Genomic DNA, 114,414 nt, shown 5'->3' with positions numbered 1-114,414 from the left:
CGCGCATCGACCGGAAGCAGGCGATCACCGAATAGCTGCTCCGTTCGCGCAAGCCATGCGCGCAGATCCGTTGCAAAGCTCGGATCAAGCTTATCCTGGCGGGCAATGCCGCGCTCGATCTCGCCCAAGGTCACGACGGACAGATAAAGCTGATCCTCTTGCTGCTGCGCGAGCCATGCGGCGACCTGAGGCGCGCGCTCGGGACGCCGCAGTGCAGAAACGACATTGGTGTCGAGGATCAGCATTCAGAACGCGACATCGCGCGGATGCACACCAGGGCGACTTTCATCGAGTTCTCCGCAGGGCTGCGCCAAGAGATGCCGGGCAAAGCTGCCACGCGCCGCCCGCGCTGCGTCCAGCATGCGAGCGTATTCAGCCGCAGAGAGGACGACGACAGCAGGCTTGCCGCGACGAGTTACCTCTTGCGGCTCGCCGGCGAGCGCCGCGGCAACAACCGCCGAAAAGCGGTTCTTTGCGTCCTGAAGACTCCACATTGCGAACCTCATCTAGCTACCTATCTAGACAGATAAGACTTATCGAAGTGACTTTCAATCTGTCGGAACTGATATCCCCTCATCGCTTTCGCCGGAACCGAGATTTCCGACGGGGTCCGATTTGCATACAGGGCAGCGATGATAGCGACCGAGTCGGCGTGAATCGGCTCGCCCTCTGGCCCTGACGGCATCTGGCTAGGGTTCAGCAGAATTGGACGCACTTGCCCGCGCCGGGTGGACCATCGGGCGACTAACAAGCGGCCTGGGGCCCGTGGTGAAACTTGCCGACCTCCCCGGCCGACATGAGGCCAAGTCTCTGGATCAGGACCGGCTCACTCAAGCAATCGCGCCTCTAATTGAGGCGACCTGCTCGCGGCAGGCGAAAGGCTGCATACGATCTTCCGCGCTTGCACGGACATTCATCATTGAACGCCCTCGGCGGCCGCTGCAGCTGGCACGGAATCTCGATCGGGACCAACAGCCAGCTCTCCCAGCCACGGAAGCCAGGCAGGATGAAGGGCATCGCAAGCGAATGCACCGCGTTCACCTCGACGCTGCAGTCGCATGTCAGGAAAGCATAGAGATTATTGGTGGTCCACCGACCGGCTGATCTGCAGGCGTCCCGCCATCTCGGCTTGCGGCGGCAGCGGCACCAGCTGCGGCCGAAGAACCTGCTTGCGGCGGCTTCAGGCCCTCATGAGCAGCTTCACCTTGGGGCCGCCCTGATCCCTTACTTCCTGGCGCTCGCAATTGCGATCATTTCGACAGCCATCCCGGCACGCGCTAGCCGAACACCGCCCGTGGCGCGCGCCGGTGGGTTGTCGCGATCCACCCATTCATCCCAGACGCGGTTCATGATGCCAATATCACTGATATCATTGAGCCAGACCTGAACCGAGGCCAGGTCCGCCTTTGAACAGCCCATTTTTGCGAGGACTCGATCAATATTCGCCAGCACCTGACGCGTCTGGGTGGCTACGTCGGCGGTCAGGTCGTCTGGCACCTGCCCTGCCAGAAAGACAATGTCGCCGATACGCGCCGCTTCACTCATGCGTGCGCCAGGGTTGGACCGGATTACAGACATGAACTTTCCTCCTGACTCAAGCACGCGCGGCCGACGTGTAATTGGTTCGGTCGTCAGAGAGAGGTCCGAAGTTCCGGTCGAAGAAGTGCAGCCAGTTGTCGCCCATGATCTTGTCTGCCTCCTCTTGCGAGAACCCTGCATTTCGCAATCCGTCGGCCAGTCCCGGCAGGCTGCGGTTGTCGGTGAACCAATCGGGTTGATCGGGGAAGCCGGCAGCACTTGCCGAGCCCTCGCCATAATCAATTTCGCGTGTCCAGCGACCAACGCGCATCCATTCGACGACACTGTCAGGCTGATCCTGACACAGATCGCTGCCAATGCCGATCTGGTCGACGCTCATCAACTCGGCCGTCCGGGCGACCATATCGCAGAAGGATTGCAGCGTGCACGCGCTGCCGTCCCTCAAATGATGCGGATAGAGCGAAAGCCCCAGCATTCCGCCGCTTTCCGCCAGTGCACGCAGCACCGTGTCGGACTTGTTACGCCGTGCCGGATGCCACTTCGCCGGGTTGGCATGCGTGATGGCGATGGGGCGCTGTGAATGGGCAATCGCATCCAGGGTAGAGCGGTCTGCCGAATGGCTCATATCAACAACAAGCCCGACCCGGTTCATTTCTGTCACCACTTGCCGGCCCATACGCGTCAGGCCCGGGTCCTCCGCTTCATAACAACCAGTCGCCAGCAGCGACTGGTTGTTATACGATAACTGCATGAACCGCGCGCCCAGCCGGTGGACGACCTCGACCAGGCCGATATCGGCTTCGATCGGGGCAGGTGTCTGGAAACCGAAAATGATCGCTGTCCGGCCGGTTGCGCGCGCATGGCGGATATCATCGCCGGTGAAAGCCTGCATGATCAGATCAGAATGGCGCTGGAAGCGAAGGTTCCAGTCCGTGATGTTGCGCACTGTTTCACGGAAGTCTTCATGATAGGCGATGGTCACATGGACCGCATCGACACCGCCATCGCGCATCTGGCGAAAGATCTTTTCGGACCAGTTGGCATATTGCAGGCCATCGATCAGGTGCGGTGGGGACACGGGCAGGCTCCTCGCTGGCTGGTCAGAGTTCGGTAAGACGTTGCCCTCTCGCTCGGCTTCAGTCACGTTCAAATATCTGAACCGTATTTGAGGCGCGTTTAAGTATGGCGATCAAGATCGAGATGCTGCGTAACTTCGTGGCCGTGGCAGAACTCGGCAACCTCAGTGATGCTGCCGAGCGGCTCGGACGGACTCCGTCAGCTGTGTCCATGTCCCTGAAGCAACTCGAAGACCATCTCGGCTCGCCCCTGTTCGAAAGCGACAGGAAGAATAGACTGACGGCGCTTGGACGCTTCACCTTGATTGAGGGGCGGCGAGAGGTGGAGCAATTCGCCCATTGCGTCGAGACGATCACCGCCTTCGCCAAAGCGCGCGTCGGCATTGTGAGGATCGGCGCCGTACCGTCCGTTACGACCGTGCTGCTGCCTACCGTTGTTCAAGCTTTCATGCGCGACCGCCCCGACGTGATCATTCACATCCGGGACATGGACTCGGCGACAGTCCTTCGAGAGGTCGAAATGCAGCGCATCGATATCGGGTTTGCTTCCAGCAGGATCGGCATGTCGGCGATCAGCGCCCGGCATCTGTTTACGGATCGGTTCGGGGTGGTGTGTCGTGCAGATCATCCGTTGCGGACGCTGCGCCGCGACCTGGAATGGTCAGATTTGCAGCCATTCACGCTGATCTCTAATGCGACCGGTGCTCAGATCGACGATCCGGAATTTCGAGCCATGGACGACGCGGCTTTCCTGCGGATCCGGAACACCGGATCAGTATTGGGGATGGTCAGGGCGGATGTAGGCATAACGATCCTGCCGAAACTGACGATCGACAGGGATGCTGATGGCCTGCTGTTTCTGCCGCTCGCCTACCCGCACACCGTCCGGCGCGTGAACATCCTGACCCGGATGCAGGCCGAACTACCGCCGGTCGCGCGCGCGTTTGAGCAGGCGGTGGTGGACAGCGTCGCAGAGCGCGCAGACCTGGTGCTGGGCGAGATTCAAGATAACTGAAATGCCCATCATTTCTTTTTGATTGATTGTAATCCAAGAACCGTGTGGCACTGGTGCATCACTGCATTTCAGGCCCGACCCGCAGTTCGGGCGTCGAGGGAGGTTCAAATGACCAGCAGGTTCAGCAGACGATCATTCATGGGCACCACCGCTGCGGCCGCGTTCGTTGCCGCCAGCATGCCACGCGGCGCGTTTGCCGCAGGCCCGGATTTTTTGACCATCGGCGGTGGCCCGTCAGGTGGTGTGTTCGGCATCGTGGGCACCGCCATTGCAAGCATGCTGTCACAGATCTTCCCCGACTCCATCATCGACGTGCAGCCCGGCGGGTCTGGGCCGAACCTGCTTCGCGTCGGAGCGGGCAAGGCCGATCTCGGGATCACATCGGCCAACAACGCTCTTGATGCTTGGGAGGGCCGTGATCCGGCGACGCCCGAGTCGCCAGTCCGCAACGTGCGCGGCATGATGACACTGATGCAGAGCGCGATACAGATTTGGGTCGATGCGCGGTCTGATATCCGCACTCTGGAAGATCTGCGCGGCAAGCAAGTCAGCGCGGGCCAGCCCGGACAGACGTCATGGCTCGTGTTCGAAAACCTGTTGGCCGCCGCCGGCATGACCCCCGGTGACATCGAAGCGAACGGCGGCAAACTGCATCCGCTCAGCTGGGCAGAATCTCAGGAGGCACTGAGCAACGGGCAGCTTGACGCAGTGATGTGGCTTTCCCTGTGGCCGCATCCGACCATTCTGCAGAATGAAACCGTGCGCCCGATGCGCACACTGTCATTCGACGGCGCTGTCCTTGAGAAGTTTCTGGGTGAAAGCGGCGGGGGCTTCGAGCGTGTGACGCTGCCTGCGGGTCTGTTCGGCGGACAGGACGAACCGGCTGAAACAGTGGGCACCAATACCATTCTTTTCGCAAAGGCCGACATGCCTGACGACATTGCCTACGACATCGTCAAGCAACTCTGGGAAAACCGCGAGGATCTGTATGCGGCCCATTCGCTACTGAAACACATGACTGAAGAGACGGTCGGAAAAGGAATGGTGGTGCCCGTGCATCCGGGGGCACGAAAATACTTCGAAGAGCAGGACATCGCCGTTGGCGACTCTGCCCTCGGCACCTGACGATTGAGAGGCTTCTGACGATGACCACTGCACCAGTCCCTGTCGCGCCGCTTCCTGTTGCCCGAGCGCAGGTGGAAAACAAGCTTCGCGACGGAGTCATCACCGCTTTGTCGCTCGCCATGACGGCGTTTCACCTGCTAGCGGCATCGCCGCTGTGGCTGGCGCCGAACCTGCTCCTGCGTGCGGTTCATATCTTGTTTGCGGTGGTCATCATCTTTTTGCTTCACCCGGTCGGGCGCGGCATCTTCGGGAGGCTGATCAATAGCGCTCTGGTCGCCCTCGCCATCGGCACACTCGGCTACGCCGCTCTCTATCACAGCTCGATTGCCGTGCGACCGCCTTGGACACTTGAGGCTTCGACTCTCGAGCTGTTCGTGGCGATGGGCGCAATATTTGTTGTGCTTGAAGCCACGCGGCGCAGTCTTGGCATGGCGATCGTCTGGCTATGCCTGATCTTTATCGTTTACGCTTTCGTCGGGCCGGAACTGCGTTTTGTCAGTTGGCTGCGCCCCCTGGCGCATGGTGGCGTCAGCATCAATGAATTTGTCGACCAGATGTATTTCAGCTTCGAAGGGCTCTTCGGCACCGCGCTTGGTGTCTCGGCGGAGTATATCTTTTTGTTCGTGATGTTCGGTGCGGTGCTTCAGGTCGCCGGCGGCGGTGACTTCTTCATCACCATCACCCGCGCGATGACCGGCCAAAGCCGTGGGGGGCCCGCGAAAATTGCGGTTGTCGCAAGCGGTCTGATGGGCATGATGTCGGGCAGCGCCGTGGCGAATGTGGCCACCACGGGTTCACTGACCATCCCGATGATGCTCAAACTTGGCTACCCACGCCGCTTCGCCGGCGCGGTCGAAGCCATCGCCTCGACCGGCGGACAGCTGACCCCTCCGATCATGGGGGCTGCGGCCTTTTTGATGGCCGGCATTCTAGGCATCAGCTATCTTGAGGTCGCTGCAGCGGCCATCATCCCGGCAGCGTTGTTTTATGTTGCATTGCTACTTGCCGTTCACTTGGCGTCGATCAAGCTGAACCTTCAGCCGCTTGACCGGGCCGAGGCTGGATCGACACGGGCCGTCCTCCTGGGCGGGTGGACCTTCCTGATCCCGGTCGTCATCCTGGTGGTGCTGATGCTTCAGGGATATTCAGCCGGCTTCAGCGCTTTCTTTGGTGTCATCGCCGCCTTCGTGACCCCCTATCTCAGGCCATCCACGTTTGTCGGCTGGCGGCAGCAGGTTGCCGGGATCCGGCTCGGTGTGGAAGGCGCCGTCGTCGTCGCTGCGGCCTGTGCGTCAGCGGGCATCATTGTCGGGATCGTTCAGATCTCGGGCCTCGGTTTCAAGTTCAGCGCCTTGGTCACAAGCTTCTCCGGTGGGTCGCTGGATATCGCGCTGCTTCTGGCGATGATCGCGTCATTCATCTTTGGCATGGGGATGCCGACCACCGCCGCCTATATCGTTCAGGCGACGCTCGTCGCGCCCGCGCTGGTCAAGCTTGGTGCCGATCCGCTGGCCGCCCATATGTTCGTGTTCTATTACGCTGTTCTGGGCCAGATCACGCCGCCGCTTGCAGTCGCAGCCTACGCCGCCGCCCCCATCGCCGGCGAAACTGCGACACGGGTCGGATGGACCGCGTTTCTGATCGGGCTGCCAATATACATCATCCCGTTCATGTTCGTGTCGAACACGGTACTTCTGACGCCGGAGCTAAGCGTAGACTTGCTCTATACGCTCTTGCGATCCGTCGTGGCTGTCGCCGCCCTGTCTGCGGTCGTTGTCGGGTGGCTGTTCGGCGCACGGCTGACTTGGGCGACTCGGGTCGTTCTGGTCCTTGCAGCGGTCATGATGATCCATCCGGACGTTCTGTCCACCCTTGCAGGCGGGCTCGTCCTCGCCGGCATCTATGGCTTTCAGCGCCACCAGTCGCGCCAAATTTCAAGGGTCCACTCGTCATGAACACAGCCTTTCCTCTACCTGAGCCAATTGGGACGGATTACGAATATATCTTGGCTTCGCGCCACGACCGGATCGTCATGGTTGCAGGACAGATCGCGAAGACCGCTCACAACCAGCTACATGCCGTCGGTCGTTGCGGTGAAGATGTCGACCTGCCGACAGCGCAGAAAAGCGCAGAGATCGCCGCGGCGCAGGCGCTCGCCTGGCTGACGCGGCAACAGGCGCCGGGTGAGCGGATCGAACGTATCATGCGCATGACTGCCTATGTCGCTGTTGGCGACAGCGGGGCCGAGGTCGATATTTCGGCGATCGCCGATGCAGCGTCGCGGGTCTTTATCTCCGCCCTGGGTGAGCGTGGCCGTCATCCGCGCTCGGTGATCGGCGTCAGCCGCCTCCCGCGAAACGCACCCGTGCTGTTGGAGGTAACGGGCGCCATCGGATCGTCGTCCTCAGAGTAGAAGACCGCGTGCAGCAGCACTCATCAAAGGCGCTACGGCCGCGACGACCTACAGCGTTGCAGGGGGCGAGAGCAATATCGTCTTCAACCTCGTAGCGGCCGAGCGACTGCGGCACCCTCGGCCTTCAGGTTCATCTCTCCTCGAAGGTGGCGCAGAAGGCGAGGGGTTCCGGCTCTCAGATGAAAGGGAGGGTGACGGATAGGGAAAGGCGCAAAAGGCGTCGTTTCTATCCAGAGCCAAGCGCCAGGAACCTCTCTTTTACCCTCGCCGCGAGGTCGCCCACGAGGCGCGACGAAGGACGAAGAGCAGGGGTAAGCATGTCATAGGTAAAGGGCTGTTCAGGCGACAGGGGTCGGACTTCGACCAGCCCCAGTTCGGCACAATGTCGGGCCGTAACGGGTTCGACAATCGACATTCCGGCTCCTCCGGCAACCATTGCACAGATAGAGAATGACAGCTGCGCTTCGGCGACCACAAGAGGCCGCACTTTCGCCAACGAGAAGAAATGATCTGTGTCCGACCGGGTGCTTATCTCGCTTCCAAGGGCGATGAAGGGTTTGCCGTGGAAGTCTCTGGGTTCAAGCACCTGCTTCTCGCACAAGACGTGGTTTGGCGGTAGCACCGCCAGCATAGGCAAGGTTCCCAGAGGCTCGCGCCGAATGGCGGGAAGGTCCACGTCCAACGCGCTGAAGCCGATGTCGAACTGCTGCGAACTTACATGTTGAACGACGGCATGCGAACTGCGAACCCGAAGCGAGACGGCTATTCCTGTCCGTTCTGCCAGAAACTGGGCGACAATGGACGGCAGAAAGCTCAGGCCCAGTGCGGGCATGGCAGCGATTTTAAGGCTACCGCTGCGATACCTCCTGATATCGTCCGCCACGCGAGAGACCTCCTGCAAGCCGACATATGAGCGTCTGACCTCCTCGTAGAGCGCGTTCGCCTCAGGTGTTGGGGTCAGGCTGCGCCCAATCCTGGCAAACAGCGAGAACCCCAGTTCAGCCTCCAAGTCCGCCAGCAGGCGACTGACCGACGGCTGGGTCACAAACAGCAGATCAGCGGCCGCGGTGACAGACCCGCTCTCAATGATGGCGCGAAAGGCCTCGATCTGGCGGTGGGAGAGTTTCATGTCCAACTCATAGTATTTGAACATGTGTAGCATAAAATTTCCGATTTTACATATCGAACGCGATTCCGCCATGTGACAGGGGAGGAGATGCGACCATGGTCCCACAATCACCCACGGCAATTATCGGCGGCGGCATCGTCGGGCTGGCCGTGGCTTTGGGCCTCGCCACGCGCGGGCATAATGTGCTGGTGCTGGATGGGAGCGACCAGGACATGCGCGCTACGCAGGGCAATTTCGGTCTTGTCTGGTTGCAGGGAAAGGGCGCCGGGCACGCTCCTTATGCCCGTTGGTCTTTTCAGGCAGCGCAGGCTTGGGCCGGTTTCGCCGACTGGCTGTCGTCACTGACAGGGATTGATGTCGCCCTGTGCCAACAGGGCGGATACGAATTTTTCACCGACGCCCGCGAGTTTGAAGGCTTTGGTCAGGAACTGCGCCAGCAAGCCGCTGCTCTGGGTGAAGGCTTTTCCTTCGAGTGCTTAAGCCAAGGCGATCTTTCGCACCGGTTGCCCGGAATAGGTCGCGCGGTGGTTGGAGCGACATTTTGCCCGCTGGACGGGCATGTAAATCCGCTGCGGCTGCATGTCGCGCTGCGCAAGGCAGGTCAGGCAGAGGGCGTTCGTTTCGTCGGAGACGCGCGTGTGGCGTCGGTGCGTGCGAAAGCTGAGGGCTTCGAGATCCTTCGCGAAAACGGTGAGACGATCTGCGTCAGCCGGGTTGTTCTCTGCGCGGGCTTGGGTGCCGCGCATCTCGGTCCCCAACTCGGGTTCTGCGCGCCGATCCGCGCGCAGCAAGGGGAGTTGCTGATTACCGAGCGGGTTGCCGACCGCCTGCCGTTCCTGTCTAGCACGATCCGGCAGGTGGATGAGGGCGGACTGCAGATTGGCGGCACCAAGGCAGAAGCCGAAAATGATGTCGAGACTACTGAGCATATGGTCGGGCTGGCGCAACACGCTGTGCAGGTTTGGCCCAGACTGGCCGATATCCGCGTGCTGCGGTCGTGGGCGGCGCTGCGGGTGATGACGCCTGACGGCTATCCGATCTATCAGCGCTCCACCGATTACCCTGGCGCGTTTCTCGTCACCTGCCACAGCGGGGTGACGCTGGCACCGCTGCATGCGACGCGGCTGGCCGAGTGGATCGACGAGGATCCCGCGGCCCCGAAGCTAGAGGCTTTCGATGAACGCCGCTTCGCGCTTTCATGACGCACCGGGCGTGGTCCCGCGCAGTATCCGAATGAGTTTCGAGGGCGCAGAGGTGCTGGCTCGCCCGGGGGAAAGCGTCGCCGCCGCATTACTGGGGCGGGATTCTGCCGCAACACGCACCACCCCTGTGAGCGGGGCAGGGCGCACCCCCTTCTGCATGATGGGGGTCTGTTTCGACTGCCTCGTGACCATCGACGGCCTCCCGAATGTGCAGGCATGCATGGTCGAGGCGCGCGAAGGCATGGTTATCCGCCGCCAGCATGGCGCGCGCCGGATCGGGAAGGGCTCATGACCGTCGATCTGGCCATCATAGGCGCAGGACCAGCGGGCATGGCGGCGGCCAGAGTGGCCGCCGAAGGCGGCCTCCGCGTTACGCTTCTGGATGAACAAAATCGTCCCGGGGGACAGATCTATCGCAATATCGCGACAGCCGCGGAGTGGGGCTGGCTCGGAAACGATTATGCCCGTGGCGTCGATCTCATTCACGGTCTGAACCATCAGCTGATCACGCATCAGCCGCGCGCGACAGTCTGGCGCATCGACTCTGATCAGGGCATCATCTGGTCGCGAGACGGTCAAAGCCACGTTACCACGGCCGCACAGATTTTGCTCGCCACCGGTGCCCAGGAACGACCGGTGCCGTTTCCGGGCTGGACCCTGCCCGGCGTCATGCCAGCAGGTGCGGCACAGGTTCTGATGAAGCAGTCGGGCATGGTTCCCTGCGACGCCATCCTCGCAGGGGCAGGGCCGCTGCTCTATCTGGTCGCCGCGCAAATGATCGAGGCCGGGTCGCCGCCGCAGGCGCTGATCGAAACTGACGTCGACCTTCTGCGCGCCCTGCCCAGGCTGCCGCGGGCCGTTCCCGGTGCCAAGACGCTGGCCAAGGGGTTGGGCCTGATCCGCCGCATTCGCGCCGCGGGCGTCCCGCGTTATCGAGGCGCGAAGGATCTCCGTGCGGCTCAGGTCCAAGACGGTCAGGTTGCTGTCAGTTTCAGCACGCGCAGAGGAAGGCAGAAACTGACATCTTCCCTGCTGCTGACCCATCTGGGCGTCATCCCGCAGACGCATTTGGCGCGTGCGATGGGCCTTCGGCACGTCTACGACCATGCGCAGCAGGCGTGGCGACCAAGCCTGAGCAGGTGGGGCCAGTCCTCGATCGAGAATGTGTTTGTCGCGGGCGATGGCGGCGGTATTGGCGGTGCAGATGCTGCGCGCGCGCAGGGTGCACTTGCCGCGATTGAAATCCTGCACCGTGCCGGACGGCTGGACGCCGCGGAACGTGATCACCGCGCCCGGCCGTTGCGCCGCAGCTTGTCGCGAAGCCTGTCGGTCCGCCCGTTCCTGGACGCCGCCTATCCCGTGCCGCCGGACTTTCTTGCCCCCGCCGACGAGACCATCGTGTGCCGCTGCGAAGAGGTCACCGCCCGCGCGATCCGCGACGCTTTGGCAGACGGCGCGCATGGTATGCGCCTGATGCGCACTACGCTGCGCACCGGTATGGGACCCTGCCAAGGCCGCATGTGCGAAGCGACGGTTTCGGGCCTGATCGCCGAAGCAACAGGCCGCGACCCTTCCATGATAGGACCGGGTCGCGCCCGCAGCCCCGTCAAGCCCGTCACCTTGGCCGAGATTGCCTCGCTCGGCCTCCATCCCGAGGAAAACTCATGACCGAAGCCGCCCTTCGTATCGAGAACATGCACAAGAGCTTTGGCGATCATGTCGTTCTGAAAGGCATTTCGATGACAGCTGAAAAGGGCGACGTGGTAGCGATCTTGGGCGCTTCCGGATCGGGCAAAAGCACCTTTCTGCGCTGCATCAATCTGCTTGAGACGCCAAGCGACGGCAAAGTCTGGCTGAAGGGCGAGGAAATGCGGATGACTACCCGCCATGGCATCCGACGCCCCGCGGATCTGAGACAGGTCGAGCGCATGCGGTCGAAGCTGGCCATGGTCTTTCAGAGCTTCAACCTTTGGTCGCATATGACCGTGCTGGAAAACATCGTCGAAGGCCCCGTGAATGTGCTGGGCATCGCGCGGCGCGAGGCTGGCGAAAAGGCCGCCGCCTTACTCGCCAAGGTCGGACTGGCGGACCGTGCGGACTACTATCCCGCCCACCTGTCGGGCGGTCAGCAGCAGCGCGTGGCGATCGCCCGCGCCCTGGCCATGGAGCCGGACGTCATGCTGTTTGACGAGCCGACCTCGGCCCTTGATCCCGAGCTCGTGGGCGAGGTGCTCGCGGTGATGCGGGCGCTTGCGGATGAAGGCCGGACCATGCTTGTCGTGACCCACGAGATGGCCTTTGCCCGCGATGTCTCGACCCGGACCGTGTTCCTGCACCAGGGGCAGGTCTGCGAGGAAGGCGCGCCCGGAGATCTGTTCCGCAATCCCCAGACCGAGCAATTCCGGGCCTTCCTGTCCCGGATGAACTGACAAATCCAACGGAGGTATCACCATGATCAGACGAACTCTTCTTGCTGCCGCCGCACTCGCGGCCCTTGCCACCGGCACCTTCGCGGCCGAGAGCCTTCGCATCGGCGTCGAGGGCGCCTATCCGCCGTTCTCATTCAAGGAAGCCGATGGCAGCCTTTCGGGGTTCGACATCGAGATTGCCAAGGCGCTTTGCGCGCAGATGCAGCGTGACTGCGAACTGGTGGAACAGGAATGGGACGGGATGATCCCGGCCCTGAAGGCGCGCAAGTTCGATGCCATCGTGGCGTCCATGTCGATCACCGAAGAGCGCAAGCGCCAGATCGATTTTTCAGAGAAATATTACAAAACCCCGGCCCGGGTCGTCGCCCCCAAGGCGTCGGGCCTGGAAGGCTCCGCCGAGGCTCTTGCCGGCAAGCGTTTGGGCGTGCAGCGTGGCTCGACCCATCAATGCTATGCCGAGGCGCATTTTCCCGATGCAGAGATCGTTCTTTACGGCACGCAGGACGAGGTCTTTCGCGACCTTTCGCTGGGTCGCATCGACGCGCAGCTGTCGGATTCTCTGATCGCGCAGGAAGCGTTCCTGTCAAAACCCGAGGGGGCGGAGTACGCGTTCCTGCCCGGGGATCACACGGATGTCGAATGTTATGGCGAAGGCGTGGGCATCGCCGTGCGCAAGGGTGACGAAGAATTGCGCGATGCGCTCAGTGCAGCAATCGCCGCGATCCGGGAAGACGGCACCTACGCCACGATCAACGACAAATACTTCCCCTTCGACATCTACGGCGGTCGTCCCGAGGGGATGTAACCGCAGCCGGGGGCGCCAGCTGCGCCCCCGCCAGCCATTGAGGCGAAGATGGATCTGCTTTTTGAATATCGCGAACAGCTTCTGGCGGGGGTCATCACCACGGTCCAGCTTGCTCTGACCTCGCTCGTGCTCTCGGTCAGCTTGGGCCTGCTCGGTGCCTGGGCGAAGCTCTCTTCCAGTCGCGTGGCAAACGCCGTGGCCGGCGCCTATACGACGGTCGTGCGGGGCGTGCCGGACCTGGTGCTGATCATGCTGGTCTTTTTCGGTGGGCAGGTCACGGTCAACGCAATCGGTGCCGCCACGGGCTTGTGGGATTATGTAGAAATCAGCCAGTTCATTGCCGGCGCCGCCACAATCGGCGTGATTTTCGGGGCGTATTTCACCGAAACCTTCCGAGGTGCGATCCTTGCCATTCCGCGCGGTCAGATCGAAGCCGGAACTAGCATTGGCATGTCCCGATCGTTGGTTTTCCGCCGCATCATCTGGCCGCAGATGGTACGATACGCACTGCCGGGTTTCGGCAACAACTGGCTGGTGCAGTTGAAGACGACCGCACTGGTGTCGGTGATCGGCCTGCAGGACCTAGTCTATAACGCGTTTTCGGCCGGCCGCTCGACCGGAGCGTTGTTCACCTTCATGGCGGCGGCATTCGTGATCTATCTGGCGCTGACGGCTAGTTCCGATCTCGGTCTTCGCGCGCTGGAACGCCGCTACAGCCGCGGCGTGGTAAGGGCGTGACGATGGAAAACCTGCTCTCATGGGCTCCGCTGGATCTGGCCCTGATCGCTGAGAATTTCGACCGCTTTCTTTATGGCGTCGGAGTCACGCTGAGCCTGACCTTCCTCTCTCTGGCGATAGGCGGTGCATTGGCAGTGCCGCTGGCTATCGTGCGCGCGTCCCGCCACCAAGTCCTCAACCCGCTGGTATGGTTCTACACCTATGTCTTTCGTGGCACCCCACTGCTGGTCCAGACCTATTTGTTGTATTATGGCGCGGGCCAATTCGAAGTGGTCCGCAACAGCTGGCTATGGGATCCGGTGCTGTCGCATGCCTGGTGGTGCGCCCTGATCGTGTTCACGCTTAACACCTGCGCCTACACCACCGAGCTTTTGCGCGGCGCGATCGCGGACACGCCCAAGGGCGAGGTCGAGGCTGCCATCGCCGTCGGCATGTCAGGACGTGGGCGGCTGCGGCGGATCGTGCTGCCTTCGGCCTTTCGCCGCGCCATTCCAGCCTACTCGAACGAAGTGATCTTCATGCTGCACGGCTCGGTGGTGGCCAGCACCATCACGCTGCAGGACATTCTGGGTGTCGGCCGCTGGCTGAACGGACGCTATTACCTGGCGTACGAGGGGCTGATCACCGCCGCCATGCTGTATTTCATCATCGTCTTTGCAATCACACGGGTCTTTCGTTGGCTCGAGCGGCGCTATCTGCGCCATCTCGAACGCCGCCGTGAACCCGTCGCACGCAACATCGCACCACCGATGGGAATCAAATGATCGAACGCTTCCACACCAACGCAAGGATGAGCCGCATCGTCCGCCACAACGGCACCGTCTATCTATGTGGACAGGTTGGCGAGGGCGAGACCGTGACCGAGCAGACTCGCGACTGCCTATCCCGCGTCGACTCGCTGCTGACCGAGGCCGGATCCACTCGCCGCGATATTCTGGCGGCGACCATCTGGCTTGCACACATGTCCGATTACCCAGCGATGAACGAAGTTTGGGACGACTGGATACCCGCAGGCTGCGCGCCCGCACGCGCCTGCGCCGAGGCGCGACTGGCGGGCTCGGATCTTCTGGTCGAGGTCATCGTGACGGCGGCGGTGTCGACATGAGGGCCCGGACCTGCATTCTGATCGGCGCGGGTATTGACTGCGGCAAACGCCGGCGCGGCTGCTCCATGGGGCCTGACGCCTTGCGGGTGGCTGGGCTGGCTGAAACGCTGACCGCCCTTGGCTGGTCTGTCGAGGATCGCGGCGACCTGCCGGGTCCCAAGGCGCCGCCGCCGGCGCCAGAGGGGCATGTTCATGCGCTGACGCAAACCGCGGAATGGACGCGGCTGCTATCGGACGCGGCTCTGAACGCAATGGCTGAAGGCTTTCCCATCTTCATGGGCGGTGACCACGCGCTCTCGCTGGGCACGGTTGCGGGCGTGGCCGATTACGCAGCGGCCACAGGGCGGCCGCTGTTTGTGCTGTGGCTTGACGCGCATCCCGACGTTCATAATCCTGACACGACCGCCTCGGGAAACCTGCATGGGACCCCCATTGGCTATGTCACCGGGCAGCCTGGTTTCGACGGCTTTCCGCCCCTGATGAACCCGGTTCCCCCCGGAAACATCTGCTTTATTGGCTTGCGCTCCGTGGACGGACCCGAACGCGCGGCGATCCAGTCGGCCGGGATGCGCGCCATCGACATGCGTCAGATCGACGAACGCGGGATCGCCGCCCCCCTGGCCGAATTCATCGCCGAGGTGCGTGCCGCGAATGGCATGCTGCATCTGTCGCTGGATGTCGATTTTCTCGATCCCGCCATTGCCCCGGCCGTTGGCACCACTGTTCCCGGCGGGGCAACCTTTCGCGAGGCCCACCTGGCGATGGAAATGCTGCATGACAGTGGGCTTGTCACCTCGCTGGACCTCGTCGAGCTGAACCCGTTTCTGGACGACCGCGGCCGCACCGCCTCACTGATGGCGGATTTGACTGGCTCGCTTTTTGGGCGTCGCGTCTTCGACCGTCCCACCCGCAGCTACTCCTGAAGGACTGTCATGACTGCTCCCAAACCCTCCGAATTGGCCTTTATCCGCTTCGTCAGCGTTGAGAACATGATGCGGCTGGTCCATAGCATCGGCGTCGAAACCGTGCTGAAAGACCTCGCCAACTATATCGAGGACGACTTCCGCCGATGGAGTCAGTTTGACAAGACGCCGCGCGTGGCCGCCCATTCCAAGGATGGCGTGATCGAGCTGATGCCAACCTCCGATGGCGTTAGCTACGGGTTCAAATACGTCAACGGCCACCCCAAAAACACGAAATCGGGGTTGCAGACCGTGACCGCCTTCGGACTGCTGGCTCGCGTTGACACCGGCTATCCTGAACTGCTCACCGAAATGACCGTGCTGACCGCGCTGCGCACTGCCGCTACCAGCGCCATGGTTGCCAGTCATCTTGCACCGAAAGGGGCCACGACCATGGCCATGATCGGCAATGGGGCGCAGTCGGAGTTTCAGGCCCTGGCGATGCGCGCCATCTGCGGCGTCGACCGTTTGCGGCTTTACGACATCGACCCGACCGCGACGGCGAAACTGGTGCGGAACCTGTCCGGTCTGGGCTTCGACCTGACCACCTGCAAGACTGCGCAGGACGCAATCGAGGGCGCGCAGATCATCACCACCTGCACGGCCGATAAGCAATACGCCACGATCCTCACGGACAACATGGTCGGCGCGGGCGTCCACATCAACGCCATCGGCGGCGACTGCCCTGGCAAGACCGAGTTGCATGGCGACATTCTTCGCCGCGCTGATGTCTTTGTCGAATACACCCCACAGACCCGGATCGAGGGCGAGATCCAGCAGATGCCGGCTGACTTCCCCGTGACTGAGATGTGGCAGATCATTGATGGCAGCGCACCCGGGCGCACCTCTGACCGTCAGATCACGCTGTTCGACGGCGTGGGCTTCGCCATCGAGGATTTCTCTGCACTACGTTACATTCGCCAGAAGCTGACCGGCACCGGCTTTTATCAGTCTCTCGATATCATCGCCGATCCAGACGATCCCAGGGACCTCTTTGGTATGCTGACCCGCGCATCGAGGTCGGTGGAAGATCCTGAAGGCTGAGAGTGATAGACACTTCACGTCGCCTCCTGCGAGCGGAAGTCTGCCTGTCCGGCGCATCAGCCGTTTTCGGGCTTTCGCGCCCTCGTTGCGGCGCAAAGTTAGCCTGGGCCTTGGAATCGAGTATGGCTTCTAAACCTGTTCGGGGCTGTCCCGGCTGGCCTCCGCGCTGGCGCGGAAAACCTCTGGAGGCAATGAAGCCTCGGCTCGCGATCTAAAACCCAAAGCCTTGGTTTTCTATGATAACAACTGTCGCACGAGCAGTATCAGGCCTGACGCAAAGCTCAGGCCGATTATCAGACGTCGAAAGACCTCGTCCGAGAGGCGTTGAAAAACGACGATGCCGATCTCGGCACAGATGATGCCGACAGGCAACGTGAGGGCGATGAAGACGAGGGTCTGGAATGTGTAGGCACCTTTCACGGCCAGCATTATGGCGGTCAATGAAAGCACCGCGCCATTGAAGGGCTGCAGGACGGCGCGTGTTTCTTCCTTTGTCCAGGGGCGCATTGAGCACCACATTGTCGGAAGCGCCCCAGAAAGAGACGCGGCACCGCCAAGTACGCCGCTGATGAACCCCACCGCGGCATCTATGCCAGGCGTCGGGTGCGTAATGTTGGGCAAGGATCTGCGCAGGCTGAAGAACCCTCCATAAAGGATAAGAAAGAATCCGATGGTGATCTTCAGGGCATCCGCTTCCACTATATTGAGCAGCATGATGCCGAAGGGTATTCCGACGATCGCTGGGATCAGAAATCGTGCAAGCCTGCGCCGATTTTCGCGGATTGTCTCGCGAACTATCCACAAGCCTCTCAATCCGCTGATCACGGAGTGGACGACGACGATGGCAATCGCCTGCACAGGTGGCAAGACACTAAGGAGGAAACCCAAGGAAAAAAGGGCGGTGCCGAAACCGGCCAGACCGTTAATGAGGCCGCCCGCCACTGTCCCGACGATTAGATAGACAAGAATGCCGAGTTCCACGCGCCAACTCCACTTTCCGTGACGACTGCCCAGATTTTTTCTCTCTTCAGTTTGAGAAAGGCCGGGCGCTGAAAGACATGCTTCTCTTCAATCGCTGCAATGAAGACAGGTCTTGATGAGCGTCTGGACCGACGTTTGTTTCAGCCCTTTGATCTCGCCCGGCCTATCAGGCGGGTGAACCTATGTTCATTTGGTTCAGTGAGGGACTGCGACCGCCAGCGCCGATGTAGGCCGGCTCATTCCCATCAACGGCCGCTCTGCATCGCAGGACTGAAGCCACCGCTCGGTTTGTGCAATGATGGCTGGTCAACCTGCACAGCGGTAACCGCAGTCGCCGCGATGATATCGTCGACGGAACATGCTCGTGATAGATCGTTCGCAGGCTTTGCCAAGCCCTGCAGGATTGGTCCAATCGCGTTCAGACCTCCGAGGTGCTGAGCGATCTTATATCCGATATTGCCCGAAGCAAGGTCGGGAAAGATGAAGACGTTGGGGCGACCGCTCAGCCTACTGCCTGACGCTTTTTTGGCGCGGACTGCGTCATGGAGGGCAGCATCGAATTGTAGTTCCCCATCAACTTCCAGATCTGGCTCGGCCTCACGGATCAGCGTCAAAGCTTCGCGGATGCGCGTTATGCTGGGATGATTGGCGGAACCTGCCGTCGAAAATGACAGCAGCGCGACGCGCGGCGTCTCGTTCAGGAGCTGCCGGCAGGACAGCGCCGCCGAGCGTGCAATAGCTGCCAGCTCTTGCGCGTCCGGCGCAATTACCAACCCGCAGTCTGCAAACACCATGCCACCCTTGATCGGTGCCTCAGGCGTGCAGGAGAGCATCAAAAAGAAGCTGCTGACGATGCTTGCATCCGGGGCGCGTCCAATGATTTGCAGCGCTGCACGGACCGTGTCAGCCGTTGTAGCTACGGCACCGCCCACGGTCCCGTCAGCCTTACCCAAACGAACTCTCATTGCCGCTTGACGGATTGGGTCGCGCATATCTTCAAGGGCTTGCTCCGCCGTCAGTCCTTTTCCCGCCCGCATTTCGTGCCAGTGCGTCGAAAGCTCGACCAGATCGGCCGCTTCGGCCGGGTTAAGCGTGGCCACGCCGGGCAAATCAGGTCCATTCATCAATGTGATGCGCGCCAAGCGCAGTTCGGTGAGCCGGATAGCGGCTTCGACAACGCGCGGATCATTGCCTTCAGGTAAGATAATGTGGCGAGGATGGGCGCGGGCGGTGTCGAAAATGCGTTCGAGCGGCTTCATGGGGTGTGACCTTTCAGAAAGCGCGACAGACTGAGAGACTGCGGCGGGGCTGCGAGCTAAGGTTTGCGACGGTCGTTCAGCCGCAAAGGGATGTGCCGCGTCAGCCCATGAGATGCAGTCCGATGACGATAAACGCGCCGAGGAAGATCGTTTCAGCGACCATAAGACCGATGGCGCCAGCGCCCACCTCGACCATCCGGCCGAGCGACGTCTTGATCCCCACTGCGGCAATTGCGACCAGCAACGCCCACCGCGACAATGCACCCGCCCCTTCGGCAAGTATCTGCGGGATCAGCCCGAACGAATTCACCGCCGCGAGCGCCAGAAAGCCGATGACAAAGCCGGGCAGAAGCGGCGGCTTCTTTCCGGAGGAAAGGTCGCTGGCGCCCATCTGCCGGATGGCGACCGAGAAGCCAAGAACGACCGGTGCCAGCATTGACACGCGGATCAATTTCACAAGCGTAGCGGTCTCGCCAGTCTCTTCGCCGACAGAAAAGCCAGCGCCAACGACCTGAGCGACGTCATGAATGGTGCCGCCAAGGAAAACACCGGAGTCGCGGGCGTTGAATTCGAAGATTTCCGACAGCATTGGATAAACGACCATCGCGACTGTCGAGAGCACGGTGACACACAGCACGGTAAAGACCAGATCGCGTTCGGACTTCTCATGTTTCGGCAGGACTGCGGCAATAGCCATCGCCGCTGATGCGCCGCAGATCGCGACAGAACCGCCGGTCAGGAGAGCGAAGCGCCAACTGCGACCGACAAACCGGCTTGCGAGCAGTGCAAAACCAATGGTCAGGACTACCCCACTGATCACAAGTGCAATGGCAGGCCCGCCGAGTTCGGCAAGCATGTTCACGCTGATGCGCGCACCCAGCAAGGCCACCCCAAGGCGCAAAACGGTGCGCGCCGTAACGGCGACGCCCGGCGCGGTCCGAGCGCCCTCCTCGGATAGAAAATTTAGCGCCAGCCCCAGCAACAACGCCAACAGCATTGCCGGCGCGCCGTAGTGTTCTGACAAGAACTGCGCGGTAATGGCGACGAGAACCGAGACGGCGAACCCAGGAAAGATCTCTTTCATCGTATCGACGCCGGTCAGGCGCGCAGTAAAGCTCGTCATGGAGGCACTCCCGTGGAGAGCGGCCTGGCGGCGCATGCCGCCAAGCCGCGGACATGTCAGACGGCGCCCTGTTGCGGGCGCATGTCGGCGGCATCGATTCCTGCCACCTCGACCGGCGCTTTCATTGCGTCGCGGCGGAACGGCTCACCCAACTCCTGATTCAGCAGAACCTCGATGAAGGTGGTCTTGCCCTCTTTCATTTGCCGCTCGACCGCGTCGTGCAGCTCATGGGTCAGTTCCTCGGCACTGCGCACGACGACACCTTCCAACCCACAGGCTTTGGCAATCCCTGCATAGGAGGTGTCGCGGTCCAGTTCGGTGCCGACGAAGTTGTTGTCGTACCACAGCGTCGTGTTCCGCTTTTCCGCGCCCCACTGATAATTGCGGAAAATGACCATGGTGATGGCCGGCCAGTCCTCGCGGCCGCACGCCGTCATCTCGTTCATCGAGATCCCGAAAGCGCCATCGCCGGCGAAGCCGATCACCGGCGTGTCGGGATTGCCGATCTTGGCCCCAAGGATCGATGGAAAGCCGTAACCGCACGGACCAAACAGGCCGGGAGCGAGATATTTCCGCCCCTGCTCGAAGGTGGGGTAGGCGTTGCCGATGGCGCAGTTGTTGCCGATATCCGAACTGACGATGGCGTCGGCAGGCACCGCCTGCATGATCGCCCGCCAGGCCTGGCGTGGCGACATCAACTCACTGTCGCGCTCTCGCGCTTCGGCATTCCATTCAGTGCCCGGATCATCCTGCTCATGGTCCAGTGAGGACAGCTCCTGCGCCCAACGGCTTTTCGTGGTGCTGAGCAGGTCCCGGCGATCCTGCCGTCCGGCATCGCCGGCATGGCTGTCGAGCTGCGCGAGGATGGCGCGCGCCACCTTGCCTGCATCGCCCTGAATACCGACGGTGACCTTCTTGGTCAGGCCGATACGGTCGGCGTTGATGTCGACCTGGATGATCTTTGCGTCCTTGGGCCAGTAGTCGATGCCGTAGCCTGGCAGGGTCGAGAACGGGTTCAGCCGCGTGCCGAGGGCAAGAACCACATCCGCCTTGGCGATCAACTCCATCGCCGCCTTGCTGCCGTTATAGCCCAAAGGGCCCACCGCCAGCGGGTGGCTGCCCGGGAAGCTGTCATTGTGCTGGTAGTTCGAGGCGACCGGGGCATCCAGACGCTCGGCCAACTTCACCAGATCGGGGATCGCGCCGCCAAGAACCACGCCAGCACCCGAAAGGATGACCGGGAACTTAGCCTCGCTCAGCAGCTTGGCCGCATTGGCCACGGCCTGCTCGCCCCCGGCAGGACGCTCGAAGGCGACGATCTGCGGCAGTTCGACGTCGATCACCTGGGTCCAGTAGTCGCGGGGGATGTTGATCTGCGCGGGCGCGCTGTTGCGCCAGGCCTGCATGATCACCCGGTTCAGCACCTCGGGGATGCGGTTCGGATCGCGCACCTCTTCCTGATAGGCGACAGCATCGGCAAACAGCCGCATCTGCTCCATCTCTTGGAAGCCGCCCTGTCCAATGGTGCGGTTGCCGGCCTGGGGTGTCACCAAGAGCAGCGGAGTATGGTTCCAATAGGCAGTCTTGATTGCGGTGACAAAGCCGGTCACACCGGGACCGTTCTGGGCAATGGCCATCGACATCTTGCCGGTAGAGCGGGTAAACCCGTCCGCCATCATGCCGGCGTTGGTTTCGTGCGCGGTGTCCCAGAACGTGATGCCCGCCTTCGGGAACAGATCCGACACCGGCATCATTGCCGAGCCGATAATCCCGAAAGCATGCTCGATCCCGTGCATCTGAAGAACTTTGACGAAGGCCTCTTCGGTGGTCATTTTCATGGTGTCGCTCCTTATTTGCGCTCATCTCGGAATTGATAAAGGTGATACAGCCCACGCTGGCCCAAGCGCCGGAACGGCGTTTTCCAGCCCTCGTGAGGCAGCTCGTTGTTGAAAATCGGCAGGTCAGGCACTCGTTCGCCCGCCACAAGTTGCGCCATGCGTCGTCCGGCCATTGCGGAATACATCACGCCGTTGCCGCCATATCCCAACGCATAGTAGGCGCCCGGCAGGTCGGGCAGGCCGGTGATGCGCGGCATCATGTCATGGCTGACATCCACCCAGCCCCACCAAGAATAATCCAGCTCGACCTCGCGCAGAGCCGGGAACTTGCGCGCCATTCCCTCTCGAAGCCCCTTCAGATGCGCAGGGTTGGCAGCATCACGGCCAGTGATCGCGGCGCGCGAGCCGATCTGCAGTCGGTTGTCGGGCAGCAGGCGGTAGTAATGGCGCAGCGTTCGCGTGTCGGTCAGGGGTGACGTTTTGCGGATGCCGACCACGTCAAGCTCCGACGCCGTCAAGACGCGCGTGACAATGCTGTTCGACATGATCGGCATCAGCCGGTCCTTCAGCCGCGGATGGAGCGTCCGCGGCGCATAGGCGGCTGTGGCCACCGCGACCCGGCGGGCCCTGACGGTGCCTCCGGGCGTGCGCAGATGATGGACGCCGTCGCGATACTCCCAAGCCGTCACCGGGCTGTCAGTATGGATCTTGGCACCCAGTTCGCGCGCGATGCGCAGATAGCCAAAGGCAAGTTTGGCTGCATGAACAGCGACGCCATCGGGCTCCCACATCGCCCCGTGCGCCTCCATTTCGCGGGCAACCGTCTGGTGCAACTCGTCGCGGCTCAGCACACTGGCGCCATAACCGAACGTCTCGCGGAGCAGCTTTGCTTCCTTTTCCAGCACCGGCATCATCGATGCCTTATGTGCGATGTAGTAGTGGCCGCCATCCTGCGGCTGGCAGTCGATGTCATGGTCGCGGATCAGGCCGCGGAACAACTCAAACCCCTCGACGACCTCAGCATGCAGGCGCTTGGCGACATCAAGGCCCCAGCGGTCGATCCACTGGCTGCGCTTCAGCCGACCGGCGCTGACCTGCGCCTGTCCGCCGTTGCGGGTAGAGCAGCCATAAGCGACGCCGTTTGCCTCGAGCACCACGGCCTTGATGCCGTGCATCTTCGCCAGGTGCAGCGCGGTCGAAAGCCCGGTGTAACCCGATCCGATGACCACCACGTCGGCCTCCATATCGCCTGTGACAGGCCCGTCGTCCTCGGGCAGCGGCCCGGCGGTCGCCATCCAGTAGGTGGGGGCATAGTCACTGCCGGGACCGACTGTTTTGTCCGTCATCGGATCGTAGAGCGCGTTATAGGGGCGCGATCCGCGGAGTTTTCCAATTGCCTGCATGATTGCCTCACTTCACCTCAACTGGCGGCCGTTGCTTCCGGATCGCCTGCTTTTCGACCAGCTTGCCATCCCGGATGCGGAACAGGTCCACGCCCTGAACCTCGGTTCGGGTGCCGTCGGGGTTGGTGGCGCGGAAGGTCCACTGGCTGACGCCGCGGCTGCCATCTTCGGACAGGAAATGGCTGTGGTTATCCCACTGCACATCCGGCATCGTCGTCCACACCCCCTCGAAAGCCTTGGCAATGGCCTCCTTGCCCTCGATCCGGGTGCCGTATTCGTTGTCGCCGGCAACCGTGTAGAACACGCAGTCATCGGCGAAGTGGGTCATGACACCGTCGATGTCGTGCCGGTTGAAAGCGTCGAAGGTATCCTTCAGATCGCTGGCGGTCAGTTTGCGGGACATGGGTTAACTCCTTGATTAGTAACCCATCATGCGCGGCAGCCACAGAGAGAGAGCCGGGAATGACGCGATGATGAAGATGGCGGTGACAGATGCGGCGGCGAAGGGAAGCGCGCGAAGGCTGATGCGTTCGATTGACACGCCCGAGATGCCTGATGCGATAAACAGGTTTTCGCCGAGTGGAGGTGTCTGGAACCCGACCGAGAGGGTGCAGATCATGACGATCCCGAAATGGATCGGGTCGATGCCCATCATGTAGGCGACCGGCAGCATCACCGGGACGAGGATCATGATCGCGGCCAGGGTTTCCATGAACATCCCGACGATCAGGAGCAGGCCGATGACCATTGCCCAGATGACATAGAGGTTCGTCGTCAGCGACAGGATGCCGCCCGCGATGATCCCGGGAATGTCGTTTTCAACGAGAATGCGACCAAAGATGGTGGCCGTGAAGAGCACCAGCAGCACCCGGCCGGACAGCCATGTGGTCGTGTCCAGCGCCTTGATCATCTCGCGCAGGTCAAGCTCGCGATAGATCACGCCACCCACAAACAGGGTGTAGAAAATCGCGACGATGGCAGCTTCGGTCGGCGTGAAGAAACCGCTGTAGATGCCACCCAAGATCACAATGGGGGCGAGGAGCGCCCAAAAACCCTGATAGCAGGCACAGGCGACCTTGTGCAGCGACAGCGGCTCGGCGGAGCCGTTGAAGCCACGCAACCGGCAGCGCAGATAGTTCATGACGAGAAGCCCACCCGCCATGACCACGCCGGGAAGAAATCCGGCAATGAACAGCTTGGAGATGGAGACCGACTGAAATGGCCCGTATGTCTCAACAGCCTCAGGCGGCGCCTGCATCCCCATGGCAGAGATGCCAAAGATCACCATTGGAATGGACGGAGGGATGATGATGCCCAGACCGCCAGCCGCGGCAGTGACGGAAGCTGCGTAGCCTGGGCCGTAGCCCTGCCGCACCATCGCGGGGATCATCAGCATCCCGACGGCTGCTGTGGTTGCAGGGCCCGATCCAGAGATCGCGCCGAAGAACAGACAAGCGACCACCGTGGCGGCCGACAATCCACCGGTAAACGGGCCGGCAAGGCTTTCGGCCACGTTGATCAGCCGGCGCGACAGGCCCGCAGCCTCCATCAGTGCCCCAGCCAGAATAAAGGCGGGCAGCGCCATCAGCGGGAACGATCCCACAGATGACCAAGCCATCTGGACCATCTTGATGGGGTTGTCGCCCAGGTAGTACATCGCGGCCAGTGAGGCGACGCCCAGTGCCACAGTGATCGGCGCGCCCAGCAGCATCAGTCCGAAAAAGGAGCCGAACAGGATCTCGATAAGCAGATCGTCCATCAGTTTTTCCTCTGCTCGAATGCGCGCTGCTCGTCTTCAGCAAGCTCGAGCATGTCCTCCACCTCGACCTTGTCCGGATCACGGGGGTCGATACCGAGAACGAGCTTCATGTAATTCACTTGCAGGATGCGGATCGTCATCAGCGCAAAGGCGATGGGGAGCGCCATATAGACCCAGCGCATTTCCCACCCCAGCGTCTGGGCCTTCACGAACGGCTTCAGCCGGCTGATGAAGCTGATCGACTGCCAGATGAAAACGAGATTGAAGCCAATCCAGAACAGGTCGCCAAGCGACTCGAACACGCGGGCCCTGGAGCGCGGCAGAGCATTGAACTGGAACGTGACCCGGTTATGCGCGGCCATGCGAGCCGCATAGGACGCACCGAAATATGCAAACCAGACGAACAAGATAACGGACAACTCTTCGATCCAGGTGATCGAGAAGCCGAAGATCTGGCGAGCAACGATCTGCACAAACAGAAGCACCACAAAAACGGCAAGGAGAACGCGGCAAACGTGGCTTTCGAACTTGTCGAAAAAAGACCAGAGCGCAGACATGACAGGCCTCCGGTGGAGAGCAGGGTGGAATCATGGGGAGGGGGTAGGGCGCAGGGCTTCAGCCCTCGCGCCCGAAAGATCACTCGGCCGCCGGCTCTCGACCCAGCGAGGTCAGGACATTGTCCAAGACCTCTTTGCCGCCAATCTGGTCATAGAACTGCGGCCAGACTGCTTCGGTGGCGAGCTTCATGAATTCTTGCTCATCATCTGCAGGCTCGGTGATTTCCATGCCGCGGCTTACCAGCTCTTCTTTGATCTTTGCTTCTTCCGCGCGCAGGAACTCGGACGATGCTTTTGTGGCTGCCTCGCCGGCTGCCAAAACCTGCGCCTGCTCCTCGTCGCTGAGGCTCGTGAACAGCGCCTCCGAGACGATCAGCGGCTCGATCGAGAACAGATAGTGAAGGTCAGTGATATATTTCTGAACCTCGTCGAATTTCATCGCGTAGACGGTCATGAAGGGGTTGTCCTGACCGTCGACGACCTTCTGCTGGAGCGCCGCGAAGGTTTCACCCCATGCCATCGGCGTCGGGCTGATACCCCAGCTTTTGTAGGTCTCGATCATGATCTCGTTTTTCGGAACCCGGATCACCAGTCCCTGCAGATCGGCTACGGTGGATACCGGCTTCTTCGAGTTGGTCAGCACGCGGAAGCCCGAATACCCCCAGCCGATAATGCGCACGCCTGCATCCTCGATGGTCTGCTCGATCATCTGCTGCCCGACATCACCTTGCGTGACCTTCTCGGCGTCTTCCTGGCTGAGAATGACGTAGGGAAGGGTCAGCGTGCCCACCGAGGGTGAGAACGGCGTGATGTTGTTGATGGCGAGGATCGAGAAGTCCAGCGTGCCCGTGGCGGCGGCGGTTACCGTGTCCTGTTCGTCCCCGAGTTGACCGTTCACGAACAGCTTTCCGTTCATCTTGCCACCGGATTGCTCCTCGAGCGCCGCGACGAAAGCCTTACCCAATGCTTCTTGGGTTCCGCCGGCGCCGTCGCCTACCGCGATCCGGTATTCGGCCGCGACGGCAGGCAATGTCAGGAACAGGACGGCAGCAGTGCCGGTCAGCAGGCGTGTCATGGATGTCATTGGAAAACTCCCTGTGTGTTGTCGTCTCGCGTTGGTCGCGCTTCTTTGCCGTGCGACATAATGTTGCAGGTCGGGACCAGGAACGGTATGACCAGTTGAGCCAGAATATAGGTCCAGATGACCAACCGCCTTTCCCTAGAAACCGTCATCTTGCGCGATGATGAGGCGCCAACCCTGCAGGGGCGTCTCGCGGCGGCAGTTGTTCGCGCCATTCTCGACAGTCGGGCGCGCCCGGGGACGCGTCTTCCTTCCACGCGCCAATTGGCCACGGCGTTGGGGATTTCGCGAATGACGGTGACGTTGGTCTATCAGGATCTGATCGGACAGGGTTACCTTGAAGCGCAGCCTCGGTCCGCGATCACCGTCGCGGCGACTGTGCCGCATCGGCGCCTGGAACTGTCGGAGCCGCCCCCGAAGCATCGCATAATCGCCCAGCCACCGGATTGGGGGGAATGGCTATCAGATCACCAGTTGCCGCGGCGGACGATCAGCAAGCCGATCGACTGGCGCAGTTACAAATACCCGTTTATCTTCGGCCAGACGGATCCGTCGCTGTTCGACAACAATGCATGGCGCGACTGCGCGCGCCGCGCCCTTGGGTCGCGGGACTTCGCGGATTTATCGGCTGATCGTTATGGTGCCGATGACCCGCTTCTGGTCGATTACATTTGTTCCAACACGCTCCCACGTCGTGGCATCAACGCCTCTCATGACGAGGTGTTGATTACTTTGGGATCGCAAAACGCCCTATTTTTGGCTGTCGAATTACTCGCCCGCGCAGACAGGATTGCTGTGACGGAAGAACCGGGTTATCCGGATTTTGCTGAAACGCTCCGTCGCGCCTACAGCCCCACGACTTTTCTGCCCGTTGACTCGCTGGGACTGAATCCCGCTGATCTGCCGGCCAATACGCGGCTGGTGATCGTCACGCCCAGTCATCAGGTTCCAACCGGCAGCACAATGCCACTGGAGCGTCGCCGGGACCTGATTGCCCGCGCCAGCGCAGATGATTTTCTGATCATCGAGGACGACTACGATTTCGAAATGTCATATCTCGCGCCTCCCGTCCCGGCGCTGAAGTCTCTGGATGTGAGTGGGCGAGTCATCTACCTTGGAAGCTTTTCGAAATCCCTGTTTCCCGGCCTGCGAATTGGCTACATGGTTGCACCCGCTGCATTGATCGCCCAGGCGCGTATTCTACGTTCATTTATCCTGCGTCATCCGCCAGGACACCTTCAGCGCATCACCGCCTATTTCTTGGCGCTTGGATATTACGATACACATATCGTGAGGCTGCGAGAAACGATGAAGTTGCGACGCGCAGTGCTCGAGGATGCTGTTGCAGAGACCCGACTTGAGATAGCCGGCGCTGCGTCGAGCGGAGGTTCCAGCGTGTGGCTAAAGGGAAAAGACGGCAGTGACAGCACAAAATTAGCTGCGGAATTACGCAACCACAGTGTGCTGATCGAACCCGGAGCGGTTTTTTTCGAGATGCCCCCGGAGCCGTGCCCGTATTTCCGCCTGGGTTATGGGTCGATAACTGAAGCCAAAATTACCGCTGGGTTAAGAATAATTTCACGTGTTAGCGAACGCGGGCGGTAATTCATTACGCTAACCACCACATTTCGGCTTCAGCTTATCCTTGGCTATGTATTTGATCCCACGGTTTGATGGTGCGATCCTATCTCAGGAATGGAAGGAAGCATTGTGGGCCAAGTTCGTCATGAAAGCGACGCAACCATGCACGCCGTCTGAGCTACTCCCCATTCCTTGGACGGATTTGGCACTTTTTTAAGCTATGATCTGCTTTTGCTGATCGCGTTGCGAGGCAGACCCGTTGCGCCCACCTCTTCCGCGTGTCACGAATGCTTTGCTCGTTTGTCACAATTTGTTTCTTCCGGTTCCGCCTTGCCGCTGACTCCTATTTTCGCCGCGCAGACGCAGCGCCTCGACCTGACACGGACCACCCTTGCCCGGCAGAGCGGCATCTCAACTCCCACGCTGCGCAAGATCATGCGCGGTGGCGGCACCATCGGCAGCCTGTCCCGCTGCTTGCCGCATCTCGATCTCGGCTGGTCTTGGGTGCCGCACCCGACGCTTGAGGCGGGCGCAGGGCTGGCGACGCTGCGCCGCCGCCAAGGCATGACCCAGGCGGAGGTGGCGGAACGCTTGAAGATCAGTCGGCCGGTGATCATCAGGATTGAGAAGCGGATGCAGGGTGAACTGGCCTCACTGCGCGGCTATGCTTCGCTCCTCGGCTTCCGGTCTCCGATCGCGCCTCTGCGAGGCAAGCGCCGGCTGATCCCCGCCCCCAATAGCGCCGACCGTGATCGTGTGATGACGCCGCCTGCGCTTGCACAAGAAATCTGCGCTCATTTTGCGCCCCACCTGCAGGGCACGCTACTCGACCCGGCGCGCGGCGACGGGGCCTTCTATGAGAGCTTTCCCGGGCACCTCCGGCGGGAGTGGTGCGAGATCGAAGCCGGACGCGATTTCCTGGACTGGCGGGAGCCAGTCGACTGGATCATCACCAACCCGCCGTGGTCCCTGCTGCCCGAGTTTCTGGAGCACTCCATGACAGTGGCCGACAACATCGTGTTTCTGGCACCGCTCACCAACCTCACCACGAAGGCCCGGCTGCGGATGATCGACAGGGCCGGCTTCGGCATTGCTGAGCTGGTGAAGATCGACACGCCTCGCGACTGGCCGCAAAGCGGGTTTCAACTGGTGGCCGGCTGGCTGCGTCGCGGCCATCTCGGCGACTGCCGGATGTCGCGGCTCGAGAGCCACGCTCCATGAGACCTGACCACAGCCGGGCCTGAGCAGGGGGAAGGTTTCCACCTGGGTCAATTCTCAGTGACAATTTTGATCACCTGGTCAGGACTCAGTGACATGTGTCCTCTGCCGCTCAGCCACCCCTCCCCTGATCGTCCCATCCATCAAACGAGCGAAGCGTTGTGGAGTATTCGCCGGACATAACGACCGACGAAGCACTCCTCGGTCATGCCGATCCCGCCGTGCATCTGGAGTAAGCGTCCGGCCTGACCGCCCTGCCGCGTGGTGAAAGAGGCGGATAGTGTCCACCATTGATAGTGGACACTATGGTGATGGCGTGGCGCGTCGGACGAAGCGACTTTGGACGGATGAGGAGAAGCGTTCGATCTGTTTCCAGACGGCGGCGCCGGGCGTTTCCGTGGCTCAGGTGGCGCGGCGCTACGCGGTGAACGCGAACCTGATCTTCAAGTGGCTGCGCGATCCCCGTTATGCGCCGGACCCCACCTCGGTTGCGCCCCCAGCAGAGGAGGCGCGGTTTCTGCCCGTAGAGATCGTCGCGGAGACCAGGTCTACTCCGGCGGCACCTGCCGCCGAGAACCACATCGAGATCGAGCTGGCGGGCGGTCACCGGATGCGGATCAGCGGCAGCTATGATCCTGAGGCGCTGGCGCGGCTGATCCGGGGACTTTCGGCGTGATCCCGGTTCCGGCCAACACGCGGGTCTGGCTGGCTGCCGGGGTCACCGACATGCGCAAGGGCTTTGCTTCCTTGGCGGCGCAGGCCGAGGCGGTGCTGAAGCAGGATCCTTTCGGCGGGCATCTCTTCGTCTTCCGCGGCCGTCGCGGTGATCTGGTGAAGGTCATCTGGTGGGATGGCCAGGGGGCCTGCATGTTCATGAAGCGGCTGGAGCGGGCCGGTTCGTCTGGCCCTCGGCCAAGGAGGGAAGGTGGCGCTGACACCGGCGCAGTTGTCGATGCTCCTGGAAGGGATCGACTGGCGTGCCCGGAGCGAACGTGGCGGCCCTTGGCAGCGGGATAATCAGGGGGGGCCACAAGAGAATGATTCCCATAAGGAATCCCGTGGGATAAACTCCTTGCATGCTCGATCAGACCCTGACCCTGCCGGAAGATCCCGAGGAGTTGCGCAGCTTCACCGCGCGGCTTCTGGCCGAGGTGAAGGCGCAGGCGATCCTGATCGAGAAGCTGCGGCACCAACTGGCCGGGCACCGGGCACACCGGTTCGGCGCGTCCTCGGAGACGGCAGAACAGCTTCAGTTGGCTCTTGAGGCCAGCGAGATCGCGGCCGCCGCGATGACGGCGCGGATGCGTCTGCCGGACATCGAGGAGAAGGGCAAACCCAAGCGCCGTCCGATCCCGGATCATATCCCCCGGATGGAGGTGGAACTGATGCCCGGCGCCGATGCCTGTGCCGATTGCGGCGGTCGCCTGCGCCGGATCGGCGAGGACGTCACGGAAGAGCTGGAGTATGTTCCTGGGCGCTTCATCGTGAACCGGATTGTCCGCCCCGGCTGACCTGCGCTTGCTGCGAACGCTTCGTCCAGGCCCCGCTGCCGTCGCGCCCGATCGAGCGCGGTCGCCCCGGGCCGGGTCTGCTGGCCCATGTGCTGGTCAGCAAGTATGCCGACCATCTCCCCTCTATCGCCAGAGCCAGATCTTCGGCCGCGAAGGGCTCGATCTCGACCGATCGACCCTGGCCGACTGGGTCGGCAAGACCACCACCCTTCTGGAGCCACTGGCCGAGGCCATCGGGCGCCATGTCCTGTCGGCCGAGGCGATCTTCGCCGACGATACGCCGGTGCGGATGCTGGCGCCCGGCACCGGCAAGACCCAGACGGCCCGGCTCTGGACCTATGCCCGCGATGAGCGCCCATGGGATGGCGATGCTCCGCCTGCCGCATGGTATCGCTTCTCGGGCGACCGCAAGGGTCAGCACCCCAAGGATCATCTGGCCCGTTTCCGCGGCTGGATGCATGCCGACGGCTATGCCGGGTTCGAGGATCTCTACCGTTCCGGCGCCATCCGCGAGGTCGCCTGCATGGCCCATGTCAGGCGCAAGTTCGTGGACATCCACCGATCGCAAGGTTCGCCGATCGCTGAGGAGGCCATCGGCCGCATCGCCCGGCTCTATGCCGTCGAGAAGGAAGCCCGAGGTTCGCCACCGGACCGCCGCGCCGAACTCCGTAAGGCACATGCCGCCCCGGTCTTCGATGACCTGGAAGTCTGGCTGGCCATGCAACTCACCACGATCTCGGGGAAATCCCCCCTAGCGGCCGCCATCCGATACGCCCTCACCAGGATGGAACGCCTGCGCCCCTACCTCGACAACGGCATCCTCGAGCTCGACAACAACGCCGCCGAACGCGGCATGCGCGCCATCGCCCTCGGGCGGAAAAACTACCTATTCGTCGGTTCCGAGGCAGGTGGAAAGGCCGCCGCCATCGCCTACACCCTGATCGAAACAGCCAAGCTCAACGCCATCGATCCCCATGCCTGGCTCGCCGACACCCTGGCCCGTATCCCTGATTACAAGATCACAAAGGTCGATGACCTGCTGCCTTGGAAATGGCGCGGGTAGCGGTCAGGCCGGACGCTTACACATGGAACACTGTCCCGGGCAATGCGGAACGAGAGGTTCACTCCGCAAGCTGGGTCATTTTGAAGCCGATGCTCTTGGGTGGCGTGAACATCACACCGGATGATGTCTTCGTCACGCTCAGTTCGCGCCACACGATCTCACCGACGGCAGGGCAGCCAGAACTGAGGGTCGAATTCTCCCTTGACCCGGTAACGCTCGACCTAAAGGCGGATCCCGCGGTCGACCTGAGGTATTTCCCCGGTCAGGGCGAGGAGAGCAACTACTATGCCCTCACCCATGGCCGCTTCCAGATCGAAAGTGTCACCCGCGCGGACGAAGACACTCTGTCGATCGTTGCCACCGTAGATGGCGAGCTGTCGGCGCAGCAGACCGAGGAACCCGTCCATAATCCTGCTGATGTGCTGCCACTGAAGGCCCGCTTTGATCTGAGACAGGTTAGCAACAGGGGGAGCATCCCGCTGCCCTAGAGCCAGAAGGCGTCAACTTAACTTGTGTCCGACGCTTCGGGCCAGTCTGCTCCTTTTCGGCCGGCGCAACGTGCAGGCGATCGGTGCTTCTCGGAACAGCGCCATTTACGCTTTCTGATGGCCCGCGGGCTTGATTTCGATGTCGCCTGGAACATTTGTGCGGCCGATAGTCGGGGCGCCGGAGAGAGCACACTTCTAAACGGCGACAACTGATCTTGCCAAAGGCCTTGCCTCCGGGAGCGCCATATGACCCACGCCTTGCCTCGGACCTGAACTGCCGAACGGCGTTCGACAAAAATTTTTGGCAGCATTCTCTCAGTGAAACGGATTGACGATGCGGAGTTGATCTTCCACGAGCAGGCCATCGTGCATGTCCTCGCTCCACAAGGTCGTGCAGCCGGAGAGCAGTGCCGCAGCGACGATCATGGCGTCATAAACAGAGAACTGGTAGCGCTCGGCCAAGGCGCGTCCCACCTGATGGGTTTGTACGGTCAGATCCTCGACGGTGCACAACGTCTGGATGCCGGTGAGGAAAACCCCTGTCTCGTCCCAATCAAGGCCCGCCTTTCTGCGGCAGTTGACCAGGGCTTCGTTCAGCACCTGCACGCTGATCCGCGGCCCGTTCGCCAGTATCTCTTCGGCCCGGTCCGCTTTCGGCCCCTCGTCGAGGAGATACAGGATCACATTGGTAACGGCGAATTCAACGCTCATTCGCTGCGTCGCGGCTCAGGCGGTCCTGCCTCGGCAACCTGCCGCGGAACCCACGCAGTTCCTGCAGCACCTGCTCGGCCTCCGGCTGGCGCCGAACCAGAACCGCACCATCATCCTTCCTGAAATCGATCCGATCCCCCTCCTTCAATCCCAGCTCCCGGAGGAGTTTGACCGGCAATCGGACCGCAAGGGAGTTGCCCCATTTCGACACCTGCATCAGTCTCGCCTCCGTTTCTGGATACACAGAATTAAAATGTATATCTGACATCGCCTCTCCGCAAGGCCGCTCTACTGGGGCATCCCTGCGGCGTCCGATGCAGCTACCGACTCCTCCCGACATTGCGAGGGTGGGGCGGCGGGCACTCAGACGCCGCCTGCCTCTGCGGGAGACTGCAGGGTTTTGCAGCTGTATCTCGAAACCTCGGTGCCGGTCGACACCACGGTCATGGAAAAGAACATTGCCCATCCGACCGACGCCCGGCTCTGAGAGACTGTGCGGCAAAAACTGGTGGCGCTTACCGCCGAGGTCGACATTGGGCTCTGCGAGGGCTACGCGCGCCTGACGCGCCAAGGCTGGCGGTCAAGGTCGGACGTTATGCCCACGCCGACAATTCAAGCGGCTGCGCAAGGCGCTGCGGACGCTGAAGGACTACCGGGCCGCGTCATGCGCGACCTGCGCCGTCAGCTCGATAGCATTCCGCAGGATTCTTTACGCGAGAGTGTCCTCGACATGCTGGCGGACTTCGCCGCTACATCATTTGTCAGGCGCTAACACGGAAACACTGAAATTTTATGTAACAAACCCGTTAACTTATCGGCTCATCTTCGGGGCGGCTTGCAGATGCCGCATGGCAGCATTGAGGGAATATGCGTTGTGCACCCGCAGCATTTGCCCCATCTTTATCCCAACGGCGCGGAACCCCGCACCGACCAGATGAACCAGAAAAAGAAGAACAGTTAGTATTATGGCCGCAACCGACACCCTTCACCAAACCGCTCGCACCCAGCGTGACGCCGGAACCGGTATCCTGGGGATGATCATGCGCCTGCAGGAAGCCCGCGCACGTCGTGCCGTCTATCGCCAGACCGTGACCGAGCTGTCGCATCTGTCGAACCGTGAACTCGCCGATCTCGGCATTCACCGCAGCATGATCACCAGGATCGCAACCGAAGCCGCCTGGGGCAAGTAAGAATTCCCATCCCCGACCCTCCTCCTCCCTCGGGTCAGGGTTCAGGTGACGCCCCTCCTCCTCCTCCCTTGGGGCGTCACCGCTGAATACAACGAAGCTCTCTCCTCCCTTGCTTCGTTGGTGCTGCGGCGACCCTGCCTCCTCCTCCCTGTGGGGTCGCCGCATAACAGATGACCGCCGGACCTTCGCAAAGGGCCGGCCTGTGCGTTCCGAACCGGGATGGCGCAGAGAATACGCGGCCCCCTCCTCCTCCCTCGGGGTCCGTGTTCGCGGTGCAGGCGTCCTCCTCCCTGCCGGCACCGCACCCCATACGCGGCCCCTCCTCCTCCCTGGGCCAGCGTTGATGCGGCGGCGCCCCCTCCTCCCTGGGCGCCGCCGCTTTCCTTTTCGGGGCAGGAGCGCGATAAACCCGCATGTTGTCCTATCAGCACATCTATCACGCCGGAAACGCGGCCGATCTGCACAAGCACACGCTGCTGGCGTGGATGCTGGCACTTCGATATCATCATACGCCACACGCGCTTGTGGCGAGTAAATCAGCTTCTAAAACAACTTCCGCCCTCATCATGCCTTGCCCTGCACACGCCTTCCGAGCAATGTAGATGAGCGGCTTAACCGCAGCAGATTCCGCTGGGCCGATGCAAACTATCATAACTCTAGGTGCGTTTATGAAGAATTTGATAGGAAAGCGCGTGAGGTGCCTTGCGACAGGCCAAGTATTCTTGATCGTTGCCCAGCTTGGCCCAGATTTGATGGGAGAAAGCCTGGATGGCACTCGCACACCGCTCTACGCAAACAGAGTCATAGTGCTATCAAGACTATCCTGGCTGACAGGCATTGCTGCTGCAGCAATCGATTACTGCTCAGGCAGGATCAGGGCTTTGGCAACGGGTTCGTCGCAGTCAAGTCACTTGACACAAGAAGATTGACTTTGCCGAAGCAGGAGAGCGGCCAACCCTTTTTGGTTCGCTGCCCTTTTTTCGCACCCGCATTCATAAGGTCATTTGGGCACGTCCTTTGGCCGGTGGCCAGCGCGTGGCTGCCGACATGATGCTTGTTCGGTGCAATGCCCGCCGGGCCCATCTCATCAAGTGTCGTTAACGGACGCCAGCAACGGTCCTGAGCACGACATCGTGGGAACCACATCCCCGGCGGCACCTCTAAGACCCATGGAATGGTGACGGCTCAAGCTGACGGCGCATCTACGCCGCGGATTACGTCCTGTGGTTGCAAGCTACCCAAGCAAAATCAGTTCGTCAGAACCCGTAATAGACCTATTTCCCGCTTGAATTCGTCTCGCGGTTGTTCGATCAACCTGTGGTGTACCGAGTTGCAGCTTTAGCGTGTGTCCCCATCACAAGCGCGAGGCGAAGCGACATGCAGACCGCAGGCCATCTTTCTCCCCGTTCCGCCCATGAGGGGTCCGAGCTCCCCGATCATCTCCTTCACAACGCCGGCACCGCGGGTGGCACCATCCACGCGCCCAGCCATTCCAGCGATGGCGGCATGGTGGTCGGCACTCATGGCGACGATGTCATCTATTCCGCGCCGATCGGTGCCTCGCAAGCTCATGTCTACGCGCTTGACGGCGACGACGTCATCCACATCCACAGCGGCGACAAGATCGCACCGCATGGCTCGCACGTCTTTGGCGGCGAGGGCAGCGACACCTTCAACTTCATCACCGAAGGCTCGACGAAGAAGATCGTCGGCCGGCTCGATGATTTCGACGCCTCGCGCGACAAGATTGCGGTGGACGGCAAAGAGATCGACTTCGCCAACCTGCCCTCGCATGTCCGCATTGTCGAACATAACGAGCAGCCTTGGATCTTGATCAACGGGAACATCCTCTATGCGTTGGAAGGCGCGCGCGAGGTGCCGCCCGAAGAGGCGATCCGGGGCAATCAGGAACCGCATTTCATCGAATGGCCGAAGGACTGGGCGCACGGCGTCCCGGCCAGCGCCGACATCGCATACGAGGATTATGTCGACACCTTCCCCGCCTTCGATCTGGACCGCGACGAGAGCGAGTTTCACCACCAGCGCGGCGGCCGCGACGCCGAGGAAATCCACGCCGACAATGACGACGGCGTGCATATCGACGGCGGAATGGGTGCCGACACCATCTATGGCGGCGATGGCGGCGACTGGATCGATGGCGGCAAATCGACCGACGTGATCCATGGCGGCAAGGGCGATGACAGCATCGCCGGCGGGCTCGACGACGACTGGATCGACGGCGGCGAGGGCGATGACATCATCTATGGCGGCAGCGGCAACGACACGATCTATGGCGGCGCCGGCAATGACACGCTTTACGGCAACGGCGGCGATGACCGGATCGAGGGCGGCTTCGGCGACGATTTGATCTCGGGCGGGCGCGGCAATGACACGCTGCTCGGCGGCGCCGGCAACGACACCATCAAGGGCGGGCCGGGCAATGACATCCTGAACGGCGGCGCCGGGAATGACCTGCTGGAAGGCGGGGAGGGCGCGGACCGGCTGCTTGGCGGGGAGGGCCACGACAAGCTCGACGGCGGCGCGGGCAACGACGTTCTGATCGGCGGCAAGGGCAGTGACACGCTGATCGGCGGCGACGGCGATGACCGGCTGCAGGCGGGCGACGAATACGGCCGCGCCGACGAGGGCGATGTCGACATCCTGATCGGCGGCAATGGCAACGACACGCTGATCGGCGCCGATGGCGGCGAGGTGATCATGACCGGCGGCGCCGGCAGCGACACCTTTGTCATCGTCAGCAATTCGGTGACCACCATCACCGATTTCCAGGTCGGCGTGGATTTCTACGAGTTCAACATGACCACCGGTGCGCGCGCCTTCTCGGCCGGGTCCGAATACGCCTGCGAGCCCGAACCCGCCTCCGACGGCAGCGACCGCATGGACATGAAGGTCACCTACAGCGACGGCACCACGACGCTGTTCAAGGGTCTCGGCCACATGAGCGTCGAGGACTTCACCCGCGACGTCATGGACGGCGAACCCCCCACCGACCCCGACCGCGTGCCGCCCGAGGACGACCCCGCCTCCACCCCCGACAGCGGCGGCTCGTGTTTCGTCGCCACCGCCACTTACGGCGACCCGATGCACCCCGACGTCTGCTACCTGCGCGCCTTCCGCGACAACACGCTGCGCAACTACCGGGCAGGGCGGGCCTTCATCGCCTTCTACTGGTGGATCGGCCCCAAACTCGCCCGCTGGTTCACGCCGCGCAACCGGGCAGGCCGCGTCTCGCGGTTCCTGCTGTCCCGGATGGTGAGGCGGCTGCAGAGGCGGTGGGTGTATCTACAGTCCGATCCATTGCCTAAAGAAAGATCGCGTTGATGACCGCGTCAATTAATGCGCTGCGCCGCATAAGACAGGCGCGAGAAAGACATCAAATCAGTCCTGTGCCGCTTGCCGACTGCTTTCTGAACCTCGAAACCAGCAGTGTTGAAGAAGCGCTGTTCGTGATTGGCGCATTCATGCGCGCGCAAGGTCGCGAGATCACTGCCGCCGAGGCGAGAGAGCTTCGATTGCTATTACAGGGCGACGAGGAATGTTCAGCAGTTCACTAGGATCCAGGCCGCCTCTGATGACGTGAACCGGCCCGGATAAGCGACCCCCAAGTTGGCCGGTGGTCCAACCGGAGGGACGGCTTAGCCCGTCTGCAGGTTGGGGCCACCGGCTTGGCTCTCTTCTGGGGAGAAGGGGCTGGCCGCTGCGGGCGGGTCGGTCGTTACTTTCGTCCAACCCTGGATCCCACGCGCGGAAGCAAGAGCAATCAGTCCAGCATGTTCGCCCCAGTTCTGCAGATGGCCAGCATCTGTCAGTGGTTTCTGCCGGGTCGCCGGTCGCTCGTCGAGCGTGTCAGTCCGTTTCCCTCCCTCGACCTGAGCGACGCGCACGCTCTTCCCTTGCCGCCAGTTCGTCGAGATGGCGGAGGATGACCGGCTCGAGCCAACCCTCGTAGATCTCCGAGCCGACATTGATGACGCTTTCGAAGCGCTCCTTCGCCACGACCGCCTCTGGAAAGGTCTTGCGGAGCCGCGCATGCAGTTGTTTTTCGAGGCTCAAGGCCTTGCGGCCGGTGGCGATCCGGATCTGCTGGAGCAGGGCGCAGTCCTGATCGAGGCTCCGGGCAAGCTGGAAGCGGAGCCGCGACACCGGATTGCGGGAGAAGCCCAGCTTCACGACCGTCTCACCGTCCGTCAGCTGGAAGCGCATCGCATAGATGAAGCTTGGTGCGGCAATCCAGCCGGGATCGCAGTGGCCACAGCCGAAACGCCCGCTCTGGACATTGGCCCGCGCAATCCGTTGCCGATGCCCGCAAAGATGGCGGTAGAGCCGGTAATTCTGATTGTTCTTCGGGTCGGTCCCGAGACGGGTCCAGCCTTGCGCGCGGGCTTCGGCCTGCTCAATGGCCAGATGGCAGGTCTCACAGCGCAGGCCCACCTTGCCGGCGCCGATCCGGCGGATCAGTTCCCACTGGCGCCGGACCTCATGGCCGCAGCCGGCGCGGAAGAGGCCATACTGCGTGTGGCGGGGGTCGCGGCGCAGGAAGACGAGGCCGGCTTGTTGGGCCTCGCCGTCCCATTTGCGTCCGAGACAAGTCGGACAGCGCGGGCGGTTGTTCATGAGAGTAAAGGCTTTCACCGACACCATTTCGCCGCAGCGGTGGCAACAGAGCGCGATGTGATAGCGATCCTTGACGCGGCAGACGGCATCGTAGCCCTTGCGCCGCGCCCTCTCGGCCCATTGCGGCGGGATGTCGGCGTCATGGATCGGCAGGGCCTCGCCCGCGATGGTGAGGGTCTGTTCAGGAGTGGCAGGGGTGTGGTGGTGATGGCGGCACATGGGCAGCGCTCCTTGTTCTGTGCGGGAGGGGTTCGCCACGGACACGGCAGCAGCCCAGGACTGATCCTGAATGATGCCGTGCCCGTCAGCCCGGGGGTCAGCCGGACCGATCAGCGAGGATTTTTTTTTGGGGGGGGCTCAGGCGGCCTGAAGCGGTGCGAGGACCTGATCGGCTGCCTGCACCGGGCCGCTGCCAGCAAGATGGCGTTGCGCGCACGCGGGCGCGCCGCGATAGCGGGGAAGATCCGCCAGCATCTCGAGGCCCCGCTCGGCCCGGCGCATCAGCGCGGTGATCGCAGCCGAGGCCATGTCCGCGCCCGGAATGGACAGGAACGGCGCGTAACCCGGCAGAGCCGAGAAGCGGCGGATGAACTCGTCCGGCTCATCAGACCGCACCAGCCATTCCACCACCCCTGCCATCCGGACCAGCGGCCGGTCGAGAGGCGAGGCTTGGGCGGTTTCCTGGATTTCGATCAGAAGATCCAGCAGCTGGCTGCGCACGAGCGCCGCCTCCTGCAGCCAGAGGGCTCGCTCAGCCGCGGACAGATCGCGCGTGCCGAAGCTGCGTTCGGCGACGAGATGCGTGGTAAGCGCCGCCAGCATCTGCGAAAATGCGCAGGTGATGGGGGTCTTCGCAAGCGGCAGGACTTCAGTCACGCCAACCTGCATGGTAGTAATGGCTTTAGCCATGGTCGGTCTCCTTATCCGAGAACGTCTGTGGTCAGGGCTGAGGCAAGGACGTAGGACTCCTTGTCTCGGCCCGATCAATTTGGCACATTGGTATCTCGGTGTCAACATAGGAACTTAAAATTATATGGCTCCTCCCAGAAAAGATACGGAAGCGATCAATCTCCGCCTGTCTCAGGCGATGATCGCGGCAATCGACGAGCGACGTCGGATCGAGCCGGACCTGCCGACGCGGCCGGAGATGATACGGCGCGCGCTGGCGCAGTGGCTGGAGATGACTGACCCACCCTCAAGCTGACGGGTTAGCTCCGGGCTGCGCCACCGCTGAAGTCTGCCCGGCCCAGGCCCGCCTCACCTGCCAGCCCCCTCACCCTGCCTCATCGTCGGCGCCATCAAGCCAGAGATCCGTCTCGTCATCCTCGCTCTGCGCCAGCTTCTGGCGGTCAATGCGATAAGCGCGCGGGCGGTGGGCGAGCTTCGTGGCTGGCAACTTGTATTGCAGCGAGCGCTTCTCGCCGCCTGGGACCAGAAGATCCTCTTCCTGCCAGGCAGCGAGCAGCGCGTCGAGGTCCGTGAAGGCCGCGCGGACGGCGTCGGGGCGCAGGTAGAGATAGCGCTGATCCTGCCAGCCGATCTGCTCCGGAGGTGGGTCGCGATCTCCCTCGCTGCGGCGCGTGATCGCTGTCGCGCGATCGAGATCAATGATCTCGCGCTCATGGCGGCCCACGAAGTCGCGCAGCCGGCCGATGCTGCCGGGGCCGCCTCCTGACCCACCGGTGGGCAGCGCCAGGCCCGCCATCCGCAGCACCGCGGCCTTGGCGGTGCCCGCGGGCCAGGGCAGGAGATGCCAGCCGATGGCCAGCTCGCCTGCGCAGGCAACCAGCGCCAGGCGCTCGGCCGCGGCGTGGGTCTGGCGCGCATCCCCCATCCGTCCGCCCGGCCAGAGCTGCTTGATCTCATCGACATGATCCGCGATCTGGCGCGGCAGATCGGCTTCCACTGCAGCGAGATCGGCGACCAGACGATCGAGGAAGGCCGGAAGCACATGGCCGTGCTGGCGCCGCATGGTCGCCTCGAGCCGGCGGGCAAAGCTCAAGCTGTCACCGGCTCCATGGAATGCGGTGTTGACGCCGTCTTGCTGCCAGGGTGCTGGCAATTCGATGAAGCGCGACAACAGCGCTGCCGGCGGCGGCCTGCGCTTGCGCAGCAGCGCCGCGGCCAGCGGCAGCTCCGAACTCGACAACAGCAGGCGCCGCCAGCGGGTGGCCCCGTCCGGGTCGCCCGGCAGCACCGTGCGGCCGAAGCCTGCATCATCCGCAATCGCCAGGAGCGCGCGGATGAGCCGGCTGTCGGGATCGCGGGGAAAGCCATCGAGCGCGATCAGACCGTCTTGCGCCCGCGCGCTGAGGTGCTGGAGCCCGGTCTGGGCAGCGCTCCAGGGTGGCAGTCTTGCCGGATCGCTGCCGCAGCTGAGCGCCAGCCGCAGGAACAGCGACTTGCCGCTCCCCGAGCCGCCGGAGATGTTGAAGCCGCAGGTCTCGATCCCGGCCAACCGCAGCAGGGGACCCGCAAGCGCGGCGGCAATGGCAAAGACGAGACCGGGATTGCCGAGCGCGAGCGTTGCCACCTCGTCCTGCCAGCCCTGCAGGCTGCCGGGGGGTGGCGGGCCGGACCGGTCGGCGCCGTAAAGCACCAACGGGGTGGCGCCCGGCGGCTGGTGCACCGCGCCGGTCGGACGGACGAAGCTCGCCGGCCCTTTGGGGTCGATAAACCAGCCGGCGTGGTCCACGCGCCAGCCGCGCGGCACCTCCTTCATGCTGTTGAGCATGTCCATGAGATGGTCGTAGGCCACGAAATAGTTAAAGTTGCGGTCGCGGAAGGTCGCGTCCAGGCTACCTTGCGCGGTGCGACCGGTCGCGCGCGCCATGGTCACCCGGTGAAGGTCGTCGTCGAGATCGAGAAACTCCAGCTCCCAGCACTGGCCGGTCTTGTTGATCCGCGACGCGCGATTGACGAGGCGGATCGGCCCCGAGATGGCGCCATCACCATTGAAGATGCAGCCCATGACCTCATCGAACCGAAAGCCGGTGCCCGCGAGCGCCCGGTGCAGCTGCGCGTGGAAGTCCCGAACGTGCGAACGGGGTTCGGGGGCGGCCGGGGCATCCGCCGGCCCCTCGGCACCTGGTGCGGGCGCCGCGGGTTCGGCCGCCTCGGAGGCGCCGGGGCGCGGGGCCGGCCCGGTATCGCCGCAGGCGATGGTCTCTCCACCCTTCCCGGGCAGATCAGACACCACGTCATCCGCGTCCAGGAGATCGCCCGCATCTGTTGGACCGTTGGACGGTTGGACCGCCACATGATCGCCGGGTGCCACGAACCCTGTCTCCGCCTGGTTCGCAGGGGCGGCATCGACGTCCATCTGAGCCGCCCCGCTGTTGGACCGGGTGTCGGACCCCGACAAGCCCAGCTCCGCCAAGCCAAACTTCGCCAAGCCAGATCCTGTCCCGCCGGACCCTGCCGCTGCGGCCTCGGGTGTCACTTCCGCTGCCGCCACGGCAAGGCCTTCATGCGCCGGACGCGTGCCGGCGGCGAGATCATGTCCCGGCAAGAGGGAAGGCACCTGGGTGCAGCAGATCGGCGCCGGAGCCGCAGCGTCAGCGGTGGCACCGGGCGGCGGGCGGCGCGGCGGGGAATGGGTGGTCACGAGGGCAATCCTTTCCTGGTGCCGCACTTGCAGGGCGAGGCGGGAGAACGGTGGGGGCGCGGGCATCTCTGTCCGGGGTCTGGCTTCAGTATGAGCCGCGTCAGCCCCTCAGGCAGGGGATTTTTGGCATAAGCGCGGCGTGAACTGACGATTCATGGGGAAAAGTCGAAGTCATCCTCTTCTCCAGGCTCTTCCGCCCCGGGGAGATCGCCCTCCCAAGCCTCGTCTGGTGCGTCCTGACCGGCCTCGTGCTCGTCAGTCTCTGCACAATAGTAATTCGCATCCAGCGCGCGGATCCGGATGTCGGGCAACAGCTCCTCGAGGCGGTCCAGCAGGGGCTGATCCTCTGCGGCCCCGCTGTCATGAGCGTAAACCCAGCGATCCCGGGCCAGCTCCAGCAATTGCGCTTCCGTCCAAAGCGAGAGGGACGGGCCGGTGACCGCGATGAGAACGGCGGGGAAGCGCCCAGAGAGATAGGCGCCGGTCGCCCCATCAGCGACGATGATGCAGGTCTGGGCCTCGTGCGGACCGAGCAGCGCCACGCCGAGCGCGCTGCAACCGCTGAGCTGATAATCGACGCCGGCTTCTGTCTGCCTGAACCTGTCCACGCCCACCACGCTGCCCCGGCCATTGCGGCGCGGGACGAGCAGGGCTCCATCTTCTGTCATCCGGAGATCAGCGCCGCCGCCGGCGCTCAGAGCGTCGGCCTGCGCCCAAGCCTGACGCAGCGCCGTGTGATCCAGAGCCTCGTGGTCCAGGACCCCGTGATCCAAGGCCTGGACCGGCGTCACCTGGCGCGCCCACCGCCTGCCGCGAGAGCGCCGCGCGTCCTGCCCGGGGGCCCGGCTGGTCAACCCGTAATCGGCGAGCCGCGGCAGCGGCAGGGCCGCGCGAAGGCGCGCCCGCGCAAGCTTGTGGTCCTGGCGCAGGACCCGGCGCAGCGCGCGCCGCCTGAGTGCGGAAAGACCCGCTGCCACGACGCTCAGCTGCGTCTCCTCGCGGTTCTGTTGCTCCTCCAGTTCGGCCAGAAGCTGGCGCCGGGCGGCGCGGCCTTCGCGATAGGCGCGGCCCGACCGGGCGCGGGCACCCAGCCGGTCGATGGCGACCTCCGGACCCGCGCGATAGCTGCCCCAGCTGGCTTCGAGGCGCGGCAGCGTATAGGCGCTGCCAAGATCCCCGGCCGCCATCGTCTCGCCGCTCCTGACATGTTCGAGCCGTCCGCCGAACCGATGCCGCAGATAGCGCAGCCCGTGTCCGATCAGACCGGCGTGAAGCGCCGCCCAATTCCTGGCCTGCTGGAAGACAGTTCGGGCGCGGTCCAGAAGCTCGGCTGCGAAGGGGTCTCGCGGGGCCACCTGCCCGTCATCGAGGTCGCGCTGCCAGCCCTTCGCGCGCCGCGCAAGCTTTGCCTGCCAATGCGCCGCCGGCAGCGGGGCGAGACGGATCTCCCCATCGACCAGCTCCGGCTGAAACCGGCCGCGGTCAGGGGGCCAGCCGAAGGCATGCTCGATGATGCGGCAGGCATGTTCGAGGCGCGCATAATCATGGCTGAGCGACAGCGTCACTCCGGTCTCGGGATGGATCCGGTTCAGGACGATATGGACATGGATCTGGGGCGTGTCGCGATGCACCGCGATCACGTATTGATAGTCGCTTGCGCCCATCTCTGTCATCGCCCGATGGGCGGCTCCGATCAGCTCGCGATCGCTCGGCGTCTCGACGGCCGGCCAGCTCAGGACCAGGTGATAGCACGGCCGGCGCACCCGCCTGTTCAGCGAGGCCGCGACATTCATCTGCATCGTCGCGTCCTGCCACAGCCCGGCCAGGTTCTGCAGCGCCACCGCGCAGGCCTTGGCACAGGCATAACGCAGGCGGCGCAGAAAATCGCGCGCGGCATCGCGCACCGATCTGCGGTTGCGGATGGCTTTAGCCAGCATCGTCATCCTCGATCAGTTCCGCGTCCTGCCCGAGAAACCGGCGCTGCATGGCCGCCACCTCGCCCGAGCGACCGCGATAGAGCTGGGCCTCCGGCGCCGCGCCTGCCGCCTCCAAGGCCTGCGCCGCCTCGTTGAGCCAGCCGCCGATCCGGCCGAGGCTGCCGACCACCCGTGCCTGGGCCTGCGGCGTCGCATCGCCATGGAGGACCCGGTCCCGGATCCACGCCGAGACGCTGTCATAGCCCTGCGCCTCGGCCAGCCTGCGCGCCGTCGCGCGCTCCCTCTCGGTGACGCGCAGCGAGATCATCGCGGTGCTGCGACGGCGGTTGCTGCGCGGCTGGCCATCTCCGGCCCTAGCCATCTTCTTCCTCCGGCAAGAGCTGCAGCATCGGATCATCTACGGGCACGCCACGGGCAAGACGTTTCAGTCGCTCGGCGATTTGCGCCCCGGTCTCCTGCGGGAGCTCTTCGGGTGCGGGGCCAGGTTCAGGCGTGACCTCCGGCTCGGGCGCAGGCGTGGGTTCGGGCGGGGGCTCGTGCGCAGTCTCAGGGGTCGGCGCGGCGTCGGGCTGAACGGCGGGCTCGGTCTCCGGGTGCTGCGGCTGGCGCGCCCTGGTCGCGGGGTCAATGAGCGGCAGCTCCCTCTTCGTGTTGCGCCGCTTGATGGGCGGTTTCCCGGCGCCCGTGGCCTGATCGCGCACATAGCTGCGCAGCGTGCTGTCCTGAATCTCGATCCCCTGGTCGCGCCACAGGGCGGCGATATCGGAGACGCTGTAGCCGAGCTTCTCCTGCGCGTGGCGGATCTCCTTTTCCAGCTCGGCCACAGCCTCGCGGTTGGTGAAGCTGGTCTTCTGCTTCGGCTGCAGGTTCTTCAGCGCCGCGCGCAGCGCCTCGACCTTGGAGCTGGAGAGGACGGCGGTAGTCTTGCTCATCTTAGGATTTCCCTTGCAAACTCTGTCTGCAACCAGATTATTTGCCGAGCGTGAAAATCCGAAATGTTGATTCGCGTTATCCACAACTGCGTGCTGCGGGTCCGTAGCCGAGCCTGCGCCGGCACCCGGCCGCAGGTGCCGATCGCGTTCAGGCAGACATCGCCCTGCCCCGCGCGGATTTGGCCATTCCCTGCCAGAAGTCCTGGCAATAGTATCGCGCCAGTCTGAATTACGGCCATCAGGGTATGCTGACGGTCAGACCGTCCCCGGCTCCGGAAAACAGCCAAATTAAGCTTCGGGACGGACAGGGCCTCGGCGCCCAAGGTGGCGCTCTGGCATCAGCGATGGCGGGCGACGCTGTCTCGCAGTTGAGACGCAAAGGCATGGATGGCTAGGTGCTGGATCTGGGGGGACCGGGTAGACGTGGAGGCTGTCCCAGGGAGCGGCTGGTTGCGGCGGGGAAACGGAAGCGGGCGGACAGATCACCGTCACGGCGCGACGGCAGCTCCGGGGATCGGTGCGCCGCATGATCTCATCCGACAGCGCGGCAGGGGACGATCAGCGACGGCGGTGGACGCGGCACGCGTCCAGGTCTGCCGGCGGAGCGGATCGCGGCGGAAGCGCTGTCACCTGAGGTCACGGCCACGGATCTCGCGCGGTGGCAGGAGGAGGCGGGGGAGAACGATGCTGAGAGGGCAGGCTCGGAGCGCCGATCTCGCTGGAGCCGGATGCTCCGACGAGCCTATTTGGGAAACAGCGGGAACATGTCCTCACCAAATTGATGCAGCCTGACGTGGTGGCGGCGGCACAGCCAGCGGACATTCAGCGGCTGGTCATAATGATCATGGTGAGCATCAACGGTCGCCTTGCCGCAGACTTCACAGCACTCCTTCACCAGCAACCCGGCGTTCAACGCCCGCTGCACGGCGAGGTGGGCACCGTATTTGCGTGGGTTCGAGCGGCGCCAGTTCGCCTGCCGCGTCAGGCTCTTGACCATGTCAGACCTCAGATCGGCTCACAGCATGAAGCCAGAATATACCCGGAGGCGGTGCTCGGCCAGTCGCCGGAATGCCGAAGATGCAGTCTCGGCCACGCCCACAGCACCGCGCAGTGTCCCTGCTCTGCTACCGGAGCAATGTGGGGGTGTAAGGCGCGGCAGGGGCAAAGCCGCCCCCACCCGCAGTCAGCTGGGCGCGAAAGAGACCGGCGCGGCTCCCGTTCAGGAGTTCACCGCATCCTTCAGCGCCTTGGCAATTGTGACCTTGACTGCCCGATCTGCTGGCCGATGGGTCAGCTCCTGCGTCTGCGGGTTGCGGACCATCCGCTCCGGCCTGTCGCGGCAGGCGATCTTGCCGATCCCCGGCAGCGTCAGCGCACCACCAGCTTGTATCGTCCTGGCAACCAAGGCCTGCAAAGCGTCCAGCGCTGCCGTGGCCGTTTGCTTGTCGCCTCCCATCTCCTCCGCCAAGGCAGAGACAAGCTGGGCCTTGGTCAAAGGCTTGGGCGTGTAAGGTTGCGTCAAGGGCTGGCTCATCAGGAAAGCTCCGGTATTTCCACAGGCTCTGTTGCACAAATCGGCTGATGGGCAAAGCTCCCCTTTCCCCGGACGGACTTATCCCGCAGCTTCCGTGACTGGTATACCGAGTGCGGTGTAGCCGTTCAGAAGGGCGATGCGGATCTGGAGTCCGGCAACCTAACGGTCGAAGTCCCGTGCGATGAGCCCCTGGCCCAGCAGTTTCAGGCTCCGGCGATGGTATCCGCTCCATCGTCGCCAGAGCGCACGGCCAAGGTATTTGGCCGCGCGAAGGGTGTCGTTTCTCGCCACGGCTTCCCCGGTGATGGTCTTCCAGGGCTTCGCGTTCTTGCGGGGCGGGATGACAGCGTGCGCGCCGCGTTCGGCGATCACATCAAGGCACTTGCGGGTGTCGTAGGCGCCGTCGGCGGTTACAGAACCGACCTCTTCGCCAAACGGTATCTGGCTGAGCAGATCAGGCAGGACAGGTGCGCGACCGGTATGGCTCCCGGTGATCTCGACAGAGCGGATCTCCAGCGTTTCCTCATCAATCCCGAGATGGATCTTGCACCAGACCCGCCGCTTGGGACGGCCATGCTTGGGGCCGTGCCACTCGCCTTCGCCCTCAACCTTGATGCCGGTGCTGTCGATCAGCAGGTGTAGCGGCCCCTTGGACCCGCGATATGGGATGTTTACGGCCAGGGTCTTCTGGCGGCGCGACAGCGTTCTGAAGCCGTGCACTGTCCAGTCGAAACCGACTGACCGACCAGCCGCAACATGCTTTCCGCGAAGCCTGTCGTCTGACGGAGCGCCATGACGAACAGCACCTTCATCGAGAGGCAGGTCTGGATAGCGGCATCGCTGTAGGTTCGCTGGCGGCCATCTCTGCCTGTCGGTGCGGCATCCCAGGTCATAGTGGGATCTAATCAGCGAGCTTGGGCGCTTTATCGTAGGCTGGCCAGTTTCTGGTCCTGTAGGTGGGGCTGCTCATGCAGCCCAGCTACCACGCTCGATTCACTAGATGTCTCCCTTACGCGATTTGTGCAACAGAGCCAAAACGAGGACACGTCAGGGCCGCCCAGACTTCAATGCTCCACGTCCGCGTCGATGACCGGATCAAGACACAAGCGGCCGATGCACTGTCCGGTGTCGGCCTCACGCTTTCAGATGCTGTGCGCATCCTGCTGACCCGCGTAGCCGCTGAGGGCGGCTTGCCTGCAGGTCTGACAGCAGATCCGGGGGCCTATGATGCCTGGTTCCGCGCCAAGGTGCAGGAGGCCTTGGCGGATCAGCGCCCCGCCACACCGCACGATCAGCTGATGCGGGAGGCTCCTGCCATGATCGAAGGCAGGCGGGGTGCCTGACCCCGTCGACCGGATCCTTTGATCTCGCCATCGATATGGAAACCGAAGATGGCGTGATCTGGGTCTACCTCGCCGGCGACGACAGCGTGATCGCATTCCGCCCGTTCGGTATCAAAAACCTGCTAGACTTCATCGGGATGGACTGTGAGCACGCGCAATGACCTTGCTGCGGCCTACACCGGATGTTGACGAACGATCTTGCCGCGAAAAGGGAGATCCTGACCGGCTTGGGTGTGGCAGCCGATCGGATCCTTACAGGTTACGGCTTTACCGGCACCACCCGTGCCGGCTCCGGCCTAGACCAAGCACTGGCAGCCTTACGCGACGGCCACTCGCCGGTGGTGCTGACACTGTGCCGACAGGCACGAGCGGTTCCGATTCGTGCGCCCTTGCCGAAGACGCGGCTGCGCGTGGAATCAAGCTTCAGACCGGTGCAACCACTCAAGGTGCGACTCATCCGACGGGCAAGCTTTCTTCAAGAAGAGCAATCCGTCTTAACAATTACCTGATGGTAGAGGTCCGAGCGGGCTGGTTTGGTTCAGGTTTGACGGCAGCATGGGTTGGAACGATCGACGATTTCCTCTTATGCCGAGAGAGACCTTGCTGTATCTTGCCCTGTCTGCAGTTACTGCAGGCACATACAGGACGAGGGTGTGGGCTTTATGGATAACATGCTGCGGTTCGTCTCGTTGGCGCGGGAAATGCCCGTCAAGCGAGCACCCGAAGATCGCGCGCAGGACTTCCATGAGATCTATCGGGAGTTTGCCGCCCTTAAGGCAGCGCAGCAGGCCAGCCGCTGCAGCCAGTGCGGTGTTCCCTACTGCCAGACGCATTGTCCGTTGCACAACAATATTCCCGACTGGCTGCGCCTGACCGCCGAGGGCCGCATCCGCGAGGCGTGGGAGCGCGCCCAGGAGACCAGCACCTTTCCTGAGATCTGCGGCCGCATCTGCCCGCAGGACCGGCTTTGCGAGGGCAATTGCGTCATTGAGCAGGCGGGCCACGGCACCGTCACCATTGGCGCGATCGAGAAATACATCACCGATACTGCGTGGGAAGAGGGCTGGGTACTGCCCGTCATGCCCCAGATCGAGCGCAGCGAGAGCGTGGGGATTATCGGCGCCGGACCCGCCGGCCTTGCCTGTGCTAACATGCTGCGTCGCGCGGGGGTTCAGGTCACTGTCTATGACCGCCATGATCGTGCGGGCGGACTGCTGACCTACGGCATCCCCAGCTTTAAGCTGGAAAAACACGTTGTGCAGCGCCGGGTCGCACAACTGTCTGCGGCTGGGGTCGAATTCATGCTCGACACCAATATTGGTGTCGATGTCACCTTCGAAGCGATTCGCGGACGCCATGATGCCGTTGTGATCGCGACCGGGGTCTATCGTTCGCGCGATCTCGACATCGACGACTCTCCCGCTAGCGGCGTGATTCGCGCCATCGATTATCTGACGGCGGCGAATCGGATAGACTTCGGCGACGAGGTGCCGGACTTTGCCGATGGCAAACTGGACGCACGGGGCAAGCGCGTCGTCGTTGTCGGAGGCGGAGACACTGCAATGGACTGTGTCCGGACCGCGATTCGGCAGGGTGCACAGTCAGTCAAATGCCTCTACCGCCGGGATCGTGATAATATGCCCGGCAGCCGCCGAGAGGTGGAGAATGCCGAGGAGGAAGGGGTGGAGTTCGTCTGGTTATCTGCCCCCACTGGTTTCTGTGGCCACGTTCCCGGCATCGCCCGGGACGGCGACAATGCGTCATTCTGCAACGCCCATACCGGCGCGGGGGGTGGCGACAATCCGGTGCTGACAGCAATCCGCGTCAGGCCCATGCGCCTCGGCGCACCCGATATCAGCGGCCGCCAGATGCCCGAGCCAACCGAGGGGGCCGACTACCACGAGCCGGCCGAGATGGTTATCAAGGCGCTTGGCTTCGAGGCAGAGGAGCTGCCCCGGCTGTGGGGTGCGAACGGATTGGAGGTTACGCTGTGGGGAACTGTTCGCGCCAGCCATGAGACGCATCGGACCTCCTTACCCGGCGTCTATGCGGTGGGCGATATCGTGCGCGGTGCCTCGCTTGTTGTCTGGGCCATCCGGGACGGACAGGAGGCAGCGGCGGCTATCCTCGCAGATCTTTCTGCGACTCAGACGGTCGTTGCGCAATGACGACCATGGCGCATCCGCACCCATTGACGAACGACGCCGGAGCCTGTCGCCATGCGGGGTGCCGCGTCGCCCGAAAGGCTAGAACCGAAAGCACCGGATCTTATCCAGCGGAGGAGCATCCATGACCATCTATGAGGACGGCTGGATGGCCGCGGAGACGAAGCGGCGTGCGCATCTGGCGGCCACCAGCCTTTACCGTGCGGAGGACGAGCATTCATCCTGCGGAGTGGGTCTGGTCGTCAGCATAGACGGTACGCCGTCGCGGCGGGTGGTGCTGAACGGCATCGACGCGCTGAAGGCCGTCTGGCACCGCGGCGCGGTCGACGCCGATGGTAAGACCGGCGACGGCGCGGGCATCCATGTGCAGATTCCGGTCCCGTTCTTCCACGACCAGATACGCCGCACCGGGCACGAGCCGGACGCATCTAAGCGCATTGCGGTGGGCCAAGTGTTCCTGCCGCGAACGGACTTCGGCGCGCAAGAACGGTGTCGCACCATCGTCGAGACCGAGGTGCTGCGGATGGGCCACGCCATCTACGGCTGGCGTCATGTGCCGGTGAATACCGCACTTCTGGGCGATAAAGCCAACGCCACGCGTCCGGAGATCGAGCAGATCCTTATCCGTTGCGGGGGTGAGCGGGATGAGGAGGAGTTCGAGCGTGAGCTCTATGTCATACGCCGACGGATCGAACGCGCCGCGGTGCAGGCGCAGGTGCAGGGTCTGTATATCTGCACGCTGTCCTGCCGCAGCATCATCTACAAGGGGATGATGCTGGCCGAGCACGTGGCCGAGTTCTATCCTGACCTTCAGGACGACCGGTTCGAGAGTGCCTTCGCCATCTATCACCAGCGCTATTCCACCAACACGTTTCCCCAATGGTGGCTGGCGCAACCGTTCCGCACACTGGCCCATAACGGCGAGATCAACACGCTGAAGGGGAACCTGAACTGGCTCCGCAGCCACGAGATCCGCATGGCGTCTGCTGCTTTTGGTGAAATGGCCGAGGACGTGAAGCCGGTGGTGCCCTCCGGGTCCAGCGACAGCGCGGCGCTGGATGCGGTATTCGAACTCATGGTCCGCTCGGGCCGCAGCGCGCCCATGGTCAAGACCATCCTCGTGCCGGAAGCGTGGTCGAAGGCCACCACCGACATGTCGAAGGCCTGGGCGGACATGTATGCCTACAGTAACGCCGTCATGGAGCCATGGGACGGCCCGGCAGCGCTGGCGATGACCGACGGTCGCTGGATTTGCGGGGGCCTCGACCGGAACGGCCTCAGGCCGATGCGCTATGTCGTTACCGGCGAGGGGTTGCTGATCGCCGGATCGGAGGTCGGCATGGTGCCGGTGAACGAGGCCACAGTGCGCGAGAAAGGCGCGCTAGGGCCGGGGCAGATGATCGCCGTCGACATGGCCAAAGGCCGCCTTTACCACGACCGCGAGATCAAGGATCTTCTGGCCGCGCGGCATCCCTTCGGCGAATGGGTGAAGAAGGTCGTGCAACCCTCGCCGATGATGGCCGCGCTGCCGGAGCCCGCGACCCATTCCGGGGAGGCCCTGCGCCGCCGCCAGATCGCCGCCGGCCTGACGGTGGAGGATCTGGAGACGGTCCTTGCGCCCATGGTCGAGGACGCAAAGGAAGCGCTGGCCTCCATGGGTGACGACACGCCGCCCGCGGTGCTGTCGCAGCACTATCGCCCGATCAGCCACTTCTTCCGCCAGAACTTCAGCCAAGTCACCAACCCGCCCATCGACAGCCTGCGGGAAGGCCGGGTCATGTCCCTCAGGACGCGGTTCGGGAACCTCAAGAACATGCTGGATGAAAGCGCGGCGCAGACCGAGATCACCCTGCTGGAAAGCCCGTTCCTCGCCACCGGCGAACTGGCAGAGCTGACCCGGCAGTTGGGGGTGGCTGTGACGCGGATCGACTGCACCTTCGTGGCGGGTCCCGATGCGCTGCAGGCCGCACTTGACCGCATACGCGCCGAGGCCGAGGATGCCGTGCGCAGCGGCGCCGGCCAGATCGTGCTGAGCGATGAGGCTGTCGACGACCGGCACATTGCCATTCCGATGGTGCTGGCGACAAGCGCGGTGCACTCCTGGTTGACGCGCAAGGGACTGCGCGCGTTCTGTTCAATCAACGTGCGCTCAGCCGAATGCGTAAATCCACATGATTTCGCGGTTCTGATCGGCTGCGGCGCGACGACGGTGAACCCCTGGCTGGCGCAGGACAGCATCGCCGAACGGATAGAACAGGGGCTGCTGCCCGGCACCCTGATGGATGCGATGAACCGCTACCGCGAGGCGATCGACGCGGGGTTGCTGAAGATTATGTCAAAGATGGGCATCTCTGTGCTGTCGTCATACCGTGGCGGGCTAAACTTCGAGGCGGTGGGGCTAAGCCGCGCGATGGTGGCCGAATACTTCCCCGGCATGCAGTCGCGCATCAGTGGCATTGGGCTGATCGGCATCCAGCACAAGCTGGAGGAGATCCACGAACGCGCCTTCGGGGGGGCGCCCGGTCTGCTGCCCATCGGCGGCTTCTACAAGATCCGCAACCGGGGGGAGACGCACGCTTGGGAAGCCGAGACGATGCGCCTGCTGCAACTGGCATGCGAGCGTGCGAGCTATGATCTGTGGCGGCAGTTTAGCGCGGCCATACGGTCCGGTCCGCCTATCCACCTGCGAGATCTTCTAGAAATTAAGCAGATCGGTGCCCCAGTACCCATCGAGGAGGTCGAGAGCATCACCTCCATCCGCAAGCGTTTCGTCACCCCTGGCATGAGCCTTGGCGCGCTGTCCCCCGAGGCGCACATGACGCTGAACATTGCCATGAACCGCATCGGGGCACGTTCCGACAGCGGCGAGGGCGGCGAGGATCCGGCGCATCACAGCGCTTTGCCCAACGGCGACAATCCCAGCGCCAAGATCAAGCAGGTGGCCTCGGGCCGGTTCGGCGTTACGGCCGAATACCTCAATGCCTGCGAGGAGCTGGAGATCAAGGTGGCGCAGGGTGCCAAACCCGGCGAGGGCGGCCAGTTGCCCGGCATGAAGGTGACGGAGCTGATTGCGCGGCTGCGCCACTCGACGCCGGGTGTGACGCTGATCTCGCCGCCCCCGCATCACGACATCTACAGCATCGAGGATCTGGCGCAGCTGATCTACGATCTCAAGCAGATCAACCCGCGCGCCAGAATCACGGTGAAGCTTGTGGCCGGAAGCGGCGTTGGCACCATCGCGGCAGGCGTCGCCAAGGCCAAGGCGGACGTCATCTTGATCAGCGGTCATAACGGCGGCACCGGCGCTAGTCCCGCGACCAGCATCAAGTTCGCGGGCTTGCCGTGGGAAATGGGCCTGACCGAGGCACATCAAGTCCTCGCCATGAATAAGCTGCGCGCGCGGGTCACGCTGCGCACCGATGGCGGCCTGCGCACCGGGCGCGATGTGGTCATGGCGGCGATGATGGGGGCCGAGGAATACGGAATCGGCACCGCCGCCCTGATCGCCATGGGGTGCATTATGGTCCGCCAGTGCCACTCCAACACCTGTCCCGTGGGGGTCTGCACGCAGGACGAGAAGCTGCGCGCCATGTTTAGCGGCAGCGCAGACAAGGTCGTGAACCTCATCACCTTCTATGCACAGGAGGTGCGCGAGATCCTCGCCTCAATTGGGGCGCGCTCTCTCGACGAGATCATCGGCCGCGCCGACCTGCTGACGCAGGTGTCGCGAGGCAACTCGTATCTGGACGATCTGGACCTGAACCCGCTTCTAATCACGGTCGATGGCGCGGACAAGATTGTCTATGACCGCAACCGGCCGCGCAATTCGGTGCCGGACACGCTCGACGCCGAAATACTGCGGGACGGGGCACGGTTCTTCGAGGACGGAGAGAAGATGCAGCTCTCTTACGCGGTCCGCAACACTCATCGCACCATAGGCGCCCGTGTCTCTTCGCGGATCGTGCGGAACTTCGGAATGAAGAACAGCTTGCAGCCCGACCACCTGACGCTGCGACTGACTGGGAGCGCGGGCCAGTCGCTAGGCGCGTTCGCAGTGCCGGGCCTCAAGATCGAGGTTGCAGGCGATGCCAACGACTATGTCGGCAAGGGCCTGTCGGGCGGGATCATCGTGGTCAAGCCGCCAGTGGACAGCCCGCTGGTGGCTGCGGAGAACGTGATTATCGGCAACACCGTCCTCTATGGTGCGACCGACGGGCTGCTGTTCGCAGCCGGACGTGCGGGCGAGCGCTTTGCGGTCCGAAACAGCGGCGCGCAAGCCGTTGTCGAGGGCTGCGGCTCGAACGGCTGCGAATACATGACCGGCGGCGTGGCTGTGATCCTCGGGCACATCGGCAGCAATTTTGGCGCCGGCATGACGGGGGGCATGGCCTACCTTTGGGACCCTGATGGCGTCGCGGACGCCTATGTCAACGGCGACAGCGTGCTGACCTGCCAGATCGGCGTGCCATACTGGGAGGCGCAGTTGAAAGAGCTGCTCCAGCGCCATGCGCATGAGACCGGCTCGCGCAGGGCGCGGGACATCATCGACGCATGGGAGTTTGCGCGCACGCAGTTCGTGCAAGTGTGCCCGCGGGAGATGCTGCCCCATCTCAGCCATCCGCTAACGCTGGCCGATCGAGCGGACACGCCGGCCGACGTGTCCATGAAGGCGGCGAGTGTTCTGCAACCAATTCCCGAGGTCGAGCCGGTGTAGGGGCCCTATCTGTCGCCTGAATCAGCTAAGCCATCACCCGACAAGGAGACTAGCCCAATGAAGGTCGAGGACGTACTGAGCCTGATGGAAACCGAGGAGGTGGTCTGTGTCGATCTTCGCTTCACTGATCTCAAGGGCAAGCTGCAGCACATGACGCTTGCGGCTGAGATGGTGGACGGCGATTTGTTCGAGGAAGGTTTCATGTTCGACGGCTCCAGCGTGGCGGGCTGGAAATCCATCGACCAGTCCGACATGAAGCTGATGCCCGACCCGGCCAGCGCCTATCTGGACCCGTTCTACGCGGAAAAGACGCTCTGCTTGCATTGCGACGTGGTGGAGCCCGACACCGGCGAGCCCTATTCCCGCGACCCCCGCAGCACCGCCGCCCGGGCTGAAGCCTATCTGCGCGCCTGCGGTATCGGCGATGTCTCTTACTGGGGTCCCGAGGCGGAATTCTTCCTGTTCGACGACGTCCGCTATGCCGTCACCCCGCAAAAAGTGTCCTACGAGATCGACGCCGCCGCCGCCGCCTGGAACACCGATGCCAGCTTCGAGATGGGCAACACCGGCCACCGCGCGCCCCATAAGGGAGCCTATTTCCCGGTCAACCCGATCGACGAGGGGCAGGACATCCGCGGCGAGATGCTGTCCACGATGAAGCGCATGGGCATCAAGGTCGACAAGCACCACCACGAGGTCGCGACCTGCCAGCACGAGCTGGGGATGATCTTCGGCGGGTTGGTCGAGCAGGCCGACAACATGCAGAAATACAAATACGTCATCCACAACGTCGCCCACGCCTATGGAAAATCCGCGACCTTCATGCCCAAGCCGATGAAGGGCGACAATGGCAGCGGCATGCATGTCAACATGTCGATCTGGCGCGATGGCAAGCCCTTGTTCGCGGGCGACAAATACGCCGATCTCTCGCAAGAGGCGCTGTGGTTCATCGGCGGCATCTTGAAACACGCCAAGGCGCTGAACGCGCTGACCAACCCCTCGACCAACAGCTATAAGCGGCTGATCCCGGGGTTCGAGGCGCCGGTGCTGCGGGCCTATTCGGCGCGCAACCGCTCGGGCTGCGTGCGGATCCCGTGGACCGAAAGCCCCAAGGCCAAGCGCGTCGAGGCCCGCTTCCCCGACCCCTCGGCCAACCCCTATCTGTGCTTTGCCGCGCTGCTGATGGCCGGGATCGACGGCATCCGCAACAAGATCGACTCCGGCCCGGCCTCGGACAAGGATCTGTACGACCTGCCCCCGGAAGAGCTGGAAAGCATCCCCACCGTCTGCGGCAGCCTGCGCGAGGCGCTGGAAGAGCTGGAAAAGGACATGGACTTCCTGCTCGCCGGCGACGTCTTCACCCGCGACCAGCTCGACGCCCATATCCGGCTGAAATGGGAAGAGGTCTATGCCTATGAGCACACCCCTCACCCGATCGAATACGCGATGTACTATGCCTGCTGAATTGCCTGGAAGGGGCAATGGTATCGACCCCGCCGCCCGGTTGCGGCGAGACTTTTCAAGTTGGACAGATCGGAGAGGGGAGATGCCATCGAAATCGTGAGAATGGGAGTCGACCTAGCAACTGTATCCTCACGCGGTCGAAGGCGTCCATTTCTGACGGCTTTTACACAGGGCATTAGCAAGGTTGACCAGTTTCCGGGCGACCGCTGTTATGATGACCTTGTGTGGTTTCCCGGCTTTTCGCAAGCGATCCGCAAAGGCCTTCATGGACGGGTTGTGATGCGCGGCGACCAGAGCAGCCTGGAACATCACATGTCTCAGGGCACGGCGACCGCCTGCAATGGTCCGCTTCCCGCGAAGGGTTCCACTGTCATGCGCCACGGGGGCGAGCCCTACGAGAGCTGCAGCCTGTTCGCCGGTGATGGTGCCAAGCTCAGGCATTTCTGCGATCAGCATTGTGCTGGCCACGGGTCCGATCCCGGGGATGGAGCGGAGAACACCAGCGGTCTCTGCCACCAAAGCGTCGCTGGATATGGCGGCCCCGATTCTGGCTTCCAATTCCTTGATCAGGCAGTCGAGCCGAGCCTTTAGTTCGGTATCGACGCTGTCAAACATCTCGGCTGTGCCAAGCTTCTGATGCGCGCGGATCTGGGCCAGTAGACGTTTCCGCATCTCGACAATCTGGGCCCGCTTTGAGGTCAAGGCTCTGAGCAATCTCAGCTTTTCTGCGGGAAGGCGGCGACCAGCATCGGGTCGGAAGGCAAAGAAGCGGGCAATAAGCTCCGCGTCAATTCGGTCGGTTTTTGCGCGTGTGCCACGGCTTCGTGCGAATGCTTTCACCTGAGCGGGCGGCACTTGTCGGGCGATGACGCCTTCTGCCTCGAGCGTTTCCCAGAGCTGCCATTCCTGTCCGCCGGTCGACTCAAAGCAAACGACGGCATCTCGATCGTGGGCAAGATCCGCAACGGCTGCATGACCTTTTGGTCCATTCGGCATTCGGCATTGGAGCCCATCGGGCACGGGTGAACGGATCCCCCTTGATCGCGAAGATGACGTCGTAATGGTCCTTCTGCAGTTGGGTGCCGACAAGTTCAAGTTGGCCGGGATAGGTGGTTTCGGCCAAGGCGGTCGCTGCATCAATGGCGCGCTGGCGATCCGCACAGGCAGAGAGAAGGGCCATGAGCGCCAGCGCGACGAGCCAACGACCTGCAGGGCCCGACGCGCCCTTCTTCCGGCCGGCGAGCATCCATTACCCCCCGCTCCCGATGCGCAGCGCGGGCAGGTTCCCGGTGATCAGGGCGTGAGAGGCGCGGTTGAAGGGACCGGGCGTGCCGTCGAGACTGGCGACGTGCAGGACCGCCGCGCAGCCGGATGGCGTGGGCGGTGCGGTGCTTGCCGCGGCGAGGTCCCCGTCCGCGCCGTCCATCCCGCGCCACAGCTCAGCGGCGCGCTCCGCCGCCGCCTGCGCTTCGGGACAGTCGGCATAGGCGAGTGCAAGGATCAGAGTAGGACCCTCGGGCGTCTCCACATCAGCCAGCGCGGCACTCTGCCACAGTGGTAGGCCGACCGGGGAGGCGGCGGCAGCCTCTTCCAGCGCGGTGCGCGCTTCCTCCGGGGTCTTGCCGGCCAGGACAGTGGGATCGATCCTGCCGCTCAGCCCGTGCCAAGGGCCGAGGAAAGCGACCTGCAGCACCGCGCCCTCCTGCGCCTCCAACCCGGCAAGGATAGTCTTGCCGGCGGGCGTATCCAACGCAGACGGTCCATCAGCCAGAAGCGGCTCCAGCACCGCGGCATCGTCCGCCTGCAGCAGGGTCAGGCCGGAACGCGCCACGACCGATGGCTGCCCCATCGTCCCCCGCCACGGGTCCGCAGGATCGCGCCCGGCAAGGTTCATCACGCCAGGCTCTCCGTTGGCAATCATCCCCGATGGCAGTTCCTCGAAACCGCGCTCCGATAGGCTGGCGAACGCGGTAGTGGCAGCGGTCTCGTCGGCAAGACCCCAGATCGACACCGCTTCGGGCGGCTGCCCCATCCCGGCCACGAAGGCCAGTGCCGAGGCGTCGACCCCAGCCTTTTCGCCGAAGCCTTCTGCCGTGCCGACCGCAATCGCCTCGACCGGGCGGATGCCGCCGCCCATCAGGGCGCGGGCGAGCGCCTCGCGCCCCAGGGTGCCATCATGGGCTTCGGCCAGTGCCGTCAGGTCGACATACCGGGCGACGTCCGGTGTGAGGCCGGAAAACACCGTGTCGGGCAGAACCGACAGCGCGGCGCGCAGGTTCGAGTTCTCGGCCAGCGCCGGGGCGCCGGCAACAAGGGCGAGCGCCAGCACGGGGGCAAGTCTGGTCATCATCTTCTCCGTCATCTCGGTTGCGAAAATGGGTTGGCGCAGGTCACGTCGTAACCCGCCACTTCGGGACCTGCGGGACGCCACACATCCCCGAAGGTCAGGACCGAGGCCACGGCCTTGTCTTGCACGAAGGACAGGCTGCAGAAGCCGAATCCGGTCCCGGAACAATGTTCGGCCCCGCTGAAGCCCCTTGCGGCAAGCCGGGCCGCGAGAGGGTCGGAGGGCTGCGCGCGACTGTCCGGCTCCCAGCCATGCGCGGCCAGCAGCGCCCTGGCGTCGGACAGGTTCAGACCGTGGATCAGCGGCATCGTCACTGTTCCGTCGCAGAAGGCATCGGTCCGTGCAGGCGCGACGATCACAGGGATACCATCGTCCAGCGTGATATCGGCGACGGGCTGCGGCAGCATCTCGCCGTTCCAGAGACGCAGCCTGCCGAGACCGACGCGGCGCAGTTGACCGATGCCGCTGCTGTCCGGTTGCGTGGCTTCCACGAGGGCCAGCAGCTCCACGCCGTCGAAGACGCCGATCCGACCGCCGGTCAGGACGCAGGCACCGCTGGTCACCGATCGGAATCCGGCGACGAAGCTGATGGCGACCAGCGGGCCGAGCGGCTCCTCGCTGATGACCGGCCAGCCGGCTGCGGCAACCATCCGCCCGGCGGATGTCTGCGGAGCAACCTCATGATGCCCGCAGAACCCGCGGTCGATCCGCCCCGAGGCCTCAGGCAGTGCGGTGCCCGGAACGACGGTGATGCCCGATACGGGCGGCTCTGCCGCGGCGGCTGCGCCACCGAGAGCTGCGAGAACGGCGACCAGGCGCGTGGGGCCGAGGTGCGGCAAGGGGTTCTTTCTCATCGGCGGCTCCTTCCTGCCTGTTGGGACGCCGGCCGCCGGCCAGATCTTGGTGAAGGCACCGCACTGTTGCTGCCGGTGCCCCGACACGCTCCCGCCCGGGACGTTCTTTGCTTTGCTTCCGCCTGTGTCTGTGGTCTTGTGCAGTCGTGACGAGAAATGAAAGCAGGTTCAGTTTCTTGCAGGCACCAAGGTTGCGCGATAGCCGGTCCGGGACCGACAGTGATGCCGCCGGCCGGGACCGTGCCCTGCTGGCGCGGGCGCGCGCAGGCGATGCCGCAGCGTTCGAGGCGCTCCTCGCCTTGCATTACCGTTACATCTTCCGGGTCGCCTACCGCTGGCTAGGCCATGAAAGCGATGCCGAGGATGTCACGCAGAGCGTGTGCATGCGGTTGCCAGAGGCGATCCACAGTTTCGATGGACGCGCGGCCTTCACCAGCTGGCTCTACCGCGTGACCCTGAACGCGGTGCGCGACCTGCAGCGCCGCCGGCAGCGGCAGGGGCGGCTGGCCGATGCGGTCGCCGTCCTGGCCGAGGACAGCCTCCCGCCCGAGCAGGAGGACGCGCTGCACATTGCCGATCTGTGGCGGGCGGTCCGCGCCCTGCCGGAAAAGCAGCGCGATGCGGTAATGCTCGTCCATGCCGAGGGTTTGAGCCAGGCCGAGGCAGCGCGTATCATGGGCTGCAAGGAAGTTACCGTCGCCTGGCATATCCACAAGGCGCGCAAGACACTCAGGGAGGTGCTGTGACAAGCCGGACGTCCCATCCCCTCGACCTGCTGCGGCAGCTTTCCACGCCCGAGCCTGACCCGGCACGAATGCAGGCCACCATCGCCGCCGCGCGGGCGCGTTTCGCGGACGACGGGGCCCGCTGTCCCGTGTCCGGCCCCCGCCGCGACGGATGGCCGATGTGGATGGCCGCCGCGGCTGTGTCGCTGGCGGCGATCGCGGTGGTGGCAGTGCTGATGCCGTCGCCCGATGCGCCGCAGCTGGCGGGCCGGGACCCCGCCACGAGGGGCGAGGAGCGCGAACCCGCCGCCCCGCCGCGTCGGCTGGCCGAGCCGCCGCCAGCGCCGACTGCCGAACCGCCCGGCATCATCATGGGGGCGCGCCCACCGCAGGCTTTGCCACCAGCCAATGCCGAACTGCTGGCGGCGGCACGGCACGATTTCGACGGGTTCCAGATCATCGAGCGCGACACAGCCGACGGAGTCGCCCTCTCGCTCCTGCGCGGCGGGACCGAGACAGCGTTCGACCGTCGCAGCCTCGACCCCGGCATCGGGTTCGAACTGCTGGACGCCTTTCTGCTAGCCCCGGCCGACGCGCCCGAACTGCTGCTGCTGCAAAGCCGCATCGGCGACGCGACGAACTGGGACGTGTTTACCGTCGGACCGGGCGGCCTGCGCCTGTCGGGCGAGTTGTCGCGGCGGGTCCATGACGCGCCAGACCGCGCCGCCGCCACCCGCAGGCTGAGCGCCCCCGAATAGTCGCCAAGGTCTGCGCCTCGGCGGGCGTTTCATGGAGGACCGACCCTTCGGCAAAGGAGCCGCCATGTTCCGCAGCATTTTGGCCGCCGCGCTGATCCTCACCGCCACGGCCGCGCAGGCCCTCGATGCCGAGGCGCTGCCGGTCCCGGCCAAAGGCGAGCAGTTCTGGGGCCTCGGTTCGACCGGCATCGACTGCGTCCGCCTGCCTTGCCCTTGGCGCGGCGTCTTCCGCATCGACCCTGACGGCACCCGCGACCGCCCGCTGTCCCGCCATGACATGACCGAAGCCCCACCGCTGACAGCCGACGAGGCCGACCGCGCGCGGATCGAGGAAGCCTTCGCGAACGATGGCTGCGTAGTGGCCGAGGGTCATTTCGAGGGCGAGACGCTTGCCGTCGTGCGTATCGCAGGGGAATGTCACCACTGGTTTCCCCGGCGACCCGCGCAATGAGGCGCGCGCTGCTGCTGGCCGCGCTGCTGCTGGCGGCTGGGAGCGCGGCACTGGCCCTTTCCGGCGCTGGCGGCTGGTAGGATGGATGGCTGGCGATAGCGGCTGTCTTGCGGGCTTTATCTTGCACGATCTGGTGGTGAAGAGGACACGGTGGAGAGCGACGCTTCGGGCCGACTACCCGCTGATGGCATCGGCTAAGAATATTCCGGCCGCGCTCGCCGCCCCTGTGCTGCCGGGGGACAGCAGGGCTGGTCAGTGGAAAGGCTTCAGACTTGCGGCTAAATGAGGGCCCGGCAGTTAAGGTCTGTGGTTCCTTGCACGGAAGGACAAGGCCCCGGCTGTGTCACGGGGTATCCCCGCACCGCGCCTCCTGTTGTCAATCACTCTGTGCGGCGCGGCGAGGGACTATTGCCCCAAGTATTTTGCCCGCATCTGTCGTCCCGTCTCTATCCCCAGCCGTCGCGACTCTCTGGCAAGCCAAGCGTCCGCCTCCGCTTTCCCGTCGCGCTCGACGCGCATGCGGTAGCGGGGTTCAAGCTCGCGCCGGTGCTGCTCCATGATCCGGGCGCCCTCGGCGCGGGCACGGGCCTCTGCAGCAGGCGATATGGTGCTCGACCTGCTCGCGGGCTGTTTGGCGTCGGGGCCATCGTCGGCGTGCTGTTGCTGATGCTGGCGCAGGTTGTGTTCCAGCATCGTGTCGAGGTGGATACCGAGGTAATCCTGCGCCGTCGCGGGCGCGGCGACGGTCGCGGCGGCCAGCAGGACCACGGCAATAGGCAGTTCTCTCATCGGTCTTCCTCCAGAGCTTTCATGGCAGAAAATTTTCGCATGTCACCGCAGCCGGTGCGATCTCGACGAAGCGCCCGCTGTCCCGGTCCAGCGCGGCGGTCCAGGCGCCGCTCTCAGGCGTGATCTCGCCGCTGCCACTGCGCATCACGGCGATGGGGTGCAGGCCCGCACGCTCGGTGCGACAGGTGCTGTAGTTCAGGAAACGATCCTCGGGGATGGTGGGGACCGCGATGACAGCGGTCACGATCCAGAGCGGCCGCCCCGTCTCGTCGTCGCTGGCCTGCCGTCCCGCATAGATGCCGACCGGCGCGCCGCCGGCTGCCGGCTCGAGCGTGCCGATCCCCACCGCGCATTCCGTGGCGCTGCCCGCCGGTCCCACGCAGGCGCCGCCAAGGCTGGTGAGGCCGTCGGGATAGGGCGGAACGATGCTGCCGATTGCGAGCAGTGCAGGCGCCTGCCTTGCTGCCACGACCGAGGCGAGACCGCGCGGCACGTCGTCAAGCGCCAGCGCGGGCGACGCCGTCAAGATCACGGCCGCAAGGGCGGCGCGCATCGTCAGCCGCCGAGTTCTGGCAGCGGCGCGGCTGCCAGTGCCTTGATCCGGGTCGGGCGCAGCACGGGAAGTTCTTGCAGGAACGTCTTGGCCGCGTCGTTGCCAGAGGCGCGGTGGCTGATGCCAAATAGCATCACGCCGGCACCGCGCTCGCCTACCGCCAGCGGCGCATAGCGATAGACGTTCCACTCCACGACATATTCGCCGGCCTCGTTCCTGCTGCTGACGATGAAGTCCAGCAGCGCCTCGCCTGTCGCCTCGTTCTGGATCACCTCCATGTTGACCAGCGGGTCGGTTGCCTTGCGGCGGGTGAGAGTTTCGGTCTGCGCCCGCACCGCGTCCATCACCCCGACGCCGCCGGTGACGGTCTCGACCGAGACCATGCGGCTGTAGTTGTCCGGGGTCTCGCCGGCCGGCAGGTATTCCTGCTTGATGTAGTTGTCAGCCGTGCGCGAGGACCAGGCGAGCGCGAAGCTGTCGCCCGCCAGGGTGATCGGACCGGGCAGGCCCAGATGATCCGTGGTCTGCGCCTGCACCGGCGCGAGCCAGAGGGTAGCGGCCAGAACGGCGGCAAGGCGGGTCAAGGTCGTCATGGGCAGCTCCTTCAATGGTCGCTCAGCGGTTTTCCAGTCCGTTGTCGATGCGGTGCCGGCGGAGTTCCTCGCGGCGGGAATCGACCTCCGCGATGAGGTCGATCAGCCCCTGCCGCACCTTGGCCAGCTCTGCGGAATGGGCGGCCTTGGACGTAACGCCGTTCGCATGGGCTTCATCCCAGGCCAGCGCCCACTCCATCGCCGCGATCCACTCGTCAGGGTCGCCGGCGATGTATTCGTTGACGGGCCGGCCGACCTGTTCGGTCAGCGCCGAGAAAAGGACGCGGTCGTTCGCCGCCGCGCCGGGTGCCGCCAGCATGAAGCGATAGCGGATCTGTCCCGCATACATCCAGTTTGCCGCCTCCTGCCCCTTGCCCTCTCCCAGCAGTCGGGCGGCGAGGACATAGAGGGCAGAAGGGTGCAGCGACTCCGCCTGCTCGGCGATCTGAGCCGAGGGCATGCCGTCGAGGTTTCCCGCCGCCTGTGCGTGGCCAGGGAGCAGCGAGGCGCAGCAGAGCAGCAGCGGGAAAAGCAGGCGTTTCATCAGGCGATCTCCGTCCTCTTTGCCCGTGTGACGCCACGAGAGCACAGAAGCTTGGCGATGTTCAATCTCCGGTGCTCTTTCGCGACACACATTGCGGCTCGCGGCTCAGGCTCATGCCGCCTCCCCATGTCCAGCGATTGACGAGGCGCCACTCGATCCGCTCGCATGCGCCGCGACCCTCGGCCGCTGAGGGCGGCTCGCGGCCATCGTCCTTTTCGGGATCGGACACAGGCCCGGGCGGAGGAAGGCTGACGTCGAACAGGAACACCGTCAGCATCTCGGCATCCGGCGCGGACCCGGCGTTCTCCGTGGGAATGCGGCGAAGGGTGAGCTTGCCGTTTTCAGGCCCGATCTGGCCCGTCAGGACCATGTGGAAACCCTCCATTTCGGTCAGGGAGAGAACCCGGCCCGCCGCAGTGATCTCGGTCGGGCCGGTATGCGACAGGCTGCGCCACACGCCATCGCCATCCGGCACAACGGTTACGCTCAGATCGAGGCTCCCGCCGTCAGCGAGCGCCGCCGTGGTGCTGAACAGGACCCGGTCATCGCCCGCGGCGGAAAACCGCACCTCGGCGTCACCCCACGCCCGGTGCATGCGATCGCCGCCGTCCACCGGAAAGGCCTCAACCGTCATGCGCCCGGTATACGGAGCACCAATAGTGGCGGGAAACGGAATGGGTTCGCCGAGGGCCGGGGTGACAGTCAGCAGTCCTGCCAGCAGCACGACGATCAAGCAGCGGGTTCGTTTCATCGCGCTCTCCCTGAACCGTGTCCTGAACTCTCACCTCAAGACGCTTCGGGAGCAACTTACCTTGGCCGAAACCTTTCCCGGCAAGCGACGCGCCTGACTCAATGACAGTATGGATGACAGCCTGCAAAGCGCCCGCGACGCCTTCATCGACGAGCAGCTGACCAACGCTGCCCGCATCCCTGCCGACCGAGGCGTCACCGACGCGCCGGCCAAGGCCTATCGCTATGCCGCGCTGAAGGCCGAGGCCCGGGCGCGGGACTGGGATCTTCTGGGCGAGGATCCGGAGGGCGACCGAGGCTACCGCCTCTATCGTCACGACTGAGGCCACCTTCAACGGATCAGCGTCGGTAACATGGCAACCGGCCGTTTCACCTGCGGCGGCTGCAGTGAGGGCTGGACGAGGGACCAAAGCTACATCTACGCGATGCTCTTTGTGCTGAAGGACGGCCGCGAGGCCATCAAGGTCGGCTTCTCGCGAGACCCGGACTCGCGCCTGCGTCACCAACTGACCACCGAACAGGACCAATACGCGATGCTGATCCGCAGCATCGCAATCCCGACAGGGCGCGATGCGATCCAACTGGAGAAGGAAACTCACCGGACCCTGCGCGAACGCCATCCGCAGGCGGTGCTGGATCGTGGCGTCTTTGCCGGTCAGGTCAATTGCGCCTCGGAGTTGTACGACGCTGCCATTGAGACCGATATCATGGCGCTTCTGGATGAGCTGCAGCAACGCGTTGCGGAGCTGGAGTAGCGCAAAAGTCGGCCACTTGACAGGCTCGGCACGCCGTCCTAGCTTCGCCGGCGAAGAAACAGGGTGGCCTAGACTGACCGCCAGACACATCAGGGGTGCTCCATCAGCGGGGCTGAGATACGCGGCACGCGTGAACCCTTTAGCTGATCCGGGTAATGCCGGCGGAGCGAGAGAGACATGTTTATTGGCGCCCAGGTGTCGCTTTACCCAATGACCTCGGATTTCGAGCAGGTCATCCTTTCGGGCCTGAAAGCGCTCGATCCTTATCGCGACCGCTTGCGTATCGAGACGGACGACATGTCTACCCTGTTCGTTGGCGCGTCCGCGCCGCTCTTCGATGCGCTGCGCGATCTTTTTGCCCGGGCCGCGCAGCAGCCGCCCCATGTGACCATGCACGTCACCCTCTCTCGCGGCTGTCCCGGTGAACCCGATGACCCGTCCTGCCGTTGCGAAACCCTTTCGCAGGCGCAGGATCAGACGCTCGCCGAGCGCCAGACGCTCGCCACAGAGGCGGTGCAGGCGGCGCCGGTTCTGGGGGTCGAGATCGATGTGCAGTTCTCGCTCTATGTGCTGGGGCGGGATCGGCACATGGACGAAATCTACGGCTGCATCGACTTCCTGAAAGCGAGTGGGACCTTCTTACGGTCCAAGAATTTCTGCACACGCCTCCGCGGCGATGCGGGGGCGGTTTTTGAAGCGGTGAGGCAGGCTTTCCTGCGGTTCGGACCGGCGGAAGGGCATGTGACCATCGATCTGACAGCCTCGGCCAACAGCCCGACCCTGCGCTGACCGGGGTTTCATCCGATGCTGGCGCGTGTCCTGCCCTCACTGATGGTTGCCCTCTGCCTGCTGGCTGTCTGGGAGGTCTATAGCCGCTTCTCCGGCGTCTCGGCCCTGATCCTGCCCGCGCCATCGAGCGTGCTTCGCGCGCTGCTGCTGAACCGCAACGAGATCACAGGTCATGCCCGCTCCACCATCAGCGTCGCCGTGATCGGCTTCGCCTTATCTGTCGGCTTCGCCTTTGCGACCTCTGTCGCGCTGCATGTCGCGCCGTTCGCAGAGCGCGGCCTCATGCCCCTGTTCGTGGTCAGCCAGACGGTGCCGCTGGTCGCATTGGCGCCCCTGATGATCCTGTGGTTCGGGTTCGGGCATCTGCCCAAGATCCTGCTGGTGATCCTGGTGACCTTCTTTCCCATGCTGCTCAGCCTGCTGTCAGGTTATCGCCAGACACCGTCCGAGTTTCGCGACCTTCTGGCGGCCATGGGGGCGAAGCGGTGGGGCATATTTTTTAGGGCCACGCTGCCATCGGCAAGGTCGGCCTTTCTGGCCGGGCTGCGGATCTCGGCGACCTATGCGATTGTGGCAACGATCTTCGCCGAGTACGCCGGCGCGCGTCGGGGCCTCGGGATCTATATTCTCGCTGCGAAAAACAATTTCCGCGCCGACCTCGTGCTCGCGGCGGTTCTTGTCTCGGCGGCACTGACGCTGATGCTGCTGGGTGTGATCTGGGTGATCGACCGGCTGACCGTCCGGGGGGCGCAGATGGATCATGCTTGAGATCCGCGGCCTGGCCATCCGCAGTCCCAGCCGCGACATCGTCACGGAACTGGCGCTTCATTTGCCGGGGCAGGGGATCACGGCTCTGATCGGCCCGTCCGGCTGCGGCAAGAGTTCGGTCCTGAAATGGTTGGCCGGGATCCTGCCGCAAGGGCTGGACGCGCAGGGCGCCGCCATGCTGGATGGCGAGCCAATCTCTCCGCCACATCCGGCCATTATCTATCAGCCGCAAAACGACGCGCTCTTTCCATGGCTGACGATCGCGGAGAATGCAGCTTTGGGACTGCGCGTGGCTGGCCTCTCTGCGCGAACGGCGCACGAGCGGGTCGCGCCTCTGTTCGCCGCCTTCGGGCTGTCAGGGACGGAAAAACAGTTTCCGGCAGAGCTTTCCGGCGGCATGCGGCAACGGGCAGCCTTTCTGCGCACGATGGTCCAGCCGGGACGGTTTCTGCTGGTTGACGAGCCGTTCTCGGCGCTCGACGCGGTGACCCGCCTGCGGATGCAGGACTGGCTGGTGGCGCGGCTAGCAGAGCATCCGCGGGGCGTGCTGCTGGTGACCCATGATCTGCACGAGGCGACAAGCCTGGCGGATCGGATCCTGGTAATGGGGATGCGACCCGGTCGGGTCATTGCCGACATTGCCGTCCCCATCCGACGCCCGGCGCGGACCGAGACCGCCTTGGCCGGTCTGCGCGACACCTTGAAACAACTGCTCTTACAGGAGACACTCTCATGATCCGCTGCCTGCTTCTCGCCGCCAGCCTCACCCTGCCAGTTCGTGCGCAGGCTGAGACGCCCGTGACAGTCGCCCTCGACTGGATGCTGAACACCAATCATATCGGCCTCGTGGTGGCGCAAGAGCAGGGCTTTTACGCCGAGGAAGACCTTGCGGTAGAGCTGCTGCCCTATTCCGACACCAATTCCGCCGCGCTTCTGGCGGCCGGGCAGGCGGATTTTGCCTATATGACCTCTCTCGGTTTCATGTCCGCGAAGGCCGGCGGTGCGGATCTGGTCGTTCTGTGGGCGACGATGCAGCACGAGGCGGGCAGGTTGGTCTATAATTCGGACAATGCGGGTATCACGCGGCCGGCCGACCTGTCAGGCAAGACCTATGCCGGCTTTGGCAGCGCCTGGGAAGATGCGCTCATCGCCACGATGATCCGCAATGATGGCGGCGAGCCCGTCTGGGACACGGTCACACTCGGCACCGGCGCCTATGAGGCGCTTGCCACCGGCGCCGTCGACTTTACCCTCGAAGTCGCGACCTGGGAAGGCGTCAACAGCGAAATGCTCGGCCGGAACCAGTCGTTCTTCCGATACGCCGATTACGGCATTCCCGACCAGCAGACCGGTTACATCGGCACCCGCGCCGAAAATTTGGAGAAGCAGCCCGACCTGCTGGCGGCGTTCATGCACGCCACGCAAAAGGGCTATGCTTGGGCCGCCGATCATCCGCAGGAGGCCGCCGAGATCCTGATCCATGCCGGTGATTTCCCGAACCCGGAGCTGGTCCATGGCTCGATGCGCGCCATCGTCGACGGAGATTACCTGCGCGACGGAGACACCCCGGTCGGCGCAATCGATCCAGGGCGTTTCGCCGCCATGGCGCGCTTTCTGTTCGAGAGCGAGGTCCTGAAGGACGCGAGTGGACAGACGCTGGAATGGCCCGGAGAGGTCACGAACTGGTATGATCAGAGCTGGATGGGGAAATGACGGCCGATCTTGGGATGCGCTCCAGGAACAGCCGGGGCATCTGAAACTAGGGCGCGGACTACCTCACCCGGAAGCGATCATGAACTGGGAAGGCATGGGCAAGTTCAGGCCGTTCTCTGCCGGCTCGAAACCGGGGCCTGCGCCAAACCCCTTTACGCTCGATCGGCTCAAGGGCCTGAACCACGACACGGACTTCGCACGAGTCCAAAAGCTGGGGCGGAGTTTGTCGGACCCGACGCCCCGCAGATGGATTGCGTGTTCAAGGGCTGCGACAATGCCGCCGCTGAGGAACGCCCGTTCTGGCCCGGCCAGCCGATAACGGCGCACTGGGGTGTGCCCGACCCGGCGAAGATCGATGGCTCACAGATCGTTCGACGGGTCGCCTTTGGAAACTTACCGGATGCTGCACGGTCTTATCTCAATCTTCGGAAGCCTACCGATTGGATCGCTCGATCGGATGGCGCTGCAACGCAACCTCAATCACATCGGCAAGACACCGCCAAGGCCGACTGATCTCCAATGACCAAAAGTCCGACAAGACCGATAGCTCGCTTCCCGCCGCTGCGGGTCTGGGGAACCTCGGACACTGGCTTTCCGTCTGGGTGGCGCTCGCCATCGGCGGGTGAGTGCTGCTCGGCATTTTTTCCCGGTGTGTTTCCTTATCTGGCATCGCTAGAGGTAGTCTCGGTCAACCTGCCTGTGGCGGTGCTGATCTGAACGATGCTGTATCCGATGATGGTTGGCGTCGACGTCGGCGCGCTGCTCCAGGTGGGCGGCAAGCCGAAAGGGCTGATCGTAACGTTGGTTGTGAACGGGCTGATAAAGCCCTTCAGCATGGCGGCGCTCGGCGTGCTGTCTTCAACCACGTCTTCGCGGGGCTGATTGCGCCCGACGATGCGCAGTCCTATCTGGCCGGAGTGATACTGCTGAGCGCCGCGCCCTGTGACCTGCACCGCGATGGCATTCGTCTGGTCGAACCTGACGCGAGGGGACGCGACCTATACGCTGGTGCAAATCAGCATGAACGTCGTGATCATGATCTTGGCCTTCGCGCCCATCGTCGCTTTGCTGCTCGCTGTCCCCAGGACACGCTGCTTTTGTCGATCTGGCTATACATCATGCTGCCACTGCTGGCCGGCTATAAGACGCGGCGGAACCTCGTCGGAAAAAAGACGGCGAGGCAACGGTAGAGGCCTTCAAGGCCTGATGCTGTCGCTCGTCGCATCTGCCAACCGGACCAAGCACTTGCTTCCAAAGGAGGATGCCTGACATGACCGTCATTTTGGTTACGATGCCGACCACGGACCCGATCTCTGATTGAAACGATTGTTGGCGGGCAAGCCCCGGATGACCGAGACGGAATATCCGGGTCGGAGACTGCTCTTGTTGCACGGTTCGAGTTCAGACGCCAGTTGCCCCCGGAATTTGCGAAATTCGTATGACGACGTGTCAGTGGGTTGTTTTTTATCGCCTGTTTATCGACCTCAACGCCAGATAAGGCTTCTGAGGAAAGGCTTGCAAAGCAATCCGGCTGACGAACTGGAGGCAACAGCATGACTCCCGATCCCCTGGCCCACCGCTCGCTGATGCATGAGGTGATTGGAGCAATTCCTTCGCCTACCCTGGCTATTGACAGGTTCGAGAGAATCGTGGCGCTGAACGCCGCGGCAAAAGCGCTGTTGGGCAGAAATGCTATGGGGCAGATCTTCACCACCGCACTTCGCCATCCGGATCTGGTTGAGGCAGTGGAGCGGAGTCTGCGTGATCAGACGCCACGCAGCATAACTTACCAAGTCACCGAAAGCGGAAGCGACGTCTTCTATGATGTGCATTTGCAGTCCATTGGGGACACCGGCCCATTGCTTCTGAGCTTCCTGAACGTGACGGATCTGGCGCAGGCCGGGCAGATGCGCCGAGATTTCGTCGCCAATGTCAGTCACGAATTGCGCACACCCCTTGCTGCCTTGATGGGATTCATAGAGACCCTGCGTGGTCCTGCGCGCGAGGATGTCGCGGCTCAGGGGCGCTTTTTGAACATCATGGCCGGCGAGGCCGAGCGCATGAATCGTCTTGTCGGCGATCTTTTGTCTCTCAGCCGGGTGGAGGCGGAGGAGCGGGTGCGTCCCACCACGCGACTGGATCTGCGCGATGTGCTGCAGACCGCTCTCCAGAATCTCAGCCGGTTGGCGGCAGATAACAACGTGACGCTGCAAACCGATCTGGGGCAGGCGCCGCTGCAGGTTCTCGGGGACGCGGATCAGCTTTTGCAGGTGTTCACCAATCTGGTTGAAAACGCTATAAAATACGGCGGTAACAGCCAATCTGTCGAAGTAACTGCCCTGAATTGTGCGCATGATCCGGTTCTGCGCGGCCCCGCCTTACAGATCGTGGTTGCAGATCATGGCCCCGGCATCGACCCCGTACACCTGCCGCGCCTGACCGAGCGGTTCTACCGTGCCGACAGCCACCGCAGCCGTGAACTTGGCGGCACCGGTTTGGGGTTGGCAATCGTGAAACATATTCTGAACCGCCACCGGGGGCGTTTGAAGATCACCAGCCAGCCGGGTCAGGGCGCGAAGTTCGCCGTTATTCTGCCGCTGCTGCACGACGAACCATGAGGCGCGGGTCAAATTGCCGATCCGAAGGACAGTGTCATAAAACTGTAACGCAGCTGTCACAAAAGCGAAGCATGTGAGGTCTAAACGGGCGTCGGGATCACCATCAAGGTGATCAGCTGACCGAACCCGACAGGAGTCCTCATGTCACTCGCAAAACTCACCATGTCCACACTGGCCCTTGCGGTCGTCTCCGCCACTGCCGCCGCTGCCCGCGAAAATGTGCAGATCGCGGGATCGTCCACCGTCCTTCCCTATGCGTCCATCGTCGCTGAAGCCTTCGGTGAGAATTCCGACTTCCCGACCCCGGTGGTCGAGTCGGGAGGATCTTCTGCCGGGCTCAAGCGCTTCTGTGAGGGTGTCGGTGAAAACACAATCGACATTGCAAATGCCAGCCGCGCCATCAAACCGTCCGAAATCGAAGCCTGCGCCGAAAACGGCGTGACCGATATCATCGAGGTGCGCATCGGTTATGACGGCATCGTCTTCGCCAGTGACATCGATGGCAAGCGCTTTGCTTTCACGCCTGCCGACTGGTATCTGGCGCTGGCCGCCGAACTGCCCGTCGACGGGGCCATGGTGGCCAACTCCAACAGCAACTGGAATGCGCTGAACGCCGACCTTCCCGATCAGCCGATTCAGGCTTTCATCCCCGGCACCAAGCACGGCACCCGGGAGGTCTTCGAGGAAAAGGTGCTGCTTCAGGGCTGCAAGGACAGCGGTGCGATGGATGCGATCATGGAGATGAACGGGAGCGACGAAGACGCTGCCGAGACCACCTGCATGGCGGTGCGCAGCGATGGCCTGTCGGTCGATATCGACGGTGACTACACCGAAACACTGGCCCGTATCGACGCGGATGCCAATGGGGTCGGCGTGTTCGGTCTGTCGTTCTATGAGAACAACACCGACAAATTGCAGGTTGCGACTATGTCCGGCGTCACCCCCTCGACCGAGACCATCGCGAGCGGTGAGTATCCGGTGTCGCGCCCGCTCTATTTCTACATCAAGGTAGCCCATCTGGGCGAGATACCGGGCCTGCAGGAATACGCCGACTTTTTCGTCAGCGACGAAATCGCGGGCCCTGACGGCCCCCTGGCGGAATACGGTCTGGTCTCTGATCTAGACCTGGCCGCAGCCCAGAATGCGGTGGCAAACCACACACTGTTAAGCGGCAAGTAAGACAGGACGCGGGGCCGGCACTGTCCGGGCCCTGCGCCCATCAACAGGAAAGCTGCCTTGATGTCGCTTTTGAATACAGTTTTCGCGTTACCGGTGCTGGTGATCGCTCTGGCCCTCCTCGGGCTCATCGGTGCCCGCGCGCGGGCACGCGTTGCCGCCGGCGGCGACATCCGCGCCTTGGCGGCTCTGCCCCGCGCACATGGAACGAACGCCTTTCTCAGCGTTCTTGTCCCTGCGGTTGCCAGCTTTGCGGCGCTGTCCCTTGTTCGGTTGATCGGGCCTCGGCAGGGTGTTGAAATCCTGTCCGCCCAAGTCGTGTTCTGGGTGGTGCTGGCCGTTGCCGCTCTCGGCTGCATCGGCGCAATCCTGCGGTCTTCGATCGGGTTTCGCGCCCGGGTGGCGTCCGAAACCTGGATCAAATCGCTGCTGATCGCCGCGTCGACCGTCGCAATCCTGACCACCATCGGCCTTGTGTTGTCGATGCTGTTCGAGGCGATGCACTTCTTTCGTCAGTATGACTGGCGCGACTTCTTCTTTTCAACCGAGTGGGCCCCGAATTTTCGCGGTAACAGCGCGCTCGGCATCCTGCCGCTGCTCTGGGGCACCCTCTACATCAGTTTCATCGCGCTTGCCTTCGCGGTGCCGGTGGGTCTGTTTGCCGCGATCTATCTGTCCGAATATGCCGGCCCCCGGATGCGCGGAGTCGCCAAGCCGCTGATCGAAATTCTCGCCGGAATTCCGACAATCGTTTACGGGCTGTTCGCCCTGATCACCATAGGCCCGCTGCTGCGTGACTACTTCGCGCAACCTCTTGGGCTGGGTAGCAGCGCCTCATCGGTCATGACTGCCGGGCTCGTCATGGGCATCATGCTGATCCCGTTCGTATCTTCGCTGTCGGACGACATCATCAATGCCGTGCCGCAGGCGATGCGCGATGGCTCCTATGCATTGGGTGCGACCCAGTCGGAGACCATCCGCAAGGTGATCATTCCGGCCGCCTTGCCCGGCATTGTCGGAGCCGTGTTGTTGGCGACCAGTCGCGCCATCGGCGAGACGATGATCGTCGTGCTCGGGGCCGGGGCCGCCGCCCGCCTGTCGCTGAACCCGTTCGAGGCCATGACAACCATCACCGTCAAGATCGTCAGCCAGCTGACCGGCGACACCGATTTCGCCAGCCCCGAAACGCTGGTCGCATTTGCCCTTGGGCTGACCCTTTTTGTGATCACCCTTTGCCTGAACGTGCTGGCACTGGTGATCGTGCGCAAATACCGGGAGCATTACGAATGACCGTCCTATCGAATTCCCTGTTGGTGCAGGATGATCGCACCAGGCGGCGCAATGCCGCCGAAGTGCGGTTTCGCGCCTGCGGGCTCGGGGCGATCGGGATCGCGATGCTCGCTCTGGCAATGCTGTTGACCTCGGTTGTCTCCAGCGGGATCGGGGCGTTTCGCCAAACCTATATCACGCTGGAAATCCCGTTACCCGCAGCCCAACTGGACAAATCCGGCACCCGCGATCCTGCCGCCATGGCGAAGGTCACGACGTTTGCATATGCCCCATTGCTGCGGAACGCGCTGCTGGCGAGAGTGAAGCAGTTGGGGATCACTGCCACGCTCTCTGACAGCGATATCGGCGGGATCATCAGCAAAGAGGCGGCAGCGACCCTGCGCGATCATGTTTTGGCGAACCCCGATCTGATTGGCGGCACGGTCACCATGGACGCCCTGTCCGAAGGGCGGATCGACGGTTATTTCAAGGGCCGGGTGACAACGGAAAGTGCCGCATTGGATGGCAATACCTCGCCCGAGGCATTGCAACTCGCCCAAAGCCTGGCCGACGCCGGTGTGATCGAGACCCGTTTCAACTGGTCGTTTCTGACCGCGCCTGACGCCAGCGACCAACGCCCCGAAGCCGCCGGTCTGGGTGTCGCCATTCTGGGCTCGCTCTACATGATGCTTGTGGTTCTGGTGCTGGCCTTGCCGATCGGGGTTGCCACCTCGATCTACCTCGAGGAATTTGCGCCGAAGAACCGGTTTTCGGACCTGATCGAGGTGAATATCAGCAATCTGGCCGCCGTGCCGTCGATCGTCTTCGGGATTCTGGGGTTGGCGATCTTCATCAATTTTGCCGAGTTGCGGCAGTCCTCGCCGCTGGTCGGAGGGCTGGTGCTGACGCTGATGACCCTGCCGACGATCATCATCTCGACCCGGGCGGCGCTGAAATCGGTGCCGCCTTCGATCCGCGATGCCGCGCTGGCGGTTGGGGCCAGCAAGATGCAGTCGGTGTTCCACCATGTCCTGCCGCTTGCGGCGCCCGGCATTCTGACCGGCACCATTATCGGACTTGCGCAGGCCTTGGGCGAAACCGCGCCGCTGTTGCTGATCGGCATGGTGGCGTTCGTGCGCGACTACCCGGCGGCCTATAGCGATGCGGCGGGACTGTTCGGCGAGGCCGCGACGGCGCTGCCGGTGCAGGTCTTCAACTGGACCCAGAGAGCGGACCCCGGCTTCGTCGAGCGGGCCTCGGGCGCGATCATCACGCTGCTGGTGTTCCTGCTCGTGATGAACACGGTCGCCATCTTGCTGCGCCGCCGCTTTGAACGTCGCTGGTAAGATCGGACCGGATCATGAAAGATACCAATTTGACCGAAAGTATCGATGCCATGACGCCCCAGAAAATATCGGCGAGACACGTGAATGTCCATTATGGCGAAACCCATGCCATCAAGGACGTGAGCGTGGACATTGCCGCCAACACGGTGACCGCGTTCATTGGCCCGTCGGGATGTGGCAAATCCACGTTTCTGCGCTGCCTGAACCGAATGAACGATACGATCGATACCTGCCGTGTGACGGGCGACATTCGCATCGATGATGAGGATATCTATGACCGCAAAGTCGATCCGGTGCAGCTGCGGGCCAAGATCGGAATGGTGTTTCAGAAACCCAACCCATTCCCGAAATCCATCCATGACAACGTCGCCTACGGCCCGAAAATTCATGGGCTGGCCCGAAACAAGGCTGAAATGGATGACATCGTTGAAGATGCCCTGAAAAGGGCCGCGCTGTGGAGCGAGGTCAATGATCGGCTCGACGCTCCGGGCACGGGCCTTTCGGGGGGGCAGCAGCAGCGGCTGTGCATCGCACGGGCCATTGCCACAGCTCCGGAAGTGCTGCTGATGGACGAGCCATGCTCGGCACTCGATCCGATAGCAACCGCGCAGATTGAAGAACTGATCGACAATCTGCGCCAGAGCTACAGCGTGGTAATTGTCACCCATTCGATGCAGCAGGCCGCGAGAGTCAGCCAGAAAACCGCCTTTTTCCACATGGGAAGTTTGGTAGAATTTGGTGAGACCGACCGGATATTTACCGCACCCGAAGATCCGCGGACCGAGAGCTACATCACTGGAAGGATTGGGTAGGATCATGCAAGAGGAACATATCTCATCGGTCTTCGATCGCGATCTGGAAGGTGTTCAGGCGCAAATCATGAAGATGGGTGGCCTGGTCGAAGAGGCCATTCGTGTTGGGGCGAAATCACTTGAGGCCCGCGACGAGGAATTGGCTTGCAAGGTGCGGGAGCGCGATAAATCGATTGACGACCTCGAGCACCTGATCAACGAGCGCGCTGCCCGGATCCTTGCCTTGCGTGCGCCGACTGCCATCGATCTGCGCCTGATCCTGAGTGTGATCAAGATCAGCAGTAACCTAGAGAGGATCGGCGACTATGCAAAGAACATGGCCAAACGCACGAGTGTGCTGTCGCGGATGGCGCCGGTCGGCGACAGTGGCGCCTCCATCCGGCGCATGGCCCGCCTAGTGGAGGCAATGCTGAAAGATGCGCTGGACGCCTATATCCGGCATGACGCCGCACTGGCCGCGGATGTGATTGCGCGCGATGAAGATGTGGACCAGATATATAACGCGCTATTCCGCGAATTGCTGACCTTCATGATGGAGGATCCGCGCAATATCACCGCCTGCATGCATCTGCACTTCATCGCCAAGAACACTGAAAGGATGGGTGATCACGTGACTGCGATTGCCGAACAGGTCGCCTATCTCGTGACCGGGAGTCTTCCAGACGAGCCGCGGCCGAAGGCGGACATGACCTCGTCTGTAACCGGGATTTGATCGGTGCGATCACTGAAGCCGACGGTCCTCTTGGTCGAGGACGAGCGGGCGCAGCGTGAACTTCTCACCTACAATCTTCGGGCTGAAGGTTTGGAGGTGCACTGTGCCGAGAATGGCGAGGACGCCCTATTGATGGTCGCTGAAGTGCCGCCCGATCTGATCATCCTTGATTGGATGATGCCGCTTTTGAGCGGAATTGAAGTTTGCCGCCAACTCAAGTCCCGCGATGAGACCGCGGACATCCCCATCATCATGCTGTCCGCCCGATCCGAGGACCTGGATGCTGTTCGAGGTCTTGACACCGGGGCGGATGATTATGTGGTCAAGCCCTACTCGGTACGCGAACTCTTGGCGCGGGTCCGGACGCAGCTCCGCCGCACATGTTCAGCTACGACAAGCGCGGCAATGAGGTTCGAGGACATTACACTCGATCCAGAGCGCCATCGCGTCATACGCGCGGACCAGGAATTGAAGCTCGGGCCAACGGAATTTCGATTACTGCTCACGCTGATGGAGCGATCTGGCCGCGTCTTCAGCCGCGAGCAGTTGCTCGACCGCGTCTGGGGTCAGGACATCTATGTCGATACCCGCACCGTCGACGTTCATATCGGACGGCTCCGAAAGGCGCTTATGCAATGCGGTGGCAGCGATCCGATCCGTACCGTGCGCGGCTCTGGATACGCCCTAGGATAAAAACCGCAGAAGGTTTTTGCCAATTTCTTGGCTTGCACTATCGAGAGCTTCCCGGCCGTTGCCCGCACAACAGAGGTGGCCCTCTCCTCCTCATTTAGCTATTGCGGCATGTGAGGTCATCGCGACTGAACCTCCGGCGTAAGCGCCTTGGCGATCCCCTATGCGGCGCGGCTTAACGCGGTCGAAAAGTTCCGTGTATGGACGCTCGCGCGCCCGGACCTGATCTATCTGGCACTTGGCATGCCGATCCCCGACACGCCCGACGCGATTAAGGAGGCGACGGTGGCGGCCCTTCGCGCGGGCCATGTGCATTACAGCGATTTCAAGGACATCCCGGAGCTGCGGGCCGCACTCGTTGACAAGATGCGCGAGCAGAACGACCTCGACTTTACGCCCGACGAGATCATCGTGACCAACGGCCTCACGCAGGCCTCGTTCCTTGCGTGTAAGCGGCGGTGCAAAAACAGACCACGGTAGCGGCGGGATGATCTCGCTGCCGGCGGAGTAAAACTCTGCCACTTTTGCCCTTTCTGGTGACAGGAGGGCGGGGGCGTATTCACCGTGGATTTGTATCGGAAGGTCCGTCTGGCTTGTAAGGACGGCATGAGCGAGCGGGCGGCGGCCAGGCATTTCGGGATATCACGCGACAGCGTCCGGAAGATGCTGAGCTTCTCTGTTCCTCCTGGGTATCGGCGCACGACGGCGATCAGGCGCCCGAAGCTGGATGGTTTCACCGAGATCATTGACGCCTGGCTCGTCGAGGACCGGGGCCGGAACCGCAAGCAGCGACATACGGCCAAACGGGTGTTCGAGCGGCTTCGCGACGAGCATGGTTTCACCGGTGGTTACACAATCATCAAAGATTACATGCGCGAGCAGGAGCGGCGGAGCCGTGAGATGTTCGTGCCGCTGGCGCACCCGCCTGGGCATGCCCAGGCTGATTTCGGCGAAGCGATGGTCATCATCGGCGGCGTCGAGCAGAAGGCGTATTTCTTTGCCTTCGACCTGCCGCACAGCGATGCCTGTTATGTCCGGGCCTATCCGGCCGCGACGTCCGAAGCTTGGGTCGACGGCCACGTTCATGCCTTCGCCTTCTTCGGCCGGGTGCCGGTTTCGGTGCTCTACGACAACGACAAATGTCTGGTGGCGCGTATACTGCCGGATGGCAGCCGCATGCGGACCAAGCTGTTCAGCGGGTTCCTGTCGCACTACCTGATCCGCGATCGCTATGGCCGCCCCGGCAAAGGCAACGACAAGGGCAGCGTCGAGGGCCTGGTCGGGTATTCCCGGCGCAACTTCATGGTGCCGATCCCCCGGTTCGCGACCTGGGACGAGTTCAATCTCTGGCTCGAGGCACAGTGCCGCCAGCGTCAGGCGGAGATCCTGCGCGGCCACGACGAGACGATCGGAGAGCGCCTCAGCCGGGATCTGGACGCGATGACGGTGCTGCCGCCGGCCCCCTTCGATGCCTGCGACCAGGCAACCGGACGGGTCACCTCACAGGCGCTGGTGCGTTACAAGACAACGACTATTCGGTGCCGGTCGCTTACGGCCACCGGGACGTTTGGATCAGGGGCTATGTCGACAAGGTGGTCATCGGCTGCGGCGGCGAGGTGATCGCCAGACACCCTCGTTGTTATGATCGCGAGGACATGGTCTTTGATCCGATCCACTACCTTCCGCTGATCGAGAGGAAGATCAATGTTTTAGACCAGGCGGCACCTCTGGCCGAATGGGGCCTTCCGCCCGAGTTCGCAACCCTGCGCCGCCTGATGGAGGCGCGGATGATCAAGGCGGGGCGGCGCGAGTACGTCCAGGTGCTGCGCCTTCTGGAGACCTTCGGCATCGATGACCTGCATGCCGCCGTGAAGAAGGCGCTGCAACTGGGCGCTGTCGGCTTCGATGCCGTCAAGCATCTCGTTCTCTGCCATGTTGAGAAGCGCCCGCCGAAGCTCGATCTCGATGTCTACCCCTATCTGCCGCGCGCCACCGTAGCGACCACCTCGGCGGCGAGCTACATGTGCCTGGTGTCGGCGGATGCGCCATGACGGACGCCCCCGAACTCCTGCTGGCGCATCACCTCAAGACACTGAAGCTGCCGACCTTCCTTCGGGAATACGCCAAGCTGGCCCGTCAATGCGCCGCCGAGGGGCAGGATCATGTCCGGTTCCTCGCTCGGCTGGTCGAACTGGAAATGATCGATCGGGAGCGCCGGATGATCGAACGCAGGATCAAGGCGGCGAAGTTCCCGGCGGTCAAAAGCCTGGACAGCTTCGACTTCAAGGCGATCCCCAAGCTCAACAAGATGCAGGTGCTGGAACTGGCGCGCTGCGAATGGATCGAGCGCCGAGAGAATGTCATCGCGCTTGGTCCGAGCGGCACCGGCAAGACGCACGCAGCCCTGGGTCTCGGCTTGGCTGCCTGCCAGAAGGGCCTCTCGGTCGGCTTCACCACTGCCTCCGCTCTCGTCAGCGAACTGATGGAGGCCCGTGACGAACGCAGGCTGCTGCGCCTTCAGAAGCAGATGGCAAACTACAAACTGCTGATCATCGATGAACTGGGCTTCGTGCCGCTGAGCAAGACCGGCGCCGAGCTGTTGTTCGAGCTGATCTCGCAGCGTTACGAGCGCGGTGCCACGCTGATCACCAGCAATCTACCGTTCGACGAATGGACCGAGACCTTCGGTTCCGAGCGTCTGACAGGCGCCCTGCTCGACCGGCTGACCCACCATGTCAACATCCTTGAGATGAACGGCGACAGTTACCGGCTTGGCCAAAGCCGTGCCCGGAAGAGCGCCGCCACCAACTGAACCGCATCATGATTGGCCCTGCCGGGCCAACGCGCCCCGGCAACCGCCAGCTCCTTGGAAAGCGCGGCTGCCGGGGCGCGATGCGCATCTCCGCCCCCGTCCTGAACGCCAGCCAGTGGTCTGTTTTTGCGCCGCCCCTTGGTGGGTTTTTACGCCGCCGTTGACAACTCGCCACCAGTTCGGCCGTCCGCCCTCGTCATTCCAGGCGTTGCAGCATCGGCTGGTGCAGATGTTCATCACGCTCGATGAGGCTCGCGCACTTGTCATGGCTGCGGCTATGGCGGCCAGTGAAAGGCTAGGCAGCGCTGATCACCTTGCCCAGGCCGCTTGGCAGAAGGTCGAGGAGAGCGGACAGAAGATCGCCGAGGAGGCGATCCAGATGCACGGCGGGATCGGCATGACCGAGGAGTGCTTCGTCGGTCGTTATGTCCGGCGAATACTCCACAACGCTCCGCTCGTTTGATGGATGGGACGATCAGGGGAGGGGTGGTTGAGCGGCAGAGGACACATGTCACTGAGTCCTGACCAGGTGATCAAAATTGTCACTGAGAATTGACCCAAGTGGAAACCTTCCCCCCTGCTCAGGCCCGGCTGTGGTCAGGTCTCATGGAGCGTGGCTCTCGAGCCGCGACATCCGGCAGTCGCCAAGATGGCCGCGACGCAGCCAGCCGGCCACCAGTTGAAACCCGCTTTGCGGCCAGTCGCGAGGCGTGTCGATCTTCACCAGCTCAGCAATGCCGAAGCCGGCCCTGTCGATCATCCGCAGCCGGGCCTTCGTGGTGAGGTTGGTGAGCGGTGCCAGAAACACGATGTTGTCGGCCACTGTCATGGAGTGCTCCAGAAACTCGGGCAGCAGGGACCACGGCGGGTTGGTGATGATCCAGTCGACTGGCTCCCGCCAGTCCAGGAAATCGCGTCCGGCTTCGATCTCGCACCACTCCCGCCGGAGGTGCCCGGGAAAGCTCTCATAGAAGGCCCCGTCGGCGCGCGCCGGGTCGAGTAGCGTGCCCTGCAGGTGGGGCGCAAAATGAGCGCAGATTTCTTGTGCAAGCGCAGGCGGCGTCATCACACGATCACGGTCGGCGCTATTGGGGGCGGGGATCAGCCGGCGCTTGCCTCGCAGAGGCGCGATCGGAGACCGGAAGCCGAGGAGCGAAGCATAGCCGCGCAGTGAGGCCAGTTCACCCTGCATCCGCTTCTCAATCCTGATGATCACCGGCCGACTGATCTTCAAGCGTTCCGCCACCTCCGCCTGGGTCATGCCTTGGCGGCGGCGCAGCGTCGCCAGCCCTGCGCCCGCCTCAAGCGTCGGGTGCGGCACCCAAGACCAGCCGAGATCGAGATGCGGCAAGCAGCGGGACAGGCTGCCGATGGTGCCGCCACCGCGCATGATCTTGCGCAGCGTGGGAGTTGAGATGCCGCTCTGCCGGGCAAGGGTGGTCCGGGTCAGGTCGAGGCGCTGCATCTGCGCGGTGAAAATGGGAGTCAGCGGCAAGGCGAAACCGGCAGAAAGAAACTTTTACAAGCGAGGAAAGCATTCGTGACACGCGGAGAAGGTAGATGCAACCGCGTCTGACTAGCTGCTGATTTGATCTGTATCGACTTAGCGGAATCTGCCGCCGGGCGCTAAGCGCTCCAATCAGATCCTAGATCCTAGGAAGCAATCCAACCCACTTAGCCTAGGATCTGCCCTCTCCGGCATCAGTTCCCCCTTATCGAATTTTGTTGACGAATCGTCAAAGAGAGCTAACGTTATGACAGCTGAGGGGGGAGAATCAGTGATGGACGGCAAGACTGTCGAGAGTGCGCAGCTGCGCGCGGACCGGTTGAACGCGCTCTTGTCGCCGCGCCGGATTGGAATCGTGGGTGTTTCGGCAAGCGATCCGCAGTCATGGGGCCACCGCGTGGTGCGCGTGTTGATCGATGGCGGATTTAGCGGCGACGTCTGCGTCGTTCATCCGAAGACAGATTTTCCCGGCGTGCGAACCGTTCGCGGCATTGCAGACCTCGACGACCCTGAGTTGGTGGTGATCTGCGTTCCCGCCGAACGGAGTATCGATGTCGTTGCTCAAGCCCGTCGCGCAGGGGCGAAAGCGGCTATCGTGTTCGCCTCCGAGTTTGCGGAGGCGGGTTCTGAAGGCGCCGCGCTTCAGCAAAAACTGGTCGCTGCGGCAGGTGACATGGTGCTGTTGGGACCGAACTGTTTTGGCCTCTCGAACCGCGTGGACAACGTCAAGTTATCGGCCGCGCCGTTCCTCAACCACACGCTGCGCGACAGTGGCGAAGTGGCGCTTGTCGCGCAGTCCGGCGCGTTGGGCCTTGTGCTGTCGCGCTGCGTCGAAGAGGCCGGCAGCGGCTACTCCCATTTTGTCAGCGTTGGCAACGAGGCGACGCTGGGTGCGGCCGAGATCGCGCGACACCTGATCGACCGCGACGAGGTTGGCGTCGTGCTGTTGTATCTGGAAGCGTTGCGAGATCCGCGTAATCTGGCGGATACGGCCACTCGGGCTGCTGAATTGGGCAAGCGGGTGGTTCTGCTGAATGCCGGCCGTTCGGAGGCGGGCAAGCGCGCCGCTCTGTCACATACCGCAGCCATTGCCGGTAACGACATGTTCTTGCAATCCCTCTGTGATGATTTCGGGATTGTGCGGATCCACGACGACGATGAAGTTAAACCCGTTCTGGCCGCGCTCGAGCGTGGTTGGCAGATGCCGGCCCACCCGCGCATCTGCATCTTGTCGAACTCGGGCGGCGCGGGGGCCGTGCTTGCGGATCAGGTTGAAGCGGTGGGGGGCCACGTGGTGCAACTTAGCCCAGAAACGCGGGCGAAGGTTGCGCGGATCGGGATGATCGGCGCCGGTGACAGCAATCCAATAGACATAGGCGGTGGATGGGAGGCCACGCTGCACTTGTTTAAACCAACTCTTGATGCGCTGTGCGCCGCTGAAGAGGTGGATGCGCTTGTCGTCTACATCGCCTTCGGCGAGATGTGCACCGACCGTGTCGTGCCCATCGCACAATATTGTTCGGACAGCGCTAAGCCAGTCACGTTTATTTGGCAGATCGCTCCTGCCGAAGGCTTGGCACAAGTTGAGACGCCGGGGATTCTCGCGACCAGCATGGGCGAGGGCGTGCGGATGCTGGCCGCCCAGATGAAGCTAAGCGATCCGCGTAGCGCCCGCTGGGTTGCGCTGGCCCGGACGGCCTTGGACCTGCCATCTGTGGCAGAGGATCAGAAGACGCTCGCCGAGCACGAAAGCAGTGCGTTGCTCGCGCAGAATGGCATGGCGTTCGTGCCGTCCGAGTTCGGTTCGGCCGATGCGTTGGACGATTTGGTTGCGCGGGTGGTCGCACAGGGCTGGTCGCGAGTCGTGGTCAAGGGCAATGCCCATGATGTGCCGCATCGCAATCGCGTGGGCCTGGTGCGCGTCGGGGTCAATGTCGATGATCTGCCGCAAGTGCTACGAGACATGAGGGTAGCACTGGAAGCGCATTCGGAAGATCCGAGGCAGGGCCTTTTGGTTCAGCCGATGGTCGATTTTCACGGGGAGATCGGAGTGGGTGCGTTGATAGACCCGCTGTACGGCCCGACAATCATAATCGGTCCGGGTGGGTGGGGATAGAGGATGCGACCGGCGCACGCGATGCGCTGCTGCTGAACACCGACAGTGCCAATTGGGACCTATATGCTCGGCGGGTCGAGGACCGCTACGGTCTGGCCACCGGTTCGCTTCGCCCTGTCATCGACGCTATGGCGCACCTGTTGGGCAGCGGCCAAGTCGCCGAAATCGACGTGAACCCGATGGTAAAGACCGATGTGGGCGCGCTGCTGGCGCTAGACTCCCTTGTTGTGCTCACGCCGCGCTGAAACGACCGGCCCCGACCGTTCTGATCGGCGGCCAAATCTGTGGAGGAGGAGAGGACTATGAGGAAAATATTAACTTGGGCCGCAGCGATTGCCGTGACCGCAGCGGTGCCGCTGGCCGCGCAGGACAAGCCCGACCATATTGTGTCGGCGAATACCGGCGGCCCGTATCTCCAGGCTACGCTGGATGCAACAGGCAAGGCATTTCAGGAAAAGACAGGGATTGAGGTTCTTGGCGACGGCCCGCAGACGCTGCCGCAATTGCAGCAGATGGTGAATGCCGGCCGGGTGACTTGGGACGTAGTCGAGGTTCCACCGGTTTTCACGATGCGCTACTGCGGCGAGCTGTTCCAAGAACTTCCCGAAGATCTGCAGAACGTCAAGGACGTGCTGCCGGGCTTTGGCAACAAGTGCGGCGTTCCGGTGGCGGGCTACGCCAACCTGATGCTGTACAACACTAAAACCTATCCTGACGGTGGCCCACAGAACTGGGCTGATTTCTTTGACACCGCGACATTTCCCGGCAAGCGCGGGTTGTGGGATGGCGCCGAGGGCGTAAATCTGGAAATCGCGCTGATGGCCGACGGTGTGAAACCAGAAGACCTGTATCCGCTGGATCTGGATCGCGCCTTTGCCAAGCTGGACACGATCCGCGACGACATCGTGTTCTGGCGCTCGGGCGCGCAATCTACGCAGATGATGGAAAGCGAAGAAGTGGACATGCTGATGGCATGGTCCTCGCGGGCTTACCCCGCGCTGAAGAATGGTGCGCCGTTCAAGCCGGTCTGGAACCAGCACATCATCTATTACAATGTGCTGGCCATTCCGAAAGGCGCGCCGCACCCGGACGTCAGCGCCGACTATATCCGCACGAATCTGGAACCCGCGCAGCAGGCGCGCGTGTCAGAATTGTATCCCGTCACTCCTGGCATCATCGGCACTCAGCCGAATCTGGACGAAGCGGGCCAGATGGTCTTTGCGGCGACGCCTGAGCGCGCAGCGAACGCCGTGCGACCAGACATCGCCTGGGTCGCGGATAACTCGGAAGAGATCAATCGCCGCTGGACCGAGTGGCTGAACCAGTGATCCCCGCTGTTTGACGGCCATGCCGGGCCGCACTCATTATCCGGCCCGGCAAACACCGATCCCGTCCGACCAAGCGGTAGAGCCGTCATCGGCGCTGAACGGAGGAACCATGTCTTCTGGATCCAGGAACTTCATCGCGCGCAACAAGAGCATACTGCTGCTCATGGCGCCGATCGTCGTCTTTCTCGCTGCGTTTTTCGCGTGGCCCGTCGTCCTTGTTCTGCTCAACAGCTTCGGTGGCAAGAACGGTGTCTTTGGCGAGTATGTCGAGTTCTTCACCAACAGCACCTATGTGCGGATCGTCGTGCGCACGATCGTCGTTGCCGTCTCGGTGACGCTCCTGTGCCTGCTGATCGGTTACCCTTATGCCTACCTGATGGTGCGCACACGGGGCACGACGTTGGCTGTTCTGACCGGCGTGGTGCTGCTGTCGTTTTTCACCAGCGTCATGGTGCGCAGCTTTGCCTGGATTGTCCTGCTACAGCGCAACGGCATCATTGACCGTGCTGTGCAGTGGGTTGGGCTAGACGGGCTGGTGCTGCGTGGCACGACGACAGGCGTCACGATCGCGATGGTGCAGGTGATGCTGCCGTTCATGATTTTTCCACTTTACAGCGCGATGGCGGGCATCGACACGCGCTTAGAACGCGCTTCGATCTCGCTTGGCGCAAGCGGGTGGACGACGTTCCGCCAGGTTTGGCTGCCGCTGTCGATGCCGGGGGTGATCGGCGGATCTGTGATCGTGTTCGTGACGTCGCTGGGCTTTTACGTCATTCCCGGTCTGGTCGGCTCGCCGTCGAACCAACTGCTGTCGCACCTGATCTATTCGCTGATAAACACGGTTCTGAACATCCCGCTGGCGTCGGCCGCGTCGCTGATCATGCTGCTGCTGGCGCTGCTAGTGGTGGTGCCGACGATGATCCGGTTCGACGTTGCGGGTGGCACCAGCCGGTTCGCGACCGATGAAGGGCGCGGCGACCGGCAATCCGTCTGGCTTTGGATCTGGGCGGCGCTGGTGATCGTGCTGTTGCTGGTGCCGGGTCTAATAGTCATACCACTCAGTTTTCCTGCAAATCGCAGCTTTGCCTTTCCGCCCGAAGGCTTTTCGTTGCAGTGGTATGCGCGCTTTTTCCAAGATCGCCAGTGGTGGGGGTCGTTCGTCACGTCTGTTCAGGTCGCGGTGCTGGTTACCATCACTTCGACGGTGCTGTCGGTGTTCGCAGGCCTTGCCCTGAGGCGATCCTCGGCCCGTGTCCGCACGATCATCCGCGCGCTGGTGCTGACCCCGCGGATCGTTCCGGGTGTGATCATCGCGATGGCGTTGTATGGGCTTTTCCTGCAATGGCAGCTTAATATCACTGTCACCGGACTGGTAATTGCACACACCGTGATGGCGCTGCCCTTCGCGTTTATCCCCATCGCCGCCACCCTGGAGCAGTTCGACGCTCGGTTCGAGCAGGCATCTGCGTCGCTGGGCGCATCGCGTCTGACCACGTTCCGTCAGATTATCTTGCCGCTGATCAGCACGGGAATGATGACGGGCGCGCTGTTTGCCTTTGTCATCTCCTTCGACGAGGTGGTCGTCTCGCTGTTCGTATCCGGTGTCGGCCTGCGCACCTTGCCGGTGCAGATGTATCGCTCGGTCGCCAACGACATCGACCCGACGATCGCGGCCGCTTCGACCATGTTGCTGGTGTTGACCGCTCTCACCGTGGTCGCGAGCACGATCTATACTCACAGGAGGGGCCGTTGATGGCTATCGAAACCGCGCGCGGCGCAGCGCTCGACCTACACGACCTAGGCAAGTCCTACGGGGGCCTCAAGGTGCTGGAAGGCGTCAACCTGAACGTCGCCCCGGGTGAGTTCATTACCTTTCTGGGGCCAAGCGGGTCGGGCAAGACAACGACCCTTAACCTGATCGCAGGTTTTGCCGCTCCCGATCCAGGCGGGCGGATGCAGCTTGACGGCCGGTCGCTGGCCGAGGTTCCGGCCCACAAGCGCGACATTGGCGTGGTGTTCCAGAATTACGCGCTGTTTCCGCACATGACTGTCCGCGAGAATATTGCCTATCCGCTGAAGCAGCGCCGACCGCGGCCCGACCGCGCCACAATCGAGCGACGCGTCGAGCAGGTGTTGACGCTGGTTCACCTGGAAGCCTATGGTGACCGCCGGCCGGATCAGCTGTCGGGCGGCCAGCAGCAGCGCGTGGCGCTAGCTCGTGCAGTGGTGTTTGAACCAAAATTGTTGCTGCTGGATGAACCGTTGGGCGCGCTGGACAAGCGGCTGCGTGAATCGCTGCAGTTGGAACTGCGCCGCATTCACCGCGAACTGGGCGTGACAATCATCTTCGTTACGCACGACCAAGACGAAGCGCTGACGCTGTCGGACCGGATTGTCGTCTTTCGAGAAGGTGCGGTCGAACAGATCGGCACGCCCGCCGAATTGTATAACAATCCCGGCAGCGAATTCGTCGCGACGTTTTTGGGTGATTCTAACATCTTCACGGGGACGGTCGATGCTGGCCGGTTCGTTCGACCCGGCGTGGACGCGCGGTTCGCCCCGCTTGCCACCGTCGCTAACGGTTCGGTCACGATCATGGTTCGGCCCGAAAACGTCACCGTCTCGGCGGATGGCGCCGGCGCCGACAATGCGGTGCCGGTCACGATCGAAGACGTCGTCTTTTCTGGCGCCACATTGCGCGCCGAAGGCGTGGACGCCGCAGGCACGCAACTAATTGCCCGCACGCGCGCCGATGCCGCGGTTCCGCCAGTCGGGTCGCGGGCATGGTTCTGCTGGGATGGCGCGGCCACCCGCGTGGTTTCGGCAGGGCGGGCAAAATGAACACGGTAGAGCAACAGGTCACAGCCGAATTGGATCGGCTTGCTGCTGACGAGCCGCTATCCTGCCGGGCCCGGCATCTTGCACGGTTGTCGGGAGGCAGGTTCGATGTTCTGGTGATCGGTGGCGGCATCACCGGGGCTGGGATCGCGCTGGACGCGGTCGCCCGCGGGCTAAGCGTGGCGCTGGTTGAGGCCGGAGATTTCGCGTCCGGCACCTCGTCGCGGTCGTCCAAGATGATCCATGGCGGCTTTCGCTATTTGCAGACTGGCGACGTGGCGCTGGTGCGGGAATCGCTGCGCGAGCGCCATGCGCTGCAGCGCAACGCTCCGCATCTGGTGCGGGTCATGCCGTTTATGATTCCGCTGTTCCTGAAGGGCGGTGTCATCAATCCCAAACTGTCGCGCGCGTTGGGGGGCGCGTTATGGAGCTATCAGCTTGCCGGTGCCTGGCGGCTGGGCCGCCGTCACCGCCGGCTGAGCCATGACGAGGTCGCGCGTCATATGCCGTCACTGGACATGGCCCGCATCGGCGCGGGTTACATGTTCCACGACCTGCGTGCCGATGATGCGCGGTTGGTGCTGGCGGTGCTGGCATCGGCAGCCACGCGCGGCGCATGCGTGGTCAATCACGCGCGCTGCGTCGGGTTGTCGGACTGCCGGAAGGGAATACGAACCGCGCGCATAGCAGTGGACGGAGAAGAAACCGATGTCAGCGCGCGCATGGTGGTGAATGCGACCGGCGTTTGGGCGCAAAAATTTTTGGAGGCTGTCAGCGTTCACAGCCCCCGCAAGCTCGCGCCCGCCAAGGGCACACATATCGTCGTGCCGCATGCGCTGGTGCGTAACGACGTGGCCGTGAGCCTGCCGGTCGCCAGCGATCGACGCACGGTCTCGGTCGTCGACGAAGGGCCGTTTGCCTATATCGGTTCGACGGAAACGACGGACCCTGCCGACGTGGATAAGCCTAGTGTTACGGAAAACGACATTAGTTACATCCTCGATGGCATCAACCGTCATCTGGTTCGCCCGGTCACACCGTCCGACATCATCAGCGGCTGGGCCGGTTTCCGGCCGCTGATCGCGGATGGCAAAAGCGCCCGCAGTTCCGACCTGTCGCGCCGCCATAGCATCGAACAAGAAGCCGATCGCCTGATCACCGTCACCGGTGGCAAGCTGACCACCTATCGAGAAATGGCCGAGGGCACGGTGGACGTAATCTGCCAGGTCTTGGACCACAAGGCGCGCTGCACCACCCGTAAGCTGCGCCTGCACGGCTATCACGCCGGGGCCAGCCATCTTGCGCGCGGCGAACGCCTGGACAAGCGCTATGGTGATCGCGCCGCTGCGGTGCAGCGCCTGTCCCGCCTTGCCCCCGAGCTGGGCACCACGATTACGCCAAACGGTGACACCACTCTTGCTGAAGCGGTGTGGGGCCTGCGTGCCGAGATGGCGACCACACTGGTCGATGCGCTGTTCCGGCGCACCCGGATCGCGACCTTCGACGGGCGCGCCGTCTTGGCGGATGCCGCCGGTATCGCGATGCGGGTCGGGCGCGCCGTCGGCTGGGGCGCCAACCGCATCGGCGCGGAAATCGCGCTTCTGGACTCAACGCTGCGACAGGAACTTGGCGTGCTAGCGCTGGACTTGCCGCAACCCCCCCACACCCATTCGAGAGAGGACACCCCATGACTCGCAGCCCTATCGACATTGAACCCCGCAGACCCAGCCCAATCCCCGGTGCGCACGGTCTTGAAGGTGTCACGCCCCGAGAAACGCTGACCGGGCAGCCCGTCGTCGTGAACGACGCCTTCATCCAGTCACTAGAGCGGGTCTGCGCATCGGTGGATGTCGACGACAACAGCCGCAGGGACTACGCCCGCGACTGGTGGCCCTTGGGAATGGTCTGGGCCACGACCGGGCATGTTGCGCGCATGCCGGCCGCCGTCGCGCGCCCCAGAAGCGTCGACGAGGTGGCTGCCGTTCTGCGCCTTGCCAACGACGCCGGCGTGCCGGTGACGGCAGCCGGTGGGCGCAGCGGTGTTCTCGGCAACTCGCTGCCGGTCTTCGGTGGCGTAGTGCTGGACCTGACGCAACTGTCCGGCATCACCGATCTCCGCGGCGATGACCTGACGGTCGACGTCATGGCGGGTACCTTCGGCGACGACTTCGAGGCCGCGTTGCAGAAGCAGGACTATACCGCCGGACACTGGCCACAGTCGATGAAGCTGGCGACCGTCGGCGGCTGGATCGCCTGTTCCGGCGCGGGTCAGATGTCCACGCGGTATGGCACTATGGCCGACATCACCAAGGGTGTGACGGTGGTGCTGGCGGACGGGCGCGTGGTCGAGACGTCCGAGTATTCGCATTCATCCACGGGCCCGGACATGACGCAGCTGTTCGTCGGCTCGGAAGGGACACTCGGGGTGATCGTCTCGGCGCGGCTGCACATTCACAAGAAGGCCGAATACAGTGAAAGCGGCGCTTGGGCGTTTGACAGCTTCGACGAGGGTGCCGACGCGATCCGGCGCTTTTCGCAGCGTGGTGCGCGTCCGGCCGTCGTGCGCCTGTATGACGCGACCGAGTCGCGGCGCAACTTCGACACCAGGGACCAACATATCCTGCTGATCCACGATGAAGGCGATCCCGCGATCGTCGCCGGCATCATGGCCGTCGTGCGTGAGGAATGCGATGGTAAGCTCAGCGACAAGGCGCTGGTGGATCGCTGGCTTGACAACCGCAACAGCGTTCACGCGTTGGATGATCTGATCCTGGATCGGGCCCCAGATACCATGGAGATCACCGCGCCGTGGTCGCGGCTGGCGCGCATTTATCATGACGCTACAGCCGCGATGATGGCGGTTGACGGCACGCGCACCGCGACCGCGCACATCTCGCATGCTTACCCTGGCAGCGCTGGTCTTTACTTCATGTTCGGCGGTCGCCCCGAACTGGAGGATCGCCCGCGTTGGTATCGCGAGGTGTGGAACGCAGGCGCCCGTTCGGTTCTGGCCAACGGTGGCAACCTTGCGCATCATCACGGCGTGGGACTTCAGCGCGCGCGTTTGATGGGCGAGGCGCTGGGTTCAGGGCTGGATCTGCTGCAGTCGGTCAAGGATGCGCTTGATCCCAACGGCATTCTCAACCCCGGCAAGCTGGGCTTGTCCAACCCCTTCGGCCCAACGCCGGACTGGGCTGACAAGGCGGCGCCGCAGGCATGACGCCGAAAGCTCCCCTTGTCCTGGTGATCGACCTTGGCACGACCAGCCTGCGCTGCTCGGTCATCGACGCGCAGGGGATAGTCTGCGCGCGGCGGCAGAGCGTGGTACCGGAACGCCGCAACGACGACGGGCTGTCATGGGATGGGGGACTGTTGGCCGCGTATGTCCTGCGCGATGTGCGTGCGCTTGCTGACGATTGGGTGCTGGCGGGCATCGCCATCGCCAACCAGCGCACGACGGCGCTGGTCTGGGATGCGGCAACAGGCACCGCGTTGGGGCCGGTGCTGTCGTGGTCTGACGGGCGCACACGCGGTCTCGACCGCACCTTGCGTAAACGGGGCGTGGCGATGATTCCGGGACTGGCGGCGTCAAAATGGCGATGGCTACTGGACCGCGCTGACCCCGACGGCACGCGTGCGGCTGCCGGTCAGTTGCGGGTAGGCACGCTGGAAACTTGGCTGATATGGATTCTAACTGATGGGTCGTTCCATGTCAGCGATCACGTCAACGCGTCGCATAGCGGGCTGTTCGATTTGGTGAAGTTGGACTGGAATCGCACGCTGGCGGCCGAACTAAACCTGCATTCGTCGCTGCTGCCCCAATTAGTATCTTGCATGCCCGAGGTAATCCCGGCGAGCGCGATCTCTGGCGCACCGCTGATCTTGGCCGTCATCGGCGATCAACAGGCGTCGCTGGTGGGGCAGGGCTGCCTTGCGCCCGGCACGGCGAAGATCACCTTCGGGACGTCGGCCGTTCTAAATATGGTGACAGGCACCGCGCCGCTCGCCAATCCGTCGCGCCAGGCGTTCGGCAATGTCGCGCTGAGCACCCCCGACGGCGTGTCCTTTGGCGCCGAGGCCGCCGTCATGTCCGCGGGCAGTTCGGTGGAATGGCTGGTTCGCTTGGGTGTGCTGCGCGATGTTGCGGCGCTTGATGCCGTGGTTCAGCCCGACCAACGCAGCGGCGCCGTGTTTGTGCCCGCGCTGGAAGGCTTGGGGGTGCCGCATTGGCAACCCGGCGCGCGCGGCAGCTTTTTTGGCCTGTCAGGCGCGACAGGCGCGGGCGGGATGACGCGCGCTGTGTTGGATGGAATCGTGTCGGCGACCGCCGAGATCATTGATCAGATCGAGGACGCGACCGGCCAACGCCTGATTGAGATCAGCGTCGACGGTGGACTGACCCGAAGCAACGCCTTCAACGCCATCCTTGCGGCCACCGTCGATCGCCCGCTTTGTCGCGCCACCGACGCCGAGGCGACGACCCGCGGCGCCGCGATTTTAGCGCAACGCGCCTTGGGCATTGACGTGCCCTTCGCGAGCGACCGGACGCCGCTTGACGTGCCCCCAGGCACGATGCCGGCCGACCGCACCGGCTGGCAGGATGCTGTCGCGCTGACTGTTGAATTCACCAAGACGCGCAACGACCGAGTCTGAAAGGATAACTTATGACCGTACACGACATCGCCCTCGTGAATGGCACGATCGCCCCCGTGCAGGGAAAGCGTCACCAGGATCTAACCAGCCCTCTTACCGGGCAGCAGGACCGTCGCACGGCCCATGCGGATGACGCCGATGTCGACGCCGCGGTGTCCGCCGCGCGGGATGCGTTTCCCGCGTGGTCGCAGACCGACGCCGCGACCCGCCGCAAGGTGATCGAGGCGCTGGCAGACGGGATCGAGCAACGCGCCGACGATCTTGCGGCCGCCATCAATGCCGAGGTTGGCACGCCCGAAAAGATCGCACGGGCGGTGCAGGCCAGTCTGCCGGTCCATGTGCTGCGCGGGTTCGCTGCTGACCTAGATGCGGCACTTGCGGACGAGACGATTGGCCATTCGACCATCACTCACCGCCCGATCGGTGTCATCGCCGCCATCACGCCGTGGAACTATCCGCTGCACCAGGCCATGGCCAAGATCGGCGCCGGGCTGGCTGCGGGGTGTACGCTGGTGGTGAAGCCCAGCGAGCTGACGCCGCGGACCAATGCCATGATGATGGAGATACTTGCCGAGACGACACCTGCCGGGGTTGTGAACGTGGTGCCGGGCGATGCCCGCACCGGCGCAGCACTCGTCAACCATCCGGGAATCGACGCGGTATCCTTCACCGGCTCGGTCGAGGGTGGGCGCGCGGTGGCACAAGCTGCGGCAAGCCACCTCAAGCCGTGCTTTCTGGAACTGGGCGGAAAATCCGCGGGCATCCTGCTAGACGATGCTGACCCGGATGCCGCGCTGAAGGCGATGGTCAATGGCGGGTTGCTGAACAGCGGACAGACCTGCAACGCGCTGACCCGTATCCTGGTGCCCCGCGCAATGTTGCACGATGCGGCGGCCAAGGTCGGCGCGCTGGCCGACCAGATGGCTACGCGGCTCGGTCCGGTCATCTCGCAGGCGCAGTTCGACCGCGTGCGGGGCTTTATCGCCCGCGCCAAGGCCAACCCGAAAATTGAGCTCGTGACGGGGGCCGACCCGGCGGCGGGGCAGAGGGGTTGGCAGGTCCAGCCCGCCGTATTTCTTGCACATGACCGCGCGGCCGAGATCGTCCAATCCGAAGTGTTTGGCCCGGTGATCGTCGTGCTGGGTTACGACGACGAGGATGATCTGATCGCGCTGGCAAACGACACCGCCTATGGTCTTGCCGCCGCGATCTGGGGTGCCGATGCAGCCCGCATCGATAGGATCATTGCTCGCCTGCGCGCCGGGCAGATCGACGTGAACGGGGCGCCGTTCAATCCGCGCGCGCCGTTCGGCGGTTTCAATCAATCCGGCAGCGGCCGCGAGATGGGCCTATTCGGCATCCGGGAGTTCCAGCGTCCGGTTTCCGTTCAGAAGAAGGCATGATCGATATGACCGAGCAGCAAACCATTCTTGAAGTTGTAGCCGACGGCGTGGCGCAGTTGACGCTGAACCGCCCGGACGCGATGAACACGATGACGCCCGCCTTCCTTGACGATGTGTTGGCGCAACTGGAGCGGGTCACCGACGATCCCACGATCCGCGTGATGATCCTGACCGGCGCAGGCCGGGCGTTCTGCGCCGGGGGCGACCTGAAGCGCGGTCCGGGCGGCGCCGTCGCGGGCGATCCGCCGCTGGCCTCGCAGACGGGGCGGCTGCGCAACTTCATGCGCTCGTCGCAGCTTTTGCGCGACATGCCCAAGATCACGATTTCAGCGATCAACGGTGCCTGCGCGGGGGCGGGTTTTTCGTGGGCGTGCGCGACCGATCTGCGTTTTGCCTCGAGCAAGGCGCGGTTCGCGACGGCCTTCCGAAATGCGGGGCTGTCGGGGGATTTCGGGGGGACCTGGCTGCTGCCGCGGATCGTGGGTGGTGGCCGAGCGCGCGATCTTTACCTGCGTTCAAAGCCGATCACCGCGCAGGAGGCCCTAGACATGGGTCTGGTTTCAGGGATCGAAGAGCCCGACGTCCTGCTTGATGCGGTGCTGGAGATCGCCCGCGATCTGGCTGCTGCCGCACCGTTGGCGCTGCCGCTGATCAAGCAAAACCTCAATGACGCCGATGAGATCTCGTTTGCCGAGGCGCTTGATCGTGAGGCCCGTCGTCACAGCTCCATGGTCGCCACTGCAGATGGCACTGAAGCAGCCCGCGCTTTTACCGAGAAGCGCCAACCGAAATGGACTGGAAAATGAGCATTGATCTGACATGGAATGACGCGAAGACTGTCGCGACCGTCATGCTGAACCGCCCCGAGACCTTAAACGCCATGACTGCCGACGCCCTAGATGAGGTTGGCCACGCGTTCCAGCAAGCCGACGCCGAGGGCGCTCGGATCATCCTGCTGCGCGGCGCTGGCCGGTCTTTCTGCGCAGGTGCGGATCGCAAGCAGTATCCTGGCTTCAAGACCAGCGAGGAAAACATCGGTCGCACACAAAATGCAATTGAGGTCGGCGTTCAGCTGAAGCGCGGGCTGATGGGCACGAACGCGCTGACTATCGCGCAGGTGCACGGCCACGCCGTCGGCGGCGGGCTGGTCATGGCGATGTGCTGCGACATGCGCTTTGCGGCCGACGACGCAAGGATGTCGCTGCCAGAACTGAAACTGGCCCTGCCGCTGGGCTGGGGCGCGCTTTATCGCCTGATCGAACTGGTCGGCACCACCCGCGCATGGTCGCTGCTGGCTGAATTCGAAGAGCTTTCGGGCACGCAGGCGGTCGAAGCCGGCCTCTTCTCGGCTGCGTTCGCGCCAGATCAGCTTGGGCAACAGGTCCAACAGCGTATCGACGCCCTGTTGCAGATCGATCCCGAGGCGCTTTTCTTGACCAAGCGGCAATTCCGGGCAATTGCCGCACGGGCATCCTTCGGCAATATCGAGGAGCTTGACGGCGCCTTGTTGCTTGGCCCGCTGCGTGGACCCCATGTAAGGGAAAAGTTCGCGGGACTTTGAGGAAGATTAGACATGTCGACGAAATCTGCCTCGGCCGCAGGTGTCGCCCCGGAAACGGGTACGGCCACTAGAGTCGAAGATGCCGTCCTGCAGATGCTGGAAGAGCAGGGGGTGCTGACCGGCATCAACCTAAACGAGGTGGCCAAGGCGGCAGGCGTGAACCGGACACTGGTTTATCACCACTTCGGCTCGCGTCGGGGTCTTCTTCGTTCAGCGATCAAGCACGAGTTGCGGCGGCGGCAGGTCCAGACGCGGACGCCGTCGCAGCCGATGAATTTGGGCGCGCGGGTGGTCCACGCCCTACGGTCGCTGCTGGGGGGAGGGTCGTCGCTGCGCCTAACGACGCTGCTGCATCTGGACGGCTCGACCGCGCCGCGGCTGATGCCGAATGCGGAGACGACGTTGCTGCAGCTGGAACGGGACCGCGCTTTGGGCCTGGTTCCAGACGTCGACGACCTGCCGGCGCTGCACGCCACCTATGCGGCGACCGTCTATGGCTATGCCCTGTTTCGCGAGATCTTCGCCCGCGACCTTGGCATCGACGTCGCTGAACTGGACGAACGCGTCATGGCACAGGTTGAACGCCTGTACGATTCCACGGGTGCCGCGGCGCCTCCACAGGGGAAATAAATGTCCTTCACGTTCGAAACCACGCGCTCGATCCGCTTCGGAGCGGGGCTTCTCGACCAGCTTGACGTGATCGCGGCGCCATTGCTTGGAGCGCGGATCGTGATGGTGACGGATCCCGGCATGATGGCGACGGGCATGCCCCGCCGGGCCGACGCCGCCTTGCGTGCTGCCGGGGCGGAGGTGCACATTTTTCAGGACGTTGCCGCCGACCCGTCCGAGCAGATCGTAAATGCCGCGCGCGACCGGATACGTGCCGTCGACGCGACCGGGGTAATCGGGCTTGGCGGCGGATCATCGCTGGACGTGGCCAAGCTGGCCGCGGCACTGGCGTTCAGCGGTGCCGACCTGCGTGACTGCTACGGCATCGGCCGACTATCGGCCGGGCGCCTGCCGCTGGTGGCGGTGCCGACGACGGCCGGGACCGGGTCCGAGGTGACGCCTATCGCCATCGTCAGCACCGACACCAACGAAAAGTTCGGTGTGGTCAGCCCGGTGCTGCTGCCAGATATTGCGGTGCTGGACCCGGAAACCACGTTGGGGTTGCCCCCGCATGTGACCGCTGCGACGGGTATAGATGCCATGGTTCACGCCATCGAATCCTATTGCTCAGCCAGCCCGAACAACAATCCCGTCTCGCGTGCGCTCGCTTGCGAGGCGCTGCACCTGATGGGGCGGTCGCTGGAGAGCGCCGTTGCGACACCAGGCGATGTGCAGGCACGGTCCGACATGCTGCTGGGATCGCTGCTTGCGGGTCAGGCGTTTGCGAATTCCCCGGTTGCGGCCATTCATGCGCTGGCCTATCCGATCGGTGGGCGGTTCAAGGTGTCGCACGGGCTGTCGAACGCCCTTGTTCTGCCGCATGTGCTGCGCTTTAACGCAGAAACGGCGCCCGCTGGATATGCCCATCTTGCGCCCATTGTGTTCCCCTCCCTGCGTGCCGCCGATGAGCGCGCCACCGCATTCGCCTTTTGCGAGGCACTGCAGGAGCTAAGCGTGCGCTGCGGCCTGCAGCAGCATCTGCGTGACGTGGGTATCCCGCAAGAAGCGCTGGCGGGCATGGCGTCCGACGCGATGAACCAGACTCGGCTTCTAATCAACAATCCTAGGAAGCTTACGCAGGACGATGCCCTCGGCATCTACAACGCAGCATGGTAACGGCGGTTTCGCGCGACCGGAGTGACTATCCCCATGCCTTGGCGCTGCCCACACGGTGGATCGACAATGACGCCTTTGGGCATATGAATAATGCGGTGCACTACCAATTCTTCGACACAGCGGTGAATCGATTGCTGCTCGATCTAGGCTGCTCTCAAGCGGCGAGCGGCCCCAACAGGTTTCTGGTTGTCGAGACGGGTTGCCGCTACTTTAACGAGTTGGCTTACCCTGATCTCATTGTGGTCGGGCTACGGGTCGGGCACTTAGGTCGATCATCGGTGCGCTACGACTTGGGTCTGTTTCGGAGTGACGACACGCTCGCCTCTGCCGCTGGGTTCCTAGTGCATGTTAACACTGTGTCAGGGCGGCCTGCAGCATTCTCGGCCGAGTTGCGGGACAAGCTGGGAAACTTGATGTGACCTGCATGGCTTCACCAGGCCTGTCCATCTCCTCGCTTGCCAGCTCATTACTGGGTTGGTCAAAGCCACATTAAGCAGGTGCCGGCTTCAAATCGCCAACTCGTCCAAGCTGCGGTCCACGCTTTATGGCAGGTTTTTTCCTCTTGCCTGAGGGAAGTAGGCGTAGAAGGTCGCTCGACTTACTCCCAGACGCTTGGCAATCTGCTCCACGGGGATGTTGGGATCCTTGAGAAGCGCTTTTGCCATGGCGAGACTGAACTGATGGTCACGTCCGTCAAGGTGGTGTAAATTCCGAGATGGCCTGAGTTCATGATCAGGCGGCTTTTGTGGCAATGCTTAGAATGGGGTCGATCTCCTCCTTGTCGATCTGGGCGAAGGCCTCGACCATCATGTAGCGGCTCGAGGTCTGCCATTCGTCATTCTGTTCGAACAGCACGGCTCCGATGAGGCGCATGATCGATGCTTCGTTGGGGAATATCCCGACGACATCGCGGCGCTTTACCTCCTTGTTGAGGCGCTCAATCGGATTTGTGCTGTGGAGCTTGGTGCGGTGCTGGCGTGGGAAGGACATGTAGGCCAGCACGTCGTGCTCGCTGTTGTCCATGAGGTCGGCGAGCTTGGGCCAGCGGGGGCGAACCTGATCCGCCACACGATGCCACGTTTCCGCAGCATGGATGCGGTCCGGCTGTTCGAATGCCTGGCGGATCGCGGCGGCCACAACCGTGTGCTGCCCCTTCGAGACATGGGCCAGGGCGTTGCGCATCCAGTGAACGCGGCAACGCTGCCAGGTTGCTTCAAAGACGCGGGTGATGGCGGCCTTGAGACCGGTGTGTGCGGCTGCGATGCTGACTGCCGAATTGCCCGAGCTAGGCCGGATGACATCAGGCGAAGCCGCTGCCATGACCGGCCTGGCGCCGGTTCCTCATGACAGCGGTGCGATGCGAGGAAGGAGAACAATCGCGGGCGGACGACGGTCTTTACGGCATGTGCTGTTCCAAGCTGCGCTCGCCGCGGCCTGCCCAACCCAATTCTCAGGCCAGTCGCCAAGCGCCTCAAAGAGCGCGGGAAGCCACACAAACTAACCATTATCGCAATCGCACGAAGGCTGGTCACAATCGCAAACGCGATCATCAAAACCGGCGCACCTTGGCAGCCTCAGCCCGGCAAATAAACACAGTTGCTCGATGGCCACCTCGCCCTACACCGGCAACGCCGGTGAAATTACACCACGTCCGTGGACGCTACCGAACTGATGCGGTGGATGCCCCCGCCTATCGCGCAAGAAAGGTGCAAGCCGCATCCCTTGGCGGACCCGTCATGCGGGCGGGGCGGGGTGCCGTCGCCCCCGGCGCACCCGATTTCCCCGCTCGCGAATGCGCAGCTTACCATGTGTCAAGGAATTTTCCCGTGGCCGCTTGCTGTCCGGACTTTCTGCCGAACGACGTGGCCTCCAGGCCGTGGGTCAGCCAGTACCGGGTCTTTGCCGGGTCGATCACATTGTCGATCTCGAAATAGGACGCGATGTTGATCGCATGTCCCATTTCATAAGAATGGGCGACCATCCTGTTGAACTCGACCTTTCTTTGATCCTCGTCGGCGATATTCTCCAGTTTTTTCCGATAGCCGAGCTTCACGGCCCCTTCGATGCCCATTGCGCCGAATTCCGCTGTCGGCCATCCGATCGAGAAGACCGATGCGTGCGTCGCGCCGCCGGCCATGGCCATCGCCCCCAGACCGTAACCCTTGCGCACGAAGACCGTGAACACGGGTATCGTCAGGCTTGCGGAGGTGACGAACATTCTCGACACATGGCGGACCATCGCTGTCCTTTCCGAGTCCGGACCGACCATGAAACCGGGCGTGTCGCACAGCGATATCAGGGGCAATCCGAAGGCCTCGCAAAGACGCATGAAACGGGACGACTTGTCGGCGGCATCTGCGTCTATCGCGCCGCCAAGATGCAAGGGGTTGTTGGCGATCAGGCCCAAGGGGCGACCCTCGATGCGGATCAGGGCGGTGATGATGCCGGTGCCAAAACTCCGGCGCAACTCCAGTACCGAATCCGTATCCGCGACGGCATCTATCACCGACCGCATGTCGTATGCGCGCAACCGGTCTTGCGGAACGAGGTGCCGCAAGACCCTCTGGTCGACATGGGTCCAGTCTTTGCTGTCTCCCTGGAAGTAGCCTAGGTATTTCTTGGCGACGTCGACGGCCTCCGACTCATCGCGCACAACGACGTCAATGACGCCATTTGACGCCTGGACGGCCACCGGGCCGACGTTTTCTGGCCTGAACCGGCCCAGCCCGCCGCCCTCGATCATGGCCGGCCCACCCATGCCGATGGATGCATTCTCGGTTGCGATGACCACATCGCAGCAACCCAGCAGCGCGGCGTTGCCCGCAAAGCAATAGCCGGACGCGATGCCGATTCGGGGCACCGCACCGCTGAGCTTTGCGAAATTCGCGAAGGTCAGGGCGCTCAGCATGCTGCCTTCCTGGTCGACGTCGCTCGGACGACCCCCGCCCCCTTCGGCAAACGTGACGATCGGCAGCCTCCATTGCTCCGCAAGGTGAACTAGCCGGTCGGTTTTCTTGTGGTTCATCCTGCTCTGCGTGCCGGCGAACACGGTGTAGTCATAGGCCAGGACAACGCATCGAGTATCGCTGTTCTCGAAGGATGCGCCATTGACGTTGCCGATGCCGGTAACCATGCCATCCGCCGGGCAGGTGCGGATGAGGTCCGCGGTAGACCCATGGCCCCTCTTTTTGGGAAGAGCGAGCGAGCCATACTCGATGAACGTATCGGGATCACACAGATCCGCGACGTTTTCCCGTGCGGTACGCTGCCCTTTCTTGTGACGCCCCCTGACAGCGTCGGGACGGGCCTCGTCAAGTGTCGCGTGCTGCCGCTCCCAAAGCGCGCTCAGGGACGCGGGGATGTCGTCCAGAGCGACCGAAGCGGCACGTCGACAGTCGTCATCCTCGGCTGCCACGCGTTCGATATGGAATATCGGATCGTTCAGTATCAGCGTATCGCCGACGCCGGCCAGGCACGCCGTGATGGTGCCGCCAGTTTCGGCGAGGATGGCGTGCTGCATCTTCATCGCCTCGATGACCGCGATTTCCTCGCCGCGCTGCACGGTCTGCCCCTCATCGACCTTGATCGCCACGACGGTGCCTTGCGTCGGCGCACCGATTTCCATCACTCCGTCCGGAAGACGAACCGCGTCCAGTCTGCGCCCCTGCGCGGCGGAATCTCCGGATTGATGTCCGCTCGAGACGGCATGGAGGCGCGGATGTTGATCGGCCGGGTCGGCGGCCAGCAATTCCCGCACATGCGCCGCGACGAAATGGGTGTCGATATGTCCCGATGCCACTTCGGGACGGCGCAACAGGTTCTGCAAGAATGCCAGATTCGTGGGAACCCCTTCGATCCTGAATTCACACGATGCCCGGTAGGCGCGTCGCAATGCTTGCGGGAACGCGCAGTCTGGGCAGGAGACGATCAGCTTTGCCAGCAGCGAGTCGAAATTGGGATTGGTGCGATAGCCGGTGTATCCGAACGTATCGACGCGAACGCCCGGGCCCGAGGGCAAGTCGAAGTGCTTGAGCGTTCCGCCGGAGGGACGTGCACTGCCGTCCTCGTTCATGACTTCCATGTTGATGCGCAGCTGGATGGCGTAGCCCGTCGGCCGGGCGATCCGGTCTTGCCTCAAACCGATCTCATCGAGTCCGGCCCCGCTCGCGATCCGCAGCTGGGTCTTGACCAGGTCGATACCGGTGACCTCTTCCGTCACGGTATGTTCGACCTGAAGTCTCGGGTTAGCCTCCATGAATATGAAGGTCGACGTCTCGCTGTTGTCGGTCGCATCCACCAGGAACTCAAACGTCCCGATCCCCTTGTACCGGACCTTCTGCGCCAACCGCACCGCGGCGCCAGTTATCCTCGCGATCAAGCCGGGAGCGAGCGCGGGACTAGGCGCGATCTCGATCAGCTTTTGATTTCGCCGCTGCAAGGAACATTCGCGTTCCCAGAGATGAACCGCGTTTCCCGCGCCATCGCCGACGATCTGCACCTCGATGTGGCGGGCCTGGCGCAGATACTCCTCCGCATAGACCTCGCCGTTTCCAAAGGCTGCCAATGCCTCGGATTGACAGCGGATATAGGCATCCTCGACGGCATCTGCGCTTTCGACGGTGCGAATTCCCCGCCCGCCACCGCCGGCAACGGCCTTTATCATGATCGCGGGTGTGTCGGATTCAAGCGAAAGGAAGAACTCGCGAACTTCCTCCAGACTGGAGGCGTGCGACGTCCCCGGGCTCACCGGCACGTCGGCATCCTGCGCCAGACGCCGGGCCTTGACCTTGTCGCCCATCAGTTCCAGAACGTGGGGCTGCGGTCCGACGAAAATCAGGCCCTCTTCCGCGCATCGCTTTGCGAATTCGGCGTTTTCGCTCAGAAATCCGTATCCGGGGTGGATCGCGTCGCAGTCGTTGGCGATCGCAACCGAGATGATCTTTTCGATGTCGAGGTAAGCCGCCGCGCCCCTAGCCTCAAGATCAACGACATGATCGGCCGCTCTGACGTGAAGTGAATTGGCGTCGTCCTCGGAATACACCGCCACGGTGCGGATGCCCATATCTGCTGCTGCCCGGGCCACCCGAATTGCGACTTCACCGCGATTTGCGATTAACAACGATCTGATTTTCACGCCGAGCTCCTTTGGCCGAATCTTTCTGGTCCCTCCGAACCCGGAGGCGATGTCGCCGTTTCTTGAGATGCCGGGATATTTAGAGTAACTGTTCTGTCACTGTCCTCCGGGCCCAGTAGGCCTTGGCCTCGCCGGCCACCCCTCGCCGGAAGGCCAGTACGCAAACGACGAAGACGCAGCCGATAACGACCGTTGCGGAGTCCCCGAGCCGGGCGAACCAGTTGATGTTCGTCGATGCGGCGAGCATTTTTCCCAGCCAGTCGAGCCGATATTCGAGGAAGATGATCGCCGCCGCACCGATGACGGGTCCGATCAAGGTGCCCATGCCGCCGACGAGCGTCATCAAAACTACGGTCCCGGACATCATCCAGTGAACGTCCGTCAGTGTGGCGAAACCGAGCACGACCGTCTTGGTTGCCCCTGCCAGCGCCGCCAGTGCCGCCGACAATACGAAGGCCAGGAGCTTGTAGCGCTCCACCTTGTAGCCCAGCGAGATCGCCCGCGGCTCGTTTTCCTTGATCGCCTTGAGAACCTGCCCGAAGGGCGAATGCACCGTCCGGACGATCAGTGCATAACCGCCAACGAAAACGGCCAGGACGAAGTAATACATGTTCAGATCGTTGCCGAGGTCGATGAGCCCGAACAGGGACCCTCTCGGAACCCCCTGCAAGCCGTCCTCGCCCCGGGTGAAGTCCATCTGGAGCGCAAGGAAGTACATCATCTGCGCCAGCGCCAAGGTCACCATGGTGAAATAGATGCCCTGGCGGCGGATGGACAGCGCCCCGACGATCAGGCCGATCGAGCCACCCGCCACCGTGCCCGCCAGAATACCCGCGAGTGGCGGCCAGTTCATCTCCATCAGCATGTGGCCTGTGATATAGGCCGACCACCCGAAAAACGCCGCGTGGCCGAAAGACAGGAGCCCGGCGAACCCGAGAAGCAGATTGAAGGCGCATGCAAACAGCGCGAAAACCAGCACATTCATCAGGAAGATCGGATAGACGGCCATCGGCGCGAAGAGCATCGCCCCGAACGACAGACCATATGCGAGGCGCTTGCCCATCTTATTTTTCCTTTCCAAATAGACCAGCAGGCTTAACCATCAGCACGATCGCCATGATGATGAAGACGGCGATGGCCGAGGTTTCGGGATAGAATGTCCGGGCCAGCCCCTCGATTAGTCCGAGCATCAGGCCCGACAGAACGGCACCGAAGAGCGAGCCCATTCCACCGATGACGACCACCGCGAAAACCGTGATGATGAGGTTCGACCCCATCAGGGGCGATATCTGGATGATCGGTGCCGCAAGCACACCGGCGAACGCCGCCAGCCCCGCACCGAAGCCGAAGGTTGCCGTGATCACCAGTGGCACATTCACACCGAAAGCCTCGACCAGCTTGGAGTTCTCGGTTCCCGCGCGCAGAATGGAACCCAGCCGCGTCCGTTCGATGATAATCCAAGTTGCAAGGCAGACGGCTAAGGACGCGACCACGACCCATGCCCGATAGATCGGCAGGATCATAAAGCCGATATCGACCGCGCCGGAGAGAGCCGCAGGCACCCTGTAGGCCTGTCCCGATGATCCGTACACCGAACGAAACACGCCCTCGAGGATGAGGGTGACCCCGAACGTCAGCAGCAGGCCATAGAGATGGTCCAGATTGTAGAGCCGGCGCAACAGCAATCGCTCGATCACGCAGCCGAACAGCCCCACGAGCACTGGCGCCAGGACCAGCATGGCGAAATAGTTGATGTTTAGATAGTACATCCCCATCCAGGTCAGGAACGCACCGATCATGTACAATGCACCATGTGCAAAGTTGATGATGTTCAAAAGGCCAAATATGATGGCCAATCCCAGCGACAGGATGGCGTAGAACGATCCGTTGATCAAACCAAGCAGCAGCTGGCCATAGAGAACCTGTAGCGGAATACCTGCAATCTCTGTCATCACGTTTCCCGCCCTATACGCCCAGCAATTTGTTCAGGAGCGTCATCTTGCCTTGCAGGTCGGCCGAGGGAATGCTCTCGACGACCTGCCCGTGCTCGATAACGTAGAAATGATCCGCCAACGGCGCCGCAAACCGGAAGTTCTGCTCGACCAGAACCACCGTGTATCCATGCGATTTCAGGGTGCGGATCACCTCGGCCAGTGCCTGAACGACGACCGGGGCCAGGCCTTCGGATATCTCGTCGAGCAGCAGCAGCTCGGCGCCCGTACGAAGAATCCGGGCGACGGCGAGCATTTGCTGCTCGCCGCCCGACAGGCGGGTTCCCTGGCTGTGTCTGCGCTCCGCCAGGTTGGGAAACATCTCATAGAGTGCCTCAACCGACATGGCGTTCTTGTTATCGGCGATCTTCGGCGGCAGCAGCAGGTTCTCCTCGACCGAGAGGGATGCAAAGATGCCCCGCTCCTCCGGGCAGTAGCCGACGCCACAGCGGGCGATCATGTGAATTGGCCGGTGCAGCGCGTCCATTCCGTTGATCCGGATCGCTCCCTCGCGCCGTCCGGTCAGCCCCATCACCGCCCGAAGGATGGTCGAGCGCCCCGCGCCGTTGCGACCCAGCAGGGTCACCACTTCGCCCTTGCCCACCTTCAGGGAAAGATCATGAATGACATGTGACTCGCCGTACCAGACATTCAGGTTCTCGATTTCGAGAGCGGGTGTTGTCATTGACTTATGCATCCAGAGCGGTCTCCACACCCATGTAGGCCTGCATCACCTGCTGGTTGGTGGACACTTCGGCATACGTTCCCTCCGCGAGCACGGCGCCCCTTTGCAGGACCGTGATCCGGTCGCAGAGCCCCTCGACGACGCTCATGTTGTGTTCGACCATCAACACGGTTCTGCCGCTTGCGACCTTCCTGATGAGGGCCGTGACCCGGTCCACATCCTCGTGCCCCATGCCCTGCGTCGGTTCGTCCAGCAGCATCAGCACCGGGTCCATCGCCAGCGTGGCGGCGAACTCCAGCGCCCGCTTTCGGCCGTAGGGCAGGTGCACGGCGAGCGTTTCGGAAAATACGTCAAGCCCGACCTCGCTCAGAATCTCCATCGCCCGATCATTGAGGTGATGCAGGCTGGCCTCGGACTTCCAGAAATGGAACGTCGAGCCGACGCTCTTCTGCAACCCGACGCGAACGTTCTCGAGCACGGTCATATGGGGAAAGATCGCGGAAATCTGGAACGACCGGACAATTCCCATATTTGCGATCTGGGCCGCTGTCGCGCGCGTTATGTCCTTGCCGCGAAAGTAGATTTCGCCGGATGTCGGAGAAAGGAACTTCGTCAGGAGGTTGAAGCAGGTCGTCTTTCCCGCGCCATTGGGGCCGATCAGGGCGTGAATGGTGCCCTTTTCGACCTCGAGACTAAGATCATCGACCGCCGTGAATCCCTTGAAGCATTTGGTCAGATTCCGCGCTTCCAGAATATACTCGCTCATGTCGTCATCCCGCTTCCAAGAAAGAGGCCTCGCGACATGTCTTTGCGTTCAAAACGTACAACGAAAGCCGTCTCGCGCCCTGTCATAGTTCTTTAACCAGGCGCCTCAGCACCTTTCCGGTCGGTGTCGTGGGCAGATGGTCAACAAAACTGACCAGCTGCGGCACCTTGTATGCCGACAGATTGCCCCTGCACCAGGCGATGATGTCATCGGCCGAGGCGTCGGCACCCTTGCGCATCACCAGAACCGCCCTGACGACCTCGCCTTTCGTCTCATGCGGAACCCCGACGATGACGGCTTGGGTGATGTCGGGATGCTTGCACAGAATAGTTTCCACATCCTCCGGAAAGACGCTGTAGCCGGAAACCTTGATCATTTCCTTTTTCCGGCCGAGTAAGGTCAGGTAATCATCTTCATCCAGCACGCCGATATCGCCGGTGCAGAACCATTTCCCCTCAAAGGCGTCTTCATATGCCTCGCGATTATTCCAATAGCCGTGGAACAGCCCGGGGCCTTTCAACTGGATCTCGCCCTGTTCGCCTCGCGCTTTCTCGGCGCGGGTATCAAGGTCGACAATGCGGCACTGCACGCCGGGGCTGAGTTTTCCATGCGTTCCCCACCGGATATCGTCGAGCGGCATGCAGGTGTCCCATGTGTGGGTCTCGGTTAGCCCATAGGCCGCCTCGGCCACCAGACAGCCGCCGGTGAACGCCGCCCATTTCTTGGCCCGGTCTTCCGTCAACGGAATGCCGAAGCTGGTTCCGATGTTCAGGCGCAGAGAGTCGAGGCGATAGCGGGATGCCTCTGGATGCTCCATGACGGCGATGTTCATCGGTGTGACGCTATACCAGAAGGTCACCTTGTTGCGGTCGATCGCCTCGAGCACCGATAGTGGATCGAAGCGGAACAGCAACACTGTCGTCGCGCCGGTATAGACCGGAATGCAGATGCCGGCGGACATCCCGGCGATGTGGTAGAGCGGCGCGACCGCCAGCATTATGTCGGACGCTTGGATATCGTAGGCCTCTGCCATGACCGACGACTTGAACAATGCCTGACTGTAGGGCAGCATCGCGCCCTTCGGCCGGCCGGTGGAGCCTGACGTATAGCTCATGGCGGCGGTATCGCTCATCGAGATTTCCGGGCGGGGAACGTCGCCTTCGAAGGTTCTCAACGCCTCCATGAAGTCCGTCGCGCCATCGACCGGGGGGCGCTTCGCCTCGGAGACCTCGCCCGGGACATGTACTGTCGGATGATCCGGCAGCAATTCGCTGTAGCTGGTAAGAAACAGATGCTCGATTTCGACTGTCGGCAGGACTTGCTCGACGACAGGGTAGAGCACATCGGCCGCGACCAAGGCCCGCGCACCCATGTCGGAAAGCTGCGTTTCGAGCTCGAATTGCTTGAACAGCGGGCTGCACGCGCAGACGATCGCGCCGAGCTTCTGGCTTCCCAGATACGCGATGACGTATTGTGGCGAGTTCTGAAGGAACAGCGCGACCCGATCGCCCTTTTGGATGCCGCGCTCGTGCAGCCGCGCGGCAAACGCATCGCTCAGGCGGTCGAGCTCGGAGAAGCTGATTTCCGCCCCGTACCAGTTGATCGCCGGTTTTTGAGGCCGCTCCACGGCATGTTGGCGCAGATACTCGTGTAACGGTTTTTCACCTTGTCTGTAGACGATCGTGCTTGTCATGGGTTTTTTCCGCACCTGGATTGAGCCGGGTTGAACGAAATCGACAACGCAAATCGGCCTCGGACGCGCTATTGCTTGCCCAATTCCGAAAGAAGCGCCCGCTTGAGCTTGTATTTCTCGATTTTCGATGTCGGGGTTCGCGGGATGGCTTCCACGATGCGAATATAACGCGGGCACATGAACTTCGGCATCTTCTGGGCTAGCCACTCATGCAGCTGTTCTTCCGACACCGCTGCTCCGGGCCTGATCTCGACGCACAGGGCGATATCGTCCTCTTCTCCGACATCTGCCGGAACGGCGAAGGCCGCGCTTGCGATTACATCGGGAAAGCGGTTTGCGAATTCCTCGACATCGAATGACGACACGTTTTCCCCGCGCACGCGGATGCGGTCGCCTTTCCGGTCCATGAAGGTGAACCGTCCGTCGTCTCCGACCCGTACGGTATCGCCGGTATGAAACCACAAGTTCCTGAACGCCTTCACGGTGACGTCGGGTTTTCCCAGATATTCGCGAAAGAACATCATCGGCAGCTTCGGGCGCAGGGCCAACTCGCCGATTTCGCCACTGGGGCACATCATGCCCTCATCGTCGAAGGCCGCGGCCTCAACGAAGAGGGACGGAGTCCCCATGTATCCTTTCATGGAAACGTCGTGTGCCTTCACGAAGGGAACGTTGAACCGCGCCGCCATGTCGCGCATCTCCGTCCAGCTCAGGCCTCGGCGCAGTTTGGGCGGGGTCAGATCGCCGTTTCCCTCATCCACGATCGAGAAGAAGGACATGCCGGATTCGGTCTGGCCAAAGCCCACGCTGATGTAATCTAGGCCGAACCGTTGCGCCATCTCGACATGCGAGTCCGGCAGGGGCTGCATATGGACCTTGTTCAGCGGGGTGTTCCGGTCCTCGGGCGTCGGAGGGGCCTTGAGGAGCCAGGGGATCATCGTGTCGATCAGGGAGGCCGCGCTGGCCTCCGTCTTTCGAATTCTCGACCAGAATTCCGTGGTGCTGAAACGATCCCAGGCGACGACGGTGCACCCCATCCAGATTGCCCGGACGACATTGAAAATCGCGCCGCCGACATGATAGAGGGGCAGATCGTTATAGAGGATGTCGTCCTGCGACAGCATCCTGCGGCAGACGAATGTGTACTGGTTCATCCATCTGTGGGTCTGGATCACACCCTTCGAAGGGCCGGTGGTGCCGGATGTGTAAAGCACGTTGGCGACGTCGTCGAAACGGATGGCGATGTCGGGCCTCGGCGCGGAAACGAGAAGATCCTGCCAGGCAATCCCCTTCAGGGCATTTTCCAGATCGACCGGATCGCGGGGAACATCGTGCGAGCCCTCGGGGGGGTCGTAAACGACGATGCCCTCGACCGATGATAGCCGGGACGCGATGTGGTTCAGGCGGGGCACCATCGCGCGTTCGGTGATCAGCAGCTTTGGCCGCGTGTCGTTGATCTGATAGGCCAAAATATCGCCGCTGAAACCGAAGTTGATCGGGCAATACACGGCGCCCGCCTTCCAGATGCCGAACATGCTCAGAATCGTGGTCTTGGCGTTCCCCATGAAGACAGATACGAAATCACCTTTCTTCACGCCTCGCGACGCCAGATTTCCGGCAATTCGGTCTGTGATCCGGCCGAATTCGGTATAGGTCAGCGTGGTATCGTCATCCCCGTAATAGAGGCACGGCTTGTCTCCCAGCCTTTCCACCCACCTATCGAGTTCGACCACGATGCAATCGCCCTCCCGGTCCATTTCAGCCTGCAATTGCCGCTGGGTCATTGTGATCGCGTTCTCAGTCATGTCCGCGTTCCGTGGCTGAAGGATAGGTCAGGCTGCGCGCACCCCCGCCCAATTGGAACGGGGATGCGGATCGTTGTCTACTTTACGAGCGGGCAGCCACCCGACGCCATGTCACGGAAGGCGACATCGCCGGGAACCGTCGAGACGATCTTGTAGTAGTCCCACGAGGATTTCGATTCCGCGGGGGATTTGACCTCGAACTGGTACATGTCGTGAACCATGCGCCCATCCTTGCGGATGATGCCGTTGGTCGCGAAGATGTCATTGATCGGCTCCGCCCTCAACGCCGTCATGACCGCGTCCGGATCATCGGACCCGGCCCTTTCGACCGCCTTGAGATAAGTGCCGATGGCCGAATAGGTGCCGGCGTCGAGCATGTTGGGCATCTGCTGCAACTGGTCGTAGAACTTCTCCGACCATGCCCGCGTCTCGTCGGTGCGATCCCAATAGAAGCCGGTGGTCGCGTTCAGGCCCTGAGCGGTTTCAAGACCCATGGCGTGGATGTCGTTGATGGTCAGAAGCATCGCCGCGACGGTCTGGGTCTGGGTCACGCCGAACTCCTGTGCCGTTCTCATCAGGTTGACGGTATCGGCGCCGGCATTGGCAAAAGCGACCACATCGGCGCCGGAGGCTTGCGCCGTTAGCACATAGGACGAAAAGTCCGAGGCATTCAGCGGATGCTTGGTGGAGCCGATAACTTTGCCGCCCCCCTGCTCAACGAATTCGGTCACATCGTTCTTGAGCGTTTCACCGAACGTGTAGTCCGCCGCGATTACATACCAACTCTTGCCGCCGCTCTCCAGGATCGAGGTTACGGTCCCCTTGGCAAGCGCATAGGTGTCGTAGGTGTAGTGCACGACCAGCGGGCTGCAATTCTCGCCGGTGATCGAGCTGGACGCGGCTTGGGTATTGAAGATCACCTTGTGCTTTTCTTCGGCGACATTCGCGACCGCGTAGTGGACCGCGGTATTGCCAAGGCCGAAGACCGCGTCGACCTGCTCCTGGTCGAACCAGCGCCGGGCGGTGGTGGCGGCCAGGTCGGGCTTGTTGTGGTGATCGGCGTTTACGAGCTCGATCTTCTTGCCCAGCACGGTGCCGCCGAAATCCTTGATCGCCATCCGCGCGGCGAGCAGCGCGCTTTCGCCGTTGGAATCGGAATAGACTCCGGTCATGTCGTTCAGGACCGCAATCTTCACGACATTATCGGACAGTCCTTCGGCGGAACCCGGCGCTGGCAACGCGCCGACCAGGAACGATAACAGGAGAGCCGTTCTGACTTTCTTCGTTGAATTTACACTCATTTCTAGCGTCTCCCTCGCGTACTCAAGTTAAATCACGATCAAGCCGAACCGGGTGTGTTCTTGCTTACGCCCTCCCAACTCCGTTTTTAACCTACTCATAGGTAGATTTTATTGTAAAGTAGTATTTCGACCCCGCGGGCGGAAGCTGACAGGCCGTCGTCGCCCCACGGCACTCACCACGGGCTGACAGATCCGGTGAGGGCGGATCCGCCGTCGCGGGGCCTGATTGCGCCGGTTCCGGGTCGCGGCGACGGAAAAGGCGCTGGCGCCGCATCGGCTCTGATGATGTGACCGCCTCCGACGGCATCTGTGTGCCGAGGTAAGTCTGCGATGATCCACAAAGGAGGACGGTCATGTCGGAGATTATCACGGTCGGGCTCGACCCTGTGAAGAATGTGCTTCAGGTTCATGGGGCTGAGGCCTCAGAGCGGGCAGTTCTGCGCAAAAAGCTGAGAAGAGAGCAGGTTCTCTTGTTCTTCAGCCAGCTCCCGATTTGCACTGTCGCCATAGACGCGTGCGGTAGCGTGCATTTCTGGGCCGCAAGATCGGCAAAGCTGGGCCACGATGTGCGGCTGATCCCGTCGGCTTGCCTCAAGGCCTTCGTCAAGCGTCAGAAGAACGATGCGGCAGATGCCGAGGCCATCTGCGAAGCGGCGACGCGCCCGACGATGCGGTTCGTGTCGGTGAAGAGCGAAGATACCAGTCTCGGCCACGCCCACAGCGCCGCGCACCGTCCCGGCTCTGCTACCGGAGCAATGTGGGGGTGTAATGCGCGGCAGGGGCAAAGCCGCCCCCGGCGCCCTGCTCCTGACCACCGGAGACCGCGTCGTAATTGTCGCGCGGCGGTAGGGAGCGGACACGCACGAATGGGATGTCGGGAAGGCGTGAGTGGCATAGCGTCCCAGTCTCGACGCCGGCCCTTGGAGCACGAGGCGCGCCTCTGCTCAGGCCCGGCTGTGGCCAGGTCTCATGGAGCGTGGTTGTCAAGCCGCGACATCCGGCAATCGTCGAGATGGCCGCGACGCAGCCAGCCGGCCACCAGTTGAAACCCGCTTTGGGGCCAGTCGCGGGGTGTATCGATCTTTACCAGCTCCGCGATGCCAAATCCGGTCCTGTCGATCATCCGTAGCCGGGCCTTCGTGGTGAGGTTTGTCAGCGGGGCCAAGAAAACCACGTTATCGGCGACAGTCATCGAATGCTTCAAGAACTCCGGCAGTAGCGACCACGGCGGGTTTGTGACGATCCAATCGACGTGTTCACTCCAATGGAGGAAATCCCGTCCTGCTTCGATCTCGCACCACTCACGGTGGAGGTGATCGGGAAAGCTATCATAGAAGGCTCCGTCGCCGCGTGCCGGATCGAGCACCGTGCCCTGCAGGTAGGGCGCGAAATGCCTACATATCGCTTGCGCAAGCGCTGGCGGCGTCATCACACGATCACGGTCAGGACTGTTGGGGGCGGGGATGAGTCGACGCTTGCCGCGCAGAGGCGCGATCGGAGTTCGGAAGCCGAGGAGCGAAGCGTAGCCGCGCAGCGAGGCCAGTTCGCCCTGCATGCGCTTTTCGATCCTGATGATCACCGGCCGACTGATCTGCAGGCGTTCCGCCACCTCCGCCTGGGTCATCCCTTGACGGCGGCGCAGCGTCGCAAGCCATGCGCCTGCATCGAGCGTCGGGTGCGGCGCCCAGGACCAGCCGAGATCGAGATGCGGCAAGCAGCGGGACAGGCTGCCGATGGTGCCGCCGCCGCGCATGATCTTGCGTAGTGTCGGAGTAGAGATGCCGCTCTGCCGGGCAAGGGTGGTCCGGGTCAGGTCGAGGCGCTGCATCTGCGCGGTGAACATGGGGGTCAGAGGCAAGGAAAACCGGCAGAAAGAGAATGTGACAAACGAGGAAAGCATTCGTGACACGCGGAGAAGGTAGGTGCAACAGCGCTTGGCGCGCCGCTCAGTCGGCAGCAGGAGGCGTCAGGGCGCCTGCATCAAGTTTCAGACCCACAGAAGAAAGGATTCGGTGTTCAGGACATTGCAGCGCTACGGATAAGAATAGGAAACGAGGGTGCAGCCCTTAACGACAACTTAAATTTCATCTATATTGACGCTACACACCGTCAACAGCACCGTTGAAGAAGAAATGATGCGTATCACGGACTTGACTGATGCAGGGCAATTCGAACCGCGCAAGATTGCCGCGGCCCTGCGCACTTCGGTTGAGGAAATCGCATTGACCGTCGGTTTGGGCAAAGACGCGCTGCAGAGACGAGCCCGCATCAGTTCGGACAAGACGCAGCGGCGCCTGCGCGAACTGGTGGAGGTGCTGAACAAGGTCGAATCCCGCTTCGGCTCTGAACTGATGGCCTATGCGTGGTATCGGTCGGAACCGCTTCCCGGCTTTGATGGCCGAACAGCCATGCAACTGGTGCAGGACGGCAAAGCGCAGCATGTTCTGGAATACATCGATGCGGTCGATGCGGGCGTCTTTGCCTGATGCCTCTGAAAAATGGACACTCGACAGGATCACTCTATCGCGCTCTAGACCTGGTCCATGCGCGTGAACCTCTTTCCGGCCGTGGCCGTGCACGTTCTGGAGGCCGCTTCAACCCAAGGGCACCTCTGCGCCGCTGGGATGCTCGGTGTCAGGCGGGGGTAGGCCATCAGTTGCAGAAAATTGTGGAAGCGTTGGAATGCACTGACCTCGGCCCCCACCGTCCCCGCGATAACAAACCCAATACCGCACACCGGCTGAAGGGCCGCACAAGACCGCTGCGCGGTTCCAGGTCGGCAGAAGTTCCGCGATCTGTCCCGTCAGGCGCTCCACCCCTGCTTCAGCATACGCCATGGCATTGACGTCGCGCCAAAGGACGATCTGTTGTGCCGGATGCGTGAACCGCACCATCGCGAGCCACCGCCGGTAGTCGCCTGTTCAACCCTTCTTCCCAGAAGATCCTGCCCCGGCGCAAGAGGAAGCCTTGAAGATGCAGCCGCGCCTTACCTGCGCAGCCCGATCGCTTCGACCACGCGGGCTTCCTTCTCGACGACGGCCTCCTCGCGATATTCCTCCGCTTCGATCGTCCGATCCTGAAACGCCCTGTCAGCATCGCCAACGGCGCGATCAACCGGGCGACGTCAGCATCGCCAACGGCGCGATCAACCGGGCGACGCCCGATTTCGACATGCTCTTCGCGAAGATCCACCGTTTCACTGACAGGTTCTTCAACCGTAGACGAGAGGATTTAGGACCGAGATTCTCAGCCACTGCGATGAAATCGCACTTGGCGCGAAGTTAGAATGGCCTTGAGTTGTTCTTACTGTACGGTATAACTACCTGCTAGTAGCTTTTATCAAAGCGC

At 62.8% G+C, this 114,414-nt stretch carries 107 protein-coding genes, 9 pseudogenes and 1 riboswitch (1 of these 117 only partly in view); of the genes and pseudogenes, 70 read left to right on the top strand and 46 right to left on the bottom strand.

Translation table 11 applies throughout. From position 1 onward, the window contains the following. From CYR75_RS15580 to CYR75_RS15565, 4 genes are all read right to left on the bottom strand, one after another. Positions 1-245: the 5' portion of a type II toxin-antitoxin system VapC family toxin gene (locus CYR75_RS15580; protein WP_101501173.1), read on the bottom strand. It extends 160 nt beyond the left edge of the window; 245 of the gene's 405 nt are visible here — the first part of the coding sequence; the start codon lies at positions 243-245; the stop codon falls past the left edge of the window. Then, complete coding sequence (locus tag CYR75_RS15575; RefSeq protein ID WP_101501172.1) at positions 246-494, bottom strand: type II toxin-antitoxin system Phd/YefM family antitoxin; 249 nt, start codon at positions 492-494, stop codon at positions 246-248. A 730-nt stretch (positions 495-1,224) separates the two neighbouring features. After that, on the bottom strand, positions 1,225-1,545 hold the full coding sequence (locus tag CYR75_RS15570; protein WP_264080926.1) for a RidA family protein: 321 nt from the start codon (positions 1,543-1,545) through the stop codon (positions 1,225-1,227). A 49-nt stretch (positions 1,546-1,594) separates the two neighbouring features. After that, entirely contained in the window at positions 1,595-2,617 is a 1,023-nt protein-coding gene (locus tag CYR75_RS15565; protein WP_225972945.1) for a membrane dipeptidase, read from the bottom strand. Between the two features lie 104 nt (positions 2,618-2,721). Between CYR75_RS15565 and CYR75_RS15560 the strand changes: the two genes are divergently transcribed. The 4 genes from CYR75_RS15560 to CYR75_RS15545 all read left to right on the top strand — a co-directional run bounded on the left by CYR75_RS15560 (position 2,722) and on the right by CYR75_RS15545 (position 7,168). Beyond that, complete coding sequence (locus tag CYR75_RS15560) at positions 2,722-3,630, top strand: LysR family transcriptional regulator (protein ID WP_101501170.1); 909 nt, start codon at positions 2,722-2,724, stop codon at positions 3,628-3,630. Positions 3,631-3,738: 108 nt separating this feature from the next. After that, positions 3,739-4,755 carry a TAXI family TRAP transporter solute-binding subunit gene (locus tag CYR75_RS15555; protein WP_101501169.1) on the top strand — a complete coding sequence of 339 codons (1,017 nt, stop codon included), beginning with the start codon at positions 3,739-3,741 and terminating at the stop codon, positions 4,753-4,755. A gap of 20 nt (positions 4,756-4,775) precedes the next feature. Beyond that, entirely contained in the window at positions 4,776-6,710 is a 1,935-nt protein-coding gene (locus tag CYR75_RS15550) for a TRAP transporter permease (protein WP_101501168.1), read from the top strand. After that, complete coding sequence (locus tag CYR75_RS15545; RefSeq protein ID WP_101501167.1) at positions 6,707-7,168, top strand: RidA family protein; 462 nt, start codon at positions 6,707-6,709, stop codon at positions 7,166-7,168. The genes CYR75_RS15550 and CYR75_RS15545 overlap by 4 nt, the downstream gene beginning before the upstream one ends. A gap of 226 nt (positions 7,169-7,394) precedes the next feature. On the opposite strand, the gene CYR75_RS15540 is transcribed toward CYR75_RS15545, so the two are convergent. Next, positions 7,395-8,321, bottom strand: coding sequence for a LysR substrate-binding domain-containing protein (locus CYR75_RS15540; protein WP_158644697.1), 927 nt, complete (start codon positions 8,319-8,321; stop codon positions 7,395-7,397). A 71-nt stretch (positions 8,322-8,392) separates the two neighbouring features. Here CYR75_RS15540 and CYR75_RS15535 point away from each other — a divergent pair, with 71 nt between their 5' ends. Genes CYR75_RS15535 through CYR75_RS15490 form a run of 10 tightly spaced genes read left to right on the top strand, consistent with a single transcriptional unit; the run spans position 8,393 to position 16,582 of the window. Next, the gene (locus CYR75_RS15535; RefSeq protein ID WP_101501165.1) at positions 8,393-9,499 is read left to right on the top strand and encodes an NAD(P)/FAD-dependent oxidoreductase; all 1,107 of its coding nucleotides are present in this window, start codon (positions 8,393-8,395) and stop codon (positions 9,497-9,499) included. 31 nt (positions 9,500-9,530) lie between these two features. Continuing rightward, a complete protein-coding gene (locus CYR75_RS15530; protein ID WP_225972944.1) occupies positions 9,531-9,791 on the top strand; it encodes a (2Fe-2S)-binding protein in 261 nt (86 codons plus the stop codon). After that, positions 9,788-11,167, top strand: coding sequence for an NAD(P)/FAD-dependent oxidoreductase (locus CYR75_RS16510; RefSeq protein ID WP_318779003.1), 1,380 nt, complete (start codon positions 9,788-9,790; stop codon positions 11,165-11,167). The genes CYR75_RS15530 and CYR75_RS16510 overlap by 4 nt, the downstream gene beginning before the upstream one ends. Beyond that, positions 11,164-11,928, top strand: coding sequence for an ABC transporter ATP-binding protein (locus tag CYR75_RS15520; protein ID WP_101501162.1), 765 nt, complete (start codon positions 11,164-11,166; stop codon positions 11,926-11,928). The genes CYR75_RS16510 and CYR75_RS15520 overlap by 4 nt, the downstream gene beginning before the upstream one ends. A gap of 22 nt (positions 11,929-11,950) precedes the next feature. Further along, a complete protein-coding gene (locus CYR75_RS15515) occupies positions 11,951-12,733 on the top strand; it encodes an ABC transporter substrate-binding protein (protein ID WP_101501161.1) in 783 nt (260 codons plus the stop codon). A 48-nt stretch (positions 12,734-12,781) separates the two neighbouring features. Then, complete coding sequence (locus CYR75_RS15510; RefSeq protein ID WP_101501160.1) at positions 12,782-13,471, top strand: ABC transporter permease; 690 nt, start codon at positions 12,782-12,784, stop codon at positions 13,469-13,471. Positions 13,472-13,473: 2 nt separating this feature from the next. Then, positions 13,474-14,235 (top strand): ABC transporter permease, encoded by a 762-nt coding sequence (locus CYR75_RS15505; RefSeq protein WP_101501159.1) that lies wholly within the window; start codon positions 13,474-13,476, stop codon positions 14,233-14,235. Continuing rightward, positions 14,232-14,576, top strand: a complete 345-nt coding sequence (locus tag CYR75_RS15500) for a RidA family protein (RefSeq protein ID WP_101501158.1) — start codon at positions 14,232-14,234, stop codon at positions 14,574-14,576. The genes CYR75_RS15505 and CYR75_RS15500 overlap by 4 nt, the downstream gene beginning before the upstream one ends. Continuing rightward, a complete protein-coding gene (gene rocF / locus CYR75_RS15495) occupies positions 14,573-15,499 on the top strand; it encodes an arginase (RefSeq protein WP_101501157.1) in 927 nt (308 codons plus the stop codon). The genes CYR75_RS15500 and rocF overlap by 4 nt, the downstream gene beginning before the upstream one ends. A 9-nt stretch (positions 15,500-15,508) precedes the next feature. Further along, a complete protein-coding gene (locus tag CYR75_RS15490) occupies positions 15,509-16,582 on the top strand; it encodes an ornithine cyclodeaminase (RefSeq protein ID WP_101501156.1) in 1,074 nt (357 codons plus the stop codon). A 234-nt stretch (positions 16,583-16,816) separates the two neighbouring features. On the opposite strand, the gene CYR75_RS15485 is transcribed toward CYR75_RS15490, so the two are convergent. From CYR75_RS15485 to CYR75_RS15445, 9 genes are all read right to left on the bottom strand, one after another. Next, positions 16,817-17,563, bottom strand: coding sequence for a sulfite exporter TauE/SafE family protein (locus CYR75_RS15485; RefSeq protein WP_101501155.1), 747 nt, complete (start codon positions 17,561-17,563; stop codon positions 16,817-16,819). 245 nt (positions 17,564-17,808) lie between these two features. Next, positions 17,809-18,822 (bottom strand): phosphate acetyltransferase, encoded by a 1,014-nt coding sequence (pta, locus tag CYR75_RS15480; protein ID WP_101501154.1) that lies wholly within the window; start codon positions 18,820-18,822, stop codon positions 17,809-17,811. Between the two features lie 100 nt (positions 18,823-18,922). Beyond that, positions 18,923-19,945 (bottom strand): YeiH family protein, encoded by a 1,023-nt coding sequence (locus CYR75_RS15475; RefSeq protein WP_101501201.1) that lies wholly within the window; start codon positions 19,943-19,945, stop codon positions 18,923-18,925. Between the two features lie 56 nt (positions 19,946-20,001). Next, positions 20,002-21,783 (bottom strand): sulfoacetaldehyde acetyltransferase, encoded by a 1,782-nt coding sequence (gene xsc, locus CYR75_RS15470; protein ID WP_101501153.1) that lies wholly within the window; start codon positions 21,781-21,783, stop codon positions 20,002-20,004. Positions 21,784-21,794: 11 nt separating this feature from the next. Beyond that, positions 21,795-23,186 carry an NAD(P)/FAD-dependent oxidoreductase gene (locus CYR75_RS15465; RefSeq protein ID WP_101501152.1) on the bottom strand — a complete coding sequence of 464 codons (1,392 nt, stop codon included), beginning with the start codon at positions 23,184-23,186 and terminating at the stop codon, positions 21,795-21,797. Positions 23,187-23,193: 7 nt separating this feature from the next. Continuing rightward, positions 23,194-23,589, bottom strand: coding sequence for a nuclear transport factor 2 family protein (locus tag CYR75_RS15460; RefSeq protein WP_101501151.1), 396 nt, complete (start codon positions 23,587-23,589; stop codon positions 23,194-23,196). Positions 23,590-23,604: 15 nt separating this feature from the next. Further along, positions 23,605-24,945: a TRAP transporter large permease gene (locus CYR75_RS15455; protein WP_101501150.1), complete on the bottom strand. Its 1,341-nt coding sequence runs from the start codon at positions 24,943-24,945 to the stop codon at positions 23,605-23,607. Continuing rightward, positions 24,945-25,502 (bottom strand): TRAP transporter small permease, encoded by a 558-nt coding sequence (locus tag CYR75_RS15450; protein WP_101501149.1) that lies wholly within the window; start codon positions 25,500-25,502, stop codon positions 24,945-24,947. Before CYR75_RS15450 ends, CYR75_RS15455 begins: the two co-directional genes overlap by 1 nt. A gap of 79 nt (positions 25,503-25,581) precedes the next feature. Next, entirely contained in the window at positions 25,582-26,586 is a 1,005-nt protein-coding gene (locus CYR75_RS15445; RefSeq protein WP_101501148.1) for a TRAP transporter substrate-binding protein, read from the bottom strand. Between the two features lie 117 nt (positions 26,587-26,703). On the opposite strand from CYR75_RS15445, the gene pdxR reads away from it, so the two are divergent. The 6 genes and pseudogenes from pdxR to CYR75_RS15415 all read left to right on the top strand — a co-directional run bounded on the left by pdxR (position 26,704) and on the right by CYR75_RS15415 (position 32,444). Beyond that, positions 26,704-28,188, top strand: coding sequence for a MocR-like pyridoxine biosynthesis transcription factor PdxR (gene pdxR, locus CYR75_RS15440; RefSeq protein ID WP_101501147.1), 1,485 nt, complete (start codon positions 26,704-26,706; stop codon positions 28,186-28,188). Positions 28,189-28,356: 168 nt separating this feature from the next. After that, the gene (locus CYR75_RS15435; protein WP_158644696.1) at positions 28,357-29,385 is read left to right on the top strand and encodes a helix-turn-helix domain-containing protein; all 1,029 of its coding nucleotides are present in this window, start codon (positions 28,357-28,359) and stop codon (positions 29,383-29,385) included. 277 nt (positions 29,386-29,662) lie between these two features. Next, entirely contained in the window at positions 29,663-30,058 is a 396-nt protein-coding gene (tnpA, locus tag CYR75_RS15430; protein WP_101498326.1) for an IS66-like element accessory protein TnpA, read from the top strand. Further along, positions 30,055-30,399 (top strand): annotated as a pseudogene (gene tnpB, locus CYR75_RS15425) (IS66 family insertion sequence element accessory protein TnpB). The gene tnpA and the pseudogene tnpB overlap by 4 nt, the downstream one beginning before the upstream one ends. Before the next feature lie 59 nt (positions 30,400-30,458). Then, positions 30,459-31,956 (top strand): annotated as a pseudogene (gene tnpC / locus CYR75_RS15420) (IS66 family transposase). A gap of 104 nt (positions 31,957-32,060) precedes the next feature. After that, positions 32,061-32,444, top strand: coding sequence for a hypothetical protein (locus CYR75_RS15415; protein WP_158644695.1), 384 nt, complete (start codon positions 32,061-32,063; stop codon positions 32,442-32,444). A gap of 315 nt (positions 32,445-32,759) precedes the next feature. Here the strand turns inward: CYR75_RS15415 and CYR75_RS15410 are convergent, their stop codons facing one another. Continuing rightward, entirely contained in the window at positions 32,760-33,155 is a 396-nt protein-coding gene (locus CYR75_RS15410; RefSeq protein ID WP_101501144.1) for a PIN domain-containing protein, read from the bottom strand. Continuing rightward, entirely contained in the window at positions 33,145-33,372 is a 228-nt protein-coding gene (locus CYR75_RS15405; RefSeq protein WP_101501143.1) for an AbrB/MazE/SpoVT family DNA-binding domain-containing protein, read from the bottom strand. Before CYR75_RS15405 ends, CYR75_RS15410 begins: the two co-directional genes overlap by 11 nt. A 207-nt stretch (positions 33,373-33,579) precedes the next feature. Between CYR75_RS15405 and CYR75_RS15400 the strand changes: the two are divergent. The 5 genes and pseudogenes from CYR75_RS15400 to CYR75_RS15380 all read left to right on the top strand — a co-directional run. Continuing rightward, a pseudogene (locus CYR75_RS15400) lies at positions 33,580-33,891 on the top strand (IS5/IS1182 family transposase); the annotation flags it as partial. Positions 33,892-34,120: 229 nt separating this feature from the next. Continuing rightward, complete coding sequence (locus tag CYR75_RS15395) at positions 34,121-34,345, top strand: DUF1127 domain-containing protein (RefSeq protein ID WP_376780373.1); 225 nt, start codon at positions 34,121-34,123, stop codon at positions 34,343-34,345. Between the two features lie 413 nt (positions 34,346-34,758). Beyond that, positions 34,759-34,836 (top strand): annotated as a pseudogene (locus tag CYR75_RS16500) (23S rRNA (adenine(2030)-N(6))-methyltransferase RlmJ); the annotation flags it as partial. Between the two features lie 886 nt (positions 34,837-35,722). Next, the gene (locus CYR75_RS15385) at positions 35,723-37,687 is read left to right on the top strand and encodes a calcium-binding protein (RefSeq protein WP_101501142.1); all 1,965 of its coding nucleotides are present in this window, start codon (positions 35,723-35,725) and stop codon (positions 37,685-37,687) included. Then, the gene (locus tag CYR75_RS15380) at positions 37,687-37,920 is read left to right on the top strand and encodes a hypothetical protein (protein WP_101501141.1); all 234 of its coding nucleotides are present in this window, start codon (positions 37,687-37,689) and stop codon (positions 37,918-37,920) included. Before CYR75_RS15385 ends, CYR75_RS15380 begins: the two co-directional genes overlap by 1 nt. Before the next feature lie 292 nt (positions 37,921-38,212). On the opposite strand, the gene CYR75_RS15375 is transcribed toward CYR75_RS15380, so the two are convergent. Beyond that, entirely contained in the window at positions 38,213-39,199 is a 987-nt protein-coding gene (locus CYR75_RS15375; protein WP_225972943.1) for a GIY-YIG nuclease family protein, read from the bottom strand. Positions 39,200-39,337: 138 nt separating this feature from the next. Next, entirely contained in the window at positions 39,338-39,889 is a 552-nt protein-coding gene (locus CYR75_RS15370; RefSeq protein ID WP_158644694.1) for a hypothetical protein, read from the bottom strand. 124 nt (positions 39,890-40,013) lie between these two features. Between CYR75_RS15370 and CYR75_RS15365 the strand changes: the two genes are divergently transcribed. Beyond that, positions 40,014-40,184, top strand: coding sequence for a ribbon-helix-helix protein, CopG family (locus CYR75_RS15365; RefSeq protein WP_101501139.1), 171 nt, complete (start codon positions 40,014-40,016; stop codon positions 40,182-40,184). A gap of 69 nt (positions 40,185-40,253) precedes the next feature. Here CYR75_RS15365 and CYR75_RS15360 read toward each other — a convergent pair whose 3' ends face one another. From CYR75_RS15360 to CYR75_RS15330, 7 genes and pseudogenes are all read right to left on the bottom strand, one after another. Continuing rightward, positions 40,254-42,302 carry a DUF927 domain-containing protein gene (locus CYR75_RS15360; RefSeq protein WP_158644693.1) on the bottom strand — a complete coding sequence of 683 codons (2,049 nt, stop codon included), beginning with the start codon at positions 42,300-42,302 and terminating at the stop codon, positions 40,254-40,256. A gap of 437 nt (positions 42,303-42,739) precedes the next feature. Then, complete coding sequence (locus CYR75_RS15355; RefSeq protein ID WP_101501137.1) at positions 42,740-44,530, bottom strand: relaxase/mobilization nuclease domain-containing protein; 1,791 nt, start codon at positions 44,528-44,530, stop codon at positions 42,740-42,742. After that, a complete protein-coding gene (locus CYR75_RS15350; RefSeq protein ID WP_158644692.1) occupies positions 44,514-44,885 on the bottom strand; it encodes a plasmid mobilization protein in 372 nt (123 codons plus the stop codon). Before CYR75_RS15350 ends, CYR75_RS15355 begins: the two co-directional genes overlap by 17 nt. After that, positions 44,878-45,456 (bottom strand): hypothetical protein, encoded by a 579-nt coding sequence (locus tag CYR75_RS15345; RefSeq protein ID WP_101501135.1) that lies wholly within the window; start codon positions 45,454-45,456, stop codon positions 44,878-44,880. Before CYR75_RS15345 ends, CYR75_RS15350 begins: the two co-directional genes overlap by 8 nt. A 742-nt stretch (positions 45,457-46,198) precedes the next feature. Further along, positions 46,199-46,453, bottom strand: a complete 255-nt coding sequence (locus CYR75_RS15340) for a hypothetical protein (protein ID WP_101501134.1) — start codon at positions 46,451-46,453, stop codon at positions 46,199-46,201. 222 nt (positions 46,454-46,675) lie between these two features. Continuing rightward, a complete protein-coding gene (locus CYR75_RS15335) occupies positions 46,676-46,990 on the bottom strand; it encodes an HU family DNA-binding protein (RefSeq protein WP_101501133.1) in 315 nt (104 codons plus the stop codon). A 78-nt stretch (positions 46,991-47,068) separates the two neighbouring features. Next, positions 47,069-47,960, bottom strand: a pseudogene (locus CYR75_RS15330) (IS5 family transposase). Positions 47,961-48,057: 97 nt separating this feature from the next. Between CYR75_RS15330 and relB the strand changes: the two are divergent. The 6 genes from relB to glnA all read left to right on the top strand — a co-directional run bounded on the left by relB (position 48,058) and on the right by glnA (position 56,676). Then, positions 48,058-48,333: a type II toxin-antitoxin system RelB family antitoxin gene (gene relB / locus CYR75_RS15325; RefSeq protein ID WP_101501132.1), complete on the top strand. Its 276-nt coding sequence runs from the start codon at positions 48,058-48,060 to the stop codon at positions 48,331-48,333. 35 nt (positions 48,334-48,368) lie between these two features. Next, positions 48,369-48,494 (top strand): hypothetical protein, encoded by a 126-nt coding sequence (locus tag CYR75_RS16670; RefSeq protein WP_264080928.1) that lies wholly within the window; start codon positions 48,369-48,371, stop codon positions 48,492-48,494. A gap of 21 nt (positions 48,495-48,515) precedes the next feature. Continuing rightward, on the top strand, positions 48,516-48,842 hold the full coding sequence (locus CYR75_RS16255) for a hypothetical protein (protein ID WP_192876726.1): 327 nt from the start codon (positions 48,516-48,518) through the stop codon (positions 48,840-48,842). Positions 48,843-49,004: 162 nt separating this feature from the next. Continuing rightward, a complete protein-coding gene (locus CYR75_RS15315) occupies positions 49,005-50,501 on the top strand; it encodes an NAD(P)-dependent oxidoreductase (protein ID WP_101501199.1) in 1,497 nt (498 codons plus the stop codon). 121 nt (positions 50,502-50,622) lie between these two features. Further along, positions 50,623-55,212 carry a glutamate synthase large subunit gene (gene gltB / locus CYR75_RS15310; protein WP_101501131.1) on the top strand — a complete coding sequence of 1,530 codons (4,590 nt, stop codon included), beginning with the start codon at positions 50,623-50,625 and terminating at the stop codon, positions 55,210-55,212. Between the two features lie 57 nt (positions 55,213-55,269). Then, positions 55,270-56,676, top strand: coding sequence for a type I glutamate--ammonia ligase (glnA, locus tag CYR75_RS15305; protein WP_101501130.1), 1,407 nt, complete (start codon positions 55,270-55,272; stop codon positions 56,674-56,676). 129 nt (positions 56,677-56,805) lie between these two features. On the opposite strand, the gene CYR75_RS15300 is transcribed toward glnA, so the two are convergent. From CYR75_RS15300 to CYR75_RS15290, 3 genes are all read right to left on the bottom strand, one after another. Beyond that, complete coding sequence (locus tag CYR75_RS15300) at positions 56,806-57,672, bottom strand: IS110 family RNA-guided transposase (RefSeq protein ID WP_101501129.1); 867 nt, start codon at positions 57,670-57,672, stop codon at positions 56,806-56,808. 253 nt (positions 57,673-57,925) lie between these two features. Further along, positions 57,926-59,038, bottom strand: a complete 1,113-nt coding sequence (locus CYR75_RS15295) for a hypothetical protein (RefSeq protein ID WP_101501128.1) — start codon at positions 59,036-59,038, stop codon at positions 57,926-57,928. Beyond that, a complete protein-coding gene (locus CYR75_RS15290; RefSeq protein ID WP_158644691.1) occupies positions 59,035-59,877 on the bottom strand; it encodes a hypothetical protein in 843 nt (280 codons plus the stop codon). The genes CYR75_RS15295 and CYR75_RS15290 overlap by 4 nt, the downstream gene beginning before the upstream one ends. Before the next feature lie 191 nt (positions 59,878-60,068). Here CYR75_RS15290 and CYR75_RS15285 point away from each other — a divergent pair, with 191 nt between their 5' ends. From CYR75_RS15285 to CYR75_RS15275, 3 genes are all read left to right on the top strand, one after another. Then, positions 60,069-60,623 (top strand): RNA polymerase sigma factor, encoded by a 555-nt coding sequence (locus CYR75_RS15285; RefSeq protein WP_225972953.1) that lies wholly within the window; start codon positions 60,069-60,071, stop codon positions 60,621-60,623. Then, positions 60,620-61,360, top strand: a complete 741-nt coding sequence (locus CYR75_RS15280; protein WP_158644690.1) for a hypothetical protein — start codon at positions 60,620-60,622, stop codon at positions 61,358-61,360. Before CYR75_RS15285 ends, CYR75_RS15280 begins: the two co-directional genes overlap by 4 nt. Before the next feature lie 64 nt (positions 61,361-61,424). Then, entirely contained in the window at positions 61,425-61,811 is a 387-nt protein-coding gene (locus tag CYR75_RS15275) for a hypothetical protein (RefSeq protein WP_101501125.1), read from the top strand. A 405-nt stretch (positions 61,812-62,216) separates the two neighbouring features. Here the strand turns inward: CYR75_RS15275 and CYR75_RS15270 are convergent, their stop codons facing one another. The 5 genes from CYR75_RS15270 to CYR75_RS15250 form a co-directional block, all read right to left on the bottom strand. After that, positions 62,217-62,600 carry a hypothetical protein gene (locus tag CYR75_RS15270; protein ID WP_101501124.1) on the bottom strand — a complete coding sequence of 128 codons (384 nt, stop codon included), beginning with the start codon at positions 62,598-62,600 and terminating at the stop codon, positions 62,217-62,219. Positions 62,601-62,619: 19 nt separating this feature from the next. Beyond that, on the bottom strand, positions 62,620-63,126 hold the full coding sequence (locus CYR75_RS15265) for a hypothetical protein (RefSeq protein ID WP_158644689.1): 507 nt from the start codon (positions 63,124-63,126) through the stop codon (positions 62,620-62,622). A 29-nt stretch (positions 63,127-63,155) separates the two neighbouring features. Further along, entirely contained in the window at positions 63,156-63,746 is a 591-nt protein-coding gene (locus tag CYR75_RS15260; protein ID WP_101501122.1) for a hypothetical protein, read from the bottom strand. 22 nt (positions 63,747-63,768) lie between these two features. After that, positions 63,769-64,290 (bottom strand): hypothetical protein, encoded by a 522-nt coding sequence (locus CYR75_RS15255; protein ID WP_101501121.1) that lies wholly within the window; start codon positions 64,288-64,290, stop codon positions 63,769-63,771. Positions 64,291-64,351: 61 nt separating this feature from the next. Then, positions 64,352-65,041 (bottom strand): hypothetical protein, encoded by a 690-nt coding sequence (locus tag CYR75_RS15250; protein WP_101501120.1) that lies wholly within the window; start codon positions 65,039-65,041, stop codon positions 64,352-64,354. 109 nt (positions 65,042-65,150) lie between these two features. On the opposite strand from CYR75_RS15250, the gene CYR75_RS15245 reads away from it, so the two are divergent. The 18 genes and pseudogenes from CYR75_RS15245 (at position 65,151) to CYR75_RS16115 (ending at position 80,963) form a co-directional block, all read left to right on the top strand. After that, a complete protein-coding gene (locus CYR75_RS15245; RefSeq protein WP_101501119.1) occupies positions 65,151-65,363 on the top strand; it encodes a hypothetical protein in 213 nt (70 codons plus the stop codon). A 30-nt stretch (positions 65,364-65,393) separates the two neighbouring features. Then, the gene (locus CYR75_RS15240; protein ID WP_101501118.1) at positions 65,394-65,795 is read left to right on the top strand and encodes a GIY-YIG nuclease family protein; all 402 of its coding nucleotides are present in this window, start codon (positions 65,394-65,396) and stop codon (positions 65,793-65,795) included. 81 nt (positions 65,796-65,876) lie between these two features. After that, a riboswitch (TPP riboswitch) is annotated at positions 65,877-65,982 on the top strand. After that, entirely contained in the window at positions 65,973-66,584 is a 612-nt protein-coding gene (locus CYR75_RS15235) for a YkoF family thiamine/hydroxymethylpyrimidine-binding protein (protein WP_101501117.1), read from the top strand. It overlaps the preceding riboswitch by 10 nt. 42 nt (positions 66,585-66,626) lie before the next feature. Then, positions 66,627-67,352, top strand: a complete 726-nt coding sequence (locus CYR75_RS15230) for an ABC transporter permease (protein ID WP_225972952.1) — start codon at positions 66,627-66,629, stop codon at positions 67,350-67,352. Next, entirely contained in the window at positions 67,345-68,088 is a 744-nt protein-coding gene (locus CYR75_RS15225; protein ID WP_101501115.1) for an ABC transporter ATP-binding protein, read from the top strand. The genes CYR75_RS15230 and CYR75_RS15225 overlap by 8 nt, the downstream gene beginning before the upstream one ends. Further along, a complete protein-coding gene (locus CYR75_RS15220) occupies positions 68,085-69,065 on the top strand; it encodes an ABC transporter substrate-binding protein (RefSeq protein ID WP_101501114.1) in 981 nt (326 codons plus the stop codon). The genes CYR75_RS15225 and CYR75_RS15220 overlap by 4 nt, the downstream gene beginning before the upstream one ends. A 569-nt stretch (positions 69,066-69,634) precedes the next feature. Beyond that, positions 69,635-70,269 (top strand): annotated as a pseudogene (locus CYR75_RS15215) (arsenic resistance protein); the annotation flags it as partial. Between the two features lie 349 nt (positions 70,270-70,618). Then, positions 70,619-71,683 carry a sensor histidine kinase gene (locus tag CYR75_RS15210; RefSeq protein WP_101501113.1) on the top strand — a complete coding sequence of 355 codons (1,065 nt, stop codon included), beginning with the start codon at positions 70,619-70,621 and terminating at the stop codon, positions 71,681-71,683. Positions 71,684-71,824: 141 nt separating this feature from the next. Beyond that, positions 71,825-72,862: a substrate-binding domain-containing protein gene (locus tag CYR75_RS15205; RefSeq protein ID WP_101501112.1), complete on the top strand. Its 1,038-nt coding sequence runs from the start codon at positions 71,825-71,827 to the stop codon at positions 72,860-72,862. A 60-nt stretch (positions 72,863-72,922) separates the two neighbouring features. Further along, entirely contained in the window at positions 72,923-74,149 is a 1,227-nt protein-coding gene (gene pstC, locus CYR75_RS15200; RefSeq protein WP_101501111.1) for a phosphate ABC transporter permease subunit PstC, read from the top strand. Further along, positions 74,146-75,474 carry a phosphate ABC transporter permease PstA gene (pstA, locus tag CYR75_RS15195; protein WP_101501110.1) on the top strand — a complete coding sequence of 443 codons (1,329 nt, stop codon included), beginning with the start codon at positions 74,146-74,148 and terminating at the stop codon, positions 75,472-75,474. Before pstC ends, pstA begins: the two co-directional genes overlap by 4 nt. Before the next feature lie 50 nt (positions 75,475-75,524). Next, the gene (pstB, locus tag CYR75_RS15190; protein ID WP_225972957.1) at positions 75,525-76,286 is read left to right on the top strand and encodes a phosphate ABC transporter ATP-binding protein PstB; all 762 of its coding nucleotides are present in this window, start codon (positions 75,525-75,527) and stop codon (positions 76,284-76,286) included. A 4-nt stretch (positions 76,287-76,290) separates the two neighbouring features. Next, complete coding sequence (phoU, locus tag CYR75_RS15185) at positions 76,291-76,998, top strand: phosphate signaling complex protein PhoU (RefSeq protein WP_101501108.1); 708 nt, start codon at positions 76,291-76,293, stop codon at positions 76,996-76,998. 3 nt (positions 76,999-77,001) lie between these two features. Then, a complete protein-coding gene (phoB, locus tag CYR75_RS15180) occupies positions 77,002-77,691 on the top strand; it encodes a phosphate regulon transcriptional regulator PhoB (RefSeq protein WP_101501107.1) in 690 nt (229 codons plus the stop codon). Between the two features lie 147 nt (positions 77,692-77,838). After that, a complete protein-coding gene (locus tag CYR75_RS15175) occupies positions 77,839-78,168 on the top strand; it encodes an aminotransferase class I/II-fold pyridoxal phosphate-dependent enzyme (RefSeq protein ID WP_101501106.1) in 330 nt (109 codons plus the stop codon). An 84-nt stretch (positions 78,169-78,252) separates the two neighbouring features. Further along, positions 78,253-79,739 (top strand): annotated as a pseudogene (gene istA, locus CYR75_RS15170) (IS21 family transposase). Beyond that, positions 79,736-80,500, top strand: a complete 765-nt coding sequence (gene istB / locus CYR75_RS15165; RefSeq protein ID WP_101501105.1) for an IS21-like element helper ATPase IstB — start codon at positions 79,736-79,738, stop codon at positions 80,498-80,500. Before istA ends, istB begins: the two are co-directional and overlap by 4 nt. Beyond that, positions 80,472-80,963 (top strand): acyl-CoA dehydrogenase family protein, encoded by a 492-nt coding sequence (locus CYR75_RS16115; RefSeq protein WP_318779006.1) that lies wholly within the window; start codon positions 80,472-80,474, stop codon positions 80,961-80,963. The genes istB and CYR75_RS16115 overlap by 29 nt, the downstream gene beginning before the upstream one ends. Before the next feature lie 141 nt (positions 80,964-81,104). Here the strand turns inward: CYR75_RS16115 and CYR75_RS15155 are convergent, their stop codons facing one another. Beyond that, on the bottom strand, positions 81,105-81,965 hold the full coding sequence (locus CYR75_RS15155; protein ID WP_158644687.1) for a helix-turn-helix domain-containing protein: 861 nt from the start codon (positions 81,963-81,965) through the stop codon (positions 81,105-81,107). A 316-nt stretch (positions 81,966-82,281) separates the two neighbouring features. Here CYR75_RS15155 and CYR75_RS15150 point away from each other — a divergent pair, with 316 nt between their 5' ends. From CYR75_RS15150 to CYR75_RS15085, 14 genes are all read left to right on the top strand, one after another. Beyond that, positions 82,282-84,123, top strand: coding sequence for a CoA-binding protein (locus tag CYR75_RS15150; protein ID WP_158644686.1), 1,842 nt, complete (start codon positions 82,282-82,284; stop codon positions 84,121-84,123). Further along, positions 84,114-84,368 carry a hypothetical protein gene (locus tag CYR75_RS15145; RefSeq protein WP_101501101.1) on the top strand — a complete coding sequence of 85 codons (255 nt, stop codon included), beginning with the start codon at positions 84,114-84,116 and terminating at the stop codon, positions 84,366-84,368. Before CYR75_RS15150 ends, CYR75_RS15145 begins: the two co-directional genes overlap by 10 nt. Positions 84,369-84,425: 57 nt before the next feature. Further along, positions 84,426-85,451 (top strand): ABC transporter substrate-binding protein, encoded by a 1,026-nt coding sequence (locus CYR75_RS15140; protein ID WP_101501100.1) that lies wholly within the window; start codon positions 84,426-84,428, stop codon positions 85,449-85,451. A 109-nt stretch (positions 85,452-85,560) separates the two neighbouring features. After that, a complete protein-coding gene (locus CYR75_RS15135; protein ID WP_158644685.1) occupies positions 85,561-87,204 on the top strand; it encodes an ABC transporter permease subunit in 1,644 nt (547 codons plus the stop codon). Next, positions 87,204-88,292, top strand: coding sequence for an ABC transporter ATP-binding protein (locus tag CYR75_RS15130; RefSeq protein WP_101501098.1), 1,089 nt, complete (start codon positions 87,204-87,206; stop codon positions 88,290-88,292). Before CYR75_RS15135 ends, CYR75_RS15130 begins: the two co-directional genes overlap by 1 nt. Next, on the top strand, positions 88,289-89,980 hold the full coding sequence (locus CYR75_RS15125; RefSeq protein WP_158644684.1) for a glycerol-3-phosphate dehydrogenase/oxidase: 1,692 nt from the start codon (positions 88,289-88,291) through the stop codon (positions 89,978-89,980). Before CYR75_RS15130 ends, CYR75_RS15125 begins: the two co-directional genes overlap by 4 nt. Further along, positions 89,977-91,509 (top strand): FAD-binding oxidoreductase, encoded by a 1,533-nt coding sequence (locus CYR75_RS15120; RefSeq protein ID WP_101501096.1) that lies wholly within the window; start codon positions 89,977-89,979, stop codon positions 91,507-91,509. Before CYR75_RS15125 ends, CYR75_RS15120 begins: the two co-directional genes overlap by 4 nt. Beyond that, positions 91,506-92,942 (top strand): FGGY-family carbohydrate kinase, encoded by a 1,437-nt coding sequence (locus tag CYR75_RS15115; protein ID WP_101501095.1) that lies wholly within the window; start codon positions 91,506-91,508, stop codon positions 92,940-92,942. The genes CYR75_RS15120 and CYR75_RS15115 overlap by 4 nt, the downstream gene beginning before the upstream one ends. Positions 92,943-92,953: 11 nt before the next feature. Then, complete coding sequence (locus CYR75_RS15110; RefSeq protein ID WP_101501094.1) at positions 92,954-94,345, top strand: aldehyde dehydrogenase family protein; 1,392 nt, start codon at positions 92,954-92,956, stop codon at positions 94,343-94,345. Next, positions 94,342-95,151 (top strand): enoyl-CoA hydratase/isomerase family protein, encoded by an 810-nt coding sequence (locus CYR75_RS15105; RefSeq protein ID WP_101501093.1) that lies wholly within the window; start codon positions 94,342-94,344, stop codon positions 95,149-95,151. The genes CYR75_RS15110 and CYR75_RS15105 overlap by 4 nt, the downstream gene beginning before the upstream one ends. Next, entirely contained in the window at positions 95,148-95,906 is a 759-nt protein-coding gene (locus tag CYR75_RS15100) for an enoyl-CoA hydratase/isomerase family protein (RefSeq protein ID WP_158644683.1), read from the top strand. The genes CYR75_RS15105 and CYR75_RS15100 overlap by 4 nt, the downstream gene beginning before the upstream one ends. Before the next feature lie 12 nt (positions 95,907-95,918). After that, on the top strand, positions 95,919-96,536 hold the full coding sequence (locus CYR75_RS15095; protein WP_101501091.1) for a TetR/AcrR family transcriptional regulator: 618 nt from the start codon (positions 95,919-95,921) through the stop codon (positions 96,534-96,536). After that, on the top strand, positions 96,537-97,691 hold the full coding sequence (locus CYR75_RS15090; RefSeq protein WP_101501090.1) for an iron-containing alcohol dehydrogenase: 1,155 nt from the start codon (positions 96,537-96,539) through the stop codon (positions 97,689-97,691). It begins immediately after the preceding gene. A 38-nt stretch (positions 97,692-97,729) separates the two neighbouring features. Continuing rightward, positions 97,730-98,110, top strand: coding sequence for an acyl-CoA thioesterase (locus CYR75_RS15085; RefSeq protein ID WP_318779005.1), 381 nt, complete (start codon positions 97,730-97,732; stop codon positions 98,108-98,110). Positions 98,111-98,233: 123 nt separating this feature from the next. Here the strand turns inward: CYR75_RS15085 and CYR75_RS15080 are convergent, their stop codons facing one another. Both CYR75_RS15080 and CYR75_RS15075 read right to left on the bottom strand, forming a co-directional pair. Then, positions 98,234-98,356, bottom strand: a complete 123-nt coding sequence (locus tag CYR75_RS15080) for a helix-turn-helix domain-containing protein (RefSeq protein ID WP_318779004.1) — start codon at positions 98,354-98,356, stop codon at positions 98,234-98,236. Between the two features lie 67 nt (positions 98,357-98,423). Next, positions 98,424-98,993: pseudogene (locus CYR75_RS15075) on the bottom strand (transposase); the annotation flags it as partial. Here CYR75_RS15075 and CYR75_RS15070 point away from each other — a divergent pair. Continuing rightward, positions 98,920-99,192 carry an IS110 family transposase gene (locus CYR75_RS15070; protein WP_225972950.1) on the top strand — a complete coding sequence of 91 codons (273 nt, stop codon included), beginning with the start codon at positions 98,920-98,922 and terminating at the stop codon, positions 99,190-99,192. The pseudogene CYR75_RS15075 and the gene CYR75_RS15070 overlap by 74 nt on opposite strands. A gap of 300 nt (positions 99,193-99,492) precedes the next feature. On the opposite strand, the gene CYR75_RS15065 is transcribed toward CYR75_RS15070, so the two are convergent. The 8 genes from CYR75_RS15065 to CYR75_RS15030 form a co-directional block, all read right to left on the bottom strand. Then, positions 99,493-102,825, bottom strand: coding sequence for a carboxyl transferase domain-containing protein (locus CYR75_RS15065; protein ID WP_101501088.1), 3,333 nt, complete (start codon positions 102,823-102,825; stop codon positions 99,493-99,495). A 79-nt stretch (positions 102,826-102,904) separates the two neighbouring features. Then, positions 102,905-103,888 carry a branched-chain amino acid ABC transporter permease gene (locus CYR75_RS15060; RefSeq protein ID WP_101501087.1) on the bottom strand — a complete coding sequence of 328 codons (984 nt, stop codon included), beginning with the start codon at positions 103,886-103,888 and terminating at the stop codon, positions 102,905-102,907. Between the two features lies 1 nt (position 103,889). Beyond that, entirely contained in the window at positions 103,890-104,777 is an 888-nt protein-coding gene (locus CYR75_RS15055; protein ID WP_101501086.1) for a branched-chain amino acid ABC transporter permease, read from the bottom strand. Between the two features lie 13 nt (positions 104,778-104,790). Further along, positions 104,791-105,501: an ABC transporter ATP-binding protein gene (locus CYR75_RS15050; protein ID WP_101501085.1), complete on the bottom strand. Its 711-nt coding sequence runs from the start codon at positions 105,499-105,501 to the stop codon at positions 104,791-104,793. 4 nt (positions 105,502-105,505) lie between these two features. Beyond that, complete coding sequence (locus CYR75_RS15045) at positions 105,506-106,267, bottom strand: ABC transporter ATP-binding protein (protein ID WP_101501084.1); 762 nt, start codon at positions 106,265-106,267, stop codon at positions 105,506-105,508. A gap of 82 nt (positions 106,268-106,349) precedes the next feature. After that, positions 106,350-107,960, bottom strand: a complete 1,611-nt coding sequence (locus CYR75_RS15040; protein WP_101501083.1) for an AMP-binding protein — start codon at positions 107,958-107,960, stop codon at positions 106,350-106,352. Positions 107,961-108,028: 68 nt separating this feature from the next. After that, a complete protein-coding gene (locus tag CYR75_RS15035; protein WP_225972949.1) occupies positions 108,029-109,765 on the bottom strand; it encodes an AMP-binding protein in 1,737 nt (578 codons plus the stop codon). A gap of 77 nt (positions 109,766-109,842) precedes the next feature. Then, complete coding sequence (locus tag CYR75_RS15030) at positions 109,843-111,066, bottom strand: ABC transporter substrate-binding protein (protein WP_101501081.1); 1,224 nt, start codon at positions 111,064-111,066, stop codon at positions 109,843-109,845. A gap of 353 nt (positions 111,067-111,419) precedes the next feature. Here CYR75_RS15030 and CYR75_RS15025 point away from each other — a divergent pair. Then, positions 111,420-111,761: pseudogene (locus tag CYR75_RS15025) on the top strand (IS110 family transposase); the annotation flags it as partial. 272 nt (positions 111,762-112,033) lie between these two features. Here the strand turns inward: CYR75_RS15025 and CYR75_RS16110 are convergent. Then, entirely contained in the window at positions 112,034-112,909 is an 876-nt protein-coding gene (locus tag CYR75_RS16110) for a helix-turn-helix domain-containing protein (RefSeq protein WP_158644682.1), read from the bottom strand. A 292-nt stretch (positions 112,910-113,201) separates the two neighbouring features. On the opposite strand from CYR75_RS16110, the gene CYR75_RS15015 reads away from it, so the two are divergent. Next, the gene (locus CYR75_RS15015) at positions 113,202-113,552 is read left to right on the top strand and encodes an MbcA/ParS/Xre antitoxin family protein (RefSeq protein ID WP_101501196.1); all 351 of its coding nucleotides are present in this window, start codon (positions 113,202-113,204) and stop codon (positions 113,550-113,552) included. 500 nt (positions 113,553-114,052) lie between these two features. Here the strand turns inward: CYR75_RS15015 and CYR75_RS16485 are convergent, their stop codons facing one another. Continuing rightward, entirely contained in the window at positions 114,053-114,133 is an 81-nt protein-coding gene (locus CYR75_RS16485; RefSeq protein WP_225972956.1) for a hypothetical protein, read from the bottom strand. Between the last annotated feature and the right edge of the window lie 281 nt (positions 114,134-114,414).

Source organism: Paracoccus jeotgali, from assembly GCF_002865605.1.
Classification (GTDB): domain Bacteria; phylum Pseudomonadota; class Alphaproteobacteria; order Rhodobacterales; family Rhodobacteraceae; genus Paracoccus; species Paracoccus jeotgali.
The sequence above is the reverse complement of the archived record's forward strand: the minus strand, read 5'-3'. Positions and strand labels throughout refer to the sequence as shown.

Coding starts and splice junctions, on each gene's coding strand:
- CYR75_RS15130 (WP_101501098.1), top strand. CDS start 87,204: ATGGCTATCGAAACCGCGCGCGGCGCAGCGCTCGACCTACACGACCTA.
- CYR75_RS15210 (WP_101501113.1), top strand. CDS start 70,619: ATGACTCCCGATCCCCTGGCCCACCGCTCGCTGATGCATGAGGTGATT.
- CYR75_RS15465 (WP_101501152.1), bottom strand. CDS start 23,186: ATGCAGGCAATTGGAAAACTCCGCGGATCGCGCCCCTATAACGCGCTC.
- CYR75_RS15315 (WP_101501199.1), top strand. CDS start 49,005: ATGCTGCGGTTCGTCTCGTTGGCGCGGGAAATGCCCGTCAAGCGAGCA.
- CYR75_RS15235 (WP_101501117.1), top strand. CDS start 65,973: ATGTTTATTGGCGCCCAGGTGTCGCTTTACCCAATGACCTCGGATTTC.
- CYR75_RS15450 (WP_101501149.1), bottom strand. CDS start 25,502: ATGTCTGCGCTCTGGTCTTTTTTCGACAAGTTCGAAAGCCACGTTTGC.
- CYR75_RS15560 (WP_101501170.1), top strand. CDS start 2,722: ATGGCGATCAAGATCGAGATGCTGCGTAACTTCGTGGCCGTGGCAGAA.
- CYR75_RS15510 (WP_101501160.1), top strand. CDS start 12,782: ATGGATCTGCTTTTTGAATATCGCGAACAGCTTCTGGCGGGGGTCATC.
- CYR75_RS15555 (WP_101501169.1), top strand. CDS start 3,739: ATGACCAGCAGGTTCAGCAGACGATCATTCATGGGCACCACCGCTGCG.
- CYR75_RS15575 (WP_101501172.1), bottom strand. CDS start 494: ATGTGGAGTCTTCAGGACGCAAAGAACCGCTTTTCGGCGGTTGTTGCC.
- CYR75_RS15035 (WP_225972949.1), bottom strand. CDS start 109,765: ATGACTGAGAACGCGATCACAATGACCCAGCGGCAATTGCAGGCTGAA.
- CYR75_RS15275 (WP_101501125.1), top strand. CDS start 61,425: ATGTTCCGCAGCATTTTGGCCGCCGCGCTGATCCTCACCGCCACGGCC.
- CYR75_RS16510 (WP_318779003.1), top strand. CDS start 9,788: ATGACCGTCGATCTGGCCATCATAGGCGCAGGACCAGCGGGCATGGCG.
- CYR75_RS15260 (WP_101501122.1), bottom strand. CDS start 63,746: ATGACGACCTTGACCCGCCTTGCCGCCGTTCTGGCCGCTACCCTCTGG.
- CYR75_RS15135 (WP_158644685.1), top strand. CDS start 85,561: ATGTCTTCTGGATCCAGGAACTTCATCGCGCGCAACAAGAGCATACTG.
- rocF (WP_101501157.1), top strand. CDS start 14,573: ATGAGGGCCCGGACCTGCATTCTGATCGGCGCGGGTATTGACTGCGGC.
- CYR75_RS15095 (WP_101501091.1), top strand. CDS start 95,919: ATGTCGACGAAATCTGCCTCGGCCGCAGGTGTCGCCCCGGAAACGGGT.
- gltB (WP_101501131.1), top strand. CDS start 50,623: ATGACCATCTATGAGGACGGCTGGATGGCCGCGGAGACGAAGCGGCGT.
- pstB (WP_225972957.1), top strand. CDS start 75,525: ATGACGCCCCAGAAAATATCGGCGAGACACGTGAATGTCCATTATGGC.
- CYR75_RS15500 (WP_101501158.1), top strand. CDS start 14,232: ATGATCGAACGCTTCCACACCAACGCAAGGATGAGCCGCATCGTCCGC.
- CYR75_RS15360 (WP_158644693.1), bottom strand. CDS start 42,302: ATGGACGTCGATGCCGCCCCTGCGAACCAGGCGGAGACAGGGTTCGTG.
- CYR75_RS15335 (WP_101501133.1), bottom strand. CDS start 46,990: ATGAGCCAGCCCTTGACGCAACCTTACACGCCCAAGCCTTTGACCAAG.
- CYR75_RS15140 (WP_101501100.1), top strand. CDS start 84,426: ATGAGGAAAATATTAACTTGGGCCGCAGCGATTGCCGTGACCGCAGCG.
- CYR75_RS15410 (WP_101501144.1), bottom strand. CDS start 33,155: ATGAGCGTTGAATTCGCCGTTACCAATGTGATCCTGTATCTCCTCGAC.
- CYR75_RS15505 (WP_101501159.1), top strand. CDS start 13,474: ATGGAAAACCTGCTCTCATGGGCTCCGCTGGATCTGGCCCTGATCGCT.
- CYR75_RS15460 (WP_101501151.1), bottom strand. CDS start 23,589: ATGTCCCGCAAACTGACCGCCAGCGATCTGAAGGATACCTTCGACGCT.
- CYR75_RS15365 (WP_101501139.1), top strand. CDS start 40,014: ATGGCTCCTCCCAGAAAAGATACGGAAGCGATCAATCTCCGCCTGTCT.
- CYR75_RS15250 (WP_101501120.1), bottom strand. CDS start 65,041: ATGAAACGAACCCGCTGCTTGATCGTCGTGCTGCTGGCAGGACTGCTG.
- CYR75_RS15045 (WP_101501084.1), bottom strand. CDS start 106,267: ATGAGCGAGTATATTCTGGAAGCGCGGAATCTGACCAAATGCTTCAAG.
- CYR75_RS15545 (WP_101501167.1), top strand. CDS start 6,707: ATGAACACAGCCTTTCCTCTACCTGAGCCAATTGGGACGGATTACGAA.
- pstC (WP_101501111.1), top strand. CDS start 72,923: ATGTCGCTTTTGAATACAGTTTTCGCGTTACCGGTGCTGGTGATCGCT.
- CYR75_RS15255 (WP_101501121.1), bottom strand. CDS start 64,290: ATGAAACGCCTGCTTTTCCCGCTGCTGCTCTGCTGCGCCTCGCTGCTC.
- CYR75_RS15350 (WP_158644692.1), bottom strand. CDS start 44,885: ATGGCTAGGGCCGGAGATGGCCAGCCGCGCAGCAACCGCCGTCGCAGC.
- CYR75_RS15375 (WP_225972943.1), bottom strand. CDS start 39,199: ATGTGCCGCCATCACCACCACACCCCTGCCACTCCTGAACAGACCCTC.
- CYR75_RS15060 (WP_101501087.1), bottom strand. CDS start 103,888: ATGGGCAAGCGCCTCGCATATGGTCTGTCGTTCGGGGCGATGCTCTTC.
- CYR75_RS15105 (WP_101501093.1), top strand. CDS start 94,342: ATGATCGATATGACCGAGCAGCAAACCATTCTTGAAGTTGTAGCCGAC.
- CYR75_RS15535 (WP_101501165.1), top strand. CDS start 8,393: ATGGTCCCACAATCACCCACGGCAATTATCGGCGGCGGCATCGTCGGG.
- CYR75_RS15515 (WP_101501161.1), top strand. CDS start 11,951: ATGATCAGACGAACTCTTCTTGCTGCCGCCGCACTCGCGGCCCTTGCC.
- CYR75_RS15090 (WP_101501090.1), top strand. CDS start 96,537: ATGTCCTTCACGTTCGAAACCACGCGCTCGATCCGCTTCGGAGCGGGG.
- glnA (WP_101501130.1), top strand. CDS start 55,270: ATGAAGGTCGAGGACGTACTGAGCCTGATGGAAACCGAGGAGGTGGTC.
- CYR75_RS15540 (WP_158644697.1), bottom strand. CDS start 8,321: ATGTTCAAATACTATGAGTTGGACATGAAACTCTCCCACCGCCAGATC.
- CYR75_RS16255 (WP_192876726.1), top strand. CDS start 48,516: ATGTTGACGAACGATCTTGCCGCGAAAAGGGAGATCCTGACCGGCTTG.
- pta (WP_101501154.1), bottom strand. CDS start 18,822: ATGAAGCCGCTCGAACGCATTTTCGACACCGCCCGCGCCCATCCTCGC.
- CYR75_RS15270 (WP_101501124.1), bottom strand. CDS start 62,600: ATGAGAGAACTGCCTATTGCCGTGGTCCTGCTGGCCGCCGCGACCGTC.
- CYR75_RS15385 (WP_101501142.1), top strand. CDS start 35,723: ATGCAGACCGCAGGCCATCTTTCTCCCCGTTCCGCCCATGAGGGGTCC.
- CYR75_RS15295 (WP_101501128.1), bottom strand. CDS start 59,038: ATGACGGAGAAGATGATGACCAGACTTGCCCCCGTGCTGGCGCTCGCC.
- phoU (WP_101501108.1), top strand. CDS start 76,291: ATGCAAGAGGAACATATCTCATCGGTCTTCGATCGCGATCTGGAAGGT.
- CYR75_RS15340 (WP_101501134.1), bottom strand. CDS start 46,453: ATGGTCAAGAGCCTGACGCGGCAGGCGAACTGGCGCCGCTCGAACCCA.
- CYR75_RS16670 (WP_264080928.1), top strand. CDS start 48,369: ATGGAAACCGAAGATGGCGTGATCTGGGTCTACCTCGCCGGCGACGAC.
- CYR75_RS15220 (WP_101501114.1), top strand. CDS start 68,085: ATGATCCGCTGCCTGCTTCTCGCCGCCAGCCTCACCCTGCCAGTTCGT.
- CYR75_RS15150 (WP_158644686.1), top strand. CDS start 82,282: ATGGACGGCAAGACTGTCGAGAGTGCGCAGCTGCGCGCGGACCGGTTG.
- CYR75_RS15530 (WP_225972944.1), top strand. CDS start 9,531: ATGAGTTTCGAGGGCGCAGAGGTGCTGGCTCGCCCGGGGGAAAGCGTC.
- CYR75_RS15395 (WP_376780373.1), top strand. CDS start 34,121: ATGGCCGCAACCGACACCCTTCACCAAACCGCTCGCACCCAGCGTGAC.
- pdxR (WP_101501147.1), top strand. CDS start 26,704: ATGACCAACCGCCTTTCCCTAGAAACCGTCATCTTGCGCGATGATGAG.
- pstA (WP_101501110.1), top strand. CDS start 74,146: ATGACCGTCCTATCGAATTCCCTGTTGGTGCAGGATGATCGCACCAGG.
- CYR75_RS15115 (WP_101501095.1), top strand. CDS start 91,506: ATGACGCCGAAAGCTCCCCTTGTCCTGGTGATCGACCTTGGCACGACC.
- CYR75_RS15050 (WP_101501085.1), bottom strand. CDS start 105,501: ATGACAACACCCGCTCTCGAAATCGAGAACCTGAATGTCTGGTACGGC.
- CYR75_RS15455 (WP_101501150.1), bottom strand. CDS start 24,945: ATGGACGATCTGCTTATCGAGATCCTGTTCGGCTCCTTTTTCGGACTG.
- CYR75_RS15155 (WP_158644687.1), bottom strand. CDS start 81,965: ATGCAGCGCCTCGACCTGACCCGGACCACCCTTGCCCGGCAGAGCGGC.
- xsc (WP_101501153.1), bottom strand. CDS start 21,783: ATGAAAATGACCACCGAAGAGGCCTTCGTCAAAGTTCTTCAGATGCAC.
- CYR75_RS15355 (WP_101501137.1), bottom strand. CDS start 44,530: ATGACGATGCTGGCTAAAGCCATCCGCAACCGCAGATCGGTGCGCGAT.
- CYR75_RS15110 (WP_101501094.1), top strand. CDS start 92,954: ATGACCGTACACGACATCGCCCTCGTGAATGGCACGATCGCCCCCGTG.
- CYR75_RS15125 (WP_158644684.1), top strand. CDS start 88,289: ATGAACACGGTAGAGCAACAGGTCACAGCCGAATTGGATCGGCTTGCT.
- CYR75_RS15405 (WP_101501143.1), bottom strand. CDS start 33,372: ATGCAGGTGTCGAAATGGGGCAACTCCCTTGCGGTCCGATTGCCGGTC.
- CYR75_RS15475 (WP_101501201.1), bottom strand. CDS start 19,945: ATGACGAGCTTTACTGCGCGCCTGACCGGCGTCGATACGATGAAAGAG.
- CYR75_RS15100 (WP_158644683.1), top strand. CDS start 95,148: ATGAGCATTGATCTGACATGGAATGACGCGAAGACTGTCGCGACCGTC.
- CYR75_RS15300 (WP_101501129.1), bottom strand. CDS start 57,672: ATGCCGAATGGACCAAAAGGTCATGCAGCCGTTGCGGATCTTGCCCAC.
- relB (WP_101501132.1), top strand. CDS start 48,058: ATGCTCCACGTCCGCGTCGATGACCGGATCAAGACACAAGCGGCCGAT.
- CYR75_RS15570 (WP_264080926.1), bottom strand. CDS start 1,545: ATGAGTGAAGCGGCGCGTATCGGCGACATTGTCTTTCTGGCAGGGCAG.
- CYR75_RS15055 (WP_101501086.1), bottom strand. CDS start 104,777: ATGACAGAGATTGCAGGTATTCCGCTACAGGTTCTCTATGGCCAGCTG.
- CYR75_RS15345 (WP_101501135.1), bottom strand. CDS start 45,456: ATGAGCAAGACTACCGCCGTCCTCTCCAGCTCCAAGGTCGAGGCGCTG.
- CYR75_RS15015 (WP_101501196.1), top strand. CDS start 113,202: ATGCGTATCACGGACTTGACTGATGCAGGGCAATTCGAACCGCGCAAG.
- CYR75_RS15070 (WP_225972950.1), top strand. CDS start 98,920: ATGGCGGCCTTGAGACCGGTGTGTGCGGCTGCGATGCTGACTGCCGAA.
- CYR75_RS15490 (WP_101501156.1), top strand. CDS start 15,509: ATGACTGCTCCCAAACCCTCCGAATTGGCCTTTATCCGCTTCGTCAGC.
- CYR75_RS15080 (WP_318779004.1), bottom strand. CDS start 98,356: ATGGCAAAAGCGCTTCTCAAGGATCCCAACATCCCCGTGGAGCAGATT.
- CYR75_RS15370 (WP_158644694.1), bottom strand. CDS start 39,889: ATGGCTAAAGCCATTACTACCATGCAGGTTGGCGTGACTGAAGTCCTG.
- CYR75_RS15225 (WP_101501115.1), top strand. CDS start 67,345: ATGCTTGAGATCCGCGGCCTGGCCATCCGCAGTCCCAGCCGCGACATC.
- CYR75_RS15550 (WP_101501168.1), top strand. CDS start 4,776: ATGACCACTGCACCAGTCCCTGTCGCGCCGCTTCCTGTTGCCCGAGCG.
- CYR75_RS15120 (WP_101501096.1), top strand. CDS start 89,977: ATGACTCGCAGCCCTATCGACATTGAACCCCGCAGACCCAGCCCAATC.
- CYR75_RS15030 (WP_101501081.1), bottom strand. CDS start 111,066: ATGAGTGTAAATTCAACGAAGAAAGTCAGAACGGCTCTCCTGTTATCG.
- CYR75_RS15230 (WP_225972952.1), top strand. CDS start 66,627: ATGGTTGCCCTCTGCCTGCTGGCTGTCTGGGAGGTCTATAGCCGCTTC.
- CYR75_RS15240 (WP_101501118.1), top strand. CDS start 65,394: ATGGCAACCGGCCGTTTCACCTGCGGCGGCTGCAGTGAGGGCTGGACG.
- CYR75_RS15445 (WP_101501148.1), bottom strand. CDS start 26,586: ATGACATCCATGACACGCCTGCTGACCGGCACTGCTGCCGTCCTGTTC.
- CYR75_RS15380 (WP_101501141.1), top strand. CDS start 37,687: ATGACCGCGTCAATTAATGCGCTGCGCCGCATAAGACAGGCGCGAGAA.
- CYR75_RS15205 (WP_101501112.1), top strand. CDS start 71,825: ATGTCACTCGCAAAACTCACCATGTCCACACTGGCCCTTGCGGTCGTC.
- CYR75_RS16110 (WP_158644682.1), bottom strand. CDS start 112,909: ATGTTCACCGCGCAGATGCAGCGCCTCGACCTGACCCGGACCACCCTT.
- CYR75_RS15040 (WP_101501083.1), bottom strand. CDS start 107,960: ATGACAAGCACGATCGTCTACAGACAAGGTGAAAAACCGTTACACGAG.
- CYR75_RS15520 (WP_101501162.1), top strand. CDS start 11,164: ATGACCGAAGCCGCCCTTCGTATCGAGAACATGCACAAGAGCTTTGGC.
- istB (WP_101501105.1), top strand. CDS start 79,736: ATGACGGACGCCCCCGAACTCCTGCTGGCGCATCACCTCAAGACACTG.
- CYR75_RS15290 (WP_158644691.1), bottom strand. CDS start 59,877: ATGAGAAAGAACCCCTTGCCGCACCTCGGCCCCACGCGCCTGGTCGCC.
- CYR75_RS15245 (WP_101501119.1), top strand. CDS start 65,151: ATGGATGACAGCCTGCAAAGCGCCCGCGACGCCTTCATCGACGAGCAG.